Annotated in this window: 105 protein-coding genes, 3 tRNA genes and 1 riboswitch (1 of these 109 running past the window's edge); of the genes, 35 read left to right on the forward strand and 73 right to left on the reverse strand. The window is 59.8% G+C overall.

The window, feature by feature from the left end; translation table 11 throughout:
- The 3 genes from G359_RS16895 to G359_RS16905 form a co-directional block, all read right to left on the reverse strand.
- Positions 1-34 carry the 5' end (the start) of a LysR substrate-binding domain-containing protein gene (locus G359_RS16895; protein WP_045837071.1) on the reverse strand. It extends 896 nt beyond the left edge of the window, so only the first 34 of its 930 coding nucleotides appear in the window; its start codon is at positions 32-34; the stop codon falls past the left edge of the window.
- 240 nt (positions 35-274) lie between these two features.
- A complete protein-coding gene (locus G359_RS16900; RefSeq protein ID WP_045837072.1) occupies positions 275-568 on the reverse strand; it encodes a DUF2312 domain-containing protein in 294 nt (97 codons plus the stop codon).
- Between the two features lie 280 nt (positions 569-848).
- Positions 849-1,157 carry a DUF1244 domain-containing protein gene (locus tag G359_RS16905; protein WP_045838153.1) on the reverse strand — a complete coding sequence of 103 codons (309 nt, stop codon included), beginning with the start codon at positions 1,155-1,157 and terminating at the stop codon, positions 849-851.
- A gap of 202 nt (positions 1,158-1,359) precedes the next feature.
- Between G359_RS16905 and G359_RS16910 the strand changes: the two genes are divergently transcribed.
- The 3 genes from G359_RS16910 to pyk all read left to right on the forward strand — a co-directional run bounded on the left by G359_RS16910 (position 1,360) and on the right by pyk (position 4,615).
- Entirely contained in the window at positions 1,360-2,655 is a 1,296-nt protein-coding gene (locus tag G359_RS16910) for a glycerate kinase type-2 family protein (RefSeq protein ID WP_045837073.1), read from the forward strand.
- Between the two features lie 89 nt (positions 2,656-2,744).
- Positions 2,745-3,173 carry a DUF1036 domain-containing protein gene (locus G359_RS16915; RefSeq protein WP_052699513.1) on the forward strand — a complete coding sequence of 143 codons (429 nt, stop codon included), beginning with the start codon at positions 2,745-2,747 and terminating at the stop codon, positions 3,171-3,173.
- Positions 3,170-4,615 carry a pyruvate kinase gene (gene pyk / locus G359_RS16920; RefSeq protein WP_045837075.1) on the forward strand — a complete coding sequence of 482 codons (1,446 nt, stop codon included), beginning with the start codon at positions 3,170-3,172 and terminating at the stop codon, positions 4,613-4,615. The genes G359_RS16915 and pyk overlap by 4 nt, the downstream gene beginning before the upstream one ends.
- Positions 4,616-4,703: 88 nt before the next feature.
- Here pyk and G359_RS16925 read toward each other — a convergent pair whose 3' ends face one another.
- From G359_RS16925 to G359_RS16935, 4 genes are all read right to left on the reverse strand, one after another.
- Complete coding sequence (locus tag G359_RS16925; protein ID WP_045837076.1) at positions 4,704-5,435, reverse strand: tetratricopeptide repeat protein; 732 nt, start codon at positions 5,433-5,435, stop codon at positions 4,704-4,706.
- A gap of 86 nt (positions 5,436-5,521) precedes the next feature.
- On the reverse strand, positions 5,522-5,647 hold the full coding sequence (gene ykgO, locus G359_RS20180; RefSeq protein ID WP_013216601.1) for a type B 50S ribosomal protein L36: 126 nt from the start codon (positions 5,645-5,647) through the stop codon (positions 5,522-5,524).
- A 265-nt stretch (positions 5,648-5,912) separates the two neighbouring features.
- Complete coding sequence (locus G359_RS16930; protein ID WP_045837077.1) at positions 5,913-7,151, reverse strand: glycosyltransferase family 4 protein; 1,239 nt, start codon at positions 7,149-7,151, stop codon at positions 5,913-5,915.
- 111 nt (positions 7,152-7,262) lie between these two features.
- A complete protein-coding gene (locus G359_RS16935; protein WP_045837078.1) occupies positions 7,263-8,177 on the reverse strand; it encodes a Kdo hydroxylase family protein in 915 nt (304 codons plus the stop codon).
- An 814-nt stretch (positions 8,178-8,991) separates the two neighbouring features.
- Between G359_RS16935 and G359_RS16940 the strand changes: the two genes are divergently transcribed.
- The 3 genes from G359_RS16940 to cysC all read left to right on the forward strand — a co-directional run bounded on the left by G359_RS16940 (position 8,992) and on the right by cysC (position 11,142).
- Positions 8,992-9,528, forward strand: coding sequence for a hypothetical protein (locus G359_RS16940; RefSeq protein ID WP_245280076.1), 537 nt, complete (start codon positions 8,992-8,994; stop codon positions 9,526-9,528).
- Positions 9,529-9,604: 76 nt separating this feature from the next.
- Entirely contained in the window at positions 9,605-10,453 is an 849-nt protein-coding gene (gene cysQ, locus G359_RS16945) for a 3'(2'),5'-bisphosphate nucleotidase CysQ (RefSeq protein ID WP_045838154.1), read from the forward strand.
- A gap of 14 nt (positions 10,454-10,467) precedes the next feature.
- Complete coding sequence (cysC, locus tag G359_RS16950) at positions 10,468-11,142, forward strand: adenylyl-sulfate kinase (protein ID WP_082072983.1); 675 nt, start codon at positions 10,468-10,470, stop codon at positions 11,140-11,142.
- Between the two features lie 9 nt (positions 11,143-11,151).
- Here the strand turns inward: cysC and G359_RS16955 are convergent, their stop codons facing one another.
- The 4 genes from G359_RS16955 to cpdR form a co-directional block, all read right to left on the reverse strand.
- The gene (locus tag G359_RS16955; RefSeq protein ID WP_045838156.1) at positions 11,152-12,183 is read right to left on the reverse strand and encodes a cysteine synthase A; all 1,032 of its coding nucleotides are present in this window, start codon (positions 12,181-12,183) and stop codon (positions 11,152-11,154) included.
- An 89-nt stretch (positions 12,184-12,272) separates the two neighbouring features.
- Entirely contained in the window at positions 12,273-12,896 is a 624-nt protein-coding gene (locus tag G359_RS16960) for a HutD/Ves family protein (RefSeq protein ID WP_045837080.1), read from the reverse strand.
- 265 nt (positions 12,897-13,161) lie between these two features.
- A tRNA-Val gene (locus G359_RS16965) sits at positions 13,162-13,236 on the reverse strand.
- Positions 13,237-13,321: 85 nt separating this feature from the next.
- Positions 13,322-13,708 carry a cell cycle two-component system response regulator CpdR gene (gene cpdR / locus G359_RS16970; RefSeq protein WP_045837081.1) on the reverse strand — a complete coding sequence of 129 codons (387 nt, stop codon included), beginning with the start codon at positions 13,706-13,708 and terminating at the stop codon, positions 13,322-13,324.
- A gap of 296 nt (positions 13,709-14,004) precedes the next feature.
- Here cpdR and G359_RS16975 point away from each other — a divergent pair, with 296 nt between their 5' ends.
- Together G359_RS16975 and hisN are read left to right on the forward strand one after the other, a co-directional pair.
- On the forward strand, positions 14,005-14,904 hold the full coding sequence (locus G359_RS16975) for an N-formylglutamate amidohydrolase (protein WP_045837082.1): 900 nt from the start codon (positions 14,005-14,007) through the stop codon (positions 14,902-14,904).
- Between the two features lie 555 nt (positions 14,905-15,459).
- Positions 15,460-16,272: a histidinol-phosphatase gene (hisN, locus tag G359_RS16980; protein ID WP_045838157.1), complete on the forward strand. Its 813-nt coding sequence runs from the start codon at positions 15,460-15,462 to the stop codon at positions 16,270-16,272.
- Here the strand turns inward: hisN and G359_RS16985 are convergent.
- Complete coding sequence (locus G359_RS16985) at positions 16,269-17,237, reverse strand: alpha/beta fold hydrolase (RefSeq protein ID WP_045837083.1); 969 nt, start codon at positions 17,235-17,237, stop codon at positions 16,269-16,271. The two genes, hisN and G359_RS16985, sit on opposite strands and share 4 nt — an antisense overlap.
- Positions 17,238-17,445: 208 nt before the next feature.
- Between G359_RS16985 and G359_RS16990 the strand changes: the two genes are divergently transcribed.
- The 3 genes from G359_RS16990 to G359_RS17000 all read left to right on the forward strand — a co-directional run bounded on the left by G359_RS16990 (position 17,446) and on the right by G359_RS17000 (position 24,654).
- Positions 17,446-17,901: an Hsp20 family protein gene (locus tag G359_RS16990; RefSeq protein ID WP_045837084.1), complete on the forward strand. Its 456-nt coding sequence runs from the start codon at positions 17,446-17,448 to the stop codon at positions 17,899-17,901.
- A 540-nt stretch (positions 17,902-18,441) separates the two neighbouring features.
- Complete coding sequence (gltB, locus tag G359_RS16995) at positions 18,442-23,172, forward strand: glutamate synthase large subunit (RefSeq protein WP_045837085.1); 4,731 nt, start codon at positions 18,442-18,444, stop codon at positions 23,170-23,172.
- 42 nt (positions 23,173-23,214) lie between these two features.
- Complete coding sequence (locus tag G359_RS17000; protein WP_045837086.1) at positions 23,215-24,654, forward strand: glutamate synthase subunit beta; 1,440 nt, start codon at positions 23,215-23,217, stop codon at positions 24,652-24,654.
- A gap of 65 nt (positions 24,655-24,719) precedes the next feature.
- Here the strand turns inward: G359_RS17000 and G359_RS17005 are convergent, their stop codons facing one another.
- The 3 genes from G359_RS17005 to galE all read right to left on the reverse strand — a co-directional run bounded on the left by G359_RS17005 (position 24,720) and on the right by galE (position 28,502).
- Positions 24,720-26,054 carry an SGNH/GDSL hydrolase family protein gene (locus G359_RS17005; protein ID WP_045837087.1) on the reverse strand — a complete coding sequence of 445 codons (1,335 nt, stop codon included), beginning with the start codon at positions 26,052-26,054 and terminating at the stop codon, positions 24,720-24,722.
- A gap of 115 nt (positions 26,055-26,169) precedes the next feature.
- Positions 26,170-27,366: a lytic murein transglycosylase gene (locus G359_RS17010; RefSeq protein WP_045838158.1), complete on the reverse strand. Its 1,197-nt coding sequence runs from the start codon at positions 27,364-27,366 to the stop codon at positions 26,170-26,172.
- Between the two features lie 134 nt (positions 27,367-27,500).
- Positions 27,501-28,502, reverse strand: coding sequence for a UDP-glucose 4-epimerase GalE (gene galE, locus G359_RS17015; protein ID WP_045837088.1), 1,002 nt, complete (start codon positions 28,500-28,502; stop codon positions 27,501-27,503).
- A 166-nt stretch (positions 28,503-28,668) separates the two neighbouring features.
- On the opposite strand from galE, the gene G359_RS17020 reads away from it, so the two are divergent.
- Positions 28,669-29,565 carry a UTP--glucose-1-phosphate uridylyltransferase gene (locus G359_RS17020; RefSeq protein WP_045838159.1) on the forward strand — a complete coding sequence of 299 codons (897 nt, stop codon included), beginning with the start codon at positions 28,669-28,671 and terminating at the stop codon, positions 29,563-29,565.
- Between the two features lie 12 nt (positions 29,566-29,577).
- On the opposite strand, the gene G359_RS17025 is transcribed toward G359_RS17020, so the two are convergent.
- Entirely contained in the window at positions 29,578-31,203 is a 1,626-nt protein-coding gene (locus tag G359_RS17025; RefSeq protein ID WP_082072985.1) for an outer membrane beta-barrel protein, read from the reverse strand.
- 192 nt (positions 31,204-31,395) lie between these two features.
- On the opposite strand from G359_RS17025, the gene G359_RS17030 reads away from it, so the two are divergent.
- On the forward strand, positions 31,396-32,427 hold the full coding sequence (locus G359_RS17030) for a KpsF/GutQ family sugar-phosphate isomerase (RefSeq protein ID WP_082072986.1): 1,032 nt from the start codon (positions 31,396-31,398) through the stop codon (positions 32,425-32,427).
- Positions 32,428-32,463: 36 nt separating this feature from the next.
- Here the strand turns inward: G359_RS17030 and hemH are convergent, their stop codons facing one another.
- The 5 genes from hemH to thiS all read right to left on the reverse strand — a co-directional run bounded on the left by hemH (position 32,464) and on the right by thiS (position 36,411).
- Positions 32,464-33,525 (reverse strand): ferrochelatase, encoded by a 1,062-nt coding sequence (gene hemH / locus G359_RS17035; RefSeq protein WP_045837089.1) that lies wholly within the window; start codon positions 33,523-33,525, stop codon positions 32,464-32,466.
- A 40-nt stretch (positions 33,526-33,565) separates the two neighbouring features.
- Positions 33,566-34,618, reverse strand: coding sequence for a CHAD domain-containing protein (locus G359_RS17040; RefSeq protein WP_045837090.1), 1,053 nt, complete (start codon positions 34,616-34,618; stop codon positions 33,566-33,568).
- 112 nt (positions 34,619-34,730) lie between these two features.
- Positions 34,731-35,348, reverse strand: coding sequence for a thiamine phosphate synthase (locus tag G359_RS17045; protein ID WP_045838162.1), 618 nt, complete (start codon positions 35,346-35,348; stop codon positions 34,731-34,733).
- A 7-nt stretch (positions 35,349-35,355) separates the two neighbouring features.
- Positions 35,356-36,171, reverse strand: coding sequence for a thiazole synthase (locus G359_RS17050; RefSeq protein WP_045837091.1), 816 nt, complete (start codon positions 36,169-36,171; stop codon positions 35,356-35,358).
- A gap of 21 nt (positions 36,172-36,192) precedes the next feature.
- Positions 36,193-36,411 carry a sulfur carrier protein ThiS gene (gene thiS / locus G359_RS17055; RefSeq protein WP_082072987.1) on the reverse strand — a complete coding sequence of 73 codons (219 nt, stop codon included), beginning with the start codon at positions 36,409-36,411 and terminating at the stop codon, positions 36,193-36,195.
- A 159-nt stretch (positions 36,412-36,570) separates the two neighbouring features.
- On the opposite strand from thiS, the gene G359_RS17060 reads away from it, so the two are divergent.
- Positions 36,571-40,005 carry an acyl-[ACP]--phospholipid O-acyltransferase gene (locus G359_RS17060; protein WP_045837092.1) on the forward strand — a complete coding sequence of 1,145 codons (3,435 nt, stop codon included), beginning with the start codon at positions 36,571-36,573 and terminating at the stop codon, positions 40,003-40,005.
- Here the strand turns inward: G359_RS17060 and G359_RS17065 are convergent.
- Positions 39,964-40,962: an FAD-dependent oxidoreductase gene (locus tag G359_RS17065; protein WP_045837093.1), complete on the reverse strand. Its 999-nt coding sequence runs from the start codon at positions 40,960-40,962 to the stop codon at positions 39,964-39,966. The two genes, G359_RS17060 and G359_RS17065, sit on opposite strands and share 42 nt — an antisense overlap.
- A 36-nt stretch (positions 40,963-40,998) precedes the next feature.
- Positions 40,999-42,741, reverse strand: a complete 1,743-nt coding sequence (gene ggt / locus G359_RS17070) for a gamma-glutamyltransferase (RefSeq protein WP_045837094.1) — start codon at positions 42,739-42,741, stop codon at positions 40,999-41,001.
- A gap of 101 nt (positions 42,742-42,842) precedes the next feature.
- On the opposite strand from ggt, the gene G359_RS17075 reads away from it, so the two are divergent.
- The gene (locus G359_RS17075; protein WP_052699427.1) at positions 42,843-43,292 is read left to right on the forward strand and encodes a cupin domain-containing protein; all 450 of its coding nucleotides are present in this window, start codon (positions 42,843-42,845) and stop codon (positions 43,290-43,292) included.
- A gap of 12 nt (positions 43,293-43,304) precedes the next feature.
- Here G359_RS17075 and G359_RS17080 read toward each other — a convergent pair whose 3' ends face one another.
- Entirely contained in the window at positions 43,305-43,730 is a 426-nt protein-coding gene (locus G359_RS17080) for a cupin domain-containing protein (RefSeq protein WP_045837095.1), read from the reverse strand.
- A gap of 180 nt (positions 43,731-43,910) precedes the next feature.
- Between G359_RS17080 and G359_RS17085 the strand changes: the two genes are divergently transcribed.
- Positions 43,911-44,168 carry a hypothetical protein gene (locus G359_RS17085; protein ID WP_045837096.1) on the forward strand — a complete coding sequence of 86 codons (258 nt, stop codon included), beginning with the start codon at positions 43,911-43,913 and terminating at the stop codon, positions 44,166-44,168.
- A 69-nt stretch (positions 44,169-44,237) separates the two neighbouring features.
- On the opposite strand, the gene G359_RS17090 is transcribed toward G359_RS17085, so the two are convergent.
- Genes G359_RS17090 through G359_RS19785 form a run of 4 tightly spaced genes read right to left on the reverse strand, consistent with a single transcriptional unit; the run spans position 44,238 to position 50,054 of the window.
- A complete protein-coding gene (locus tag G359_RS17090; protein WP_371199077.1) occupies positions 44,238-47,216 on the reverse strand; it encodes an error-prone DNA polymerase in 2,979 nt (992 codons plus the stop codon).
- A 46-nt stretch (positions 47,217-47,262) separates the two neighbouring features.
- Positions 47,263-47,976, reverse strand: a complete 714-nt coding sequence (locus tag G359_RS21170) for a PHP domain-containing protein (RefSeq protein ID WP_371199078.1) — start codon at positions 47,974-47,976, stop codon at positions 47,263-47,265.
- Positions 47,909-49,507, reverse strand: a complete 1,599-nt coding sequence (locus tag G359_RS17100; protein WP_045837098.1) for a Y-family DNA polymerase — start codon at positions 49,505-49,507, stop codon at positions 47,909-47,911. Before G359_RS17100 ends, G359_RS21170 begins: the two co-directional genes overlap by 68 nt.
- The gene (locus G359_RS19785; protein ID WP_156150817.1) at positions 49,404-50,054 is read right to left on the reverse strand and encodes an ImuA family protein; all 651 of its coding nucleotides are present in this window, start codon (positions 50,052-50,054) and stop codon (positions 49,404-49,406) included. Before G359_RS19785 ends, G359_RS17100 begins: the two co-directional genes overlap by 104 nt.
- A 632-nt stretch (positions 50,055-50,686) precedes the next feature.
- On the opposite strand from G359_RS19785, the gene G359_RS17110 reads away from it, so the two are divergent.
- The 3 genes from G359_RS17110 (at position 50,687) to otnI (ending at position 53,897) form a co-directional block, all read left to right on the forward strand.
- Positions 50,687-51,946: a L,D-transpeptidase gene (locus G359_RS17110; RefSeq protein ID WP_045837099.1), complete on the forward strand. Its 1,260-nt coding sequence runs from the start codon at positions 50,687-50,689 to the stop codon at positions 51,944-51,946.
- A gap of 160 nt (positions 51,947-52,106) precedes the next feature.
- Positions 52,107-53,075, forward strand: a complete 969-nt coding sequence (gene lipA, locus G359_RS17115) for a lipoyl synthase (protein ID WP_156150894.1) — start codon at positions 52,107-52,109, stop codon at positions 53,073-53,075.
- 27 nt (positions 53,076-53,102) lie between these two features.
- Complete coding sequence (gene otnI, locus G359_RS17120) at positions 53,103-53,897, forward strand: 2-oxo-tetronate isomerase (RefSeq protein WP_045837100.1); 795 nt, start codon at positions 53,103-53,105, stop codon at positions 53,895-53,897.
- A 24-nt stretch (positions 53,898-53,921) separates the two neighbouring features.
- Here the strand turns inward: otnI and G359_RS17125 are convergent, their stop codons facing one another.
- From G359_RS17125 to G359_RS17185, 13 genes are all read right to left on the reverse strand, one after another.
- Complete coding sequence (locus tag G359_RS17125) at positions 53,922-54,851, reverse strand: CysB family HTH-type transcriptional regulator (RefSeq protein WP_045837101.1); 930 nt, start codon at positions 54,849-54,851, stop codon at positions 53,922-53,924.
- Entirely contained in the window at positions 54,848-55,945 is a 1,098-nt protein-coding gene (locus G359_RS17130) for a sulfate/molybdate ABC transporter ATP-binding protein (protein ID WP_045837102.1), read from the reverse strand. Before G359_RS17130 ends, G359_RS17125 begins: the two co-directional genes overlap by 4 nt.
- Positions 55,942-56,838, reverse strand: coding sequence for a sulfate ABC transporter permease subunit CysW (gene cysW / locus G359_RS17135; protein ID WP_045838168.1), 897 nt, complete (start codon positions 56,836-56,838; stop codon positions 55,942-55,944). The genes G359_RS17130 and cysW overlap by 4 nt, the downstream gene beginning before the upstream one ends.
- A complete protein-coding gene (gene cysT / locus G359_RS17140; protein ID WP_045837103.1) occupies positions 56,838-57,671 on the reverse strand; it encodes a sulfate ABC transporter permease subunit CysT in 834 nt (277 codons plus the stop codon). The genes cysW and cysT overlap by 1 nt, the downstream gene beginning before the upstream one ends.
- A gap of 227 nt (positions 57,672-57,898) precedes the next feature.
- Entirely contained in the window at positions 57,899-58,561 is a 663-nt protein-coding gene (locus G359_RS17145) for a helix-turn-helix domain-containing protein (protein WP_245280077.1), read from the reverse strand.
- A 214-nt stretch (positions 58,562-58,775) separates the two neighbouring features.
- Positions 58,776-60,107, reverse strand: coding sequence for a porin (locus G359_RS17150; RefSeq protein ID WP_045837104.1), 1,332 nt, complete (start codon positions 60,105-60,107; stop codon positions 58,776-58,778).
- Between the two features lie 336 nt (positions 60,108-60,443).
- Positions 60,444-61,163, reverse strand: coding sequence for an RBBP9/YdeN family alpha/beta hydrolase (locus G359_RS17155; protein ID WP_045837105.1), 720 nt, complete (start codon positions 61,161-61,163; stop codon positions 60,444-60,446).
- 294 nt (positions 61,164-61,457) lie between these two features.
- Positions 61,458-62,492 (reverse strand): sulfate ABC transporter substrate-binding protein, encoded by a 1,035-nt coding sequence (locus G359_RS17160; protein ID WP_045837106.1) that lies wholly within the window; start codon positions 62,490-62,492, stop codon positions 61,458-61,460.
- Positions 62,493-62,734: 242 nt separating this feature from the next.
- Positions 62,735-63,310, reverse strand: a complete 576-nt coding sequence (locus G359_RS17165) for a DUF3299 domain-containing protein (RefSeq protein WP_045838170.1) — start codon at positions 63,308-63,310, stop codon at positions 62,735-62,737.
- A gap of 29 nt (positions 63,311-63,339) precedes the next feature.
- A complete protein-coding gene (locus tag G359_RS17170) occupies positions 63,340-64,599 on the reverse strand; it encodes an ABC transporter permease (protein ID WP_045837107.1) in 1,260 nt (419 codons plus the stop codon).
- On the reverse strand, positions 64,596-65,354 hold the full coding sequence (locus tag G359_RS17175; protein ID WP_045837108.1) for an ABC transporter ATP-binding protein: 759 nt from the start codon (positions 65,352-65,354) through the stop codon (positions 64,596-64,598). The genes G359_RS17170 and G359_RS17175 overlap by 4 nt, the downstream gene beginning before the upstream one ends.
- Before the next feature lie 2 nt (positions 65,355-65,356).
- The gene (locus tag G359_RS17180; RefSeq protein ID WP_045837109.1) at positions 65,357-65,932 is read right to left on the reverse strand and encodes a DUF2796 domain-containing protein; all 576 of its coding nucleotides are present in this window, start codon (positions 65,930-65,932) and stop codon (positions 65,357-65,359) included.
- 154 nt (positions 65,933-66,086) lie between these two features.
- Positions 66,087-66,458: a hypothetical protein gene (locus tag G359_RS17185; protein ID WP_045838171.1), complete on the reverse strand. Its 372-nt coding sequence runs from the start codon at positions 66,456-66,458 to the stop codon at positions 66,087-66,089.
- A gap of 361 nt (positions 66,459-66,819) precedes the next feature.
- Here G359_RS17185 and G359_RS17190 point away from each other — a divergent pair, with 361 nt between their 5' ends.
- Together G359_RS17190 and G359_RS17195 are read left to right on the forward strand one after the other, a co-directional pair.
- Positions 66,820-68,628 (forward strand): sensor histidine kinase, encoded by a 1,809-nt coding sequence (locus G359_RS17190; RefSeq protein WP_045837110.1) that lies wholly within the window; start codon positions 66,820-66,822, stop codon positions 68,626-68,628.
- A gap of 95 nt (positions 68,629-68,723) precedes the next feature.
- Positions 68,724-69,155: a response regulator gene (locus G359_RS17195; protein ID WP_052699431.1), complete on the forward strand. Its 432-nt coding sequence runs from the start codon at positions 68,724-68,726 to the stop codon at positions 69,153-69,155.
- A gap of 42 nt (positions 69,156-69,197) precedes the next feature.
- Here the strand turns inward: G359_RS17195 and G359_RS17200 are convergent, their stop codons facing one another.
- The gene (locus G359_RS17200) at positions 69,198-70,625 is read right to left on the reverse strand and encodes a sensor histidine kinase (protein WP_245280078.1); all 1,428 of its coding nucleotides are present in this window, start codon (positions 70,623-70,625) and stop codon (positions 69,198-69,200) included.
- Positions 70,626-71,172: 547 nt separating this feature from the next.
- Here G359_RS17200 and G359_RS20190 point away from each other — a divergent pair.
- Entirely contained in the window at positions 71,173-71,346 is a 174-nt protein-coding gene (locus G359_RS20190; protein WP_045837112.1) for a DUF1328 domain-containing protein, read from the forward strand.
- Positions 71,347-71,429: 83 nt separating this feature from the next.
- On the opposite strand, the gene G359_RS17210 is transcribed toward G359_RS20190, so the two are convergent.
- The 7 genes from G359_RS17210 to G359_RS17240 all read right to left on the reverse strand — a co-directional run bounded on the left by G359_RS17210 (position 71,430) and on the right by G359_RS17240 (position 77,009).
- Complete coding sequence (locus tag G359_RS17210) at positions 71,430-72,236, reverse strand: response regulator (RefSeq protein ID WP_045837113.1); 807 nt, start codon at positions 72,234-72,236, stop codon at positions 71,430-71,432.
- A 129-nt stretch (positions 72,237-72,365) separates the two neighbouring features.
- Positions 72,366-72,920 carry a sigma-70 family RNA polymerase sigma factor gene (locus G359_RS17215; RefSeq protein WP_045837114.1) on the reverse strand — a complete coding sequence of 185 codons (555 nt, stop codon included), beginning with the start codon at positions 72,918-72,920 and terminating at the stop codon, positions 72,366-72,368.
- Positions 72,907-73,131 carry a NepR family anti-sigma factor gene (locus G359_RS21045; RefSeq protein ID WP_045837115.1) on the reverse strand — a complete coding sequence of 75 codons (225 nt, stop codon included), beginning with the start codon at positions 73,129-73,131 and terminating at the stop codon, positions 72,907-72,909. Before G359_RS21045 ends, G359_RS17215 begins: the two co-directional genes overlap by 14 nt.
- Before the next feature lie 181 nt (positions 73,132-73,312).
- Positions 73,313-74,635, reverse strand: coding sequence for a cobyrinate a,c-diamide synthase (locus tag G359_RS17225; protein WP_045837116.1), 1,323 nt, complete (start codon positions 74,633-74,635; stop codon positions 73,313-73,315).
- 15 nt (positions 74,636-74,650) lie between these two features.
- Positions 74,651-75,406, reverse strand: a complete 756-nt coding sequence (gene cobM, locus G359_RS17230; protein WP_045837117.1) for a precorrin-4 C(11)-methyltransferase — start codon at positions 75,404-75,406, stop codon at positions 74,651-74,653.
- The gene (locus G359_RS17235; protein WP_045837118.1) at positions 75,403-75,789 is read right to left on the reverse strand and encodes a cobalamin biosynthesis protein; all 387 of its coding nucleotides are present in this window, start codon (positions 75,787-75,789) and stop codon (positions 75,403-75,405) included. Before G359_RS17235 ends, cobM begins: the two co-directional genes overlap by 4 nt.
- Positions 75,786-77,009 (reverse strand): bifunctional cobalt-precorrin-7 (C(5))-methyltransferase/cobalt-precorrin-6B (C(15))-methyltransferase, encoded by a 1,224-nt coding sequence (locus G359_RS17240; protein ID WP_045837119.1) that lies wholly within the window; start codon positions 77,007-77,009, stop codon positions 75,786-75,788. The genes G359_RS17235 and G359_RS17240 overlap by 4 nt, the downstream gene beginning before the upstream one ends.
- A 17-nt stretch (positions 77,010-77,026) precedes the next feature.
- Here G359_RS17240 and G359_RS17245 point away from each other — a divergent pair, with 17 nt between their 5' ends.
- On the forward strand, positions 77,027-77,812 hold the full coding sequence (locus G359_RS17245) for a cobalt-precorrin-6A reductase (protein WP_197077601.1): 786 nt from the start codon (positions 77,027-77,029) through the stop codon (positions 77,810-77,812).
- Here the strand turns inward: G359_RS17245 and cobJ are convergent.
- The 6 genes from cobJ to cobW are packed head-to-tail and all read right to left on the reverse strand — an operon-like array spanning position 77,785 to position 85,474.
- Positions 77,785-78,540: a precorrin-3B C(17)-methyltransferase gene (gene cobJ, locus G359_RS17250; RefSeq protein ID WP_045837120.1), complete on the reverse strand. Its 756-nt coding sequence runs from the start codon at positions 78,538-78,540 to the stop codon at positions 77,785-77,787. The genes G359_RS17245 and cobJ overlap by 28 nt on opposite strands.
- Complete coding sequence (locus tag G359_RS17255) at positions 78,537-79,280, reverse strand: precorrin-2 C(20)-methyltransferase (protein WP_045837121.1); 744 nt, start codon at positions 79,278-79,280, stop codon at positions 78,537-78,539. The genes cobJ and G359_RS17255 overlap by 4 nt, the downstream gene beginning before the upstream one ends.
- Positions 79,277-79,906, reverse strand: a complete 630-nt coding sequence (locus G359_RS17260; RefSeq protein ID WP_045837122.1) for a precorrin-8X methylmutase — start codon at positions 79,904-79,906, stop codon at positions 79,277-79,279. The genes G359_RS17255 and G359_RS17260 overlap by 4 nt, the downstream gene beginning before the upstream one ends.
- Entirely contained in the window at positions 79,903-81,171 is a 1,269-nt protein-coding gene (cobG, locus tag G359_RS17265) for a precorrin-3B synthase (RefSeq protein WP_045837123.1), read from the reverse strand. Before cobG ends, G359_RS17260 begins: the two co-directional genes overlap by 4 nt.
- Positions 81,168-84,437: a cobaltochelatase subunit CobN gene (cobN, locus tag G359_RS17270; RefSeq protein WP_045837124.1), complete on the reverse strand. Its 3,270-nt coding sequence runs from the start codon at positions 84,435-84,437 to the stop codon at positions 81,168-81,170. The genes cobG and cobN overlap by 4 nt, the downstream gene beginning before the upstream one ends.
- The gene (gene cobW / locus G359_RS17275; protein ID WP_045837125.1) at positions 84,437-85,474 is read right to left on the reverse strand and encodes a cobalamin biosynthesis protein CobW; all 1,038 of its coding nucleotides are present in this window, start codon (positions 85,472-85,474) and stop codon (positions 84,437-84,439) included. Before cobW ends, cobN begins: the two co-directional genes overlap by 1 nt.
- A 171-nt stretch (positions 85,475-85,645) precedes the next feature.
- A riboswitch (cobalamin riboswitch) is annotated at positions 85,646-85,829 on the reverse strand.
- Positions 85,830-85,887: 58 nt separating this feature from the next.
- Here cobW and cobU point away from each other — a divergent pair.
- The 3 genes from cobU to G359_RS17290 are packed head-to-tail and all read left to right on the forward strand — an operon-like array spanning position 85,888 to position 88,508.
- Positions 85,888-86,412, forward strand: coding sequence for a bifunctional adenosylcobinamide kinase/adenosylcobinamide-phosphate guanylyltransferase (gene cobU / locus G359_RS17280; protein ID WP_045837126.1), 525 nt, complete (start codon positions 85,888-85,890; stop codon positions 86,410-86,412).
- A gap of 6 nt (positions 86,413-86,418) precedes the next feature.
- Positions 86,419-87,036 carry a cob(I)yrinic acid a,c-diamide adenosyltransferase gene (gene cobO, locus G359_RS17285; RefSeq protein ID WP_082072989.1) on the forward strand — a complete coding sequence of 206 codons (618 nt, stop codon included), beginning with the start codon at positions 86,419-86,421 and terminating at the stop codon, positions 87,034-87,036.
- Entirely contained in the window at positions 87,036-88,508 is a 1,473-nt protein-coding gene (locus G359_RS17290; RefSeq protein ID WP_045837127.1) for a cobyric acid synthase, read from the forward strand. The genes cobO and G359_RS17290 overlap by 1 nt, the downstream gene beginning before the upstream one ends.
- On the opposite strand, the gene cbiB is transcribed toward G359_RS17290, so the two are convergent.
- The 8 genes from cbiB to rfbC form a co-directional block, all read right to left on the reverse strand.
- The gene (gene cbiB, locus G359_RS17295; RefSeq protein WP_045837128.1) at positions 88,492-89,466 is read right to left on the reverse strand and encodes an adenosylcobinamide-phosphate synthase CbiB; all 975 of its coding nucleotides are present in this window, start codon (positions 89,464-89,466) and stop codon (positions 88,492-88,494) included. The two genes, G359_RS17290 and cbiB, sit on opposite strands and share 17 nt — an antisense overlap.
- A 48-nt stretch (positions 89,467-89,514) precedes the next feature.
- Positions 89,515-91,011, reverse strand: coding sequence for a uroporphyrinogen-III C-methyltransferase (cobA, locus tag G359_RS17300; protein ID WP_045837129.1), 1,497 nt, complete (start codon positions 91,009-91,011; stop codon positions 89,515-89,517).
- A 155-nt stretch (positions 91,012-91,166) separates the two neighbouring features.
- Positions 91,167-91,985 carry an oxygen-dependent tRNA uridine(34) hydroxylase TrhO gene (locus G359_RS17305; protein ID WP_045837130.1) on the reverse strand — a complete coding sequence of 273 codons (819 nt, stop codon included), beginning with the start codon at positions 91,983-91,985 and terminating at the stop codon, positions 91,167-91,169.
- Between the two features lie 194 nt (positions 91,986-92,179).
- The gene (locus tag G359_RS17310; protein ID WP_045837131.1) at positions 92,180-92,512 is read right to left on the reverse strand and encodes a hypothetical protein; all 333 of its coding nucleotides are present in this window, start codon (positions 92,510-92,512) and stop codon (positions 92,180-92,182) included.
- Positions 92,513-92,609: 97 nt separating this feature from the next.
- Positions 92,610-93,488, reverse strand: a complete 879-nt coding sequence (gene rfbA, locus G359_RS17315) for a glucose-1-phosphate thymidylyltransferase RfbA (RefSeq protein ID WP_045837132.1) — start codon at positions 93,486-93,488, stop codon at positions 92,610-92,612.
- Positions 93,485-94,435: a dTDP-4-dehydrorhamnose reductase gene (gene rfbD / locus G359_RS17320; RefSeq protein WP_156150818.1), complete on the reverse strand. Its 951-nt coding sequence runs from the start codon at positions 94,433-94,435 to the stop codon at positions 93,485-93,487. The genes rfbA and rfbD overlap by 4 nt, the downstream gene beginning before the upstream one ends.
- Positions 94,432-95,523, reverse strand: a complete 1,092-nt coding sequence (gene rfbB / locus G359_RS17325) for a dTDP-glucose 4,6-dehydratase (RefSeq protein WP_045837133.1) — start codon at positions 95,521-95,523, stop codon at positions 94,432-94,434. Before rfbB ends, rfbD begins: the two co-directional genes overlap by 4 nt.
- Positions 95,524-95,550: 27 nt before the next feature.
- Positions 95,551-96,273: a dTDP-4-dehydrorhamnose 3,5-epimerase gene (rfbC, locus tag G359_RS17330; RefSeq protein WP_371199079.1), complete on the reverse strand. Its 723-nt coding sequence runs from the start codon at positions 96,271-96,273 to the stop codon at positions 95,551-95,553.
- 365 nt (positions 96,274-96,638) lie between these two features.
- Between rfbC and G359_RS17335 the strand changes: the two genes are divergently transcribed.
- The gene (locus G359_RS17335; RefSeq protein WP_045837134.1) at positions 96,639-97,574 is read left to right on the forward strand and encodes a glycosyltransferase family 2 protein; all 936 of its coding nucleotides are present in this window, start codon (positions 96,639-96,641) and stop codon (positions 97,572-97,574) included.
- 77 nt (positions 97,575-97,651) lie between these two features.
- The gene (locus tag G359_RS17340) at positions 97,652-98,803 is read left to right on the forward strand and encodes a glycosyltransferase family 4 protein (protein ID WP_082072990.1); all 1,152 of its coding nucleotides are present in this window, start codon (positions 97,652-97,654) and stop codon (positions 98,801-98,803) included.
- Between the two features lie 62 nt (positions 98,804-98,865).
- Here the strand turns inward: G359_RS17340 and G359_RS17345 are convergent, their stop codons facing one another.
- Both G359_RS17345 and G359_RS17350 read right to left on the reverse strand, forming a co-directional pair.
- On the reverse strand, positions 98,866-100,443 hold the full coding sequence (locus G359_RS17345; protein WP_197077602.1) for a glycosyltransferase family 2 protein: 1,578 nt from the start codon (positions 100,441-100,443) through the stop codon (positions 98,866-98,868).
- Between the two features lie 281 nt (positions 100,444-100,724).
- Positions 100,725-101,600: a ParA family protein gene (locus tag G359_RS17350; RefSeq protein WP_045837136.1), complete on the reverse strand. Its 876-nt coding sequence runs from the start codon at positions 101,598-101,600 to the stop codon at positions 100,725-100,727.
- 819 nt (positions 101,601-102,419) lie between these two features.
- On the opposite strand from G359_RS17350, the gene G359_RS17360 reads away from it, so the two are divergent.
- Positions 102,420-102,929 (forward strand): tetratricopeptide repeat protein, encoded by a 510-nt coding sequence (locus G359_RS17360; protein ID WP_045837138.1) that lies wholly within the window; start codon positions 102,420-102,422, stop codon positions 102,927-102,929.
- 111 nt (positions 102,930-103,040) lie between these two features.
- Here G359_RS17360 and G359_RS17365 read toward each other — a convergent pair.
- From G359_RS17365 to G359_RS17375, 3 genes are all read right to left on the reverse strand, one after another.
- Positions 103,041-103,116 (reverse strand) — tRNA-Phe (locus G359_RS17365).
- An 89-nt stretch (positions 103,117-103,205) separates the two neighbouring features.
- Positions 103,206-103,430, reverse strand: coding sequence for a DNA gyrase inhibitor YacG (locus tag G359_RS17370; RefSeq protein WP_045837139.1), 225 nt, complete (start codon positions 103,428-103,430; stop codon positions 103,206-103,208).
- Between the two features lie 8 nt (positions 103,431-103,438).
- Complete coding sequence (locus G359_RS17375) at positions 103,439-104,173, reverse strand: Maf family nucleotide pyrophosphatase (protein ID WP_371199080.1); 735 nt, start codon at positions 104,171-104,173, stop codon at positions 103,439-103,441.
- 166 nt (positions 104,174-104,339) lie between these two features.
- Here G359_RS17375 and G359_RS17380 point away from each other — a divergent pair, with 166 nt between their 5' ends.
- Both G359_RS17380 and G359_RS17385 read left to right on the forward strand, forming a co-directional pair.
- Positions 104,340-105,047: a Crp/Fnr family transcriptional regulator gene (locus tag G359_RS17380; protein ID WP_245280079.1), complete on the forward strand. Its 708-nt coding sequence runs from the start codon at positions 104,340-104,342 to the stop codon at positions 105,045-105,047.
- Positions 105,048-105,079: 32 nt separating this feature from the next.
- Positions 105,080-106,411, forward strand: coding sequence for an adenylate/guanylate cyclase domain-containing protein (locus G359_RS17385; protein WP_045837141.1), 1,332 nt, complete (start codon positions 105,080-105,082; stop codon positions 106,409-106,411).
- On the opposite strand, the gene G359_RS17390 is transcribed toward G359_RS17385, so the two are convergent.
- The 5 genes from G359_RS17390 to G359_RS17410 form a co-directional block, all read right to left on the reverse strand.
- Positions 106,377-106,874 carry a UPF0262 family protein gene (locus G359_RS17390; RefSeq protein WP_045837142.1) on the reverse strand — a complete coding sequence of 166 codons (498 nt, stop codon included), beginning with the start codon at positions 106,872-106,874 and terminating at the stop codon, positions 106,377-106,379. The genes G359_RS17385 and G359_RS17390 overlap by 35 nt on opposite strands.
- Before the next feature lie 6 nt (positions 106,875-106,880).
- The gene (gene hisD, locus G359_RS17395; RefSeq protein WP_045838179.1) at positions 106,881-108,179 is read right to left on the reverse strand and encodes a histidinol dehydrogenase; all 1,299 of its coding nucleotides are present in this window, start codon (positions 108,177-108,179) and stop codon (positions 106,881-106,883) included.
- Positions 108,180-108,214: 35 nt separating this feature from the next.
- Positions 108,215-108,679 carry a DUF2948 family protein gene (locus G359_RS17400; RefSeq protein ID WP_045837143.1) on the reverse strand — a complete coding sequence of 155 codons (465 nt, stop codon included), beginning with the start codon at positions 108,677-108,679 and terminating at the stop codon, positions 108,215-108,217.
- Between the two features lie 91 nt (positions 108,680-108,770).
- Entirely contained in the window at positions 108,771-110,063 is a 1,293-nt protein-coding gene (gene murA, locus G359_RS17405; protein WP_045837144.1) for a UDP-N-acetylglucosamine 1-carboxyvinyltransferase, read from the reverse strand.
- A gap of 114 nt (positions 110,064-110,177) precedes the next feature.
- Complete coding sequence (locus G359_RS17410; protein WP_045837145.1) at positions 110,178-110,360, reverse strand: hypothetical protein; 183 nt, start codon at positions 110,358-110,360, stop codon at positions 110,178-110,180.
- Between the two features lie 185 nt (positions 110,361-110,545).
- Between G359_RS17410 and G359_RS17415 the strand changes: the two genes are divergently transcribed.
- From G359_RS17415 to G359_RS17430, 4 genes are all read left to right on the forward strand, one after another.
- Positions 110,546-110,620, forward strand: a tRNA-Thr gene (locus G359_RS17415).
- A 121-nt stretch (positions 110,621-110,741) separates the two neighbouring features.
- On the forward strand, positions 110,742-111,260 hold the full coding sequence (locus G359_RS17420) for a hypothetical protein (protein ID WP_045837146.1): 519 nt from the start codon (positions 110,742-110,744) through the stop codon (positions 111,258-111,260).
- Positions 111,261-112,791: 1,531 nt separating this feature from the next.
- On the forward strand, positions 112,792-114,345 hold the full coding sequence (locus G359_RS17425; RefSeq protein ID WP_045837147.1) for a hypothetical protein: 1,554 nt from the start codon (positions 112,792-112,794) through the stop codon (positions 114,343-114,345).
- Positions 114,346-114,410: 65 nt separating this feature from the next.
- The gene (locus G359_RS17430; RefSeq protein ID WP_045837148.1) at positions 114,411-115,262 is read left to right on the forward strand and encodes a phytanoyl-CoA dioxygenase family protein; all 852 of its coding nucleotides are present in this window, start codon (positions 114,411-114,413) and stop codon (positions 115,260-115,262) included.
- Positions 115,263-115,343 lie beyond the last annotated feature (81 nt).

The raw sequence follows: 115,343 nt of genomic DNA on the forward strand, positions 1-115,343 counted from the left end.
AATACCGGAGTTGCTTCAGTGTGACGTGGGCCATCAGCTAGACTAATGTATTGGACAAGAAATCACGATTTGTCCTTATCACAGTCTAACGCTAGCGTGAACAAACCGGCGCGTGGAGATCAATCACTTTTCCGCGCGCAGATAGACGACACCCGTAAGGATGTCATCGCCAGCACCGTCCGGGTCCCAGCGCCGAATGGGGTCGGGCGGTGTTGTTTTATGTTGTAGACGCCTCTGCTTGGCAACCGCACCTGAGCTAGATGGCAGCCCGAGCCTACTCGGCGGCCATCATCTTATCGACGACGGACGTGTCCGGGGGCGCGTCGAGCATGCCAAGCGCGTGCATGTAGACTTCGAGGATGCTTTCCTCTTCCTGCCGCTCCTCGTTCGACTTTTTGCGAAGCCGCACGATCTGGCGCAGTGCCTTGACGTCGAAGCCGACCGATTTCGCCTCGGTGTACTTGTCGCGAATGTCGCTCGCGAGCTGCTTCTTTTCCTCTTCCAAGCGTTCGATCTGTTCGACGAACTGGCGCAACTGATTTTGCGCCGAGGCTTGAAGCGTGCTCATGAAGGCTCCTACTGATCTCAAGTGCCAGCCGACGCTACCGGCCGATCCTCTCCGCAGCAAGGCGACGAGCGAAGCTATCCAAAGGGATAATATCGAGCCGGGCCTTGACGTTGTATATGTCGCGGTCCGACTCGCTTTTCCGCGAGGCCTCGCCCGGCGGCCGGCTCCCCGCAGGGGAGTCGCCGGACGACATCAAAAGACTCGCCGGACGAAAACCAAAGCTCGCCCGGCTCCCCGCGCCGGCGGCCGGCGCGCGGAACGCGTGTCGCCGGCGCCAATTTTAATGATCCCGCGGCCGGTTTTGCTCGAAGGCCGCTTGCTTATCTGCGGGCGCATCGGTCTGATATTTGGCCTTCCACTCTTTGAAGGGCATGCCGTAGACGATTTCGCGGGCATCGTCCTTGGAGAGCTCGAGCCCCTTGGCTTCGGCCGCGTCCGACATCCAGGTCGAAAGGCAGTTTCTGCAGAACCCGGCCAGATTCATCATATCGATGTTCTGGACGTCCGTCCGCGACTGCAAATGCTCGACAAGGCGCCGAAAGACGGCTGCCTCGAGTTCGATTGTCGTCTGCGGATCGAATGTCTTCATTTCCGGTTCCTCGCTTCTTGGGGGCGTTTCCACAGGCCCATACGACATAAGCACCCCGCCAGCCATCCAAAAGCCCCGCGGGAACCCGCCATACGAAACCCGGTGACCGGCTGCGGCCTCTGATGCCTTGACGGGCGTGAGGCGTTTGCGCAAACCAAGACCAACAATCACAAAACAGCCGGCAACTGGCCAGGGAGATACGATGACAGACGGGTCGAACGGCGGCGTTCGCGAGACTTTGAGCACGCTGTTCGAAGCCGCGCATCGAACAGCCCATCCCTCGGTCTGCCTGCCGTCACACCTTCCCCCCGTCCCCGAAGGCGGCCGGATCATCATTATTGGCGCTGGCAAGGGCTCGGCCGCGATGGCCGTCGCAGCCGAGGCGCACTACATTGCCACCGGACAAGAGAGCAAGATATCGGGGCTCATCTCCACGCGGCACGGCTTCGGCCTTCCGACCGGGATCATCAAAATCCTGGAAGCCGGCCACCCCGTCCCCGATGCCAACTCGATCATCGGTGCCGAACGCGCCATCGCGCTCGCCAAGAGTGCAGGCCCGAATGACCTCGTCCTCTGCCTGTTGTCGGGCGGCGCCTCCGCCATCTGGGCGGCCCCCGTCGAGGGCGTCAGCTTCGAAGCCAAGCAGGCACTGACGAAGCAGCTTCTCAAATCCGGCGCGCCGATCTCCGAGATGAATTGCGTCCGCAAGCATCTCTCCGAAGTCAAAGGCGGCAAGCTCGCAGCCGCCGTCTATCCGGCGCGTCTCCTGACACTCGCGATTTCCGACGTGCCGGGCGACAACCCGGACGAGATCGGCTCCGGCCCGACCGTCGCCGATCGCTCGACGCTCGCCGACGCACGCGCTGTCCTCGAGAAATGGAAAATCACGCCGTCGCCTGAAATTGCAAAAGCCCTTGCCGACCCGCGCAATGAAACGCTGAAGGCCGGCGATCCGAAACTCGCGAACTCGACCTACAAAATCGTAGCAGCGCCGAGAGCGTCTATCGAAGCCGCGGCGAAGATCGCCCGTGATCTTGGTTATCGTGTTGTTTCGCTCGGAGACGATCTCGAAGGCGAAGCACGCGACGTCGCGCGCACTCACGCGGAAATGGCGCTCGAAGCCAAGCGCAAGCACGAAAAAATCGCGATCATGTCGGGCGGCGAATTGACGGTCACCGTTCGCGGCGACGGCTCAGGCGGCCCGAATCAGGAATACGCCCTCGGTCTCGCGTTGGCCCTCAACGGAACCCCGGGAATTGCCGGACTTGCCGGCGATACGGACGGTATCGATGGCGGCGGCGGTCACGCGGGCGATCCGGCGGGCGCATTGGTATTTCCCGATACGCTGAAACGCGCCGAAGCTGCCAATCTCAATGCCGCCAAGTTCCTGGAGAACAACGACTCCACGGCATTCTTCCGCTCGCTTGGCGACCTTATCCTTTGTGGCCCAACCCAAACCAACGTCAACGATTTCCGGGTCATCCTCGTTGACCCGTAAAGCGCAAACGACATCGGCGAAGGATCGGGGTAACGACCGGAATTCTCCCCTTCGAGACCGGAGGTTCTGACTTGCAACCCCGCTTCCGCCTGCCCGCGCTTCGACGGAACTTTGCTCTCGTCCTGGGCTTTTTCCTCTACGCGACCGCAGCGCACGCCGACTTGAAATTATGCAATGCCACCTCGAGCAGGGTCGGCGTCGCAATCGGATATCAAGACTCATCGGGCTGGGCGACGGAGGGCTGGTGGAACATAGCTTCGCAGACCTGCGAAACCCTTCTCAAAGGTGGGCTACCGAGTCGCTTTGTTTACGTTCACGCCGTTGATTATGACCGCGGCGGCGAATGGGGCGGCAAAAACGACATGTGCACGACTGAAAAATCCTTCGCTATCAGGGGGGTTCAGGATTGCGCGAAACGTGGATATAAGCGCACGGGTTTTTTTGAAGTAGACACCGGCGAGGCGAAAGAGTGGACCATCCGCCTCACTGATCCCGGGCAAGGAAAAGCAGACAAATGAGACGTAACAGGCGGGTCAAAATTGTAGCGACGCTCGGACCCGCGTCTGCTGCACCGGAAATGATCGAGCGGTTGTTCATTGCGGGCGTGGACGTTTTCCGCATCAACATGAGCCACTCGACACACGACGGTTCGAAGACGCTCTATAACGCTGTCCGTGCGTGCGCGGCGCGCCACCGCCATTCGATCGGCATCCTCGCCGATCTTCAGGGCCCGAAATTCCGCATCGGCAATTTCGCAACCGGTCGCGTGAACGTGGCCACGAAATCGATCTTCAAGTTCGATCGTGACGAGACGCTCGGCACCGAAGAACGCGTTCACCTGCCCCACAGCCAGATATTCGACGCGATCGAACCGGGCCACATGCTGGTCCTCGACGATGGCAAGTTGCGGATGCGCGTCATCGATAAATCACCCGTGCAGATCAAGGCGGAAGTCTTGACCGGCGGAATGCTCGCGAGCCGCAAGGGCATCTCCATGCCCGATACGCTGCTGCCCATCAGTCCGCTCACCGAGAAGGACAAACTCGATCTCGCCCACGCGCTGAAACTCGGCGTCGATTGGGTTGCGCTGTCGTTTGTCCAGCGCGCCGAAGACGTCCACGAGGTCCGAAAGCTGATCGGTACGCGCGCGGCGATCATGTCGAAGATCGAGAAGCCCTCGGCGGTTGCCCAGCTCGAGGAGGTCATCGCGGCGTCCGACGGCATCATGGTCGCCCGCGGCGATCTGGGCGTCGAAATGCCCGTCGAGAAGGTTCCTGGTCTCCAGAAGCGCATCACGCGTTTGTCACGCGCAGCCGGCAAGCCCGTCGTCGTCGCGACGCAGATGCTGGAGAGCATGATTTCCTCGCCCATGCCGACGCGTGCTGAAGTTTCAGACGTCGCCACCGCCGTCTTCGACGGCGCCGACGCCATCATGCTGTCAGCCGAAAGCGCGGTGGGCCAATATCCCGTCGAAGCCATCCAGATGATGGACAAGATCGCAATCCAGGTTGAGCAAGATCCGGTCTATGAGCCGATGCTCTATGCGACGCAGACGGAGCCTCAGCCGACCGGCGCCGACGCCATCGCCGCAGCCGCTTCCGCCATCGCCGACACCGTGCGCCTCGGCGCCATCGTCTGCTACACGGCGACCGGCTCGACAGTGCTCCGCGTAACCCGCGAACGTCCCGGCATTCCCGTGATCGGCCTCACCCCGATCGAATCGACGGCACGCCGCTTGGCTATGGTTTGGGGCGTGCACACGATCCTGACGGGCGATCCGGAAAACCTCTCGCACATGGTCCGCAAAGCCTGCCGCATCGCGTTCGAGGAAGGCCTCGTCAAGGCCCGCGAGGGTATCCTCATCACCGCCGGCATTCCGCTCGGCAGCCCCGGCGCAACGAACATGATCCGCATCGCCTTCGTCGACGAATCCGGCGCCCCGATCGCGGAAGAGGTCTGAGTCGAGCGTGAGCTTTTGATCTCTGAGTTGTCATCCTCGGGCTTGTCCCGAGGATCCATCGTGCAGCGAACGCGGACTCGCCTTCGCCTTAAATCCCCTGCCCCTCGACTTCTTTTTTGAGCTTGTCGCGCGCAGTCGCGGCACCCTCGATGTTCGGGTGCACCTTGAGAAGCTGATCGTAGACCTCGAGCGCCGCTTTCTTTTCGCCCATCAGCACGAGGATCTTTGCCATGCCATCGAGCGCCCGGAAGTGGTTGGGCTCGATCGCGAGCGCACGCCTCAGATCGCCGAGCGCCGCAGTGTAATTATTCAGCCGATATTCGACGTAGGCGCGATGGCTCCACGCTTCCGCATACTCAGGCGCCAGCTCGACAGCGGCATCCAGAAACGGCAGCGCCTTCTCGTTCTCATTCCGAGATGAGAAAATCTCAGCCCGATCGATCAGGAGATTAACGGTATCGCCGCCTTCGAGACGCCATAGCCTTTCGATGGCCGCACCGATTTCGCCGCCTTGGCGGTGGTCACCCTCGGTCGCGAGGTAGGCATAAAGATTGTCGAGCGTCTTGGCCGTTTCTTCCGGTGTCTTCGGCCAAGGCAAGCCCATCATGCCCGGCTCGCCCTTTTGCTGCTGAGCTGCACCGGGCGACGGCGCGACCGGAGGCGACTTCTTGACAGCCGGCGGCAGCTCCTGCCTCGGACGCGCAGGCGACGGCGTATCGGGGAAGGGCCGAGTCTTTAAAAGCTCATCGTCGGCTGCGGCCTGAGCCGCGCCGGCCGAGAGTGCCAGGAGTATGAGAAGAAGCCGCGCGCAAAAAGACATGCCCCGAAGTTAATCGAGGCATGCGTTTTGGTCAAAAAGACTCTCGTGAATTCGCCGTAACGTCGCGCATGTCCTGCGCAACGACCTCAGCCCTGGCGGGCTTTGAAGCGGCGGTGAGTCTTGTTGATGACGTAAACCCGGCCCTTACGACGAACAACGCGATTATCGCGGTGCCGTGAGCGCAGGGACTTCAAAGAGTTTCTAACTTTCATAACGACACCGGTTAAAATGGTGGGCTCTAGAGAGGACGCCCCTCTAACCCTGACCATGTCAAAAAGAGATGGAAGCCGGGCTTGTACCTGCCAAATCCTAGGAAAACAAGGGCGCACCGGCGAAAAGTCGCGTCGGAAAGGGCCGGGAATTTAGAGGCCACACCCAGAAGCCCAAAAACACGCCTTTTTGACGCGGCTTGCCCACGTTTACGGGAGCAGCGGCCCCGCCCCGTCTTCCCGCTTTTCATCCCCGACGGCAAGCCTTTCAGAGCAGGCGCGCCTCCCGCGGGCGATCCAGCCGATCGTTAACGACTTGGGAGCGCCCGCGACTCGTATGCAAGGCGGCCGGAGAAGCGTCTGCGCGGTCCCTCAACGTGCGCGATAGCAATGTCGCAAAGCGGTCCCAACTGTTCTGGCGCGAGAACTCGATCGCCGCCGCCGAAAGCCTGGTCCGCTCAGCCTCATCGGCCACCAGTTCCTCAATCGCATTGGCGAGCTCGAACGGCGCATGCATTGCGACGAGCTTCATGCAATTTCCATCATTCTGGACTTCCACGAACGGCGGGGTCGCGGAAGCTATAATGGGTTTACCGCGCGCCAGCGCGTCTGCGAGCGCCCCCGATCCTGCCGGGAAATTGTCGACATAAGGCGCGAGGATGATATCGACGTCCGCGAAGGCCTGATCCAAATCTTCGACAAACCCGAGAATCTTCACTCTGGAACTCAAATCGAAATGTGCGGCGCTCGTCGTCATAGGTTGAGCGCCTTTCCCACCCCAGACTCCGGTCCGGAGCATACGCTGAATGTTATTGAGGGTCGGATCGTTTTGAGCGAGCGGATGTTTACCGCCCATGATGACAAGCTTGTATCGCGGGGGCAGATGCTGCAAGGCCTCCAGCGCCGTCCGATACCCTTTGTAATGAGCAATGAAGCCGAAGATACCCAAGGTGATTTCGTCATCTTTCAGTTCCCGCTGCACGCTTGGTTCCACTCGCGGAATTGGAAGATGCACCTTCAGGAGCTTCTCCCGGTCGATCCCGAAATCGAGGAACGACTTCCAGCTGGCCTCGCCATGCACGACGACCCGGAGCATAGGATTCGAATTGATCGATCGCAAAATGCAGCGACGTATGGTTTCGGTATTCGAGAAGTAGCGAAAGAACCTCTTTGACGCCTTCGCCCGCGCCGGAAAATTGGTGTGAAATATCACGACGCATGGCTTCTCCATCACGCGAATGCGCTCGAGCAAGCGCGTAAAATTTCGAGCAGACTGCTTGATGCCAGGACCGAAGAAGCAGTGCTCGTGTTGAATGACCACTGCGTCGTACGATTTTAACCGCCGAACGAATTCGTCGAAGCACTCGGAACGCGCATCACGCATATCCTCGTCGATCGCGAATACCTCATACCGATTGCCGGCATCGCGCATCGCAGCGCCGAGCGACTTATTGGCATTGCCGATACCGCACGGCGTATCGATGGTGGAAAGACTGAGTATGTTCAAAGCACGATCCCATCTTCAAATTGGAAAAAAATGACAAGGCAGCAAATTGAAGAGTCTCTTCGTCGAAGTGGTGGGCTGCACCGCGCCACGTCGCGAACACCATTTGACTGGCTACGCGGCCAACGCCCGGCCCGTCAGTCGTTCGAGAACGCGTAGTGGAGATCGTTCCGCCCGGCACTGCGCGGCAACTGGAAGCTCAAATGTTTGCTCCAATACGAATTGTCCGCTGATGGCTGCATGCAAGACCTGGTCGGTAAAAACCACCCACGTGCTGCCGGCTGCAAAGGCGACTTCCTGCCGAGGCGCCTCACGCTGATAGTTGGCATCGCCCTTTGTCCGATCGTGCAGGTGCAGCATGATGTGATCATAAGGCGTTCTCACACCCTTGGTGATACCAAGGATCGACTCGATCTGCGCAAGCCCCGGCAGCGGTCGAGAGACGGTCGGCAAAAAGCGGCTCGCATAAGCCTCGAAAGGCTCGCCGATCTGCCACACCCGCGCTTTGCCCGCAGGATGGATGTTGGTGAAAACACGCAAGATGCGCGCGCCACGGTTCGGCCGAGAAGGAAAAGCATCGACGTGAAGACGGGTGTCGTCCTTCCGATAGGATTGGACGGGCCGCCCCTCGACCTCGTGTGGCCGAAAGCTCGTTCGCGCCAATCGTAAGGTGGAAGCATAAGGCGGCAAAAGACTGTGAAGGAACTGGCGTGCACCCGACGCGTATCGGCTCATCATGCCAACCAGCTTGTCACCGTCAGCGCCCTCGATCCTCGCGCCTCGCAACCGGCCTTCGGTAGGATCGAAGCTGATATTTTTTGCCTCCTGGTCCGACCAGGTGGTGGAAAGGAAAATCTTTTCTTGGGCCTCGAGTGAAAATGGCAAATTCTTGAAATAGAGAACTCGCCCGCTTTCGAGCCCGTCTACAGCACGCTCGCGATCTTCGGATGTAAACGGACCATCCCAGGCTGTCGCATCAAAAGATTCAAGTGAGGAAAAGACTTTACGCGTGGATTCGAAAGAAGACATGAGTACCCCCAATATCGAGGCCGAACATTTTGAAAAATTTTGCACTTCGTCGTTTGAGGCAAAAATAGCGCCTCGAAAGTTCGCTCAACGAGCGGCAAGGAAAATGCGTAATCGTCTGAAATTTAATATCGGCGCGTCACAATAGGCTGGGGCTCTGGCAATTCACTAAGTTCCCCACACCACAACAACACGGTGGTGACCGATCCCCACAACAGGCTATTTGGCCAAACGTGTGCTCTGCACCCGCTTATCCACAATTATGTCGCTCAAACGCGCGGCACACCGTTGATGGTCGGCAATCGAAACTCTTCTTGCCTCCGAGACCGGATGCGAACAAGTTTTCCTGAACAGTGATTACGTTCTACTCAGATTCGAAATAAGCGCAATCAGTGCCCCACGCGCCACGTATTCCCAGAAAACTTTTCCCCAACGGTCCGTTATGATGGCCGACTGGCCCATTCAAGCGGTAACTTCCCGTAGGCAATCTGGCCTAGTTGCATTTTGTTAAAATCAAGAGGTTGCAAAGACCCCAATGGCACTACCGCTCCTCGTTCATATCCACGTCCCGAAGTGCGCCGGCACTACGGTAGAGAAACACTTGTTCGAGCAGCTAGGGCGCGACGGGACTTGGAATCCCCCCAAACGAACCCGAAAATTCCCCCTGAGCATCTTCAATCACAAATATAACCGCGCGCTTCCCGAACGCCCCGACAAGATAAAAGCTATATCCGGCCATTTCATCGGAAAATCGGTCGAAGACCTGTTCCCGGACCGTCGCATCGTGCGCTCCATCATTCTCCGCGAGCCCGAGAGCATGATGCTGTCCTATTATAATTTTCGCATGATGCGGTATCTGCTCGAGGGCCAGCACACCTATTCCTTTTCGTTGTTCTTGCGGGCCACCCGCATGAATCCCACCGCCCATTTCCTGCTCGAGCGCTGGCTTGAAATGCCATGGATTCGATTGGTGCAATTATCCGATCAGCGCAAAGCGGAGCTTCTCGACGAGGTTCTGACCTCGATCGATTACGTCGCTGACATCAGCGAGACCGATGCGTTTATCGAGAAAATCTCGGCCGAAATTTCCATTTCTCCAGCGGCGCAGCGAGAGAATACCGCCGAAGAGAAGCAGGCAATGACAGGTTGGAAAATCATCAGGCTTGGCGACCTCTCTGCATCGGATCGAGCTCTACTCAAATCGCGAACCGCGCTGGACCACTATGTTTGGAACCGGTGGGTGCGGAAAGAAAAGAGACTGTTCGACGGTCGTGCTCAGAGCAGCTTTGCACTCAGTGAATTTGTGCGCCCAAGGTACCAGGCAGAGCGCCGGATTGCGCGCCGATTTGGCTGACACCAGTGAGCGACACATGAATTTCAAACGCCGAGACAATGCTGCAAACGCAGGGTCTCCAATCGGATGCTATGAAATGAGTGACATACCCGCACCTTCTCTTCTGCGTGAAATCGAAAGCATTGCGCTCGCCGCGGGCCGGCTCATTTTGGAAGTTCGGCAAAGCGGCACAAGCGTTCAGCGTAAAGGCGACGGCAGCCCGGTCACCGACGCCGATCAATTCGCAGAAGAGCTGATTACGCGAGAACTGCAGAGGATCGATTCATCGATTTCGATCGTCGGCGAGGAAGCAGCTTCTGCGGGCGACTTCGGAGGAGCCTCCGAAAGAACCTTCTTCCTTGTGGACCCACTGGATGGCACGAAGGAGTTCATCCGGGGCAGAGCTGATTTCACCGTGAATATTTGCCTGGTCGAAAACGGTCGCCCGCAACTGGGCGTCGTTGTTGCGCCGGCACGCCGCGAGCTTTTCAGCGGAAATGGCAGCATTTCCTATAAGTGCCAGCTCTCCGACGACCAGACCATCCGCGAGCGATCGCGGATCACGACGGCCACACCTTCCAATTTGCTTTCCGCCGTTGCGAGCGCATCGCACGAGAACGCCGAGACGAAGGACTTTCTGGATCGACTTCCGATCGGCAAGAAATTGTCGGTCGGATCTTCACTGAAGTTCTGTCTCGTGGCGACGGGAGAAGCGGACATCTATCCCCGCTTCGGAACAACCATGCAGTGGGATACGGCAGCTGGTGATGCTGTTTTGCGTGGAGCCGGAGGGTGCACGCTGACCTGTGATGGTCGAGAGCTTGGATACGGAGCAAAAGATCCGGACACGAAGGCATTGCAAAATCCGCACTTCGTTTCGTTTGGCGGAAGTGCGGAAGCATTGCGCGAACTGCTGCGTGTTTCGACACTGGAGGTCAGCTCGTGAGTGGGAGGGAAGGCATGAAGCCATCACCGGAAGCCCATCAACGTGTATTCGGAACACCAAAGCGCACTGCTCGTTCTTCGCTCGAGCTTCAGTGGAACGATTCCGCGATTACTAAAATCAAGCGGTCGGAGTTGAAGGCGCAGAGCGCGTGCTGCATTTGGCTCACTGGCCTCTCTGGAGCGGGAAAGACGACCCTCGCAAATCTCCTTGATGAGACGCTTTATAAATTGGGTCACCACACGTTCGTGCTCGATGGCGATCGCTGTCGGGACGGCATTTGCAGCGACCTTGACTTCACTCACGCCGGCCGCATGGAGAACGTGCGACGCGTTTCGGAAGTCGCGAAGCTGATGGTGGACGCGGGCTTGATTGTCATTGTCTCGCTGATTTCCCCGCTCATCGCTCAGAGGCAGCAAGCGCGCAGACTGTTCGAGCCCGGCGAGTTCATTGAGGTATATCTGAACACGCCGCTCGCAACCTGCGAGCAGCGCGACGCGAAAGGCCTGTACAAAAAGGCGCGACAGGGACTAATTCCGGATTTCACGGGAATATCTTCGGCCTACGAGCCGCCGGAGCGCCCGGAGATCACGCTTGATGGACAGGCTCCGCTCGAGGATCTTCTGAGTGAGATGCTCCAGGCTTTGCGGAAGCCTTTGGAAAGCGAAAAAATCAGCCTGCGAGCCAGCTGACATCGCGTTCTAGACGAACAAAGCGGGCATCGCGGTGCGAGCCGACAGCCATTCCGGGATCGGCAAGTTTTTGGATGCGAGAAACGCCGGGTTCATAAGTTTGGATTGGTAACGGGTGCCGTGATCGCAAAGCATCGTCACGATCAGATGTCCCGGGCCTAGCGTCTGCGCGAGCTTGATAGCTCCCGCAATGTTGACGCCGCTGGAACCTCCGAGGCAGAAGCCTTCTTCCACTATGAGACGGTGCACGATCGGAATGGATTCGGGGTCCGGGATCTCGAACGAAAAGTCCGGTGAGAAACCTTCGAGGTTCTTCGTAATGCGGTTCTGGCCGATGCCTTCGGTAATCGATGACCCGTGGGCCTCGAGCACACCGCGGGTGTAGAAGGAATAAAGCGCGGCTCCAGGCGGGTCGGCGAGCGCGATTTTAACGGACGCGCGTCGAGCTCTGAGGCCCGCAGCAACTCCGGCGAGCGTACCCCCGGTGCCGACAGCCGAGACGAAGCCATCGATCTTGCCATCCGTCTGCTGCCAGATTTCTTCCGCAGTTGTCCGGGCATGGCCATCGCGGTTGGCGACATTGTCAAACTGATTGGCCCAAACGGCACCGCTAGGCTCGGTCTTGGCGAGTGCTTCAGCGAGGCGGCGCGAATAGTGCACGTAGTTGTTCGGATTGGCATAGGGCACAGCTGGCACTTCCACCAGCTCCGCACCAAGCGCACGCACGGCGTCCTTCTTCTCGATCGATTGCGTGTCCGGCATGACGATAACGGCGCGCAGTCCGAAGACCCGGCTGAACGCCGCCAGGCCGATGCCAGTGTTGCCTGCCGTTCCCTCGACAATGACGCCACCCGGCTTTACCGCTCCACGCGATAGCGCGTCCTCGATCAAAAACAGGGCCGCCCGGTCTTTGACGGAGTGCGCCGGGTTCATGAACTCTGCTTTGCCGAGAATGGTGCAGCCCGTCTGCTCGGAGGCGCGCCGGAGCTTGATCAACGGCGTGTTTCCAACAGCATTCGCGAGGCTTTCGGCGTAAGGCATGCGCTTGTCCATTCGAGCAGAGTACCCTGGCGGTGATTGGTGAGAGAGTCTGCGGAGACGGCCGCTTGACCGATCAGACCTGATTCAAACTACGATACTTCGGCTCCTGAAAATCGCGAAGCCAAGTGGTAAAGAACAGCTGTGTAGAGGTGGACGCCTAGGCCGCCAATCTCAAATCGCGCGCCTGCTCTACCGTTGGTCCGAAGAATGGCGGCGTCTCCCAAATTGATGTGCGTTTGCTCGCCATCCGAGGTCAGAACGACAGGACCGGCCAGGGCGAAAAGCAACAGCACCTCACACGCTGCGGGAGCCAGAACGTGATCCCCTTCCTTCAAGACCGACACTTCGGCCCGCAGCCGGTCTCGCGCAAACAGCAAGTTTAGGACCGTGCTCGGCCCCGCTTGGACATGGCATACGGTTGGACTGTCGCCGGGAAAAGCTCGGGATAGGAATCGACGATTGGCGTGCACCGCTCCGAAGTCTTTGACGTCGAGGGTGAACCCCTCGCCATCGATCAAAGTGACGATGCGGTCGACGCCAGGGAAAACTGAAAATGGCGCGTCGCCTTCGATCAATGCTGTGGCAAAGCGCCAATCGCATTGGGCGGGCAGAGCATCCATAGGCGCGCTTGCGATATCCCACGACACGCCGGCACGATTAGGCCAGCGTCCCTCGCGAAATTCTGCACTCCGTATGATTTCCAGCGTCGCCATGCGCACTCTTGATGAACCGCGTCTTGCCGGCGCGCAAATGCATATACCAATCTTGCTGTCGCAGTGACGCCGGGATGCGCCGCTTGCATCCCCAACCCCGTGGGAAAAAGCCAGAGGTCTGAGAATAGCCGCAGCAATGAAGGGCGCTGAAGAGAGCCTCAAGACCGTTCGGTAAGGTCTAGCAAACAGTGGCCGCTATCGCGCCCACACCGGCGGCTTCCGGCGCCTCACCACCCCAAATCCCGGAACGTCGGGTTTTTAGGGATGGTGGGCACTAGAGGGATCGAACCTCTGACCCCTACCATGTCAAGGTAGTGCTCTACCGCTGAGCTAAGTGCCCGGAAGAAGCGAGCTTCTAGAGTGTTAGAGATACTCCGGTCAAGCCCTGGAACGCGGCAAATCGGCCGGATCTGAAATTTAAATTTTCAGACCGCCAGAAGACGGTCAACCTCGCGCACCAAATCCTTGAGGTGGAACGGCTTGGAGAGGACGCGGGCGTCCTTCGGCGGCTGGTTCTCGCTGTTGAGAACGACGGCCGCGAATCCGGTGATGAACATGATTTTGAGATCGGGATCGATCTCGCTCGCGCGGCGGGCGAGTTCGATGCCGTCCATCTTCGGCATCACGATGTCGGTGAGGAGGAGCGTGAACGGCTCCGTCTTGAGACGGTCGTAAGCGTCCTCGCCGTTCTCGAAGGCGACGACGTCGTAGTTCGCTTTTTCGAGCGCCTTGACGAGGAAACCGCGCATGGAATCGTCATCCTCTGCGAGCAGGATGCGGCGGATCGGCAGGCTGGATGGCTTGGCTGTCATGACTACTCTGATGTGCGGAAGGCCCCAGACGAGAAGTACCCGATATCTCATCTAATGCAAACTTGGCCCGACTTTGGTAAACGGAGCATGAAACTGTGGAAATGCAGAAAGACCCGCGGCAGTAGAGCATCACTCCGTTCAGAGTGACGTTCAGTTTCGTCAGCAGCTCGCTCCACAAGCTACATGCAAACGACGCAGGCCTAAGTCTTCCGTGGACTTACACCTGCTGCATTGGCAATGTATTCCACCATGAGCCTTCAAATTGCGGCCGGGATCTGAACGAGACACTGCTAATCATGCCCGACGATAGATCCCACGACGTACCGAGAGCATTTTTCCCGTCTTTCGACGTCCTGGCGCCGCGCGTTCAATCTGCGCCGTTCGTTTTCTCGTCGCCCCACTCGGGCAGGCTTTATCCGCCTGAGTTCCTTGCAATCTCGCGGCTCGATCCGAAAACTCTGCGCCGCTCAGAAGATTGCTTCGTCGATCGGCTTTTCCGCCCCGTGGCGAGCCTCGGAGCGCCGATCATCAGCGCCCGTTTCCCGCGCGCCTATCTCGATCTGAACCGCGAGCCCTACGAGCTCGATCCGGAACTCGTCGATGAGCCTCTGCCGGCCCACGCGAACACACAGTCGATTCGCGTTGCTGGCGGATTAGGCACCGTCGCCCGCATCGTCGCCGACGGCGAAGAAATTTATCCGGACCGTTTGAGCCTCGACAGCGTGCTCGCACGAATTGAACAGCTCTATTTTCCGTTCCATGCCGAGTTGTCGAGACTAGTCGCAACGACGCGCGAGACCTTTGGCTACGCCATCCTGATCGACTGTCACTCCATGCCGTCGACGGCGATGGCGCCAGGCGGCGCGCAACGGCCGGACATTGTCATTGGCGACCGCTTCGGCGCCTCCGCCGATCCGCGGCTCACTCTTCTGGTACGCGACGAGTTCCAGCGCCGGGGCTTCAAGGTGCAATTGAATCGGCCGTACGCTGGCGGCTACATCACCGAGCATCACGGCCGCCCAGCGCGCGGCACGCACGCGATTCAGATCGAGATCAATCGCGGGCTCTACATAAACGAACTGACGTTCCAGGAGACGGCCGGCTACGCCCGACTTGCGGAGGCACTGATAGAGATTGTTACTTCGCTGTTCCGCGAAGTACCCGGGCTACTCGATTACCGCGCTGCAGCTGAATAAAGCGCGCCGACGGGCATGTTAAGCAAATATATAAAGAAAAAGGGCCGTCCGAATTTTTCACGAACGGCCCAAGTCTAGGGAGGAAACGCCCAAGGAGGGCTGCGAAGCGCGAGCCGAGCTCACATATCGCACTGCAAAAACTAACGGTGCACTGCATTATCGGCAAATGCGATTTATGCAGAGCAGCATAGCCTGAAACGCGGATCTCGTGCGGGAGCTGTTTTGGTTCGCGCTGTTTTCAACTGGTGCGCGAGGGGTCATTTCCAATAAAGAAGGCCGTCCGAAAGCCGAACGGCCCAAGTCTAGGGAGGAAACGCCCAAATTGGGCAGCGATTGCGGTGAAGCGTGTCAACGCAACCGCCTAGCAACGATGGGCTGCTTCGGCCATCGCCGCAATCTCTACGAGTGTAGTATTAGCACATTGGGCCGGCGATGTATCCACCCCGCCACAACTTACGTTACTAATGTGTATCTAGCTCAACATTGCAGTATCTCGAAGTAACGTCTGATAGTAATTGGCGAACCAGCAAACACTTGAAATCGCAGGGTGAGCGCGTGCCGGGACCATCCCCCGCAGCAGAATTCCAAGCCATCGTCCAAGTGGCCCACGAACTGGCAGATATTTCAGGCCCCGTTATCCTCAAGCATTTTCGCAAGACAATGCCTGTGGAAAACAAGGCCGTCGGCGGCGCCTTCGACCCGGTAACCAAGGCCGACCGCGGCGCGGAAAAAGCGATATCGCAGGCGCTGGCCACAAGATTCCCTGATCACGGCATCGTCGGCGAAGAGTTCGGCACGAAAGCCGGAACGAGCCCCTATCAATGGATCGTCGATCCGATCGATGGGACGCGATCGTTCATCATCGGCTCGCCGCTGTGGGGCACGCTGATCGGAGTTCTGAAAGACGGCAAGCCCGTGTTCGGCCTGATGGATCAGCCGTTCACAGGCGAACGTTTTTGGTCCACCGACAAGGCTGCCTATCACAGTATTCGGGGCGGGCGACCTGTGCGGCTCAAGACACGCGAGTGCGCCCACATCGAAGATGCCGTTTTGACGACCACGCATCCCGAACTGTTCGAAGGGCCCGAGCAGACGTCGGCCCTCGCCGCCCTCAAGGAAAAGGCCAGGCTCACCCGCTACGGCGGCGACTGCTATGCCTATTGCCTGCTCGCGGCAGGCCTGATCGATACCATCATCGAACCAGGACTGAAGCCATACGATATCGTGGCGCTCATCCCCATCATCGAACGAGCTGGCGGCGTCATCACGACCTGGACCGGCGGCAGCGCATCGAGCGGCGGAAACATCATTGCAACGGGTGACGCCCGCCTGCACGAAATCGCCCTGGCGCTGATCAACAAGACCTAGACCCGTTCCGGCGACGACGTTTCGATGCCCATATAGGCATCGAATGCCGCCCAGAATCGCTGACGTATGGCATCCGTTTCCTGAAGAATTTCGTGCCGCGACCCGGGGATGAGAATGTGGCCGCCGGACTTGAGATCGACGGCAAAATCCTCAATCGCCTGCGGTGAAACGACGTGATCTGCACCGGCCGCAAACAGCATCATCGGCACAGCGACGTATTTCGGATAATCGGGCCGCGAAAGCATCGCGCAGCTCCGCAGCGACGCTCTGAGCCACCCGACCGTTGGCGCGCCGAGCGCCAGATCGGGAGCAGCTTCAATAATTGATTTGATGCGGGACCACCTGACAAAGTCCGCGGTCAGCCTGTTGTCTTCGAAGTTCGTGAGATCGTTCGGTTCATTGCCGCCACCCCGGACATAGGCCGTCGCAAATCCGCAGAGTGACGCGACGTTGGTATAGGTTTTCGCCAGCGACCTGCTGACGCCGAGCATCCGCTCGTGAATTTCAACCATCGGCGACAGCAGGATCATCCGCGCGAACGGGCTCTCTTCGTCCTGCGCACCGCGCAACAGGATATTTCCGCCGAGCGAATGGCCGAGTCCGATCAGCGGCTCCGGCAGCGCCGGTTTGACGATCTCGTCGATGAAAATCGCAAGATCGCGATCGTATTCGGTGAAAGCAACGACATGACCCTTGCGCCGGTTCGCAAGGATCCGCTCCGATCCCCCCTGCCCGCGAAGATCGAAAGTCGCGACGGCGAAGCCGCGACGGCGCAAGTCGGCGATGACCTCGAAATATTTTTCAATGAACTCGCCGCGGCCTTGCACGATGCAGACGGTGCCCCGTGACGGCCCGCGCGTTGCTTCCCAGAGGGCGCATCGAAGCTTCAGCCCATCGTAGCCGTCAAAAGCCGTCACCTTCGCGCCGCTGGGGACGGGATTGATCGAGAGCGAAACGAGTTTCATCTACCTCTCTCTGTGTCTGATCGACCGGCCGATGTTGGACGCTGGTAACGCGATTAACGCCTAGCACACGATATTGGCTGCGAACCCTCTTGAAGCCGTTTTTCCGCTTCCTACCTCTCTCATGCGGTTGCCGCAAAGCGGGACCGCACCACGGAAAGGACCAGTCCGGGTGGGCTGGTTCACATGTCGCTTCTCAGGAGGATATGTCATGCGACACGCAGAATTCGCTCCCTTTTATCGTTCGGCTATCGGCTTCGACCGTCTGTTCCAGATGTTGGATCAGTCCACGGGCTTCGACAGCGAATCCACATACCCGCCATATAACATCGAACGCACCGGCGAGAACGCGTACCGGATTACCTTGGCGGTCGCCGGCTTCTCGCAGGGCGAACTGAAGATCGAGGTCAAGGAGCAGGCCCTTTCGGTCGCCGGTGAAAAGGCTCCCGAGACAGGCGAAAAGACCTATCTCCATCGGGGCATCGCCGCCCGCGCGTTCGAGCGCCGCTTCCAGCTTGCCGATCATGTCGATGTGACAGGCGCAACGTTCGAAAATGGGCTTCTCCACGTTGATCTCGTCCGCAACGTCCCGGAGAGCAAGAAGCCCCGCACGATCGCTATCGGCACATCAAGCGCCGTCCAGCAGCTCGAGGCCAAGGCCGCTTAACGGCGGAAACAGCCTTCAATCGACGCAACAATGAAGCGGCAGCTGCGCCCCGTGCGCGGCTGCCGTCTTGCTATGGGAGGCGTCTCAAAGAAATTTTATTACTGCACAGCTTCGCAAACTTTCCAAAAATGATTGTGTCGTACGGCCGCTCTTACCGCTTGTGCCGCAGTGTCAAATCTGTAGAATTTGTTAGATAGGTCAATACTGCTGTCCTTTGTGCGCCGGTAGGGTGTGCACGGTGAACAGTGCGAACGATTCGCGATCGGCCGAGGCATTGCTTTGCGGCTGTTCGTGGCGTGGGAGATATTAGGTGTTTGAAAGCAGGATATGCGGTTTGCAGAGCCGTGAATTCGGCAGCGGGCTTCATACTGTTCGCCATCGAGCGTCGGCCCAAAGTGGCCGAAAACGCCCGCGCTACGCGTGACGGGTATTATCCGGCGACGTAGCGCTGCACGAACCATCGAATGAACCGCGCCTCTTAGAGGCATCCTATCACACCGAAGTTTTGAAATTCAGGCCACTGGCCATACGAGGCAAGAGATGAGCGAAGGTTACCTGTCTCCGCTGGAAGACGAAATCGGCGACGGAAGCCGTCCGGCGAAGGAAGGTCTTTTTGATCCGGCTCTTGAACGCGACGCATGCGGCGTCGGTTTCATCGCGAACCTCAAGGGTAAGAAGTCCCACGCCATCGTCGAAGGCGCTCTGAAGATTCTCGAGAACCTCGAGCACCGCGGCGCGGTTGGTGCCGATCCGCTCTCGGGCGACGGCGCCGGCATCCTGATTCAGATCCCACACGATTTCCTGGCAGCCGAGACCAAAACCTCGGGCTTCGAGTTGCCGGCACCCGGACAGTACGCCGTCGGCCAGATTTTCATGCCCCGCGACGAACGTCTTCGTGCGCATTGCGAACGTGTCTGGGCGCGCTGCCTCAAGGAAGAAGGTCTGGAGCTGATCGGCTGGCGCACGGTCCCTGTCGATAACAGCTGTCTTTCGGACATGGTGCGCGACGTCGAACCGGTACAGCGGCAGGTGTTCGTCCGCCGTCCGGCGTCGATGAACGATCAGGAAGAGTTCGAGCGTCACCTCTATATCGTTCGCAAGGTCGTCTCGAATGCCATTCACGACGCCTACAAGGGTCGCGACATCGGCCATTACACTGTGTCCCTGTCGACGCGCACGCTCGTCTACAAGGGCATGTTCCTCTCGTACCAGGTGAAGGCCTACTACAAGGATCTTTCCGATCCGCGCCTCGTATCGGCTCTCGCCCTCGTCCACCAGCGCTTCTCGACCAACACCTTCCCGTCGTGGAAGCTTGCGCATCCCTACCGGATGGTCGCCCATAACGGCGAAATCAATACGCTGCGCGGCAACGTCAACTGGATGGCCGCGCGCCAGGCATCCGTATCCTCGCCCCTATTCGGCGATCGGATCTCGAAGCTGTGGCCGATCTCGTATGAAGGCCAGTCCGACACGGCGTGCTTCGACAACGCGCTCGAATTCCTCGTGATGGGCGGCTATAGCCTCTCGCACGCTGCGATGATGCTGATCCCGGAAGCCTGGGCCGGCAATCCGACGATGGATACCAAGCGCCGCGCCTTCTACGAATACCATGCCTGCTTGATGGAACCGTGGGACGGCCCCGCGGCGATGGCGTTCACCGACGGCCGCCAGATCGGCGCCACGCTTGATCGCAATGGTCTGCGCCCGGCGCGCTATCTCGTCACCAAGGACGACACGGTAATCATGTCGTCGGAGTCGGGCGTGCTGCCCGTCGCCGAGGAAAACATCGTCAAGAAGTGGCGCCTCCAGCCCGGCAAGATGCTGCTGATCGACCTTGAGAACGGCTGCATCATTTCCGATGAGGAGCTGAAGTCAGAAATTACGGCGAGCCACCCCTACGAGACGTGGCTGAAGCGCACGCAGATCAAGGTTTCCGACCTGCCGCTCCCGACGAAGGGCGTAGCCGTGCCGAAGACGAACGTCGCGCTGCTCGATCTGCAGCAGGCGTTCGGCTACACGCAGGAAAGCATCAAGTTCCTGCTGACGCCTATGGCCGAGAAGGGTGAGGAAGCCACCGGCTCGATGGGAACCGACACGCCGATCTCGGCGCTCTCGTCGAAGTCGAAGCTGCTGCACACCTACTTCAAGCAGAACTTCGCGCAGGTGACGAACCCGCCGATCGACTCGATTCGCGAAGAGCTGGTGATGAGCCTTGTCTCGTTCATCGGTCCGCGTCCGAACATCCTCGACCTTCAAGGCACATCGAACCAGAAGCGCCTTGAGGTCAGCCAGCCTATTCTGACGAACGAAGACCTTGAGCGCATCCGCGGCATCGGCGCCGTGAAGGACAATGATTTCGAATCGATCACGATCGACATCACCTATCCGGCCGAGAAGGGCGAAGGCGGTATGGGCTCGGCGCTCGACGGCATCTGCGCCGAAGCGGAAGAGTACGTTCGCGCCAAAGAGTTCAACATCATCATTCTGTCCGACCGCCGCGCCGGACCGGACCGCATCGCGCTGCCCTCGCTGCTCGCGACGTCGGCCGTGCACCATCATCTGATCAAGCAGGGTCTGAGAACCTCCGTCGGTCTCGTCGTCGAGACGGGTGAAGCGCACGAGATCAATCAGTTCTGCACGCTCGCCGGCTACGGCGCCGAAGCGATCAACCCCTATCTCGCGTTCGAAACTCTCTACACGATGCTTCCGGAACTTCCCGAGGGAACGACGCCGGAGATGGTCAAGAAGCGCTTCATCAAGGCCATCGGCAAAGCCATGCTGAAGGTCATGGCGAAGATGGGTATCTCGACCTATCAGTCCTATTGCGGCGCCCAGATTTTCGACGCCGTCGGCCTGCGTTCGAGCTTCGTCGATCGCTACTTCACAGGCACCCACACCCAGGTCGAAGGCGTCGGCCTGCGCGAGATCGCGCGCGAAACGGTCGAGCGCCACAAAGCGGCGTTCGGCGACGTACCCGTTCTGGCGAACGCCCTCGAAGTCGGCGGCGAGTACGCCTATCGCGTCCGTGGCGAAGCCCACATGTGGCGGCCCGGAACGGTGGCGGATCTGCAGCATGCCGTCCGCGCGACCGACAACAAGGACGCGATGAGCGGGCGCGTTCCGCAGAAGTACCGCGACTATTCGAAGTCGATCGACGATCAGTCCGAGCAGTTGATGACGCTGCGCGGCATGTTCCGCATTCGCTCGGGCGAATCCTTCGGCCGCAAGCCCGTTCCCCTCGAGGAAGTGGAATCCGCCGCCAGCATCGTGAAGCGCTTTTCGACCGGCGCGATGAGCTACGGCTCGATCAGCCGCGAAGCGCACACCACGCTCGCCATCGCGATGAACCGTATCGGCGGCCGTTCCAACACCGGCGAAGGCGGCGAGGAATCCGATCGCTTCAAACCGATGGCCAACGGCGATTCGATGCGCTCGGCAATCAAGCAGGTCGCCTCCGGCCGCTTCGGCGTGACGACGGAATACCTCGTCAACTCCGACATGATTCAGATCAAGATGGCCCAGGGCGCCAAGCCCGGCGAAGGCGGCCAGCTGCCCGGTCACAAGGTCGACGCGACGATCGCCAAAGTCCGTCACTCGACACCGGGCGTCACGCTCGTCTCGCCGCCGCCGCATCACGACATCTATTCGATCGAGGATCTGGCGCAGCTCATCTACGACCTGAAGAACGTCAACCCGAAGGCTGACGTCTCCGTGAAGCTCGTCTCGGAAGTCGGCGTCGGCACTGTCGCGGCAGGCGTCGCGAAGGCGCGCGCCGACCACGTGACGATTTCAGGCTTCGAAGGCGGCACCGGCGCGTCTCCGTTGACGTCGATCAAGCACGCGGGCTCGCCGTGGGAGATCGGCCTCGCCGAAACCCATCAGACCCTCGTCGCCAATCGTCTGCGCGGCCGCATCGCCGTTCAGGTCGACGGCGGCATCAGGACCGGACGCGACGTCGTGATTGGTGCGCTTCTCGGCGCCGATGAATTCGGCTTCGCCACCGCGCCGCTGATCGCGGCTGGCTGCATCATGATGCGCAAGTGCCACCTGAACACCTGCCCGGTCGGCGTCGCGACGCAGGACCCGGTATTGCGCGCGAAGTTCTCCGGCAAACCCGAGCACGTGATCAACTACTTCTTCTTCGTCGCCGAAGAAGTCCGCGAGATCATGGCTCAGCTCGGCTTCCGCACCTTCAGCGAGATGATCGGCCAAAGCGATCAGCTCGATAAGGATCGCGCGATTGAGCACTGGAAGGCACGTGGTCTCGACTTCACGAAGCTCTTCCATAAGCCCCATGCGCCGAAGGGCGTCGCCGTATTCAACAGCGAGCGTCAGGATCACGGTCTCGACAAGGTCCTGGACGTCCAGCTGATCGAGCTTGCGAAACCCGCTCTTGAATTGAAGCGGCCGGTGAAAGCCGACCTCGAAATCAAGAACGTGAACCGCTCGACGGGCGCCATGCTCTCGGGCGAAGTCGCCAAGCGCTTCGGTCACACGGGCCTGCCGGAAGACACCATCTGGCTGTCGTTCAAAGGCACGGCGGGGCAGGCGTTCGGCGCATGGGTCGCGCACGGCGTCACGCTCGACCTCGTCGGCGAAGGCAACGACTACGTCGGCAAGGGATTGTCGGGCGGCAAGCTGATCGTTCGTCCTGATCCGAAATCCTCAATCACGCCCGAGGAAAGCATCATCGTCGGCAACACCGTGCTTTACGGCGCGATCACCGGCGAATGCTATTTCCGCGGCGTCGCCGGCGAGCGCTTCGCCGTCCGCAACTCCGGCGCCTATGCCGTCGTCGAAGGCACCGGCGATCACGGCTGCGAATACATGACGGGCGGCGTCGTCGTCGTTCTCGGTGAGACCGGGCGCAACTTTGCTGCCGGTATGTCGGGCGGCATCGCCTACGTGCTCGACGAGAAGGGCGACTTCGAAGGCCGTCTCAACAAGGAGATGGTGCAGCTCGAAGCGCTGACTGCCGATTCGGGCTCGCTCCAGAAGCTGGCTCAACAGGGCGGCGACGTTGCGATTGCGGTCCGGAACGTCATGGTCGATATGCGCGAGCAGGACGTTGAACGTCTGCACACGCTCATCTCGCGTCATGCGCACTACACCAACTCGCGTCGCGCCCAGGAAATCCTGAAGAACTTCTCGGACTTCCTGCCGAAGTTCAAAAAGGTGATGCCGGTCGAATACCGTCGCGCACTGACTGAGCTGGCCAAGGCCCGCGAAACCAATCGCGAGGCTGAGCTTGAGGCCGCAACCAAGCAATAGCTATCGCTCTGCCAATCGCGAATTAGAAAGACGAAAGAAGAAATGGGCAAGCCGACAGGGTTTCTGGAAATCGACCGCGCTGACCGCAAGTACAAGCCGGTCGAAGAGCGTCTGAAGCACTACAAGGAATTCGTCGTTCCGCTGGCCGAGCCTGACGTCAAGAAACAGGCTGCGCGCTGCATGGATTGCGGCATCCCGTATTGTCACTCGGGCTGCCCGGTCAACAACCAGATCCCCGACTGGAACGATCTCGTCTATCGCGGCGACTGGAAGGAAGCGTCCGACAACCTCCATTCGACGAACAACTTCCCCGAGGTGACGGGCCGCATCTGCCCAGCGCCCTGCGAAGCGTCGTGCACGCTGAACATCGACGACAAGCCGGTGACGATCAAAACGATCGAAAACACGATCGCCGATCGCGCTTGGGAAGAAGGCTGGGTGCTACCGCTTCCGCCCGATAAGAAGACCGGCAAGAAGGTCGCCATCATTGGCTCGGGTCCCGCAGGTCTCGCCGCCGCGCAACAGCTCGCGCGCGCCGGTCATGACGTCCACGTCTACGAGAAGAACGCCCGCCCCGGCGGCTTGCTCGTTTACGGCATCCCCGACTTCAAGATGGAAAAGGCCGTCATCGCCCGTCGCGTCAAGCAGATGGAAGCCGAAGGCGTGACCTTCCATTGCGGCATCCACGTCGGCCAGGATCTCTCAGCGAAGTATCTGGAATCAAAGCACGACGCCGTGCTGATCGCCATCGGCTCCGAGGAGCCGTTCGACTTCTTCGCGAAGTCACCGGGCCGCGATCTCGACGGCCTCCATTACGCGATGGATTTCCTGCCCCAGCAGAACCGTCGCAACGCGGGCGAGCCGCAGAAGCCGAAGACCAAGGAAATCTCCGCGAAGGATAAGCACGTCGTCGTCATCGGCGGCGGCGACACCGGCTCCGACTGCATCGGCACCTCCTTCCGCCAAGGCGCGAAGAGCGTGACGCAGCTCGAAATCATGCCGATGCCGCCTGAGAAGGAGAACAAGGCGCTCTCCTGGCCGCATTGGCCGCTGAAGCTGCGCGTCTCCTCCTCGCAAGCCGAAGGCGCGAAGACCGAGTATTCGATTTCGACCACCGGCTTCTCCGGCGAAGGCGGCAAGGTGAAGAAGCTTCACTACACGCGGGTGAACTCTAACCTGCAGCCGATCAAAGGCACCGAAGGTGCGCTCGACGCCGACCTTGTTCTCTTCGCGATGGGCTTTTCGGGCCCCGTGGAAGGCGACATCGTCAAGGAATTCCAGTTGCCGGTCGTACCGCGCGGCCGCTTCAAGGGCCTCGACGCGACGGACAAGGACTACAAGCTTTCGACCTCGCCGAAACTCTTCTGCGCGGGCGATATCCGGCGCGGTCAGTCGCTCGTCGTCTGGGCGATCCGGGAAGGCCGGCAAGCGGCGCACGCCATCGACAAGTTCCTGATGGGATCGACCGTTCTGCCGCGCTAAGGGCCGCGACGATTCAAACGAAACGAGCGAGCTGCTTCACCGCAGCTCGCTTTTTTTATCTCGAATTATCCTCTGGGCGGCGGCGCGGCAGGCCTCGCCTCGCTCGTCGTGTCAGGCTTCGGCGGCCACGTCACATCATCGGCGCGGCCAGGCTTCGGCTGCAGCCGCTCGCCTTTGACGAGCAGCCGGAAATACGGCGCTTGCGTCGGCGAAAGGCGTCCGCGGTCTTTATTTCCGGAAGGCGAAATCGAACTCATAAGCGTCAGACCACCGGCAATCTGATCGACGAGCAAATCGCCCCGCTGCCCCGAACCTTCCCGGCGCGCCATCAGCGTCACCACCGACGCAGGGATCGCAGGCCGGACGATCTCGATCGTCTGAGATTCTTCACGCCCGTTACTGCCAACGATCTTGAGCGTGATCCGGCCGTTGTCGGCCTTCTGCTCGCCCGAGCCGTCGCCCGATGCCGAAGGCGGCGAACCGTCGTGCGACGAGCCCTTGACGACAGGCGCCCGGTGAGCTGCCTCAGCTGACTGCGCGACAGGCGACGACGGCGCGGGAGTCTTCACCGCATTGTCCGGATTGATCTTTGCCTGCTCGGGTTCAGCCCCGAGCAACGGAACGTTGCGATTGGCCTTGGCCTGGATGAGATCGGGCCGCAATTCCTTCTCGACGAAATGCGCGAGCTTGCGATTCCCGGCGTCCGTAAAGTTGACGCCGTCCCGAAGCCGCAACAGCCGGATCGCGCCTTCGAGATCGGGCCCGTAAGACGAATACGCGCCGTTTTCGTCGGTGAACCCTTGGTAGGCGTCGATGTATTTATAGCCATTGAGATAGGCGCGTTCGCGGATGACGTCGTTCATTTTCTGAGCGAGTTCGTTGGCATCCGAGCGCGCGACATTAGGCATACCGACCCAGTAGACGCCGGCATTCTTGCTCTTGAACGCCCGCATCAGCCGATCGACGCGGCGGGTATATTCGGCAAGCCAAGCGTCGCCTCCAATCGGCAAGCGCTTGCCGTCGGGGCCACGAAAAAACATGCGGTCGTCTTCGCCCACCATCACGATCGCGATGTTGAGCGGCTGCGATGCGATCGCCTTTTCGAGGTTCGCAACCTTGGTATCGAAATCCGCGAGACCGATGCCGGAGAACGGTGTCACCTGACGCTGGATGTTCATCCGGATGTCGGAACCGAACGCGACGAGCAGACCCGCGAGCAGGCCTTCCGCAAACTCATCGCCGTAGACGGCCACTTGATAGACGTCATTATCCGGGAACGACGTGAGGAATGTTCCGCCCTGATCGTCGTCGCCAGCCATTACCGGCGAACCAGGCACGGCCGAGATCGCGGTGAGGATCACCGCGAGCCAGAGGCAGAGATGCCTGGAGAAAGCGCTCATCCGGTCGTGTGCCTTTCGTGAGCCGCAAGATTGCCGACGCGATGATTCCAAGTCCGCACCATACAGCGTCGGTGCCAGACCTCCAACGCCGAGCCTCACCGCAGCCGGAACGGCTTTAACGCTTCGCCTGCGAGTTGGCGTGCGCGAGCACCCCGTCAGACGGCCAGCAATCGATTTTCAGCCCATTGGCCTTTTGATAAAGCCCGATCTGCTTGCGCGTATTGGAGCCGATTTTCCCATCGGTCTTGTCCATGGGATAGCCCAAATCCTTGAGCTTGGCTTGCAGATCGTGAACGGTCTGCGTCCGTGGCTGCGCGAAGGATTTCCACGGCGTCACGAAATCTCCGTCCCCTCGGATGCGGTCGCCGAGATTTCCGACGAACAGCGCGTAGAGGTCGGATGTGTTGTAGAGCCGAATGACGCGAAAATTCTGTGCCGCGAGAAACGCCGGACCGTAGGCACCTGCAGGCATCATCAGGTAGGCATCGTCCGCAAGCTGCGCTTGTGTGAACGGCGCGCCGCTCGCCTTGCGGAAGCCCATCTTCACCCAGTCGCCGATCGGCCGGGCGTCGGGCGGCCCTTCGAGCGAGCAATCAGCCTTGGGGGGCGCAACCACCTCGTAACCCCAGCGCGCGCCGCGAACCCAACCCTTGCCTTCGAGCTGCCGCGCCGTGAACGCGAGCGCATCAGCGACCGAGCGCCAGATGTCGATCTTGCCGTCGCCATCGCCGTCGACCGCGTATTTCAGATATTCGGTCGGCATGGCCTGAGTCAGGCCGAGCGCACCGGCCCAGGAAGATTTCATGTCCGAGCGCGGAACGCCCTGCTGCAGCATCTCGAGCGCCGCGATCAGCTCCTCGCGAAACTTCTCCTTGCGTTTTCCGGTGTAAGCGAGCGTCGCAAGCATCCGGATCGCATCGTTCGGCGGATGATAAGATCCGTACGCTGTTTCACGACCCCAGATAGCGACGAGCGTATAGCGATCGACGCCGGTCATTTTTTCAATGCGCTCGAGATCGGCCTTGTGCTCGGCGAGAAATTTCCGGCCCTGCACGGCAAGCGATTCGAGATAAGCCTTCGAGAGATAATCGGCCGCCGTCTTCGTGAATTCCGCCTGACCGCTGTTATCAACCTTCGGCCGACCGGGAATATCGAGATCCGGAATGGTGTAATCGGGTTCGACGCCAGCGAAAGCTGCATCGAATGTTTGTCGGCTGACGCCCGCAGCCTTTGCATCAGGCCAAAGGCTCTCGATGAAGGCGCGGAATTCTTCCGCCGGTTTCGCTTGGACGACAGGCGTCGCAAATGCCATCACGGCCGCCACGACGACAGCAGACAAAATCTCGTAATAGCGTCGTCTGAACGACATCGGTCGCTGCCTTCCTTGCGTAACGGGCCGCCTAGCGGATGCGAGCGATTGCCTGATTTTCAGGGCATTTTTGGGGCTCAGGCCTCGACGGCCCCGGCCTTCAGGGCGTCAACGCGCCTCTCCCAGTTAAGCGCCTGCGCGACGATCTGTTCCAAATCGTCATGCTGCGGCCGCCAGCCGAGCTTCTCGCGGATTTTTGCAGACGCGGCGACGATCGCCGCGGGATCGCCCGCCCGCGGCGGCGACAGCAGTACCTTAAAATCGACACCGGAAACGCGCTTCACCGCGGCGATGACCTCGATGACGGAATAGCCCTTGGAGTAGCCGCAGTTGAAGATGTCGGACGCGCCCCCCCGGCGCAGATGGTCGAGCGCCACCGAGTGCGCCTTCGCGAGATCGCTGACGTGGATATAGTCGCGCACGCAGGTGCCGTCAGGCGTCGGATAATCGGTTCCGAAGACCTCCATTTGCGGACGCTTGCCGAGAGCGGTCTCGCAGGCAACCTTGATCAAGTGTGTCGCCCGAGGCGTCGATTGTCCGGACCGGCCTTTGGGATCGGCACCCGCCACGTTGAAATAGCGGAGGGCGACGAAACGGAAATCATGCGCGCGCGAAGCGTCGGACAGCATGATCTCGGTCATGAGCTTCGAGGAACCGTAGGGCGACATCGGGGCCGGCGGAGCGCTTTCCGATACCGGATTTTCCTCCGGGTTGCCGTAGACGGCCGCGGTCGAGGAGAAAATGAAATTCTTCACGCCGGTCTCGACCGCCGCAGCGATGAGCCCTCGCGATTTGACCGTATTGTTCAAATAATAGCCGAGCGGATCGGCGACCGAATCCGGAACCACGATCGACCCGGCGAAATGGATAATCGCATCGACGCCGTGGCTGTGGATCGTTTTCTTGACGAGGTCGTTATCGGCGATGTCGCCCACCACAAGCGTCGCACGGCTATCGACGGCCCAACGAAACCCCGTAGACAGATTATCGATGACGACGACGTCCTCACCCCTGTCCACTAGCTCGAGGACCATATGGCTGCCGATGTAACCGGCCCCGCCGGTGACCAGTACGCTCATAGTTGCAATGGACTCCCGAGTTCGATACCCACAGACCTAAAGGAGACAGCGCCCCAGCGCAAATGACCCGCCCCGCTCCCCGCGAGATTGCTTCTCAAAAACGGGGAATAGACATAAATCGTTACCAAATGAGCTTGGACCGCATCTAGCGTCCTCGGAGCATATGATGAGCGTTGCAAAAAGACCCATTCGTAAAGCTGTCTTCCCGGTTGCCGGTCTCGGGACCCGATTTCTTCCCGCCACCAAGGCGGTACCGAAAGAAATGTTAACGGTTGTCGATCGGCCCGTACTGCAGCACGTGGTCGACGAGGCGCGAGCCGCCGGCATTGAGCATTTCATTTTCGTCACCGGACGAAATAAGGGCGTCATCGAGGATCACTTCGACAAGCAGTTCGAGCTTGAATCGACCCTTGCCGCCCGCGGCAAAAGCAAGGAAATCGAAGCCCTCGCTCGCGATCTTCCGCAGGCAGGTCAAACGAGCTTCACACGCCAGCAGTCTCCGCTCGGTCTCGGACACGCCGTCTGGTGCGCGCGGGAACTCGTCGGCGACGAGCCCTTCGCGTTGCTCTTGCCCGACATGCTCCATCACGGCCGCTCGCCGTGCCTCGGCGATATGATCGAAGCCTATGCCAAGACGGGCGGCAACCTTCTCGCCGTCGCTCCCGTACCCGACGACCAAACGCATCAATACGGCATCGTCGGCGTAAAGGATCAAAACGCCAAGGTCTCCCCGATCACCGGAATGGTCGAGAAGCCGAAGCCCGGCACCGCGCCGTCCAACCTGCACATCACCGGACGCTACATTCTGCAGCCGGAGATTTTCGGCCTGCTCGAAAAGCAGGAACGCGGCGCCGGCGGCGAAATCCAGATCACAGACTCCATGATCGGCCTGATGCAAGTCGCTGGACAGCCCTTCCACGCCGTCCGTTTCGATGGCGACATCTACGACTGCGGATCGAAGCTCGGTTTCTTGACAGCGAACGTCGCGCTCGCGCTCGAGCGTCCCGATCTCGCCGATGACTTCAGGCGCGATCTGAACCGGCTGCTGGCATCGAACGCATAGCGTCTGACTGGCTTATTGGCGCAGCCGGACGCCGAAGTGGACCTCGTCGCCCACGTAGTCGTTCGGTACGCCGATGCCATTGAAATCCACGTGCTGGTATTTACCGAAGAGCACAGTGTTGCGGTTGGCGTAGTATTCGATGCCAACCGTCTCGGCCCATTGAGTATCGTTGATAATCCCGTCCTGCGAGTTCTGGTTCGAATAGACGAGCCCTGCGGAAGCGACGAGATAGCGTCTCAGCTCATGCCGAACCTCGAAGCCGACCGAACGATAAAATGCACCGCCGACATTTGCGGTCGTCGTCTCTGAAACATCCGTGCTGGCGTTGAACAAAACCGATGTCAGCGCGCTCGCACGCCACGTCGCATTGGCATCGATCGTCAGACCGTCGACCGGGTGAAGACGTGCATCTTCGGGCGTCTGGATGCCGTACCCGAGGCTGATGTCACCACGAAGAATTTCGCCCGTGTTTCCGAACGACACGCCGAACCGGTAGCGCTGACCATCCGACGTGCGATTGATGAGGTCGCTCTGAGCAGCTTCCCCGTAATCGCGATGATTGTATGCGAACTCGAAATAGGGCGAGAACGACGGCTTGGCCTCCCAAGAGGTTCGGACCGTCTCCTCGTAAACCGTATAGTCGCGATCGCGATTGGGCGTCACAACGCCCGCGTCTTCGGTACTGCCGTAAGTATAATCCTGGACACTTCCGCGAAGCTGGTACGACAGCCGATTGAAGCGCTGATTGTAGGCGACTTCCGCGCGATCCGTGTCGACGACCGACCGTGTGCCGACTGAACTTGCGTCAAGCGCCGAGCGATCTTCCAGATATTGCTGCCGCGAAATCAGTGCCTGGATATTGGCGCGCCTCGTGATGTCGAGCCGGGCGCGCGCCTCGAGCGTGTAGTCGCGATCGTCTTCGGTCGGAAAGTCGTTGTAAAAGCTCAGCGCGCCGACGGCCCTGAACTCGAGCGCATGCGTTCCCCAATTCGATACGAGCCGCGCCCCCGGTTTCACATCCATCGCCCAATCGGAGGGCGAACCGGGCGCGTGAAAGACGTTCGAATAGTAGGACGCGCCGAACTCGACCTCTGGAAAGAGAACGAAGCTGCCGACCTTGATGCCAACCGGATCGTAGGGCTCCTGCCGGAAGAGCCGCCGCGGGGTCCGGTTGTCGGAATAGGGATCGAGGTCTTCGATCTGGAAGAGCAACGGATCGTAACCCGCAGGTGGGTTTTCGTTGAGCACAACGTCGTCGCCGTCCGCGGGCGCGCCGCCACGCGTCGGATCTCCGTCCAACGACTGCGCCTGCTCACCCGCCGTATCGACGCCGCCATCGACAAGGCCGGAGGGATCGGCGGAGAGACCCGCGTCGCCGTCTTCCACCTGTCCACTCTGCTGCGGATCAACAGTATCTAATCGATCGGACTTCGATGCCGGCCCGTTTCCGGCATCATCGTCGTCCTGTGAATCGGATTGAAGCAGCGACTGTTGCGAAGATCCGGAAGGATAGGTCTCGCTGATCGTGGTCTGCCCACCAGCAGTTGCATCCTGCGCGCGAGCATGCTGTCCCGGCACGCTCGAAAGCGTTACAACCACAATTCCACTTATCAACCAGGCGAACAGCCGGTCGACCATTTCAGCGTCCCCATGAACGACTTTCCACGCGAAACGCCACAAGTCACCGAGGCACCGTAGAAACGGTTGGTTAATGTCGCTTTAAGACGAACCGGGGGTTGCTTCTGCGCCCCTCAAAAGCGAAACTGTTAATGCCGTTCGGTTGAGTCACAGAGCCAGCCGAACATCGCGCAAGTGGGGGAAATTGAGCGGATGCAGAAGGTAATTCCATTCCAGCTGCCTGACGGCGAGCGCAGGGGAAATGCCGGCGAGTCCGACGAGACGACGCCGATTTCCTCGGCACTTCGTACACTCAATCTCGGTGCCGAAGGCTTGTCGCAGCTCGCGAACGAGGTTGCGGGTCCCATGGCCCCGGCGTTCGATGAAGCCGTTCGCCGCCTGAAGGCTGTCAGCGGCCGCGTCATCGTGACCGGCATCGGCAAGAGCGGCCACGTCGCCCAGAAAATCGCTGCGACCTTTGCTTCGACCGGAACGCCGGCTTTCTTCGTCCACCCCGGCGAAGCCTCTCACGGCGACCTCGGAATGATCACGCGGTCGGATCTCATCCTCGCGCTGTCCTGGTCCGGTGAGACCGTTGAACTCAAACCCATCATTACCTATTCGCGCCGGTTTGCGGTTCCGTTGATCGCGATCACCTCGCAGGCAAATTCCGCTCTCGGCGAGCAGGCCGACATCCTTCTGCTTCTACCCCGCGTGAAGGAAGCCTGCCCGCACGGTCTCGCACCGACGACGTCGACGACCATCCAGCTCGCGATCGGCGACAGCCTCGCGATTGCGCTGCTGGACGCGCGCGGCTTCACTGCCCACGATTTCAAAATCTTCCATCCCGGCGGTTCGCTCGGCGCCAACCTGAAGTATGTCGCCGACGTCATGCATCCGTCCGATCGGCTGCCTTTGATCGCCAGCGGCGCTCTGATGTCGGAAGCTCTCGTCGCCATGACCGAAAAAAGCTTTGGCTGCGTCGGCGTGACGGATGCCAAAGGCCGCCTCATCGGCGTGATCACCGACGGCGATTTGCGGCGGCACATGGGCGCCAGATTGCTCGAAGTGACGGTGGACGAGGTGATGACCGCGAAGCCCAAGACGATTGCGCCGACCCTGCTGGCGTCAGCCGCCTTGGAGCTTATCAACTCGTCACGCATTACAGCGCTGTTCGTGGTCGAGAAGCAGAAGCCCGTCGGCATCGTGCACGTGCACGATTTGCTGAGAGTGGGCGTCGCCTAGTCGAACTGGCTCATCACGCCGCGACGCCCGTTCCCGTTAGAGCCAACCCTGCAACTCGCGGCGCACCACGGCTTCAATCACGTCGACACCCTCGGAACTGTCGTTGAGCGCTTTGAGATAAGCGAATTTCTCACCGCCGTTCGATTCGAAGATGTGCCGGTTCTCGACGTCGAGTTCTTCGAGCGTCTCAAGACAGTCGGCTGAAAAGCCCGGCGCGACCAGAGCCAATTTCTTGACGCCCGATTTGGCCAGCGCCTCGACGGTTTTATCCGTATAGGGCTGCAGCCACGGATCATTACCGAAACGCGACTGGAACGTCGTCAGCCACCGGTCTTCGGAAATGCCAAGCTTCTGCCGCAGCAGCCGCGAGGTTTTCTGGCACTGGCAATGATAGGGATCGCCGGCCTTGAAGTACTTCTCCGGCATCCCGTGGAACGTCGCGATGATCTTCTCCGGCTCGAAATCGAGATCGGCCAGGCTCTTCTGCATCGAACGCGCGAGCGCATCGATGTAAACGGGATGATCGTGATAGCTCGGTGCCGTACGAATGGCGGGCTGCCAGCGCATTTTCATCAGCGCGCGGAATGCTTGATCGCATGCCGTCGCAGTCGTCGCCGCTGCATATTGCGGATAGAGCGGCACGAGCAGAATGCGATCGCAGCCCTGCTCTTTCAGCGCCAGGATCCGGCTTTCCGTCGACGGATTGGCATAGCGCATTGCCCAATCAACGATGATCCGCGGATCACCCTGCAGCCGGCTCGTCAATTGCTCGGCCTTGCTCCGAGTAATCGTCTTCAGCGGTCCTTCGTTTCGCTCGTTGTTCCAGATCGACGCGTAGTCGCGACCCTTGCGGCTCGGACGCACCGTCAGGATGATGAGATTGAGGATCGGCCACCATTTCCACTTCGGCTCCTCGATGACGCGCTCGTCCGAGAGAAATTCGCGAAGGTAGCGGCGCATCGGCCAATAGGTCGTGCCGTCTGGGGTTCCGAGGTTGAGGAGAAGAACGCCGATACGGCCGAGCGCGACCGGGGGATGCCCAGCGGGCAGCACGACGGATTCGGGCTCAAACTGGTTTGGCTTTGGAACTTCGTTCATCCGCTCTCCGAATATGAAAAATCAGCGCGACCCTAGCGGATCAGGCGCGCCGTTGCGATGGGGCAGATGCCACCGATTTTGCAGCGAGCCTTGGCTTCGTCGGTGCACTCGTCTTATTCGCCTCGCCAGCCCGATCATCGACCGGAGCCAATTCGACATGATCCGCCTGATCGCTCGAATGCACCAGAGATGGTGCGTCGACCAGCGGATCCAATGCCCGGCCATAGTCCCAATATGCCGCTGCGCGCTTGATGAAGTCCCGCGTCTTTTCGCAAAAGAGCCGCTTCACGCGATATTCGGCTTTCGCACGCAAAACCTGCTGCTGCTGCCGGCAAAGCGCAATGGCCGCGTCTTTCTGCTCATCCGCCAAATCGGGCGCAGCCGACACTGCGGCGACCAGCACCGCGAGATCATGATCGTCGCCAAGCAGCTGCGAGAGCTCTCGCGCGGCGTTGACCCTGACAGCAAATTCATCCGGCCACGCGCGGCCGAGCAAGGCCATCTGCCGCCAATGCCACTGCACAGCTTTGCGCAATTCGTGGAAGTTTTCGTCGGTAGGCTCGTCGTAGGCGTATTGGCTTGCCTTCCGCCCTCGCCGGTAGCTCTCTTCCAAGCCGCCCGCAAGCGCCGCAAAGCCCTGCTTCTTGATGCCGAAATGCGTGATTTTCTTCGCCTCTTGGATCAGGAGATCACGCGCAAGATCGGCGGTATGCGGGTCGAGCCGCTCCGGCTCGATTGCGGCACGAGCCGCGAGCATAGCGTGAAAGGGCGCGAGCGCGGCCGCGCCATCCGGAAATTCGTTGGAAAGTTTCCCGATCGTTTCGAGCATCACGGTCTGGTCGCGCCGCGCGGAGAGAAGCCTCCCGATCTCGCCCAACGCCTTCGTGTGCCGCCGCGCCTTCTTTGCACCCAAGCCATCCGCAGCGAGACGCAACAGCGCCCGCAAACGCTTGATGGATTTACGGCACTCATGCACGGATTTGGGATCGGCTTCCGGACCCGCCAATTCAGCAAGCGAGCTATCGAGCTGCTCGCGCGCAATGCGACGAAACCCCTTTTCGACGGGCTCGTTGATTTTGAACCGATAGGGCATACGCGGGAACGGCTTCAAATGAGATAAGGTTCTGTCCTGGATCCGAACCACATAAAACTGTCACAAACAACGGCAGAGCACCATGGTTGTAGTTAACACATAGCTGTCAGCGTTATCGAGACTCTAACTGTCGCAACCATTGAAGAATCCGCGCCTCGGGATCGGCGGCCGTAAAGAAATCGGTAATAACCGCCAAGCTGTCCGCCCCAGCTTCCAGTACGTCTGCTGCGCGCTCCGGCGTCAGGCCGCCGATCGCGACCAAAGGCAGCCCAGCGAGCTTTTTCCGCCATTCTTTAATTTTATCAAGGCCTTGAGGAGCCCATGGCATGGCTTTTAGCTTGGTCTCGTAGATCGGGCCGAGTGCCACGTAATCGGGCTCCACGGCAAGGGCGGTTTGCAACTCCGCTTCATCGTGGGTCGAAATCCCGAGCTTGATGCCTGCGAGCTTTATCGCCTCAAGATCGGCTGTACGCAGATCGTCCTGCCCGAGATGAATGTAATCCGCACCCGTATCGAGCGCAGCCTCCCAATAATCGTTCAGAACGAGCTGACAGTTGTTCGCCCGGCAGAGGGCGAGCGCCCGCTTCGTTTGGGCGGCGACCTCAGCCGGTGAGGCATCCTTGATCCGCAGTTGCACCAGCTTCACGCCGAGCGGAACGATACGTTCCAGCCAGCCGATGTCGGGCACGATCGGATAGAAGCGGGCGAGCTTTGGCTGTTCGGATTTCAAGGTCAGCTCAATCAAGATCAAAAAACGGGGTACCCGCAACGGGCGTGGAAGGCACAGCCATATCGCGAGCCGGTATCAGCCCCGCTTCGAAACCGAGACGGCCTGATTGGATCGCAGAGGCAAACGCGCTTGCCATTTTCACGGGATCGCCCGCTTTCGCGACCGCAGTGTTGAGCAAGACGGCGTCATAGCCAAGCTCCATCGCGAGCGCCGCGTGCGATGGCGCGCCGATGCCCGCATCGATGATGAGAGTGACGTCAGGAAAATAGGCCCGCAAGCTCGTCAGCGCCTGCACGTTGGCGAGCCCCCGGCCGCTGCCGATCGGCGCCGCCCAAGGCATGATGACTTGGCACCCCGCGCGCTGCAGCCGTTCCGCAACCGAGAGATCCTCCGTTGTATAGGGCAGCACCTTGAAGCCGTCCCGAGTGAGCGCGCCGGCCGCTTCGACCAGCCCGAACACGTCGGGTTGGAGAGTGTCGTCGTTGGCGATGACTTCGAGCTTGATCCAATCCGTTCCGAAAAGCTCGCGCGCCATAGCGGCTGTCGTAATGGCTTCGCCCGCGGTTCGGCATCCGGCTGTGTTCGGAAGCACGCGAACGCCGAGGTCTTTGATGATTTCGAGAAACCGCTCGCCGGCCTTCCCGCCCGCAGCCTCGCGGCGCAACGACACGGTTACAATCTCTGCGGCCGATGCCTTGACGGCATTCGCCAGAATAGCTGGAGACGGATAGCCCGCCGTTCCGAGCAGAAGCCGCGACGAGATCTTCTCCCCGTAAACGGAGAGCGCACGCCCCGAATGCAACGCCTGATCGCGAATGTTCATCTAAAGCGTAACTAGCCCTTTTTAGCCGCCCTGCCGAGCCGAAACGATCTCGACGCGGTCACCGCGGCTCAGCATCGTCGTAGCACGCTGTGCCGCCGGTACGAACTGCCCGTTGAGCGCCGTCGCAACCTTCGCCTCGGACAAGCCGCGCTCGTCAATGAGCTCAGCGAGCGTAACGGCTCCGCTGGCGGTCTTCTGCCCGTTGACGATCAACTCGATGGTCGTTTCGTGTTGTAGCATCGCTCAAATGACCTGAGGGCGGGAGATGGGCATTTTAATCGTCGTTTACCAGAGCGTTCGCCGGATTTTTACCGCATATAAACCGGACGGGTCAAAGGGACCCGCCAATCCGCCGCAATTACCACCTGAATTTCCGGCATCGAACTTAAGGACCAACTGATGTTTTCGCGCTTGATGTCGTCCCGCCGCTTCGCGCCGCTCTTTTGGAGCCAGCTCCTGGCGGCGCTGAACGACAACCTGCTGAAGAACGCGCTTGCGATGCTGGTCGTCTACAAACTGGCGATGGAAAACGGGCCGGCGCTTGGAACGCTTGCCGGCGCGGCCCTCGTGCTTCCCTTTTTTGTCTTCTCGGCACTCGCCGGACAGCTCGCCGACAAGTTCGATAAGGCGAAGGTTGCCGCTCGCGTCCGCCTTTTGGAAATTCCAATCGCCCTCATCGCGGCCGCCGGCTTCCTGTTGCCGTCAGTCCCGCTTCTGTTCGCAGCGCTCGTCCTCTTCGGCACGTTGAGCGCGTTCTTCGGCCCGGTGAAATACGGGCTCCTGCCGTCCCATCTCGAAACCAAGGAACTTCCCTCGGGCAACGCGCTGATCGAAGGCGCGACTTTCATCGCCATCCTGATCGGAACCATCGGCGGCAATCTGGCGTCCGGCGGCGAGACGGAAATCATCATCGTTGCGAGCGCCATCGTCGGCATCTCGGTGCTTGGCTGGCTTTTCGCGCGGTTTATTCCGCCTGCGCCGTCATCCGTGCCCGATCTCGTCGTCGATAGGAACATCATCACGTCGACCGCCACTCTGCTGAAGGATCTGCGCGCCGACAAACGCATTTGGCAAGGCGCGCTCATTACGTCGTGGTTCTGGCTGGTCGGAGCTGCCGTGCTGGCCCTGCTGCAGAACCTCATCCCACAAGTTCTCAACGGCGCGCCCTCGGTTTACACGCTTGCGCTCTTCACGTTCGCGGTCGCGGTCGCCCTCGGATCGATCGCAGCCGCCCGCGCCAGCACCAATCGGCCCAATCTCGCGCTCGTGCCCATCGGCGCATTGCTGATGGGCATCTTCCTGCTCGATCTGGCGTGGCTCGCATCGACCATGAAGCCCGCGCCTGCGCCGCTCAGCGCGGCAGAGATCCTGGGCTCGATCGAGGGCCTTCACATGCTCGTCGATCTCGCGGGCATCGCCATCGCCGGCGGCCTTTTCATCGTGCCCTCGTTTGCGGCCGTGCAGGCCTGGTCGCCCGTCGAGCGTCGCTCGCGCGTGATCGCCGGCTGCAATGTTCTGTCTGCCGCATTCATGACGCTCGTCGGCATCGCGATCGCGGGCCTGCAATTCGAGAAGATCCCGGTCTCGATCCTTTACGCTGGCCTCGGAATCGCAAACCTCATCGTCGTCGGCCTCGTACTCAGAGCCTGGGGCGCCGAGGGCGTAAAAGACGTCGTCGTCTTCCTATTCAAGACGTTCTTCGGTCTCGAAATCCGGGGCCTCGAAAATCTCCCGAAAGTGGGAGAGCGCGCCATCATCGCCCCCAACCACGTCAGCCTGCTTGATGCGGGATTGATGAACGGACTTCTGCCCTCCCACACGGCCTATGCGGTCGATACCGATATCGCCAAGACGTGGTGGGCTAAGCCGTTCCTGAAGCTCGCGCAGTTCTACACGATCGACCCGACGCGCCCGCTCGGCATGCGCCATCTGATCCAGGCCGTCAAAGACGGAGCGTCGCTCGTGATCTTTCCGGAAGGACGCCTGACGGTCACCGGCGGACTAATGAAAGTTTACGACGGCACCGCGATGATCGCGGACAAGGCAAATGCGCCCGTCATCCCCGTTCGCATCGACGGCCTCGAGCGCTCGCATTTCGGATATCTGAGCAAAGCGCAGACGAAGAAAGTCTGGTTTCCGAAAACTACGGTGACCATTCTTCCGCCGGTCTGGCTGAAGGTCGATCCAGCGCTCCGCGGCAAGGCACGGCGGCAAGCAGCAGGCGCAGCGTTGCAAGACATCATGACCGATTCCGCCGTGCTGACGACGCCGATCGACCAGACGCTATTCGAAGCGCTCGTTCTCGCCAAGAAGACGCGCGACACCGGCAAGCCCGCCATCGAAGATCCGCTCGGCAGCAAGCTTTCCTACAAGAAGCTGATCGTCGGCGCTCAGGTTCTCGGCGCGAAGCTTGCGCCGATGTTGCCGCCGCCCGCATCCGCCGTCGGCGTGCTGTTGCCGAACTCCGCCGGCGTCGCGGTGACGTTCTTCGCTCTACAAACGATCGGCCGCGTCCCGGCGATGCTGAACTTCTCCGCCGGACCAGCCAACGTCGTCTCCGCTTGCAAGGCGGCGAATGTCTCCGTCGTGCTGACCTCGCGCGCCTTCGTCGAGAAGGGCCATTTGGAGCCGCTCATCCAAGCCATCGAACCGGTCGCGCGCGTGATTTATTTGGAAGACGTGCGCCCGACGATCACGTTCCGCGACAAGGTCAAAGGCATCACGCAGGGTGGAAGACCGCAAGTCAAAGCGGACTTCAATGCGCCAGCCGCAATCCTCTTCACGTCTGGTTCCGAAGGAACGCCAAAAGGCGTCGTGCTCTCGCACCGAAACATTCTTGCCAATTGCGCCCAAAGCCTCACGCGCGTCGCCTGCAACGGCACGGATAAGGTTTTCAATGCGCTTCCGGTCTTCCATTCGTTCGGCCTGACCGCAGGCCTGCTGATGCCGCTCGTCGCGGGCGTACCCGTCTATCTCTATCCGACGCCACTGCATTACCGCATCATTCCGGAACTCGTTTATCAGTCGAACGCCACGATCATGTTCGGCACGGATACGTTCCTCGCAGGCTACGCGCGCGCCGCCCATCCTTATGACTTCGCGCGCGTCCGCCTCGTTCTCGCAGGCGCCGAGGCGGTGAAGGACCGGACCCGTCAACTCTATATGGATCGCTTCGGCGTTCGCATTCTCGAAGGCTATGGCGTGACGGAAACGGCGCCAGTGCTCGCGATCAACACGCCGCTCGCCAATAAGGCCGGCAGCGTCGGCCGCCTCTCGCCGCTGATGGAAGCCCGCCTCGAACCTGTCCCCGGCATCGAAAGCGGCGGTCGTTTCTACGTGCGCGGACCCAACGTGATGCTCGGCTATTATCGCGCCGCAAACCCCGGCGTCCTCGAACCCCCGGCTGGCGGCTGGCACGACACCGGCGACATCGTCGAGATCGACCCGCAAGGCTTCATCACGATCAAAGGCCGCGCCAAGCGCTTCGCCAAGATCGGCGGAGAGATGATCTCGCTTTCCTCAGTCGAGGCATTGGCTGCCGAGCTTTGGCCACACCAGACGACCGTCGTCGTCGCGCTTCCCGACCAGCGAAAAGGCGAGCGCCTGGCGCTGCTGACGACCGATCCGAGTTGCACGCGTGATGCATTCGCGCAGTTCGTGCGCAGAAAAGGCGTGAGCGAATTGACGACGCCCGCAGACGTTCTCGTCGTCCCCAAAATTCCGCTGCTGGGCTCCGGCAAGCCCGACTACGTCGCAGCGCTCAACCTCGCAAAGCAAACCCTGGCCTCGAAGTCAGGGGGCGTCGAACAGCGGCCCCTCACGCCGGCCGTCTGACAGATATTCGCCAACCGCCCGCGCGAGTACCGGCGCAAGAAGAAACCCGTGCCGGTACGCGCCGTTGACGCGAATGAGGCGTCCTGTGTCTTCGACGATGATCCGGGGAACGTTGTCGGGGAATGCCGGTCTCACCCCCGCTCCCATTTCGAGAATGGAGGCTTCACCGAACGCTGGATGCAGCGCATAGGCGGAACCCAGAAGATCGAGCGCCGAGCGCAGCGACATCGGGCCATTGTCTTCGCGCTCAATGACCGTCGCGCCGACGACGAACCGTCCGTCCCCCTGCGGCACGACATAGATCGGCTGACGCGGATGCAAGAGACGAACCGGCCGCGATAAGCTCACGTCGTTTGTTTGAATGAGCACGCGCTCACCGCGCACGCCCCTGAGCGCTGCCAGATCTCCGCTCGCACCAATTCCCCGGCAATCGATCGTGATGTCTTGAGGCCGGCCGTCCCAACGAGTCTCAAACGCGATATCTGCCCCGAGCGACCGAAGCTCATCCAAGAGCCAACCCATTGCCTTCAGCGGATCGACGTGTGACTCGTTCTCGAAATAGAGGCCGCGCTCGAAACGCCCCGCGAGCGACGGCTCGAGATCCGCGATCCGCGTTCCCGTCACGGCCGCGTGTCCCTCCGTCATCTTTGCAAAGCGGGCGAGATCACCCGCGTCGCGCGCGTGCGCCAACACCAGCGATCCGTAATTCATGATGCCGGGATAGGTCTCGCGCCAAATGCGCAGCCCTTCACGTCCCAAATCGCGAACGCTCAGGGGCGCGCCTTCAGCCTCGCACTCGGGCGCAATCATCGCCCCCGCCCATCGGCTGGATGATCGCGCGAACAGATCGCGGCCTTCATCGATCAAACGCACGCGGTGCCCGGCGCGCGCCAGCGTGTAAGCCTGCCAAAGACCGAATATGCCGGCGCCGACAACGAGAATGGACGATTTGCTCAAGGTCGAAACTCTTTAGATGTTTCGCATCCTCTAGCATCAATCGCCGAGAGCGACACCCTCGCGTCGCGGATCCGCTCCACCATCGAGAACTCCGTTGCGCTTGACGATCATGTTCACACCGGAAGTCATCGTCGCCCCTGAGACCGCCTGACCATAGGACGTCAGCTCGTAGGCAGGCCACACGATTGGCAGCGAATATTCGATCAAGAACGGCCCGCCCTGACTGCCGAAGTTCGCAAGCGCCGCCGCCTGCTGGGCATCGAGCCCCCAGTCCAACACGGCAAGGAGCGTCTTCACCACATAAAGGATGATCTGCGAGCCGCCCGGAGAGCCGGTAACAATCTCCGGAGTGCCGTCCTGGCCCAGAACGATCGTCGGCGCCATCGAGCTACGCGGCCGCTTGCCCCCTTCGATCGCGTTGGCGACGGTCACGCCGGTTGCATCGACGGGTACGAATGAAAAGTCGGTGAGCTCGTTGTTGAGAAGAAAACCCTTCGCCCAAAGGTGCGAACCAAAAGCGCTTTCGATCGTCGCGGTCATCGAGAGCGCATTGCCTTCGTCGTCGATGATCGAAACCTGCGTCGTACCCGGCACTTCGTAAGTCGCATCCTTGCCGAACGCCTTTTTGGCAAGCCCCGGCGGTAGACCCGGCTCAGCCTTCGCCATCGCCTTCTTCGGATCGATGAGCTTCCGCCGCTCGGCGAGATATGCGTCATCGAGCAGCCCGGACGGAACGGCAATCCGATCCGGATCGGCGATGTACTTATTGCGATCGGCGAAGGCGAGCTTCTCCGCTTCCGCAATGATATGCAAAGCTGGTGCCGTCATCGCCGCTGACGCGCCCTGAACTTGGCGATACGGCTCGATGAGTTTCAGAACAGCGCCAACAGTGAGCGCGCCCGACGACGGCGGACCCATGCCGCAAACTTGGCGGCCGCGATAGGCGAAACAGACCGGCTCGCGTTCCTTCGCCTTGTAGGCGGTAAGATCCGCAGCGCTCAAATCACCGGGAATGGTCGGAGCTTCCTTGACGGCTTTGACCATCGCATCGGCAATATCGCCGCTGTAGAACGCATCCGGTCCGCGCTCCGCAATGGTTCTGAGCGTCGCCGCGTATTCCGGATTTTTCAGCAGCGATCCGGCAGCTCTCGGCGTAACGCCGCCCTCGAAGAAATACGCGCGCGCGTCGGCCGTGAACTTTTCCGGCTTCTCCGATTTGAGGAGCGTGGCGAGCCGCGGTGATACGGCGAACCCATCCTCTGCGAGCTTGATCGCGGGCTCGAAGAGCTTCGCCCACGGAAGCTTTCCATATTTCTCGTGCACCTCATGAAGCACGCGAAGTAGTCCCGGCACGCCGACGCTCAAGCCCGAGTTCACGGCATCCTCAAACGGCATCGGTTTGCCGTCGCGCATGAACCGGTCAGGCTTCGCCGTAGCGGGTGCGGTCTCACGGCCATCGTACGTCGTAACGCTGCGCGATTTCGCGTCCCAAAACGTGATGAACGCCCCGCCGCCAAGCCCGGAAGACTGCGGCTCGACAAGGCCAAGAACGAGTTCCGTCGCAATGGCGGCATCAGTCGCCGACCCACCCTGTCGCAATATCTGGCGGCCCGCTTCCGCAGCCAGCGGCTCCGCGGCAACGACCATATGCTGCTTGGCGACGACGAGAGCTTTCTCGCTTCGAGCGGACGCGCCTTCAGGCGCCGGGCGGAATTCCTGCGCAGCCGCTGTTCCAGCGGCTGCAAAGCAAAAAATCACGAACAAAATTCTGAAAATCATCAAATCCCCGCAGGTGAGTCGAGCGAATAAGACTATCTCTGGACTGCAAAAAGCAAGATTAAGGTGCGCACGTCATCAATGCCGAAACATGGGTGCCCGAGATGTCGCTTTCCATAAGAAAAAAAGTCCTCATCGCCTTGGGTGCACCGGCACTCTTCGCGCTTGGCGCCGCGACCGCCATGGCCCTGGTTCCGTCGATAAGCGTCGTGCCTCTGCTTGAAACGACGAAAACCATCGTGGGCGAGCCCATCGTCTACCCGACCGGCGCGCCGGCAAAGATCACGGCAAGCATCATCAACGTCTCACCGGGCGCCGCAACCGGATGGCACAAGCACGGCGTTCCGTTGGTCGGACTGATCATGGAGGGAGAACTCACCGTCGATTATGGAAGCAAGGGCAAACGCACTTTCAAGCAGGGCCAAGCTTTCGCCGAAGCGATAAACGAAACGCACCAGGGAACGAATAACGGGACAGAGATGGTTCGGCTCTTCGTCGTCTACATGGGCGCCGAAGGATTGCCGTCATCGATCCCAGAGAAAGCTCCGGAATAATCCGCTTAGCGACTAATAACTCTGCTGAATGAAGCTCTCCGGCGTGCCGTCCTCGGGATTGACGAAAATGACGTCCTTTGGATCACGCCGGGGTGTATCGACGGACAGAAAAACCACCGGCTCTTCGATGATGTCCGGCAGCGCATGTACGGTCCCCTTCTCGAAGAATAGCAATTGGCCTGGACCAAACTCGCTGATCGTCGAAGCGTCGCGCATCCAGAAAGTGCCGCGGCCCGAGAACACGTAGAGATATTCATCGCACGTCGCGTGATAGTGCGGCGGCGTCGGCTTGTAGACGCGGAAAACGCGGGCGCTCGCCGAGTCGCGGTTCGTAAGATAGCGATCCACCAGAAGCGTCGTCGCCGAAGGCGGAAACGATGCGGCGACCTCGCCGATATCGAATCGGCCAACGCTCGGCTGCTTGGACTTCTCTTCCATGAACTCAATCCTCGCTCGGATATCACGAATTTGTAAGGTTGGCCGCGCCGGGCGGCCATCCAGTGGCAATTCCGGCACGCCCCATATTCCCTTTGGTCATATCATAGCGACACCGGCTGTCCTTACCCTGGACGCTCGACTAGGTTCCGGCCCGGAAGACATGACTTTTCGGAGGGGCAAATGCGCTCATTGAAACTTGGTGTCGCTGCAGCTGCGGCGATGCTTGCACTTTCTGCGACGGCTCAAGCCGGTGACTGCGTGCGGGTCGGCGCGATCGGCGACGGCCTGACACATGACCTCGCGGTTATCATGTCGACGCATGGCTTGGCCAACATCATCGAAGCCAAGGGCCGGACGCCGAAGGGCGCGGTCCGCACGTCGTGCACGCCGGGAACGTTTGGCACGCAGTGCCAGTCGTCGCAGCTCGCCTGCAAGTAATGCGACTTTCAGATTTCGAGGGCTAACGGGCATCACCGCGCGGACAAGTCCGCACGGTGATGTTTTCGTTTAGTGGAAGTCTCGCGATTTCGGAATGATGCGAACATTGCGCGGATGACGCGGTTTGGGCTCCCGCGAGAACCGCGGATGGATCCGCCGGTCTTCTTTTCGGCTCGGATGCGCGGAGCCGGGCTCGGGGTGCAGCACCTCATCCGCGTTTGCAAGCGGCATGTCCATGTCCGCCGCCCATTCGGAAAGACGCAGCAGCCAATCGCTTCTGTCGATAAGTTTCGTCGAAACCACGTGGATGATATTCGCGTGCTCTTCGACCTGGTTTTGAATGCGGCCCTCGATCAGAATGAGCCGCGACGTCATCACGACCTTGCGAAAGCGTTCGAGCATCTTCGGCCAGATGATGGCGTTCGTAACACCGGTCTCATCCTCGATGGTCATGAACACGACGTTGCCCGACCCTGGCCTTTGCCGGACGAGAACGACACCCGCCACCCGGACGAAGGCGCCGTTCTTCGCTTCCGCCAACTCCTTGCAGGAGAGCACGCGCTCCTTGCGAAAATCTTCGCGCAGAAACGCCATCGGATGCTCTTTGAGCGATAGGCGCAGCGTCTGATAGTCGTTGACGACATGTTCCGAGAGAGCCATCTCGGGCAATGTGACGTCAGCCTCTTTGCCAGTATCCTGCGTCTCGCTCCAGGAAAAGAGCGGCAGCGGCGGCGCATTGGCGAGCGCCTTGACCTCCCAGAGCGCCTGCCGGCGATCGAGCCCCAGCGAGCGAAACGCATCCGCCGCCGCAAGCTTCTCGAGCGTGCTGACGCTGCTGCGCTTGGCGACATCCGGAATGCCTTGAAACCTCCTGTTCGTCCCGTGCTTCTGCGTCTGGGGTGCAGGCGGAATGAGCGTCGGGAATTTTCTGCGCGAAGCCCGCGTCTTCTCCGGATCTTTCTCCGGAACCTCGTGAATATCAGCTTCACTGAGGCCGTCGATGAGACGCAATCCAAGCCGCAGAGCCGGACCCTTTCCGTCGAGCGATGGCTCCAATGTGCAATCCCAATCGGAGAAATTGACGTCCGCCTCGCGAACCTCGACGCCATGCTCGCGCGCATCGCGCACGATCTGCGCCGGCGCGTAAAAACCCATCGGCTGCGAATTCAAAAGCGCGCACGCGAACGCCGCCGGATAATGACATTTGATCCACGCCGACACATAGACGAGCAGCGCGAAGCTCGCCGCATGGCTTTCGGGGAAACCGTATTCGCCGAAGCCTTTGATCTGCGAAAAACAGCGTTCCGCAAATTCCCGCTCGTAGCCGCGCCCGACCATGCGCGAGACCATCTTCTCTTCAAGAAGCCCGATCTTGCCGACCCGCCGAAACGTCGCCATCGCGCGCCTGAGTTCGTTGACCTCCTTGTCGTCGAACTTGGCGGCGACCATCGCAATGCGCATCGCCTGCTCTTGAAAGAGCGGCACGCCCAATGTCTTGCCGAGAATGTTCCTGAGTTCGTCTTCGTCGCCGCCCTTGGGATATGGATAGACCACGGTCTCGAGCCCGCTGCGGCGCCTGAGATACGGATGCACCATATCGCCTTGTATCGGCCCGGGACGCACGATCGCGACTTCGATGACGAGATCATAGAATTCGCGCGGCTTCAGCCTTGGCAGCATGTTCATCTGCGCCCGGCTTTCGACCTGAAACACGCCGATGGAATCCGCGCGACACAGCATATCGTAAGTCGCCTTGTCCGCGCGCGGCAGGGTCGCGAGCGTGAGCGCCCGCCCGTGATGTCGCTTGATCAGATCGAACGCCTTGCGCACGCACGTCAGCATGCCGAGCGCCAGAACGTCGACCTTCATCAATCCCAGCGCCGCGATGTCGTCCTTGTCCCATTCGATGAAGGTGCGGTCTGCCATCGCCGCGTTGCCGACCGGCACGACCTCGACCAAAGGACCGCGCGTCAGCACGAAACCGCCGACGTGCTGCGACAGATGCCGCGGAAAGCCCATCAATTGCTGAGCGAGATTCATCGCCGCAGCTAACGTCCGGTCGGTGGGATCGAGCCCCGCGCCGCGAACGTGCTGTTCCGGCGGCACGCCGCCCGCATGCGTTCCCCACACCATGCCGGCGAGCGCCGCGATCGAATCTTCCGAGAGACCGAAGACCTTGCCGACGTCACGCACGGCCGATCGCGAGCGATACGAAATGACCGTCGCGGCCAACCCCGCGCGGTGGCGGCCATAGCGCTCGTAGATCCACTGAATGACCTCCTCGCGCCGCTCGTGCTCGAAATCGACATCGATGTCGGGTGGCTCGAGACGAGCCGACGAGATGAAGCGCTCGAAGAGCAGATTGACCTCGATGGGGTTCACCGCCGTAATACCGAGGCAATAGCAAACGACCGAGTTCGCAGCCGATCCGCGCCCCTGGCAGAGAATGTCCTTGGATTTCGCAAAGGCGACGATGTCGTGGACGGTCAGAAAATACGGCGCGAACTTCAGTTGCCCGATGAGCGTGAGCTCTTTCTCGATCGTCTCCTGAACCTTTTCCGGAACACCCTCGGGAAAGTGGCTTCGAGCACCTTTCCACGTCAGCTCGACGAGATGCTGCTGCGAGGTCTTGCCCGGAGGCACCGGCTCGTCCGGATATTCGTATTTGAGATCGACGAGCGAAAACCGGCAGGCGTCCACGATATCGAGCGTCCGAGCGAGCGCCGCTTCATGGCCCCTGAAGAGGTGCGCCATTTCCTCCGGGCTTTTGATGTATCGCTCGGCGTTGGCCTCGAGCCGCAATCCCGCTTCGCGAAGCGTCGTCTTCTCGCGAATACAGGTGACGACGTCCTGCAGCGGACGGCAGTCGGGATGATGATAAAGCACGTCATTGGTCGCAACGATCGGCGTGCCCGCCCGTTCGCCGAGCATGGCAAGCGCCGCGATGCGCGACCGGTCGTCCCCCCGATACGTATGCGACGCCGCAAGATAAAGCGGCGCATTGCCAACGGCGCTTTTTATCCGCCCGAGCGACGCTTCCAAATTCACCCCTCCCCTTGACGGGGAGGGGTCGGGGGTGGGGTGAAGGAGGTCGTCATTGCAGCCCCCCCCCCCCCCCCCCCCCCCCCCCGGGGGGGGGGGGGGGGGGGGGGGGGGGGGGGTGAAGGAGGTCGTCATTGCAGCCCCCCACCCCTAACCCCTCCCCGCGAGGGGGAGGGGAATCGAAACCATTCAAACGCTCACGTACGGATTCAAATGAAACGATCTTTCCGGTTTGAATTTCGGGCGCCGACCTGCGCGCAGCACTTGGCAAAACCTCCCGCCAATCCCAATCATCCGGCGGCAGCGCGATGAAGATTTGGCCTTCCGCATGCGCGGCGACGTCGGCCAGATAGAGAATGCATTTGCCTTTGTCCGCCCTGAGCTGCCCATGCGAGAGCAAGCGGCAGAGCCGCCCATAGGCCGCGCGATCCGTCGGATAGACGAGCAGGCTCGGCGCATCTTCGAGATCGAGGCGCGCGCCGATCACGAGACGAATTCCAGGTTTCTCTTCTTCCGCTTTCGCCGCCACGTGCGCACGCACGACACCCGCGAGCGAATTGCGATCCGTCACCGCTATCGCCGAAAGGCCAAGCGCTTTCGCCTGCTCGACGAGATCATCGGCATGCGAAGCGCCGCGAAGAAATGAGAAGTTCGTCGTCACCTGAAGCTCGGCGTAGCGGACTGTCATGGACATCCCCTCACGCAAAGAGCCCATGCAGAAACCACGAGGGCCGCTCAGATGTCTCTTCGCCCTCATAGAGGCCATGCCGGAAAACCCAGTACATCGCGCCTTGCTGATCCTCGATCCGGTAATAGTCGCGCGTGCGCGGCCGCTTCTGATCTTCATCGAGATAGAGCGTCCGCCACCATTCAGGCGCGATGCGCTCCGGTCCCTCGGCGCGCGCCACGCGACGCTCGACACGCCGCCAGATGAAGCTCGCCGGCGGTCCATCCGGCACGCCGGCCGTGACTTCGATCGGCTCGGGCCGCGAAAGCATGAAGGCCGGGCGAAGCAATCTCTTCGGATAGGGCCAAGGCGGTGCGTAGTGAGCGACGCGCGAGGACGTTTCAGCCGCCAAAGCATCGATCGCAGAAAGCCGAATTTCCGCACGTTCCGGGATGTGGCTTCCCTGCGGACGCAAAACCGTGATCGCCTCGCGCCCGAAGCGATTGGCAAGACGATCGACAAGCTCCGACGGATCGCGAAAGGCCGCGCCCTCAGGTCCCGCAAAACCCTTCTGGCTGGCGGCGCGCCTTCCCGCACGCACCGCATCGAGCCGGAGAATATCGATCCCGAAGCCTGCTTCGATGCTCGAAAACTTCTCGCTGAGCAGCGCCATCATGTGGGCCGCCTCATGACACGGCGTGCTCATGGCAGCCGATATGGTCCCGCTCGTGCCGTCGGCGCGATAGAACGTCAGACGAAGAACCCGCACGCCGAGATCCTTGGCCGTGAGCGCCGCAGCGAGTTCCCCCGCAAGTTCATTCGTGAATGCTTCCAGCGCTTCCGAAGAAATCAGCGGCTCCGCAAAAGCCCGCGCGACTGACAGCACGGGCGGCGGCTGCATCGGCCGACGCGGCTCCTCCAGCATCCCAAGCGCCTGATCGAGCCGCACGAGAACGGCAGCCGCGACATCGGACGAACGAAACCGGCGCGCCAGGCTATCGCGCGGAATATCGTAGAGCTGGCCGATGTGACGAAGGCCCAAGCGCTTCAGCAGCAGAATACGCGGAGCATCGAGCCGCAGCGCCTCGACGGGAAGAAAGTGGATCGCCGCGCGCGTCTCACCGGCCGGTGCCATCGCCCATGCCGCATCGGGCGGACAGCCGAACCGGGCAAGAGCATGCGCCGCGCCAAGCGTATCGGCCAGCCCCGCCTGCACGGCGACGCCGAACGACAAAAGATGCTGCATCATGTCATCGAGCAAGTTCTCTTCGCCGCCGAACAGATGAGCAACGCCCGTAATATCGATCCACAAGCCATCGCTGCCGTCGACGTGACGGTTGGGACCAAAGCGGCCCGCCCAGCGCGCAAGCTTCAAAAGCGCGATACGGTCCTTCTCGGGCTCGGCGGGACGTGACAAGAGAGAGGGATGCGCCGCCCTGGCATCGGTCAGCGATGTGCCCGTTTCGATCCCGAGACGCGCGGCAGCTCCGTTGACGGCCACGATCGTCAGACCGTGTGCGCCGCTCTCAATAAGCGCGAACGGCTGCTGAGACGGGACTGTCGCCGGTTCCGCGCGTTTGAGCCGGAAGATCGGCCACGACGGAAGCCAAATCGAAACGACGCGTTTCATCGTTCCACTCCAGAAACATAGGGGGACGCGCGGCGCTTTCAGGCCGCGCCCGGCAGCGCTCGAGCGCGATCGAAAAGCGTGAAGCTCCCGGCGCTCGCGGCTCGAAAGATTGGGGCGCACTCGCAATCTGCTTCACGCGCCATCGCGTAGCAGTTGCCCCGGCGGGCTCGGAAGCGGGATGCGTAACGAGAAGGCAAGGCGTTGCCGTTTCCCCGGCCGCAAGGCTCAAGCGGCGCGCCGGCGTTAACTCCGCCTCTTCGACAATGCCGATGACGACGGCGAGACTCTGAGCCCGAAGGCTCTCTTCGATCGCGTTCAACGCGTCGCCCGCACGCGCCGTCTCGACGATAATGAGACGCGACGGATCGAGACCGAGGCTCGCAAGGCCAGCCGCCGATGGAGACCCGAATTCGCTCGCAAGCTGCCGTGGCCAGCACCAGAGCACCCACGGCCTCCCCATCGAAGCGGAAGCATGTGCTCCTTGGGTCGCCGCGAACGTATCGAGCCGGCGGACCGCCAGGCGCGCCGCGAAACCGACCCCCGCCATCCAATCCGCCGCCGACGCGCCGCGAACGGCGGAAGGCCGACCCTTGATCTCATGGAGGGAATTCGTCTCGAGCCCTCTCGGCAGAAGATCGTCACAGACCGGACAGCCAAGCCCCCAAAGGGACCGCCGTCCCCCCGAGCGGGGCAACGACGCAATTTCGGGGGCAGCTGCGCCCCGGCGCGGAGCATGCCGCTCGATATGGAGAATCCGCGAACGCAGATTCTCGATAACCGCATCTTTCCCAGTGGGTAAAACCGGGGCAGATGTGGAATCTCTCGGATCCAAGAGGAACCTCATGGTAAAGAAGTCCGTTTAGGGAACGCCTTCAGCGAAATCCCAATAATGTTCTACATTTGTTCTAGTTTCAATGCTGGAATCCGTCAAGGCTGCGCAGACAAAGAACGAACTCAGATTTTACAGTCATCAAACCGCAACACATGCTTCGAAAATTCGTAAAACCCTAGGAAAGTCAGTGGGGCAGAATGCAATCCCCGCGGAACTGTGACTTCCCTGCTCTGCCGATGAAAACGAGACTGAATTATACCGGCTCTTCACTATTAGAAGCACAGGATGACCCCCTCATTCTGCGTTTAGGGTATATTGTTGTTCACCAAACCCGGAGCATCCCCCCGATGAGCCTGCCGCGTATCATTAGCGGATTAACCGTTGCCGCCATCGTCATGGCAGGCGGGTTGATGTCCGCATCATCGGCAAAAGCCGAAGACCTCGTGGACTTCCTCTGGGGCGGCAGCCCCGAGTACGGCGGTGGCCGCAGCATCGTGTCGTTCGATCCGAAGTATAATCCCGGTCAGATCATCGTCTCGTTCTCTGATCGCCGGCTCTATTGGATCACAAAGCCGGGCGAAGCGATGACCTATCCCGTCGCGATCCCGACCGGCGAAGCCCGCTGGCAGGGTGTGACGTCGGTAACGAACAAGCGCGTCAACCCGCCGTGGACCCCGACGCCGGAAATGGTCAGCAAGAACCCGCGCCTGCCGCGTTGGGTCCCGGGCGGCCATCCCATGAATCCGCTCGGAATTCGCGCGATGTACCTCGGCAGCAGCGCCTACCGCATCCACGGCACCGACGCGCCCTGGACGATCGGCCAAGCCGTTTCGCACGGCTGCATCCGCATGACCAACGAGGACGTGCTCGATCTCTATCCGCGCGTGCCGGTTGGAACGCGCGTGACGGTCACGTGGCAGCAGTTCTCGACCAAGACCATTTCTTCCGGCGATAAATACCCGCGCTACGGCGATGCTGACTCGAACCCACGGGCAGCTTCGGCAGCGCCCGCTTCGGCAGGTGCAGCTTCGGCGTCGGCATCCGCATCGTCGGACTCGTCGTCCTATGAATACGGCGCGTACTCTCGCAAAACGTCGAGCGCACGCACCGCCAGCAATCAATCGAATGGCGGCGAAAACTTCTTCTTCTGGGAAGAAAAGCCGAAGCAGACGGCGTCTGCGTCGCAAGACGACACGCAGAATCAGGCATCCCGCGACGCCACGAGGGACGATGACGATCAGGCCCTAGCGCCGAAGCCCTTCGACAAAAAGGCAACGTCGGAGCAGGCACCTCAGCAGAAGGACGCTGAAAAGGCGCCGAAGCACAAATCTGCCGAGGCGAAATCCGAGACCGAACAGTCAGCTTCGATTGAGAAAAAGAAGGTGGCGAGCACTTCGAGCGCAAAGAAGAAAGCAACCGCTTCCACGTCCGAGCCGCTTGCCGACCCGGTCGTAAGCCCGGCCATGGCAGTTCCGGATCCGGTCAAGCCGAGTGAAGTTTCGGCCCACGGCAAGGAATCGGATGCAGGCGCCCCGGCAACGAAGGCCTCGACTTCGGAATCGGATGCGCTTCCCGTCCATAAGGCCGCAGCCGTTCAGGTTCAGTGACCGAACGTCTGATCTAATCATCATGAGTTTGAGGGCGGCCTCTGAGCCGCCCTTTTCTTTTGGGTAACCGCATGGGAGCCGCAACCGGCCCGCATGAAGGTGTGTCTGTTACATTCCCGCAGCAGCAGTTAGTATGGTGGGATTAGTTGTCTCCTGCCTGATGGCGCCCTTGGTCACTTTGCTTGACATCACCGGCACGACGCCGCGCCCGCGCCACCCTGAAAAAGTCGCGCACTCCGAAACGCCGTCGTTGCCGAAACCGAATTGGTTGCGTGTCCGCGCGCCTGGATCGCCAGGCTACGACCACACGCGGGCCATCGTTCGCGAACACAAGCTCCACACGGTATGCGAGGAAGCAGCCTGCCCCAATATCGGCGATTGCTGGCAAAAGCGGCACGCCACGATGATGATCATGGGCGGCGTATGCACCCGCGCCTGCGCATTCTGCAACGTCGCGACCGGCCTGCCTTCAGCACTTGATTCAGGCGAGCCCCAACGCGTCGGCGAAGCCGTCGCACGTCTCGCACTTGAGCACGTAGTCGTAACCTCCGTCGATCGCGATGATCTCGCCGATGGAGGAGCACGCCACTTCGCCGAAACCATCCGCGCCATTCGAGTTGCCTCTCCCTCTACGACGATCGAGGTTCTGACGCCGGATTTCCTGCGTAAGGACGGCGCGCTCGAAACTGTGATTGCCGCGAGACCCGACGTCTTCAACCACAACCTTGAAACTGTGCCGGCTCTCTATCTGCGCATTCGCCCCGGCGCCCGTTACTTCCATTCGTTGCGGCTTCTTCAGCGGGCCAAGGAAATCGACTCTCAGACTTTCACGAAGTCGGGAATCATGGTCGGCCTTGGCGAAAAGCGCGAAGAAGTTCTGCAAGTCATGGACGATCTCCGGTCGGCAGGCGTCGACTTCCTGACGATCGGCCAATATTTGCAGCCGACGCGAAAACACGCAGCCGTCGATCGCTACGTTTCGCCGGACGAGTTCGAAGGTCTCGCACAAGCCGCACGCGCTAAGGGATTTCTGCTCGTGGCAGCGTCTCCTTTGACGCGATCATCGTATCATGCAGGCGACGATTTCCGACGCCTTCAGGCCGCCCACCGCGAACGCGTTTCGTCTTAATCGGTTACATCGGCAAGCAGGGCGATCATGCCAAAATTCGCGGCCAATCTATCGCTCTTGTTCAACGAGATGCCGTTTCTCGATCGCTTCGAAGCGGCCAGCGCGGCAGGCTTCGAAGGCGCCGAGTTTCTTTTTCCCTACGAGTTCGACGCCGACGACATCGCTGCACGTCTGAAAGCAAATGGACTACGCCAAGTGCTCTTCAATTTGCCCGCCGGCAATTGGGATGCGGGCGAACGCGGCATTGCGATCTATCCAGACCGCGTCGGCGAATTTCGCGATAGCGTCGGGCGCGCTGTCAAATACGCCAAGGTGCTCGGTTGCCCCCAGCTCCATTGCCTTGCAGGCATCGCCCCGCTCGGCGCGGATCACCGGGCGATGCGCAAAACCTATGTCGAGAACCTACGCTTCGCGGCCAAAGCTCTGGCCGACGAAGGCATGACGCTGCTGATCGAACCGATCAATACCCGCGATATACCCGGCTACTTTCTCGATTCCACGGCCAAAGCCGCGGACATCATCGAAACCGTCGAAGCGCCGAACCTACGCCTGCAGTACGACGTCTATCATATGCAGATCATGGAAGGCGATCTGACGCCGACCATCGACAAATACCTGAACATCATCGCCCACATCCAGATCGCGGATACGCCCGGCCGCCACCAGCCGGGCACGGGCGAGATCAACTATCCCTTCATATTCCGGCATCTCGACCGGATCGGATACAAAGGATGGATCGGCTGCGAATACCGGCCGCTCGCCTCGACCTACGACAGCCTCGAGTGGTTCAGAAGCCTGAAGTCGAAGGCTCAGACGGCCTAGTCGTCGGCCCGGGCTCGAGGCGCTTCACTCCGTCGGCGCAGCTATGCCGTCCTTGATGACCTTCTCCGTCAGCGCGGGCGAGCAAAGCGAGAGGAACCGGTAGGCGAAGCCGCGCAAGAAGCGGCCGCGGCGAAGCGCGATGCGCGACGTCGATTTCGGGAAAAGATGAGAGCTGTCGAGCAGCGTCAAACCGGTATCGCGGTTCGCATCATAAGCCATGGAGCCGACGAGGCCGATTCCAAGCCCGACTTCGACGTAGGTTTTGATGACGTCGGCGTCGAGCGCGACCATCACGATATCGGGCGTAAGATTAGCCGAGGCAAAAGCCGCATCGATCGCGGGCCGGCCGGTGAAGCCTTCGTGATACGTGATGATCGGCCATTCGGCGATCTTTTCCAAGGTGACAGGCTTCTCGCTTTCGAGCGGATGTCCCTTTGGCACGATGACGCCGTGATGCCAGGAATAGAACGGGAAAGTCACATGCTCGGGCGTGTCTTCCAACGCTTCGGTAGCAATGCCGATGTCCGCCGTACCGTCGTTCAGCATCGCCGCGATGTCTCTCGGCGTCCCCTGATGCAAAACAAGATGAACGTTGGGAAATTCCTTCCGGAAAGCCGCGATCGGCCCCGGCAGCGCATAGCGCGCCTGCGTATGCGTCGTTGCGATGACGATCTCGCCGCGATCCGATCCAGCGAACTGATCGGCAAGGCGTTTGATATTGGCGGTATCGAGCAGAATGCGATCGACGATCAGCGCCAATTCCTTGCCGGGCTCGGTGAGACCCAGCAGCCGCTTGCCACGGCGTACGAAGAGTTCGACTCCCAGTTCGTCTTCGAGATCTTTGATATGTTTCGAAACACCTGATTGCGAGGTGTAGAGCGCGTTGGCAACTTCTGTGAGATTGAAATTGCGCCGCAGTGTTTCACGGATGATGCGGAGTTGCTGAAAGTTCACGAAGTTGCCTGTGCTGTGTTCTGCGTTGGAAAGACGCTCAAGCGGCGTCCCCTGAGTTTAACGTGTTGCCCCGTCGATAATCCGAGCGTCTGAATTTCAGACCCTGGGATCTCGACCTCGAAGAAGTCTTTCCGCCCCTCGCGCGCGTCGCCATTGGCGACAAGTTCTACACGCGCAACCGAGCCTGTGCCAAGAATTCGATTGATGCTTGCCGATACCCCATCATCGGACTGCGGGTTCGCAATGATTTCGGTATCGTGCGGGCGGCTGAAGGCAATGACCTCCTGACCGTCTTTGAAGTTGCCGGTCTCAAAGCGCAATCGCTCATCGCCCACGCGTACATAGCCGCCCTCGACGCGGCCGCGGAACTCGTTAACCGCGCCGATAAAGCCATATGCAAAAGCTGTCGCAGGCTGCTCGTAGATCTCTCTCGGCGAGCCGATCTGTTCGACGCTTCCCTTGTTGACGAGAACGATCCGGTCGGAAACCTCAAGCGCCTCTTCCTGATCGTGCGTCACGAAGATCGACGAGATGTGCAGCTCGTCGTGCAACGTCCGAAGCCACCGCCGAAGCTCCTTGCGAACTTTGGCGTCGAGCGCGCCGAAAGGCTCGTCGAGAAGCAGAACGCGCGGTTCGACGGCAAGCGCCCTGGCAAGCGCAATGCGCTGCCGCTGGCCGCCCGAAAGCTGCGTCGGAAAGCGGTTTGCAACCCAGCCGAGCTGCACCAGATCGAGCAGACGCGTGACTTTGGCGCGAATTTCTTTTTCGCTCGGGCGCTCATTGCGAGGACGCACGCGAAGACCGAACGCGATGTTTTCGAACACCGTCATATGCCGGAAGAGCGCATAGTGCTGAAACACGAAGCCAACCCGGCGCTGACGAACATCCTTGTCCGTCGCGTCGATGCCGTCGAGCACGATCCGACCCGTATCGGCATGCTCGAGACCAGCAATGACGCGCAACAGCGTCGTCTTTCCGCAGCCCGATGGGCCGAGAAGTGCCACGAGTTCGCCGTCTGGAAAATTCAGGGAGACGTTATTCAGCGCCTTGAACGTGCCGAACGTCTTGCTGACGCCAATGACCTCGATGCTCATGAAACCTCTTCCACAGTTATCGGACGATGGGCGCGCCATTCGACGTAAGTCTTCAAGACCAGCGTTACCAGCGCCAGCAGCGCCAGCAGCGACGCCACAGCAAAGGCGGCGGCGAACTGATATTCATTATAGAGAATTTCGACGTGCAGCGGCATCGTGTTGGTCTCGCCGCGGATGTGACCGGAGACGACCGACACCGCGCCGAACTCGCCCATCGCACGCGCGTTGCAAAGGATAACGCCGTAGAGCAGCGCCCATTTGACGTTCGGAATCGTCACGCGCCAGAATGTCTGAAAGCCCGAAGCCCCGAGCGAGATCGCGGCCTCCTCTTCATCCTTGCCCTGCGCCTGCATCAACGGGATGAGTTCGCGCGCAATGAAGGGGAACGTGACGAACGTCGTCGCCAGGATGATGCCCGGCACGGCGAAGATGATTTTTATATCATGATCGCGCAACCAAGGCCCGAACCAGCCCTGCAAACCAAACACCAGAACGTAGATCAAGCCCGCGACCACCGGCGAAACCGAGAACGGCAGATCGATGAGGGTGATCAGAAAATTCTTGCCCGGGAACTGGAACTTCGCGATTGCCCAGGCCGCCGACAACCCGAAAAGCAGATTGAGCGGAACGGACAGCACCGCCGCCAACAGCGTCAGGCGAATGGCCGACAGCGCATCGGGCTCGACGAGTGCCGTGAAATATGTGGCCGCGCCCTTGCGGAAAGCTTCCACGAAGACCGCGATAAGGGGCAGCAAGAGAAAGACGGCGAAATAGGTGAGGCCCAAGCCGATCACCAAGTACTTCACCCAAGCCGCATCCCGCGTCGCAGGATTGGCTTCGAACTTGCCGGCCGTATCTGGCCGCGCATCGAACGCTGCAGCAACGCCAGCCATCAGATCGTCCTCCCCGTGCGCCGCGCCGTCCAAGCCTGCAACCCGTTGATCAAAAGCAGAAGCAGGAATGAGATGACCAGCATGACGGAGGCAATGGCCGTCGCGCCTTTGTAATCGAATTGCTCGAGCTTCGTGATGATGATCAGCGGCGTAATTTCGGAAACCATCGGAATATTGCCCGCGATGAAGATCACCGAACCGTATTCCCCGACGGCACGCGCAAACGCCAGAGCGAAGCCCGTGAGCAAGGCCGGAAAGAGCGTCGGAAACACCACGCGCTGAAACGCTTGCAAGCGCGTCGCGCCGAGGCTCGCCGCAGCTTCCTCATACTCAGTTTCGAGATCTTCGAGCACCGGCTGGACCGTTCTGACGACGAACGGCAGGCCAATGAACGTGAGCGCAACAAGCACGCCGGGAGGACCGAACGCGATCTTGATGCCGAGCGGGTCGAGAAGGCTGCCAATCCAACCGTTCTTCGCGTAGATCGCCGTAAGCGCGATGCCCGCGACGGCCGTCGGCAAAGCGAAGGGAAGATCGATCAACGCATCGACGATTTTCCGGCCCGGAAACGTATAGCGCGTCAAACCCCAGGCGAGCATCAAACCGAAAACGGCGTTGATCACAGCCGCCAGAAACGACGCCCCGAACGTCAGCTTATAAGAAGCGATGACACGCGGCGAAGCGACCGCATCGAGAAACTCCTGCCAGCTCATCGTCGAAGTTTTGATGAAAACGGCGGAGAGCGGAATGAGAACGATCAGCGACAGGTAGACCAGCGTGAACCCGAGCGATAGCCCGAAGCCCGGAAGGACCCTTTTATTCACCCCAGACATTTCCCCTCGCCCATTAAACTAGCAAAGCCACCACGATCACGAACCCCGCGGCGGCCAAAACGCCGGCCCAAGACAGTGCCGTGCTGAATATGATTTGGTTCGCAGTCATCCGCTTATCTCTCTGCTAAAGCAAACGACATGCACACTATTTGAGAGCCAACCCCCGGCTAACAAATAAGAGATGCTAAGCATATTCGATTATCGGGATTACCCACGAAGAGACAGCATTAACCCTGTCGCACGCGCGCGTTCGAACCATCGAGGCCGGTGACGACCAGAAATGCTTTTGCTTCACCGTCCCCAGGATTGCGAAAATGATGCGGCGTATCCGCATTGAAGAGGATCGCATCGCCTTCGGCGAGCCGAGCTGGAGAATCCTCACCGACGATGATCTCGATGCTTCCTGAGATGACGGTGAGGTTTTTTTTCGCACCCGCCGCCTGAGCAGCAAACGTCTCGCGGTGATGCGGGCTGACCGTAACCTCGTAAATTTCGATGCTCTGCGGATCGCCCCACGGAAAAAGCGCGCGGCTGACGTAGCCGCCTTCGCTCGACGAAACGACCGTCGCCCGATCGCGCGGCACGATGATCGTCCCACCCACGCCCGGACTGGAAATGAGACTTGGGACCGATACTTTCAAAGCTTCCGCTATGCGGCCCAACAGATTGATTGTAGGAGCACTTTTGCCAGTTTCGATCTGCCCGAGCATCGCCCGGCTGACGCCTGACAACGCACCCAGTTGTTCGAGCGACAAGCCATTCTTGCGCCTGAGCTGACGCAAATTTTCGCCCACGATGATTGAAAGCTTCGTCGGGCCGTTATCCGCGCCTTGGAAATTCTCAAAGTCTTCTTTTCTGGCCATCACCATCGCCGCGACTTTCGCCATCATATTTGCATCTGCAAATACGGATACCCGAGCGGCGATACCGGCAGAACGAAGAAGAAGTGATGAGCTTATGAGGGAACTTTGCTGCTCGGAGCATTTCTCAACGCGGTGCAGCATTTGCAAAAAAAACGAGAAGGACGACCGGTTGGGTCGCCCTTCTCGCAAAGATCTGACGGGGATCAGATGTCCGTCATGGCCGCCGGTGAGCGGCGCAAGATCAGAAGTTGATCTTCATACCGCCGATGACCTGCTGCATCGCCGACAGGTCGGTTGCATCTGTCGTATTGCCAACCTTCACATCGCCATCAGCATGTTGATAGACGAGGTAGAGGGTCGAGTCGGCCGCTTCGATGTTCTGCGCTGCACCGACTGCCCAGAAATTGATGTTGGCACCCGTTGTTCTGATGGTACCCGAGCTGGTTACGTTCGAACCAGCGTCATCCTGGCGATACATACCGAAAACGTTGGTCTTACCCAGCGGGATCCACTTCTTCTCGATGCCGCCCTGGACGAACCAAGTTGTGCTGTCCTTCTCGAGAATTTTCGCGTCGATGGCGGGATCGTTCGAGCCATCATGCTGCTTGCCATAACCGCCGTAAACGAACAGGCCGGTCGGGGCATGCTGAATGAAGCCAGATACGCCCCACCACTCGCAATTGAGTGCGTTATCAGGCGACGAGCCCGAGCCGTGGCAAGGCGTGGAGAAGCCATCCGTCGACTGGCCGTAACCGGCCCGTGCGTTGTAATTGAAATCGCCGGCTTCGCCCTTGTAGATCAAGGCCGCATCCCAGATATCGTCTTCGCCCCAGGCCGTCGCAACGTTGAAACCAGCAAACACCGGCGACTCGTAGCGCACAACGTTCCGGCGTCCGTCATCACCCGGCGTCGAGTTGTTGAAGCCGCGAAGCGCGTCACCCCACTTCAGATTACCTCCGCTATTGATCTTGCTCCCGTCTTTACCGCGGAGGTAGAAGCTCTGGAGATAATCCGGAGGACCTTCCGCGTCGTAGAAGTTACGCGTTAGAGTCGTGTCGGCGTCGTCGAGCAAATGGTAGGTCGCCGTGCTGTCCTGACCGACAGAGAGCTTACCGAAAGTCTTGCTCTTTAAGAACCAGCTGCTCTTGCGAACCGAAAGGATATTGGAGGTGCCGCTCGTGCCGTCCGGGTTATCCTGATCGGTTTTGCTGCTGTTGCCGCCATATACCCCGATTTCAAGCAAGTAGCCCGCAGACCAATCGGCGTTGATCTTAGCTTCGCCGAGGAAGCGGAAACGAGATTGTTCAACCGGGTTCGTGCCGACGTAAGCATTTCTCTCGCTGCCGTCGTCCCACCAGATCACGTTCTCGTTTACCCAGCCCGACACGGTCAGGCTGACTTTGCGGTTGCCCTTGCGAGCCGTCGTGGCTTCAAGCTCGGCAACGCGCTCTTCGAGATCGGCGCAGCAATTGCCGCCGAGATCCGCTGCAGCCGCAGGCATCGCCCACCCGCTGATCATCAAAGCGGCAACCCAAAGACCCCAATGGCCCCGCGTACCCTGTGAAAATTTCATGTAAGTTCAGACCCCCGTCTGTTAGCTACTTTTGGTGCATTACTTTCTCCTTTTGTTTTTAATGATCTGATTACAGTGTTCAACAGCGCACGCGTCCACGCTGGTATTTCTGCAATAGCGGAGTGACTATCTTGTACCACACGACGGTACAGCTGTTGCACCGACAGGTCCCCCGGCTGGTCTGGGCAGCGCAGCAGCACCTACAATATTCGCGATAATTGAGAGGTGACCCGGGGAGCGCTCGGGGTCGCCGAGCCAGCCGATGCCGTCACAATGGCCGGGATCAAAAGAGTTCCAATGCAGCAAGCTCTTCCGCGGGGTGGTACAGCGGAGTGGCTATCGTGTACCACAACCGGGTACAACTGGCGCGCCAACGGTCCAGCCGGCTGCTCTGAGCAGCGCCGCTGCGCCCACGATGTCGCGATGATCGAGAGGTTGCGATCCGCGAAGCGCTTGCCGCCTCCGAGCCAGCCAGTGCCTTTGCAACGGCCGCGACTGAGAGAGGTCCAATGCGGCGAGCCGTTCAGCGGCCGACCGGAACTCGGCAGCGCGACGCAGTCTCTCAAGCAACGCAAGACCTTCGGGCCACGGCCCAAAACCGGCTTCGGCATTGATGTGCCCCGCTTCGCCCAGATCGACGAAATCGGCCCGCCAGAGATCCGCCCAGCGACGCGCTTTATCGATTGCCATCCAAGGATCGTTACGGCTCGCGACCACCACGACCGGGAATGCCAACGGCTTCACCGGCAGAAATTCAGCCACTCCGAACGTCTCGGGATCGGCCGGCGCGACCAGGAGTGCGCCAGCGATTCGCTCTGCGTGGTCGCTCGCGGCTTGGACGGCGGCCAAGGCGCCGAAGGAGTGGGCGGCGATGAAAATGGGGCCGGTTGCGTGTGCAATTTCGCGACGAACGCGAGCCGACCATTCGGGTAGGTGAGGATCGTTCCAGTCGCGCTGCGTAACTCGGATGCTGCCGCTAACGCGTCTCTCGAGCCAAGTTTGCCAATGTGTGGGTCCGCTCGAACGAAGTCCCGGAGCGATGAGAGTTGTCGACATTGAATTCACCCTTGATGCTGAGCCCTAGGGATGGGGCTGGCTATGGTCTGCAAAGTCCTGAGGCGTAGGATTGAGTACTCGCACTCACAGGCGGTGCTCCGGATCTGGATCCGGCTAGCGGAGAAACGACCCGCAACACCTCTCGCAACCTTGTCCTGACATCAGCATTGTTTCGAATTCCGCGACGAAGTGATCGATCAACCTGCTTCGTGCGCCGCCCTGCTCATCGGAAATGGTCTGGAGGAGCTTCCGGGCGAGAGGAACGGCGCACGAATTCAGTTTCTAGCGAGCATTTCAGCTCTTGTTGCCAGGCGTGTAGATCTGATCGAATACACCACCGTCCTTGAAGTGCTCAGCCTGCGCCTTGGTCCAGCCGCCGAAGACGTCATCGATGGTGAACGTCTGCACCTTGCCAAACTGGCTTGCGTACTTCTGAGCGACCTTTGCATCGCGCGGACGATAGAAATTCTGCGCTGCGATCTCCTGGCCTTCTTCGCTGTAGAGATGCTTCAGATATTCCTCGGCAACTGCTCGCGTACCGCGCTTGTCGACGACCTTATCAACGACGGCAACGTTCGGCTCGGCAAGAATTGAAATCGACGGCGTGACGATCTCGAACTTGTCGGGACCGAGCTCTTTGACCGAGAGATAGGCTTCATTTTCCCATGCGATCAACACGTCGCCGATGCCACGCTCGACGAAAGTCGTCGTCGAACCACGAGCGCCGGAATCCAGAACCTTGGTGTTCTTGTAGATCTTGGCGACGAAATCTTTCGCCGTAGCATCGCTACCGCCGGGCTGCTTCAGCGCGTAACCCCAGGCAGCGAGATAGTTCCAGCGTGCACCACCCGACGTCTTCGGGTTCGGCGTCACGACCTCGACGCCGTCCTTAGCCAGATCAGACCAATCCTTGATGCCCTTCGGGTTGCCCTTACGAACGAGGAAAACGATCGTGGACGTATAAGGCGCCGAGTTGTCGGGAAGGCGCTTGATCCAGTCTGCCTTGATCAGATCGCCGTTCTTATGAAGCGCATCCACGTCGGCCGCGAGCGCCAGCGTCACGACGTCGGCGTCGATGCCGTCGATCACCGAACGAGCCTGCTTGCCCGAGCCGCCGTGCGACTGCTTGATCGTTACGTCATCGCCCGTCTTGGCCTTCCAATACTTGGTGAAGGCTGCGTTGTAGGCCTGATAGAGTTCGCGGGTCGGATCGTACGAAACGTTGAGCAACGAGATTTCTGCGGCTGAGGCGTAGCCGGAAAGTCCAGCAAGGCCGAGGCCCAGGGCGGCACCGATGGCCGATCTGCGCGTCAGGGGTAGAAACGACATGAGAACCTCTCAGGTTGGAATTGACCTAAGAGCAACCCTATCGACGGGTGCTTTCTCCATGAACGAAGAAGAAATGCTGAGCTTATTAGACGTTTCGGCGGTCGAAATCCCCTAACTGCGGGGGCTCAATCTGTTAAAATGGAAATCCTAGCCAGCCCGACGAAACGAAATTTTTCGCTCGCCGCTAGCCGAAATCCGAGGACGGACGCCGCTGGGGATCGTCAGAGGCCACCCTGCCAATCCTACTGTTTTCGCGGTTCCACGGTGTCTGCCGTGATCGTGTAACCGGCATCCGCGAGCCCGGTAAAAGCCTCGCTCGTGTTGATTTTGCCCGTGACCGTGACCGGATCGAAGGCCCCCCCGATCTCGAAGCCCTTGTCCGTCTTCACATAGATGATCTGATTGGCGGGAGGCGGGGGCACGTGGATGCAGGCCCCCACAAACGGAACGAGAAGAAATTCCTTCACCGTCGTCGCGTCGAAATCGAGCGGCACCACGTAGCCTCCGATGGCGACGCTTTTCCCATCGAGCTCCTGCACGATGGCCGGAGGACGATCGCTCCCAGGCTGCCGCCGCTTCACCGACATGAAGTTGCCCTCAGGCAGCGGAGGCGGAGGAGGACCGGCATCCGTAGCCGGCGGCACCGAACCACCGAAAAACGTCTTCGACTGCATCGGCGATGGGCCAGGCACGTTCTTTGGTATGAGATCAGCCCACTTGAGTTGCAGAGGCGCATCGGCAACGACGTTCGAAGACGCCACAACGGAAAACGCGAGGGGGAGCAAGACGCCCAGAGCCAGAAGATGTTTCGATGCCATAGCTGCATCCTTCCAAAAAATGAAACCGATCACACTCTGACCATCATGCCGTCAGCCAGCGACAGCCGATACGCTCGGATCGCCGGCAACAAGCCAGCAATGAACCCCGCGGCGACGATCAACCCGAGCTTCAACCATTCATCGGGTCGCGGCGGATCGATCGCGAGGCTCAGCCCATACGTGTGATCGATATAGGGCCGCATCAGATAGAGCCCCACGTAAAGACCAAGCGTTCCGGCAATAACGCCCGCGAGCGTCAACAGTCCGCCTTCAGCCGCAAGCAGTCCAAGCACCGTTGCCGGTGTCGCGCCGACCGAGCGCAAGATCGCCATCTCGCGACGCCGCTCGTTGAGCGTGGTCAGGATCATCGTCACCATGCCGAGCAGCGCCGTCGCAACGACCATCGCCGAAACAACAGATAGAGCCGTCTCGGCTGTTCCGATAAGTCCCCAAAGCTCCTGCAGAGCAACGCCCGGCATGATCGCCGATAACGGCTCCTCCGGATAATCGTTGATCCGTCGTTGCACTTTGAATGTTGCAAGCTTCGAGTTGAGACCGACCATCGCCGCCGTTATGGCGCGCGGCGTGAGATCCATCTTGCGCACCGCATCCGCCGAGATATTTTCGCCGGGAACAGGCGCGCCATTCTGCCAATCGATGTGAATAGCTTCGATGGCTTCGAGGCTGACGTGCACCGTCCGGTCTATCGGCGTGCCCGTTTTTGCGAGGATGCCAGAAACGCGGAACGGCTTGTCCTCATGCTCGACGAACGAGATCGAGCCGACACCGTGCGCGACGACGATCCTGTCTCCAACCTTGTATCCCAGCGCGTCCGCGACATCCGATCCGATGACCGCATCGAACAAATCCGTGAATGGACCGCCCGATGCAAACGTCATGCTCTGGCCGTGACGGAATTTGTAGTGCGTAAAGTAATCGGCATTCGTGCCGAGCACGCGAAAGCCGTGGTGGCTGTCGCCAAGCGACATCGGAACGATCCAGGAAACCTCAGGCATCTTTGCGATGTCCTGATAGCTCTTCCAGGTCACGTTGTTGGTCGCGTTTCCGATGCGAAAAACAGAGTAGAGCAGCAGATTGAGGCTGCCACTGCGCGCCCCGACGATCAAATCCGTTCCCGAAATCGTGTCGGCGAAGCTCTGCCGCGCACCGGTGCGAACTTTCTCGACCCCGAGCAGCAGCATGACGCTCACGGCAATGGCCAGAACCGTCAGGCACGCCGTCACCCAGCGGTTGAGCAATGACTGAAACGCGAGACGAAAAATCATCATTTCACGGCACCTCGCGACGAGACGGCGATTTCGTCGAGACGCACGACGCGATCGAAATGCGGCGCCAATCCCTCATCGTGACTGACCATGATGACGCTCGTACCTGCCTTCTCGCTTTGCGCAAACAAGAGCTTTAGAAACGCCTCTTCCGTATTTCGATCGAGCGCCGACGTCGGCTCATCCGCCACCAGAATTTGCGGCGCACCGATCAATGCCCGCGCCGCGGCGACGCGCTGCTGCTGCCCGACGCTCAAGCTCGCAGCCTTCACTGTCGCAATCACCGTCTCGTCGAGACCGAGCGCCACGAGCAACCCTCGCGCAACGTCATCGATCGATCCCTCTCGAAGCGCATTTTCGCGCCGCGTGCGAGAGAACCTGAGCGGCAGCAACACGTTGTCGATGAGCGACGCGTAAGGCAGCAGATTGAACATCTGGAAGATGATGCCGAAGTTGTCGACGCGAAACCGGTCGCGCCGCGCTCCGCTGAGCTTCGCCATCTCGGTGCCGGCCACATCGATCCGCCCTTCGTTCGGAGATACGATTCCCGCAAGCAGACTGAGGAACGTGCTCTTCCCGCTTCCCGACGGACCAAGAAGCAAAAGCTTCTCCTCGCGGCCAAGCGAAAACTTTTTGATCGTAAGGGAGAACGGCGAGGTCCCGGGCCAGGAGTAATGCACGTTCTCGAACGAAACCGCGTCAAGAGGGCTTTCGCCCTCTATCCGCGTGTCTCGTGAAGCCACGATATATTCACTCATGGCTACATCACGCCCGTCAGATCGAGCGCCGGCTTATCGCGCGTCATCTGCGCCTGCGTTTGTCCCTTCGGCGATGTGATGTTGACGTTGAGAAGCTGCGCACCCGCAAAGCTATTGAAATAGATCGTTTCGAGCCCGGTCACGTTTTCCGGAGCCTCGCAACTGATTGTGTACGTCGCATGGAACTCGGAGTGCTGCGGCGCGCCCGGCTTGTCGTCATCATCATCGTCCTTTTCCCCAGGCTTGTGCGTCTCTTTTCGATTCTCGACGCTGACCGCCTCCGCCTTGCAGTTCGCCGAAGCGGGTAGTTTGAAAACGGCTAGAACATCAGCGAGCTTCGCCTTTGCTTTCTCGACTGCCGCTTTCTGTTCCTCGGTCGAGGCGACATGCTCGAAGCCGACGATATCCATTCCCGGCGACAGCAGTTCCATCTCGATTTTCTTGCCCTCGATGGCAATATCGAGTGTGCCTTGCCCGTGCACGTGCGGGCCGAGTTGCCTGTGTGTTGCCTCCTCGGCGAATGCAGGTCCCGCAACGAAAATGGCCACCGAGGCCAATCCTGAAAGAACTTTCGACATGGGTCTCTCCAATTGGATGAATGCGCTGCCACGCGCCATGGCACGGCGTTTGGCTTGGCGGCGTCGAAGCACGATCGCGGATCGCGAAAAACGCAGCCGATGACGGGAAGGCGGATTGCTAGCTGAACGAAGACGCAAAAGCGGTCTTCGTGGCTCAGGCGAATTGCGCCTGCGGAGGACCACGCGCACGAAGTTCATAGCAGCGAACTATGCTGCTCTGAGCGTTGAGAGGCGCCTGAAGGTGAACGAAAGCAACTTCAGTAGGTGCGGGAAAATCAAAAAGCGAAGGAACGAGCGATGTCGCAGCAACCGCTGTTGCCCAGCAGAGCACGCAGCCGTGGTGGTCATCGCCGGATGGCGCACAGGGCTTCGTTGGCGTTTGCGTGCAATGACCGGCAAAGGCGACGATGGACCGGGCGCCGACTTCACGGCTGGCATGATGATGGAAGGAAGCGACGCAAAATTGCACGCTGAAGGCAAACAGCGTGAGCCAAACGAACCTGATGCGGAGTCGCGATGCGGTCATGATCTCCGGCCGTTTTTTCACCCAACCAGAATTTGCCCGGTCTTGTGTCAGTATCGTGGCGAGCAACCACCCTCTCACGATATACTCAGGAACGACACCGATAGGCTTGGCAAATGGTCCCGGCTCCGTAAAATTGGAACCATTGGGGCCCTCGTGCATTTTATTTCGCGCGAGATTCTGTGCATTCCTTCCGGGACGATAAGAAGAAATTGTGAAGACGCAGCAACCAGGGAAGGCTGGCCAGCCTGGTCAAGCCAAATCCCTAGGCCGTTTCAAAATTCCCGCTCCCTCTGCGAGGGTCGCGACCTGCCTTCTTTGCCTGGGAATTCTCGTTCCGTCCCTGGGGTTTTCAGCATACGTGATGAGCGCGGCGCATTCCCGTGGCCTTTCCGTGCTGCAGGAGGATGCCCGGACACGTGCGCGGCTCGCCGCATCCTTTGTCGACGAGCGAATGGACGGCCTTCTCCGCACATTGAAGGCTCTGTCGTCAACTTCGGGAAATAGTGAAGATAACCTTCGCTCGGAGCTCGATCAGAAAGGCATTCTGCTTTTCACGAGAAGCGAAAATCTCGACGTTTTGTCGCCCGGCGGCAGCCTTGATGCGAGCCTGATCGACCTCGACGGCCCCGCACGTTCCGCAGCGGAAACCGCCCTGTCGACAATGGCGCCGCAAATCACAGCCTTTGACCACGCACCGGACAAAGGGATCGACGTTTGGATTGCGGCCCAATCGAGCGGTTCTGGACCCATTTTGCTCCAAGCGCGAATCCCGTCGACGTACATCGCCTCCGCACTCAAAAACTTTGCGACGGGGGGACCGTGGTCAATTTCCGTAGTAGGGCCGGACGGTCATATCCTCGCTAAAACGCGCGGCAAGTCGGCGATTGCAGAAAATTTGATTGATACAAATAACCCAGCACTCGTCGAAGCGGTGGCTGACACCGAGCAGTTCGGTTGGAAAGTTGCCGCACAAATTCCAGAAAATGCTGAAGAACAGCGCGCAGGACGAAACTGGATAACGTTTGCGACGCTTTCATCTTTGCTGGCAGTCGCATCGTTTGCCGGCGCAACGTGGTTGACCCGGATCATTTACGAAGATCCCAACGCGAGCCCAACAGCAGGCATGACATTGCCATTCAACAGCGAGGGCACAAAGCCCAGATCGCGCGAACCGGCCGGAGCCCGCGAACAGCGACTTCGCCAGGCTCTGCGCGCGGGCAATGTTGGCGTTTGGGAATGGGACCTCGCAACCGGCGCCATTCACTGGGACGCTGAAATTTCAGAAATTCTTAACGATCTTCAACCTGCGCACGATCATCCGGCGCGCATGCTGATCCGCCGCGTCGAGCGTTACGACCGCCGCCGATTGTTGAAGGCCATTGGCGCTGCGATCACCGGCGCAACGCCTTTGGCCGTAGAAGTTCGCGTTCGCCGACCCAATGGAGAGACGCGCTGGATCGCCGTGCGCGGTGCCCCGACCGAGGCAGATGAAGGTAAAGTCGCCACCCTTGCAGGCGTCGCCTATGACGTGACAGACCAAAAGCTCAGCCTTACGCGGACTGACGCTCTTCTCCGCGAAGTCTCACATCGATCGAAAAACCTTCTGGCTTTGATTCTCGCGATGGCACGGCTAACGGCCCGCGACGCCGTCGATGTTACATCCCACCTCAAGGATTTCACCCTTCGCGTCGCAGGTTTGGCGGCCTCTCAAGACCTGATCGTCGCCTCCGATTGGCAAAGCGTCGATTTCGCGACCTTGGCAGCGGCGGAAATCGGCGCGGTTGCGCGAACCGACGCCGGCCGCGTGTCCATCATGGGACCGCCGGTCATGCTGACACCGGAAGCGGCCCAAACGCTGGGAATGGTCTTAACGGAACTCGCGCTCAATGCGGTCGAACACGGCGCTTTGTCGGCAGCAACCGGCGAAGTGAAGCTCGAATGGTCCTTCCCCAGCCCAACGACGATTGTGATCTCGTGGCGTGAAACGGGAGGACCGCCGTTCCTGCCACACGGCCCAAAAGGTTACGGTATGTCGGTCGTCGAGCGCTTTTCGACCCAAGGCCTGAAGCTTTCTGCTCACGCTGATGGCAACGCCCACGAATTCACTTGGACGCTGACCGGCCCTCTCGCGAACATCGGACAGGCCAGGAAAGGCGGCTCAAAAACTTGAGCCGCTGTTTTCAACAGCGGAATTCTCACACGAATGGAACCACCCCCCTGCCCATAGGTTCTTGCCGTTGGGGCAATATAGCGGGGGCGCTGGCCGTGAAAATTCTCATCACCGAAGATGAAGCGATAGTCGCCGACGAGCTCGAAGCGATCGTCACGGACCTGGGCCATCAAGTTGTCGGCATTGCTGGATCGTCCCGACGCGCCTTTAAGCTCGCGGAAACCACCGATTGCGATCTGGCGCTCGTGGACATTCATCTCAGCGATGGCATAACCGGAACGACCGTCGCACGACGCCTAAGTGAAGACACGCATGCGACCGTGATTTTCACGACCTCAAATCCGAAGCAGATACCCGAAGACTTCTCGTCTGCTTGCGGCGTCATCACCAAACCATACACCGAGAGCGCGGTGAAATCGGCGATCACATTCGTCGTCGACTGCATGGAAACGGGAAGCTCGCTACGTCCTAAACCTCGCGCCCTGCTGCTGTCACCAGCCTACGCGGAGCGCTGGAAGGTCCGCTGAACTGCCCAACTCCCGTTGAGTTGTGCCGACGGACTCTACCGATCAAACAGCGGTCGTCTTCATTTCTTTTGCTGAGGCCGGAACTTCGTCTTCCGGCACAGACAACGTCAACTCCGGCAATTTGATCGATACGCGCGTGCCCGGTCGCGGCTGGCCCGGCCGCACCGGCTCGTAGGATATGGCTCCCGAAAATTGGCGCGTTAGAAGTGCCGCGATTTTCGTACCCAATCCTTCGCCCGCATGGCTCGCGTTGGCGTGAAGCAATTTATCGGTCTCGTTGCCGATTGCCGGATAAAGATTGGCATCGATCCCATTGCCGTCATCTTCGACGATCAGTTCCGCTCCAATGTCACCGGTGCGTCGCAGCCGAACATTCACATGGCCTGCGCCATCCTCGCCAAATGCATGCTTGTAGGAATTGACGACGAACTCTTGCGCCAAGACGCAAAGCGACGTCGCGACTTGCGCAGGCGCCAGAAGCGGGGGCACCTCTATCGTCAAATGAATTTTGCCTTCCTCGGCCGTTTCGATCACGTCGTCCAGCACGGCTTGAATGAGCGTGTCGATGCGCACGAGTTCGAGATCATTGACGACATTCATTCGCCGCTGCGCGCTCGCGATTGCATGGATGCGATCGCGTGCACCTGTGAGCGTTTTCAAAGATCTTGGATCGGATGTGTGCCGGATATGCAAATTGATAAATCCGACGACGAGCGACAGCGTATTGCCGATGCGATGCGTAACATCCCTGAGAAGCGCTTCTGCACGCTCCCGTTCCGCTTCCGCGCGATCCCGCTCGATCGCAAGCTCTTCGGTGCGCGCCTTGACACGAGCTTCCAACGATCGGTTTGCTGACGTCAACGTCAGAGCCGTGATCTCGAGCGCCTGCACGCGTTGTCGCTCGCGGATCAAAGCGACCATCGCCAAAGCGGCGCACGCCAGCAATATCGCGAGCATCGCAGCAAGAAGCCAAAAGCTCTGGTCGTGAAATTGAGCAACACGCCGTTCGAAAAGACGTTGTTGTTGCAGGCTTGCGGCGGCGATCTCGTCACGCAATCGGTTCGACAGCGCGACGTCGAGACTATTCTGCGCAAGCGGACCCGCTTGAAATGTACTCTTGCCCGCCTCTGAAATGCTCTTGTCGATAGCCGAGAGATGTTCCTGCTGCGCTTTGTGAACCGCCTCAATCTCAGCCAGCAGATCATAGTTGTTCCGGCCGATCCGGGTGAAATCGGAATGGATGCCATTCACGGTCTTCTTCGCGGACTCGTAGGAAGCGAGATAAGTTGGATCTCTGGTAAGCAGATATCCGCGCTGCGCGATTTCGAGATCCTGCGCGGCGCTCAGCCACTTCGTCAGCCCCTGTTGATAGAGCAACGTCTGCGCGACGCGATCCGCAGCCGTCACCGTCCATTGCCAAGCAACGATTGCTGCAAGACCAGAGAGAACGGCGATTGAAACCCAGACCAACAGCGTTCTCGTCGCATTCGACGTTAGAAACGCTGCAAATCTCCGCGATATGTTGTGGCGGGCCATAACCTAGCTAAGCATGATCGAGAGAAGCGTATGCAATGCCACGACTTACCCTTCGTGCCAACCGCCTGTTGATACGAATTTTCCGATACTACGATTAGGCTGCTCGAACCTTTCCAACACGTAATGCATTTGGCAGAGCGATGATCCGCCTGCGGCATCGTCGCATTTGAATCGAAAGCGAGCGATTTATGAGAAAGCTCACGGGATAGCGAAAAATGCGTCAGGAGATCGTGGAACCCTGCCGCCATCCCTTCGTTGATTCAATGTGACCGTGCCCAATACTCCCTCCCCACTCCCCCGTGGCCCAGGGTACGGCACCACTTAAGAGAGTTCGCGACCGCTTCCCCCCGAGCGGCGCGAACTCTTCTCTTTTTGGGGCAGAACTCCGCATTCCAACCCGCCATCGGGTCGCCACGATATCGGAACCGCGCACGATTGGCGCACGTTCTCCTGTTGTGCATTTAGAAATGGATGGGAGCCAATGGGAAACCTGCTTTATTACGCGATCGTCTTTTTGATCGTGGCGCTCGTCGCCGCCGCATTAGGTTTTGGCGGCGTCGCTGGCACAGCGATGGAAGGAGCCCGGCTCATCTTCTGGGTCGCAATCGTCCTCTTCATCGTCTCGATCGTGGCGAGCTTCATACGCCGAGCGTGATGCACGATTAAAAGTGGCCGTCTACTAAAAGAGGCGCGGCTCCATCGGAACCGCGCCTCTTCTTTAGTAGGAACTGGCATCCATCACGCCGCGCGTTGACCGGACTTTTTCGATTTAAGGCCGAAGAACAGTGATTGGCTGATCATTGCTTTGACGACGGCGGGCTCGAAGGGTTTGGTGATTAGGAATACCGGCTCCGGCTTCGTGCCCGTAAGCAACCGTTCCGGGAACGCGGTGATGAAAATGACCGGAACGCTGATCGATTCGAGAATTTCATTCACAGCCTCAAGTCCCGAGCTTCCGTCAGCCAGATGAATATCTGCGAGCACGAGAGACGGCGCCTTCTTGGCGACTTCCGCGACGGCCTCCTGATGCGTCCGGGCGACGCCCTGCACACGGTGGCCGATGTCAACGACAAGCGCTTCGAGATCCATTGCAATGAGCGGTTCGTCCTCGATGATAAGAACGTCGGCCGACAGCTGCTCCGCGATCTCAGCACCCGCCAGCTGCAGAAGCTCAGTCACATGTGCCGGCGTAACATCCAGAACCTGCGCTGCTTCCGCAGTAGAGAAGCCTTCGACCGAAACAAGAAGAAAAGCCTGCCTCGGAAGCGGCGTGATCGCTTCCAGCCGGCGCTCGGGAAGAGGCTTATCGAGCTGCCGCGTATCATCGGAAACACGGTTTACCGCCAACGAATTCCATACCTTGGTGAAAGTGCGATAGAGCGCGACGCGCGGTGCGATCGATTTATCGAACGCGTCAGAATCGGCGATTAGCGCTTCCAGCACCGCCGCGACGTAGTTGTCGCCGGACTGCTGGCTTCCCGTCAGCGATCGCGCATAGCGGCGCAGATACGGCAGATGGGGAGCGATGGATTCGGCTATCGACATTTGACACCTCGTAATCTCGTTTAATGGCGAGAGGATCACTGTGCCGAAACACACGACCATCTCGAATAGGGGGTATTACGTTCGTGCATCCCCATGAACTTATCCGTCCCAGATCACGAAGCAACCGGGCTAACCTCGCCCGACCGCCCGAGTGATCCCGGCGAATTCGCCATTGGAATTGAAGTTTTCGCCGGCCTCGAAACCGAGGGCCTTGTTCAAGGCCACGCGGGCGCGATTGACGCGGCTCTTGACCGTTCCCACGGCGGCGTTGGTAATCTCCGCGGCCTCTTCGTACGAGAAGCCTTCTGCGCCGACGAGAAGCAAAACTTCCTTCTGGTCATCGCTCAAGACGCCGAAAGCCTTCTTGAAATCGACGAGATCCATATGGACGTGTTGCTCGGGAAGAACCGACATCCGCTCTGCCATAGCCCCATCGGCATCCTCGACCTCGCGGCGGCGTTTCCGAAGTTCGGAAAAATAGGTGTTGCGGAGGATCGTAAAGAGCCAGGCCTTCAGGTTGGAGCCTTTTTCAAAGCCCTCCAGATTGGACCAAGCCTTGACGAGCGTGTCCTGCACGAGATCGTCTGCACGCGTCGGATCTCCGCAAAGCGAATTCGCGAATGCGCGGAGATTGGGAACGGCCCCGATCAAAAGAGCTTGCAGGTCGTCGTCACTTTTCGTCACGACTGTCCTCCTTACTCTCCTCCTCGCGACTCTGCTCCTCGCGCTGCTTTAACTTTTGAAGCAGCGCAACGAACCGATCCGGAACTGGCTCGTTAATGAGTTCTATATAGGCTTCCCTCAAACGCTGACCTATCTGACCCTGAAGCTCCACCGGTAACGGTGCCTGCATAGTCGCTGAATCCCCTCGTTTGGGATCACTGCCTGTGCCCATCTTGCAAAGACCCTATTGACGGATTCCGTAAGTACTTGTGTGCACACCGGGTTCCGGGCGAACCTTCCCTGACGTAAATGCGCAGGGTTCGAAAAAGTTCCAGAACTTCCGGTTAACTTGTATTTCGGGCGGCGCGCGCCCTTGCCTGCAGCCTAGCCGGAAAGACCGACCAAGGCGCTGGTTATTTATCGATAAAATGAAAAAACGACCCCGAAACGTGCCCTCGGCGGCTGCCGCCCCCCGAAAGCGTCTCGCCGTCCGAATTCTGCATTGTAAAGAGGGGTTCATCAGGCGAGGCGAGAATGCTCGCATAGTGGAATTCGTGCCCGGTCAAAAGCTCCCCGGCTCCCCCTAGCGGACAGGGTGCCAGGAGCTCTGCCCGCCGATACCCGAGGTTCATCTTCCGCTTCGCGAACGATGTTTCGAGCCCCAGAAGCCCCGTCATCTGATGACGGTGGCCCCCCGCATCGACGAGGCCGGCCCCAAGTGCCATGTACCCGCCGCACTCCCCATGAACCGGCCGGGACCGGGCAAACGCGGTAATACCCGACTTGAAGCGATCGGCATTCGACAAGGCGCCCGCATGAAGCTCCGGATAGCCGCCAGGCAACCAAACGAGGTCGGCCCCGGGATCCGGCGCTTCATCCGCAAGCGGCGAGAACGGAATGATTTCGGCACCGGCCGCGCGCCAGCCTTCGAGAAGATGCGGATAGACGAACGAGAATGCGGCGTCCCTCGCGAGCGCTATCCGCTGCGCAGGGGGTTTGACTTTCGTACGCCCTCCCACCTCCACCGATCCAGGTGTCGCAAGCCGGAGCAGACGCGCGACGTCCACATGCGTTTCGATGAAGTCCGCCAACGCGTCGAGCCGCGCGTTGATCTCCACCGTCTCCTCGGCTTGCACCAGACCCAAATGCCGTTCCGGGAGCACGACGCTGTTTTCCCGCGGCAACGCGCCAATGACGGAAAGTCCGGCGGCCTCCAGCGCCTCCGATGCAAAGCGTACGTGGCGCGGACTTCCCACGCGATTGAGAACGACCCCAGCGATCGTCACGCCTTCGCGGAACCCCTGAAAACCCCGCGCGGCGGCAGCGGCTGTTTGCGATTGGCCGGAGACATCGAGCACGAGAATGATGGGCCAGCCCGTCTTCGCGGCGAGGTCGGCGCTCGCGCCGTTGCCCCATGCCCCCGCCTTGGAAACGCCGTCGAAGAGCCCCATCAACGCTTCGCAAATAACGACATCCGCTCCACGCGACGAATGCGTGAGGATATCGGCCGCGCGATCCCAGCGCATCGCCCAGCTATCGATGTTGTAGGACGGTCGAGCCGCCGCCACGGCATGAAACGCCGGATCGATGTAATCCGGCCCGCATTTGAATGGCTGCACCGCGAGCCCGCGTCTTACGAGCGCCCGAAGCAGACCGAGCGTCACAGTCGTCTTCCCTGAACCCGAACGCGGAGCTGCGATCATCAATCCTGGCGGCAACGTCACTGCTTCAGGCATGGTCAGCCGCCTATTTTAACCGCCGCGGAAACGGCGGCGATAATCGACGCTATAGAGAGCGCTTTCGCGGAAATCGTCACGTCCGAGCACCTCGCCCACCAAAATCAGCGCCGTGCGCTCCGGCCCCGCCTCAGCAGTTTGTGCAGCGATGGTTTGCAGCGTGCCGCGAATGATCTGCTCTTCCGGCCACGTCGCGCGATAGACCACGGCCGCCGGGCAATCCGGTCCATAGAAGGGCAAAAGACGCCTGACGACATCTGCAATCGCGTGGATCGAAAGATGCACAGCGAGAGTCGCGCGGGTTGCGGCAAACGCTTCGAGTTGTTCGCTCTCAGGCATTGCCGAAGCACGACCCGATGTCCGTGTTAGCACCACGGATTGCGCAACCTCGGGAAGCGTCAGTTCGCGCGCCAGCACTGCCGACGCGGCGGCAAAGGCCGGCACGCCGGGCGTGATCGTATATTCGATGTTGAGCTGATCGAGACGGCGAAGCTGCTCGCCAAGGGCGCTCCAAATCGACAGGTCGCCGGAATGGAGCCGCGCCACATCCTTGCCCTCACCCGTCGCTTGCTCGATGCGTTGGACGATCTCATCGAGCGTCATCGGCGCCGTATCGACGATTTCAGCACCCTCCGGACAATGCGCCAACAGGGCCTGCGGAACCAATGAACCGGCGTAAAGGCAAACGGGACAACGCGCGATGAGATCGCGTCCGCGCACCGTGATGAGATCTGGGGCGCCAGGACCCGCACCGATGAAATGAACCGTCATTTTGACCGTCCTGTTCGGGGGGCCGATTCCGCCGCCGCGACCGTGATATTGCCGATGACGCGTCTCGGCATGACAAGTCGTGAACCCGGCCCCGCGCTGACCAATGCGGCAGCCTCAGCAATCGAGGTGACGCCAAACATAGACAAAGATCGCTCTGAACGCGTAACGCAGTCCCCACTTCTCTCGCGCAGCGCGATCAACATCAAGGGCCGATAGGAAACAGAGGCTTTCGATGCCGCTGCTTGGACGCGAGCCGCAAAGGTCGCGGTGGCGAGCGTCGCTACCTCATCGCACCCACCCGCATCGCGACGCGCCGCTTCGAGCGCCGCGAAAAAATCATCCGGATGGGCGGAGCTGTTCGCCCCCATGCCGATTGCAATCATGCGTCACCATAAGCCTTTGCGGAAACCCACTGCAAAACGGGCATTGCCGGGCGCCAGGCAGTCAGCTTCCCAACGGGCTCCGCACGTTCGATGCTCAATCGCGTCAACGTTCCACCGTGGCTCTGATAAGCCGCAAGCAAGGCAACCTCGGATTCAAGCGTGACCGCGTTGGCAACGATGCGCCCACCCGGCTTCAACGCATTCCAGCAAACCTCGATGACTTTTCCGCCGGCCGAACCGCAACCGATGAAAACCGCATCCGGCTGAGCGAGACCGCTCAACGCCTCGGGCGCGGCACCGTGGCGAATGTCGAGATGCGGCACACCGAGATTAACGGAATTTCGCACGGCCCTCGCAGCACGTTCTGCGTCACGCTCGATGCCAATCGCCGTGTTCGCCGGATGCGCCAGCAGCCATTCGATGCCGATCGACCCGCTTCCCGCGCCGACGTCCCAGAGCAACTGTCCGGCTCCCGGCTGCAGCGACGACAACGTCACCGCACGGACCTCACGCTTGGTCAGCTGTCCGTCGTTCTCGAAGTAATCATCGGGCAGCCCGGCGGTGTACGGAACCGGCATCGCGCCGGAACGCGCAACGACATCGACAGCAATGATATTCAGCGGATCGACAGCCGCAAAATCAAAATCTTTCGCTCGTACGTCTCTGATGCGCTCACGCGGTCCGCCAAGCGCTTCCATCACGAAGACTGTGCTGTCTCCAAACCCGGCATCGCTCAAAAGCGTCGCGACCTCGCGCGGCGTTTCACCATTGAGCGCGAGAGCCAAAATCCGCCTGCCGTGATGCAAGTGACGGCGGATCAGCGGCGTCAGCCCCTTCATGTTGAGCCCGAGCGTCGTCACGTCCTGCAGCGACCAGCCGAGCCGCGAAGCAGCCAGCGAAAACGTCGAAGGCGCAGGCAGAACCTGCATGTCCTCGATCGGTATCGACCGCGCGAGCGTCGCCCCCGCCCCAAACCAGAACGGATCGCCGGACGCGAGCACAACCACGGGCGTTCCGCGTCGCGCCAGGATCGTCGTAGCCGTTGCGTCGAGCGGCTTCGCCCACTCCATCTTCTCTCCCGGCGTATCGCCAGCGAGATCGAGATGACGCCTTCCGCCGACGACAAGCTCCGCCGCATCGAGCAACCTACAGGCTGCTGGAGACAACCCTGTTCGGCCGTCTTCGCCAATGCCGATGATGGACAACCAGCGTCCGCTCATGGCATTGGGCTCCGAGCATGATGGCAAAATCTGACAGACTGTTGCGTGTATTGCTCCTCGCTGGAACGACCGAGGCGGCGTCTCTCGCACGACGCTTGGCGGATGAGAAAATCGTCGCCGCAACACTGTCGCTCGCGGGCCGCACGGCCAATCCGATTGCGAGTCCCCTGCCCGTTCGCGTCGGCGGCTTCGGAGGCGTCGCGGGATTGTCTGGCTATCTGACAGCCGAGAATATCGATCTCGTCATAGATGCGACGCATCCGTTCGCGGCTCAAATGAGCGGAAACGCAATCGCCGCTGCCGCCGCGGTCGGCATCCCTTTGCTCGCAATCGAGCGGCCGCCGTGGACGCGAGCAGAAGGCGATGACTGGACCGAGTACGACAGCATCGAAGCCGCCATTGCTGGCCTGCCCGCGACGCCACAAGACGTCTTCTCCGGTCTCGGCCGCCAGGCAATCACCGCGCTGAGTAAAGCGCCACAGCATCGTTACGTCATCCGCGTCGTCGATGCGAGCGAACCACCCGCGAACCTTCCCCACGCGACGATCATCGCGGCGCGCGGACCGTTCCGAACGAAAGACGACATCGACCTTTTCAGCCGATGCGGCATCAGCCACGTGCTCGCCAAGAACGCCGGTGGAGATGCCGCCTATTCCAAGATCGAAGCCGCGCGCAAGCTCGGCATCAAAGTTCACATGGTTCGACGACCCGCGATCGCCCCGCGATCGACCGTGACATCCGTGGATGACGCGCTTGCCTGGATCAAAGCCCATCATCAACGTCGCTCCGAACGCGGCGTATAAACCCAAGCGCGCCCATCGCCAGACTTCACCTTACGCGTCGCCCGCGATCCGATGATGACAAGCGTGCGCATATCGCACAGCATATCTGGCGCGCTTCCGAGCGTCGCTACGTCGATCTCTTCGTCTGGCCTTCCGACAGCGCGCGCGAAGACGACAACCGTGTCGGCCGGAAGCACCCCACTCAAGATTTCAAACGCCTGCTTGATCTGCTGTGGACGCGCTTTCGATGCAGGGTTGTAGAGCGCGATGACGAAGTCCGCTTCGGCGGCGAGTCGCAATCGCTTCTCAATTGTCGTCCACGGCTTCAAATTGTCGGAAAGCGAAATTGCGCAAAAGTCATGCCCCAATGGCGCACCGACGCGCGCCGCCGCCGCGAGCATCGCCGTCACGCCGGGCTCGACGCGAATGTCGACGCCATCAGCCGACGCCGGATTGTTCTCGACCGCCTCGTACACTGCCGCCGCCATCGCGAAGACGCCCGGATCTCCGCCAGAAACCATAACGACGCGTTGGCCGCTTGCCGCAAGCGTCAACGCGCGCTCGGCCCTCACAAGCTCTTCGCGATTGTCGGAAGCTTCAAGAATCTGCCCGGGCCGCGCGGTGATGCGATTCACATAGGGCGTGTAGCCGAGAATGATATCCGCAGCCGCGACGGCCTCCGTCGCAGCAGGCGTGACCCAGCCTTCAGGACCGGGTCCAAGGCCGGCGATGACAAGTTGCCCTTTCATGCGATGCGCCGCCCACGGCCACCCGGCAGCAACACGATCGAAAAATAGGGAACCGCGCAATCGCCGAGGTCGGCTAGCGGAACGATCCGTTCGCCCGGCATCGTTCCGCGCTCGACATAAATCGCATCTTGAAAACGCCCCGCATCGGTCAGCGCTTCCTTGATCTTCTGCAAGTTGTGACCAACCTTCATGATGACGGCCGCGTCTGCGCCCTCGAGATGTTTCGCAAGAACCGCGCGATCCAGCGTTCCTGGCAGCACCGTCAATATGTCATCACCGTACGTGATCGGCGCCCGCGCCGCCGTCCAACAGCCAGACATGCCTGTGATGCCCGGTATCACAGTGACCGGATGCGCCGCCTTGATGCGATCGTACATATGCAGAAACGAGCCGTAGAAGAACGGATCGCCCTCGCAGAGAAGCGCCACGTCGCGCCCCTGACCGAGATGCCCCGCAATCGTCTCCGCGCATTGCGAATAAAATTCGCGGATAGCCGAGACATAACCGTCTTCACGAAAATCGATCTCGGTCGTCACCGGATAATCGAACGCCGTCTCAATAACGCTTTCGCAGATATGCGCGCTCGCAATCGTACGCGCGTGACCGGGTCTGCCACTCTTGCGGAAATGCGCGACCACTGGCGCTGCCCCGAGCACGCGCACCGCTTTCAGCGTCATGAGCTCGGGATCACCGGGCCCAAGACCGACACCAAATAGCGTTCCGGACTTGACCTCGTTCATTCGGCCTCACTCGCAAGCGCGTTGACGGCTGCTGCGGCCATGGCGCTACCGCCCTTGCGGCCGCGCACGATAGCGAACGGAACGCGCCCATCGCTAGCAAGCGCCTCTTTAGATTCAATGGCACCCACGAAACCGACCGGCATGCCGATGACCGCCGCGGGCTTCGGTGCCCCTGCGTTCATCATCTCGAGAAGCCGGAACAGCGCTGTCGGAGCGTTGCCGACGACGACAACGGAACCAGCGAGCTGCGGCCGCCAAAGCTCCATCGCAGCCGCCGTCCGCGTATTGCCGATTTCGGCGGCGATCTCCGGAACGCGCGGATCGCGAAGCGTGCAGACGACCGGATTTTTCGCCGGCAATCGTGCGCGCGTAATGCCGTCCGCGACCATCATTGAATCGCAGAGAATGGGCGCACCCTCTGCCAAGGCTGATGCAGCCCTTTGCGCAAAAGTGAGCGACATGATGATGTCGCGCGCGATTTCGACCATGCCGCAGGCATGAATGATCCGCACGGCGACACGCTCTTCCTCCGGCGAGAAACGCGCGAGATCCGCCTCGGCACGAATGATCGCAAACGAATGCGCATAGATCGCCGCGCCGTCTCGAATGTAGTCCTGAACCGTCATGATGCGGATTCCAAAATGAAGCGCGAAACAGCGTTGCCGATATCATCCGCCTCAACGTTTGCCAACGCGATCGGATCTCCCGGCCGGCCGCGGCGTATGAGATCATAGCGCCCCGCGTGAGCGACGAGCGTGAAATCCGCCGCCGACCGCCGCGCACACCCCTTCTCGCAACCGGAGACGTGAACCGAATAGCCGCTCAACGTACCGTTCAGCGCCTCGACCAATCGCCGCGCATCGGCACGCGTGTCCGTGGTCGCATTTCCGCATCCGGGGGATCCAGGACAAACGTCCATCTCCAAGCGAACGTCGTCGTTTGACGTGATCAATCCGGCATCATTGGCTGCTTGAAGAAGCCGTTTGGCGCTCGCGCACTCGCCGACTGCGAAAATGAGAATACGCTGCGAACCTGTGAAGACGTCCTCGAGCTTCACTCCCGCTGCGGATTGGCAGAGCCGCTCGATTTGACCGGCGGCTATGCGTCCAAACGGAAGCCCGATGCCAACTCCAAATACCCGATCGCCCCGCGCAAGCATTCCAGCGGGGGCGGAAACGGCTTCCGCTTTTGGAGACCGAGAAGACGCTTTCAATCCGGCCATCTCGAAAATCTCCGCGGCGCCAAACCGCGCGACGGCATCCTTCATTCGCCTAAGGGTCGCGTGCTCGGCCGCAAGATCGAGAAACGCCAGCGCAAGCCCGCGCGTCGCTTTAATCACCTCGTTCTCCGGCACGACGGCACAAAAATCTGCGGCTTCATCGAGGCCGATGACAAAGCGATCGGCCTCCGATGCCACCATGATATCGGCCGTCCGGCCGCCGACACGTAGCTCCGAATTGCCCGAAAAGCTAAATCCGAATTTTCCCGGAAGCGCCAACAGCCTAGCATCTTCGGCGAGCGCATCCTCGAACCGCGAAGCAAGATCGCGAACATTCCCACGATCGGGATCAACGCTGCACAGCGGATCGACGACGACATTGCGTACCGCCTCGATCGCGGCCGAAGTGTCGATCAAGTCCACGCTACGTAGCGCAGCAATCGCCGGTTCAAAGGTGTCCTCCGATACGCCGCGCAATTGCAAATTGCCGCGATTGGTAAGATCGATCTCACCCGACCCGAAACGCGCCGCCGTTTCCGCGATGGCCCTGAGTGTCGGAACCGAAAACGCCCCCGCACGCGGCCTGACGCGCACGAGCAGCCCGTCACCCGAGCACATCGGCCGAAGCGCGCCGGGACACCATCCTTTGATCAAATGAGCGGGCGCTGTCATTCCGCAGCCTCGCGCGGTTTGCGTGTTCCAGCTCCCAAATCGTTGCGGCGCGGCTGCCAAAGCCCACGCGAAATCGCCTCCGCGAAACGCCGGCGCATCGCGTCCATCGCCGCCGGATTTTCCCGTTCGATGAAGGCCGCGACCGCAGGATCGCCGAGGTACGCGTTGTAGAGCCGTTCGAAACCGCCATTATCGACAGCCGACGCAGTCGCGGCGAACGCGAACGCCGCATCGACACTTTGCGCCATCTCCGCTGCGCCACGAAAGCCGTGGCGCATCTGCCCTTCAATCCAGCGCGTATTGGCGGCGCGACCGTGAATGACGCGCGCGCATTCCTCTTGAAGCGTGCGGACGCGTGGCGTCTCCGGCGCAGCCGTATCGCCATGATAGAGCGCGACATCGCTGTTGCCGACCGCGGATGCAGCCGCAGCGAAGCCGCCTTCGTGGGCCGCGAAATCGCCGCCGGTCAGAAGATCGATCTCGCTATGGTCTTGGACGTGAACGAACGCATCAGCGGCCTTCACGCGATCCTTGAAATCTTCTCCCGCCTCGGCACCAGCCGCCTCATTGCGATAGCTGTGAGCCGAACTCTCGAGGTAAGCCCCGCCGAGGTCTTCGCGTTTCGACCAATCGCCGCGATCGATGTGCTGCATCACGCCTGAGCCGTAACTGCCATCGGCCGGGCCGAAAATGCGATCGATCCTCCCATTCTCGCCATGCGCCGAGCGCAACGGATTATCAGTCTCGTCTTCCGCTAAACCCGCAACAAGCGATACGGCGCTATCGAAAAGCGCGAGCTGTGCACCGAACATATCGCGAAAAAGCCCGGAAATGCGCAACGTCACGTCAACGCGCGGCCGGCCGAGTTCAGCCAACGCTTCCGTCTCGATACCAGTGACACGGTAGGAGCGATGATCCCAAACCGGCCGGACGCCGAGCAAAGCCAGCGCCGTCGCAAGCTCTTCCCCGCCCGTGCGCAGCGTTGCACTTCCCCAAAGGTCGAGCACGATAGCGCGCGGCCAATCACCGTGGTCGCCGACATATCGGTCGAGAATGGCCTTTGCCGCGCGCCGCCCGTTGGCCCAGGCGGTCGGTGTCGGAACGCTGCGCGGATCAACGCTATAGAGATTGCGCCCGGTCGGCAGAACGTCGGAGCGCCCGCGGCTCGGCGCACCCGCAGGCCCGGGCTCGATGAACTTTCCGTCGAGCGCGCGAACAATCGCATCGAGTTCGGTATCGTCGAGCACATGCAAACCGTCGCGGATCGCAAGCTCTTTCACATCGCAAAGAAACGCGTCGATGCGCATCAGCGCATCGGCGGGTGACATGCCGGCTTCGAGACCGCAGCGCTCCGCAATCCCGGCGCGAAAAGCGGCATCGACGATCTGTCCAGACAAAACCTTTCGCCGCCTCGGATCCAGTCCATCCGCAGACGAGAATTCATCGACGAGCTGTTCGAGATCGCTCAAATCTCCCGACAGTCCCGCCTCGATCATCGGCGGCGGACGGTGTCCGAGCGTCACGGCGGCAAGCCTGCGCTTTGCCTGCGCCGCTTCGCCCGGATCGTTGACGATGAACGGATAGATCATCGGCACCGGCCCGAGCAGTGCGCGTGGCGCGCAGGCTTCGCTTCCCGCAATGGCCTTGCCCGGCAGCCATTCGAGCGTGCCGTGCGCGCCGAGATGGATCAGCGCATCGATCTTCGCGACGTGTCTGAGCCAGAGATAGAACGCGACATAGCTATGCCGCGGCGGTGTGGAAGGATCGTGATACTGCGCCTTCCGGTCCTGAACCTGCCCACGCTCCGGCTGCAACCCGATCAGGAAATTTCCGAACTCCGCAGCTCGAAACGAAAAGGCGCCGTCGGCAGCAAAGCTGTCAGCCTCCGGTTCACCCCACGCCTCCGTAACGCTATCGCGGAAGGCATCGGGAAGCTGAGCAAAGGCCGCGCGATAATCTTCGAGCGACCACCGAACCGCCGGCGCATCGTCACCAAGTTGCCGAACGAGATCCTGCGAGCCCGCCGGACGAGCGGAAATCGCGTAACCTTCGTCAATCAATCGCGCCGCGATTTTGCAGGCGCTTTCGAGCCCATCGAGCCCGACGGCGTGCGCGATTTGATCCGGCCGTCCCGGATAAGTCGATAGCAGCAACGCGACGCGGCGCGTCTGCCGCGGCGACGTTCTCAGTTTCGCCCAGGCGCTCGCAAGGTCCGCGACGTGTTCGACGCCCGTCTCGTACGATGCATGCCGGAAAAGCGACATCCCGAGATCGCGACCGAGATCGTCCTCCTGCTTGAACGACACGACGCCTGCAAAAAGCCGCCCATCGAGTTCGGGTAGAACGACATGCATCGCGAGATCGGATGCGCCGAGCCCGCGCTGCGATTTCTCCCACGCAGCGCTCGATGAATTCGCGAGCGCGACTTGCAGAACCGCACAGTCGCATCGGTCGAGCGGAGAGCCCTCTGCGCCATCGCGAGCGGCAAACGCCGTTGCATTGATGACGACGCTCGGGCGCACCCGGGCGAGTTCGCTTACGAGCCACGCCGCCGCTTCCGGCGCCTTCAGGCTAGGCACGTACAAGGCAGTCGTCGAAAGGCCGCGATGATCGAGAGCATCAATCAGCGCGTCGATGGGTGCAACATCGCCCGCGAGCAAATGCGAGCGATAGAAAACGACAGCCGCTGCTCCACAATTGTCCGTCGAGGTCGCACTTTCGCGATAAATTCCATAAGTCGGTATGACGGACGGCTCAGCAATGCGCGCATCCTGTCCTTCGGCCCGGGATAACAGCCCCTGCAGCGCCGCGCGCGTATTCTCGACGCCGCCCTGATCGAGCAACGCTCCGAGACGCGTGAGATCCTCCGCTTCAATCGTGGAGAGCGCGGCAAGCCGAATGTCGGGACGGCCGTCGCCCGGCACGATGGCCAACGCAATCCCAAGCTCGCGGCAGCGCTTGCCGATCTGCTCGCCGCCATAGCGCCAGTAATCGAGGCCACCGAGCAACCGGATCAGAACGGCCTTCGTGCCTTTGAGCGTCGTATCCGCAAAGAGATCGACCGACATCGGATGGCGCAGCGCATTGAGATTGGCGACGCGGAGGCTCGGCCGTTCACCGGCCGCAACCGAACGGAACGCCGCTGCCGTCATCGCCAAATCGGAATCGGAGAACGAAAGAAAAATGATATCGGCGGGCGCAAGTCCGAGATCCTGAGGCGCGGCGGCCTCATCGAGATCTCGGCTCTCGCGAACGACGATGTGCATTAGGCTGCGCCTGTCAGTGTCCTGGTGATGCTCTCGCGGTCGAGCCCCTTCTGACCGATGACGACGAGCTTTCCAACGCGCGCCTCGCCGTCTCGCCAAGCGCGCTCGTACCGCGTATCGACGCGTTCACCCACACCCTGCAACAAGAGCCGCATCGGCTTGCCATCGATCGCAGCGAAGCCCTTTATGCGTAGCACGTCGTGCGCATTCGCAATCGCCTTCGCGCGCGTCGCAAGATCGGCGGGCGACGCGACAGCTGGCACTTCGACAATGAACGTTTCGAAATCGTCGTGATCGTGATCCGGCTCGTTGTCGTGATGCGACGGACGGGCGGCGAGATCGTTCTCGGCGGCCGCCGAAAGCCCCAGCAGCACGCTCGCGGGCACACGGCCCTCGCGCGTCGCCACGATTTTGATGGCGCGGGGAACGCCGCTTCGGATCTCTTCAATGATCTGGTCCGCCTCTTCGGCCGACATGAGATCAGTCTTGTTCAACACAACGAGATCGGCGCAGAGAAGCTGATCCTCGTAGACCTCCTCCAGCGGATTTTCATGATCGACGGAGGGGTCGGCCTCGCGCTGCGCCGCGACCTTCACCGGATCATCGGCGAACCGGCCGGCCTTGACGGCCGGACCATCGACCACGGTCACGACGCCGTCGACCGTCACGCGATTGCGGATATCCGGCCATTCGAACGCTTTGACCAGCGGCTTCGGCAATGCGAGGCCCGACGTCTCGACGATGATGTGCTCGGGCGGCGGATTAAGCGATAACAAAGCTTCGAGCGTCGGCACGAAATCGTCTGCGACCGTGCAGCAAAGGCAACCGTTCGTCAGCTCGACGATGTTCTCTTCGGGGCAATTCTCGATACCGCACGAACGAAGAATGGCGCCATCGACACCGACATCGCCGAATTCATTGACAATCAATGCCAGACGGCGGCCTTCGGCATTCTCGATCGCGTGCCGCACGAGCGTCGTCTTACCAGCGCCGAGAAAACCCGTGACGATGGTGACAGGCACCTTGCGCGCGCTCATTGAAAGAACTCCGAGGACATGTGGACGCCGGCGCGCGGATACTGCCGGGACGCGAAAGCTTCCATGTGAGCCTCCGCAATGAATTCACGCGCATGTTGGGATGGCGCGCAATGGCGTGCGCGAAGCATTCTGAAGTGCATGTTAACCTTTCTCGCCCCACCGGCGACGGTCTGAATAATTTTCTAAGACGGCAGGTCTCCTGGCTCGCGGGTCTCAGCGTCTGGCGACCTTCCCGGGTATTGCCCAGTGGTCATATCGCCAGCGCTCACCGCTTACAGTTGCGGGGGCAGCTGCGGAGTAAATACCGCATTCCCTTAGAACCCTCTTGCGAGGGACCGTCCTCACCATCGATAAGTGAGCGACTATGCTTCGTCAATCGCCATCGCGTACCCGAAACCGCCCGAAAGCTGCCCATGCCGACGACATCCTTGCCGCAGCTGACATTGGTCCTCGGAGGGGCGCGCTCCGGCAAAAGCCTGTATGCCGAACGGCTTGTGACGAGCCTCCCCGGACCTTGGGCCTACATCGCCACGGCCGAAGCCTTTGACGGGGAGATGACCGAGCGGATCAAAGGGCATCAAAGCCGCCGGAGCAGCGGCTGGGTTCAGCACGAAACGCCTCTCGACATCGCCGACACCCTGGCGAACCGGACATCTGAGCTGCCGTCCCTCGTCGATTGCTTGACCTTGTGGGTTTCGAACTTGATGCACGCGGAACGTTCCATTCCCGATGCCACCGAGGAGTTGATCTCAGCTCTCTCAAAGCGGATCGCGCCTTGCGTCATTGTTTCGAACGAGGTGGGTCTCGGCATCGTGCCGGAGAACGCGCTCGCCCGCGCGTTTCGCGATGAGGCCGGACGCCTCAACCAGAAAATCGCAGCGGTCGCGGACAAAGTTGTTTTTGTCGCTGCTGGCCTGCCGCTGACTTTGAAAGGCTGACGAAAGGTGACCAGCGATCCGACGATCGACGAGGCCGAACGCCATAAGGCCAAGATGGCAAAGCGCAAAGCCGTGCAAGATGCCGAGGTCGCCTCGAAGGCGATCGAGAAAGGCGTCCTCCTCGTCCACACCGGCCCCGGAAAGGGCAAGTCGACGGCCGCGTTCGGATTGGTCTTGCGCGCACTCGGACACGGCTGGCGCGTCGGCGTCGTGCAATTCATCAAGGGCGCGTGGGCAACAGGCGAACGCGACGCACTTCGCATGTTTGGGGACCAGGTCTCCTGGCACACGATGGGCGAAGGCTTCACGTGGGAAACCCAGGATAAAGCGCGCGATATCGCGGCGGCAGAGCGCGCCTGGGCGAAGGCGAAAGAGCTGATGGCCGATCCGTCCATCCGCCTTCTCATCCTCGACGAACTCAACATCGCGCTTCGTTACGACTACCTTCCGCTTGACGACGTCATCGAAACGCTCCGCGCGCGCCGGGCGGATCTCCACGTCGTCGTAACGGGCCGCAACGCCAAACCGGAATTGATCGCGATCGCCGATGGCGTGACCGAAATGGCCGCCGTGAAACATCACTTCGCGGCTGGCATCAAAGCGCAGGAAGGCATCGAGTTCTAATGCCAGCGCGCGCCCTGATGTTTTCAGGCACAGGCTCGGATGTCGGCAAATCGCTGATGGTGGCGGGCCTTTGTCGCCTCCTCGCAAACCGCGGCATCCGCGTCCTACCGTTCAAGCCGCAGAACATGTCGAACAACGCCGCCGTGACAGCCGATGGCGGTGAGATCGGCCGCGCGCAAGCACTTCAGGCACGCGCCGCCCGTGTCGCGCCGTCAGTGCACATGAACCCGGTCCTTCTCAAACCCGAAAGCGAAACGGGCGCCCAGATCGTCGTGCAAGGCAAGATGATCGGCTCTGCGAGAGCCCGCGAGTTCCAAGCGAAAAAACCCGAGCTTCTACCGGCGGTTCTCGAAAGCTTCGGCCGTCTGAAAGCGGATGCCGATATCGTTCTCGTCGAAGGCGCAGGCAGCGCCTCGGAGATCAATCTCCGGAAAAACGACATTGCGAACCTTGGTTTCTCACGCGCGGCGGGAGTGCCGGTGATTCTGATCGGCGACATCGATCGCGGTGGCGTCATCGCCAGTATCGTTGGAACCGAGCGCGTTCTCGATCCGGACGATGCGGCAATGATCCGAGGATTCATTGTCAACAAGATGCGCGGAGACGCCACGCTCTTCGCCGACGGCATGGCGGCGATTGCGAAGATGACGGGATGGGCGCCTCTCGGCCTCGTGCCATTCTTCAACGACGCGCGAAAGCTTCCCGCTGAGGACGCCCTCGCCCTGCGCGATCTCGCGAAAGCATCGAAATCGAACGCGGGCGTAAAGCTCCGCATCGCGGTGCCGGTACTGCCGCGCATTTCGAATTTCGACGACCTCGATCCGTTACGCGGCGAGCCGAGCATCGCCGTGAATATGATCGAACCCGGCCGCCCCATTCCGGCGGATGCGGACCTCATCCTCCTCCCCGGCTCGAAAGCGACAATCGATGATCTAGCGGCACTCCGCGCCGAAGGCTGGGATATCGATATCAAAGCTCACGTACGTCGCGGCGGCCGCGTCCTCGGACTTTGCGGCGGCTATCAGATGCTAGGGAAGCGCATTTCCGATCCTGCCGGCATCGAGGGCCCGCGGCGGACCGTCGAAGGCCTAGGTCTGCTCGACGTCGAGACGGAATTCGGAACCGAGAAAACGCTCGCAGCCGTCACGGGAACGCTCAACGCAAAAGGGGCACCCTTTCAAGGCTATGAAATGCACGTCGGCCGAACCTCGGGGCCAGACACAGCGCGCCCGATCCTGACATTCGCCGATGGCCGGAGAGACGGAGCAACATCACCGGACGGCCGCGTCGCCGGATGCTATGTCCACGGAATTTTCGCCTCCGACGCGGCGCGCGCGGCTATTCTTGGAACCTTCGGCGTCGAAGCATCCAGCAACAGCTACGAAGCCGAAATCGATGATATTCTCGATAGCTTCGCCGAGCATCTCGCCCGGCATGTAGCGATCGACGATCTTCTCAGCCTCGCAAAATGAAGGCGAAGAGCAGCAGCGTCGTAATCATGATGCCCCACGCAATCGTCGCCAACCGAAGCGCCGAGTAAATATCGTCCGCTGTCAGTTCGCGGCGGCCATTGCCCATATAGGCATCCTCGACGCGCACATCGCCATAAACTTTCGGACCGTTGAGCTTGAACCCCAGCGCTCCCGCCATCGCGCTTTCCGCCCAACCGGCATTGGGTGACCGATGTTTCGAAGCATCTCGAGACATCGCCTCGAGCGCGCTGGCCGGCGATGCGCCCGGGATGAAGAGAGCCGCAGCGGCGAACATCAATCCGGTCAGCCGCGACGCCGGCAGATTGACGAGATCGTCGAGCCGCGCCGCCGCCCATCCGAACGCCTCATGCCGCTTCGTCCGATGACCAATCATGCTGTCGGCCGTGTTGATCGCCTTGTAAACGGCGAGACCCGGCAGCCCGAAAAAGGCGAACCAGAACACCGGCGCGACGATGCCGTCGGACGCATTCTCGGCGAGGCTTTCAATCGCGGCGCGCGCGACTCCATGTTCGTCGAGCGTCTGCGGATTGCGCCCGACAATGCGACCGACCGCGAGCCGCGCCCCTGCGAGTCCGTCCTCGTCGAGCGCGCGAGCGACAGCGGCCACATGGTCGTAAAGACTTCGACTTGCAATCAACGTCGAAGCCAGTATCGCGATGAAAATAGCGCCGATCGCACTATGCGCAGCCACACGCTCGACCAACCAGGCGAGAGCGCCGACCGTCAAGACGATGATCGCCAAGGCCAGGACGCCCGACATGCGCCGCGCAGCTTCGCTCTCGCTTTCCCTGTTAAGCCAACGATCGAGCGCGGCAATGAGAGCGCCGATCCAGGACACGGGATGGCCGATGCGCTGATAAATCCAATCCGGATAGCCAACGGCCGCTTCGAGCGCTAGCGCAGCGACGACAACCAGGAGGGTGTGTGTCTCAGTCACAGCAATTGCACGGAATGGGGGCGAGCGAGATGAGCACCGCAGTCGATATCAAGATTGCTCCGGCAAAACGCCGTGAGCTGCCGCGATCTGTTCTGCCCGCTCCGCCGCATCTCGCGCCGTTGCATAACGCAAAGCCTCCCCGAGCATCACAAGCACCGGCCCATCCGGATGCGCCGCATCGAGTGCCGCGGCAATGGCTCCGATGGTCGAGACGAAAACGCGCTCGTCCGGGCGTGTTGCATTGGCGACCGCGATGGCCGGTGTTTTCGGGTCGAGCCCGTGCACCAGCGCAATCTCAGTAAGTTCCGCGAGCGTCCGCTTCGGCATGTAGATAACGGTCGTCGCCGCGCTGTCGGCTACGGCGCTCCAATCGATATCCTTGGGCAGCATCCCGCGACGGTCATGGGCGGTAATGAACTGCAAACGGCGCGCATGATCGCGGTTGGTGAGCGACACCTTGAGATTGGCCGCTGCGCCTTGGGCGGAGGTCACCCCCGGCACGACGCTGATCGCAATGCCCGCCGCCTCACACGCTTCGATCTCCTCCCCGGCGCGCCCGAAGATCAACGGATCGCCCGACTTGAGACGAACGACTTTGAGACCCTCGCGCGCCAGCGATACCATTTGCGCATTGATGTCGGGTTGCTTGCACGACTTGCGATAGCCGCGCTTGCCGACATCGATCAGCCGCGCCCCCGGACGGACGAGATCGAGGATCGGCTTGGCGACAAGATCGTCGAAGAGCACCGCGTCAGCGGATTGCAGCGCGAAAAGCGCCTTGATCGTCAAAAGCTCCGGATCACCCGGCCCGGAGCCGACGAGCGTAACTGAGCCCGGTCGTGTTGGCTTTGCAGGTCGCGCGTCTTTCGCTTCATTCGAAAGCGGCGCGTTACCGGCTGTAAAATACCGTGTCTCGAAAGGCGTCCGCTCCTGCCATCCATGCCGCTCGAGCTCGGGATCAAGATGTTCTTCTTCGGGCCAGCCGAGCAGGAGATAGCCGACGAGCTTCCAATCGGGGGGCGCTCCAAGGGTCTTGGAGACCTGAGCCGGATCGACGATCGACACCCAACCAAGGCCTAGGCCTGCTTCCCGCGCGGCAAGCCAAAGCACCGTCACCATGCACGCGCAGGAATGGTCGAGCGTCTCCGGCATCGTATGCCGTCCGAGCCCATGCCCCTGCAGCACGCCCTGGTCGCAAAAAACCGCGAGATGCACGGGCGCGGCTTTCAAGCCCGCGAGCTTCAACCGATAATAGAGATCGGCCTGGTCGCCGCTATAGCCCTCGCCGGCATGGATCCGCGCCGCTTCGAAATTGCCTACGATCTCGGCCCGCAATTCGGAGGACGGCACGTTGACGATCCGCCACGGCTGACTGTTGCCGACCGACGGCGCCAAATCGGCGAGCCGCAAAAGCCGCTCGACCAACGCATCAGGAACAGCATCCGTCTTGAAACGACGTACATCGCGTCGCCAGCGGACGAGTTGCTCCAGCGTCGCCCGCCCTTCCGCGTTCGGATTGTCATCGTCGGTGTTGCGAAAAGTCATTTGCGAAAATGGTTCGGTCAGAATGGCGGAAGCACTACGATCTATATCATCATTTGGCGCCCGGCGAGCAAGCACCAGTTCTACTCCCGCCGAGGTACGGCCCAGGGGTTAAGAGATCCCGATTTTCCTGAAATCCGGCCTGTTTCTCCGGGCCTTCAGCCCGCGGTCGCCTTCGATTCGCGACACCCCTCACAAAGGGTGGTCACGCTCTCATCCGGTTTCCGGATTGGAAATCCACACTGCGAGCAGAGAGTGTGATGCCCCTGACGGACACCGTGCTCAAGCGCGACCCGCTCGTCAAAAACGAAGCACTCTCCGCGCCAGAGGCTTTCTTCCGGCGGCACCTTTTCCAGATACCGCAGGATGCCGCCGTTGAGCTGGTAGACGTTCGGAAAACCCTCGCGAAGCAGAAAGGCACTCGCCTTCTCGCAGCGGATGCCGCCTGTGCAGAACATTGCGATCCGACGTTTTGGATCGCTGGCGAGCGTGCGCTTCACATAATCCGGAAACTCGTTGAAGGCGCGCGTCTCGGGATTGTGCGCACCCTCGAATGTCCCGACCTGAAATTCGTAATCGTTGCGCGTATCGATCACGAGAACATCGGGCTCTGAGATCAGCGCATTCCACGCATCGGGCTCAACGAACGTACCCGTCGCGACCGCTGGCTGGGCGTCGGGAACGCCGAAGGTGACGATCTCCCGCTTGATCTTTACCTTGAGGCGCTGAAACGGGTGGTCACCGGCTTCCGAGTACTTCACCTCGAGATCGGAAAACCGCGCATCGGATACAATTGTCGCGATGAGCGCATCGATGTCGCCACTCGCTCCCGAAACGGTGGCGTTGATACCCTCGCGGGCAATCAGAATCGTGCCCTTGATCGCATGCGCCAGACACACCTCACGGAGACTCGTCTGAAGCTCCGCGGGATCGTCTATCGGGACGAATTTGTAGAAGGCAGCGACTTTTACCGTCACGCGCGTTTGGCTTTCATGAAGTGACCAGGGATGAACAAATCAGCGGCCGTCGGCCGCACTCAAGTCCACGCTGGTTCCAATACGGCCCCGGCACCTGAAGAGCAAGACGCGGCAATTTGGCTATGCTCTCCGGCGCACGAAAAACGCGGGCGGTCCTTCGAAAGCCGGGAATGCCCGACCTCGACAACGGCTAGCTAGCACCTAACCTGCACCGCATAGGCGCGAGACTGATCTCCGAGCAGAAACGTTCCGCTCGTAATGACAGTCTCGCCGACCACTTGCGGGGCTTCACACTGGTCTTTCAAAGCCGATAACGCTGTTCTGTCTCGGGTCTCTTTGTCGTTCGGGTCGTATCCCGAACTCTGCGCGGCCGGAATGGAGACGACAAAATCATAGTCCGGAGACTGCGCGCGCGTCACGCTGATGGCGTTTGAATTCTGTAGCCCCGGCTTCTCGGTTGCCGCGCACGCCGTCAATGCCATCGAGGCGAAAAGGGCAACGAAAACGGCAGTATTGCTTCCAAACATAGAACGCTCAACTTCTCGCAGGCGGCACTCCTACAGTGACCTTCGTTACGAAATTCATATTATAAGCTTGTATCCATCCTGAAATGAGGACTAGCCCTCAAATGTTGGCGATGACGTGCCGGACGTACGCCGCATAAGCGCTCTTCCCCAAGCGGCTAAGCCATGGCTCCAGAGCCGAGGGCGAAATGAACCCCATGCGCACCGCAATTTCTTCGGGGCATGAAATTTTAAGTCCCTGACGCCGCTCGATCGTCGCGATGTAGTCGCTCGCATCCTTCAGACTGTCGAAAGTACCGGTATCGAGCCACGCAAAGCCTCGCCCCATTTTCTCGATGTGGAGCGAACCAAGGTTGAGGTACATTTCATTCAGCGTCGTGATCTCGAGTTCGCCTCGCGCCGAAGGTTTGACTTGTGACGCCAATTCGACGACGCGCTCGTCGTAAAAATAAAGGCCCGTGACCGCCCAATTCGATTTTGGGCTTTGCGGCTTTTCATCGATCGCTTTCGCACGGCCGCTTTGGTCAAAAGTCACGACGCCGTAGCGTTCGGGATCAGCGACTTCGTAGGCAAAAACCGTCGCGCCGTCCGCGCGGTTGGCCGCGCTTCGAAGCAGCTCGCCGAAACCGTGACCGTAAAAGATGTTGTCGCCCAGCACGAGCGCACACCGATCGCTGCCAATGAAATCGCGTCCGATGACGAAGGCCTGCGCGAGACCTTCCGGTTCCGGCTGCACGGCATAGCTCAATCGCAACCCGAATTGCTCGCCGGTTCCGAGAAGATTTTCGAAAAGCGCTTGATCGTGCGGCGTCGTGATGATCAGAATGTCTCGAATTCCCGCGAGCATCAGCGTCGACAGCGGATAATAGATCATCGGCTTATCGTAGACGGGAAGCAGCTGCTTCGAGATGGTGAGCGTAAGCGGATAAAGCCGCGTCCCGCTTCCACCTGCAAGAATGATCCCCTTTAGCGTGCTCATGCGAATTTCCCGCCAATCTGTTGCGAACGCTCGGCAGCCACACGATGGGGAGAACCCGCGAGCCGGTCGAGACAATCGGAAAGTGCTTCCCTCCAGGGCCGAAGCTGAAAGCCCGTGACGTCGCGGAGCTTGTCCGTAGAGAGCACCGAATAGGCCGGCCGCTCAGCCTTCGTCGGATAATCCTTGGTGCCGATCGGTAGCACAGCGACCTCGCTTCCGCCCCTCTGAGCCGCACCTTCGAGAATGGCTTTGGCAAAGCCGAACCACGTCGTCTCACCGTGGTTCACGGTATGAAAGGTCCCGAAAATCCGCGGATCCGGCGACTGTGCGCTTGCAAGCGGAAGAACCTTGCGGACCAGCTCTGCCAGATCCAACGCATGCGTTGGATTTCCGCACTGATCGTCAACGACTTTGATTTCTCGGCGCTCCTTGCTCAACCGCAACATGGTCTTCGCAAAGTTGCCTCCAAACGGACTGAAAATCCAAGCCGTACGGAGAATGATATGCTTCGGATTGGCGGCGGCAACGCGAACCTCGCCCTCTTGTTTGCTACGCCCGTAGACCCCGATGGGCGACACGGGATCTGTCTCGACGTAGGGCGTACGTTTGCTCCCGTCGAAGACATAATCAGTCGAGAAATGAATGATCGCGGCATCGATCTCGGCCGCAGCTTTGGCGGCCGCCTCCGCACCGGCGGCGTTGACAGCGTAAGCAATCTCGGGTTCGTCCTCGGCCCTGTCGACGGCCGTGTAGGCAGCGGCGTTCACAACGACCTTGGGCCGGGCTGCCAGAATGGCGCGCCTCACGGATTCGGGATCCAAGAGATCGATCTCCGGCCGCCCGCAGGCAAAAACGCGATTGTCTTCGGCGCGCAACGCCTCAAGGAGAGAGCTGCTGACCTGACCACTTTTACCGATGATGAACGTGCTGCAAGGGACGTCGGTCACACGACCCGCTCCGCCAATGCGCCGTCTTCCGGTGGCGGAGTTTGAAGCAACCCCAGCCGCGTTCCAGAATAAACTTTATCGCGAAGCGGCCGCCACCACCACTCATTGAGCAAATACCATTCGACGGTCGCCGCAATGCCGGTATCGAAGGTGTTCTCAGGTCGCCACCCAAGCTCGGTCTCGATTTTGGAAGGATCGATCGCATAGCGCCTGTCGTGTCCCGGACGATCGGGTACAAACGTAATGAGGCTCCGACGCGAGTCACCATTCGGCCGAAGGGTATCGAGAACGTCGCAGATCCTCTCGACCACCGAAATGTTCTCCATCGGCGCTCTTCCGCCGATATTGTACGTTTCACCCACGCGGCCTCTTTCCAGAACCATCGTAAGGGCTTTCACGTGGTCCTCGACGTAAAGCCAGTCCCGGACATTCCGACCGTCGCCGTAAACCGGCAAAGGCCGCTTCTCCAGCGCATTCAATAGGACAAGAGGAATGAGCTTCTCGGGGAAATGATACGGACCATAATTGTTCGAGCAATTCGTTATCAGCGCCGGCAGTCCGTACGTTTCGCGCCACGCGCTCACGAGATGGTCGGAAGAAGCCTTGCTCGCCGAATACGGTGATCGCGGATCGTAGGCCGTACTCTCGACAAAGAAGCCGCCGTCGTCGAGACTGCCGTAAACCTCGTCAGTCGAGACGTGCAGAAACCTGAAGCTCTTCCGCTGCTCCCCGGTCAGGCCATCCCAGTAATGCCGGCTCGCCTCGAGGAGAACGTGAGTTCCAAGAACGTTTGTTTTGATAAACTCTGCGGAAGACGTGATGGATCGATCAACATGGCTCTCTGCAGCGAGGTGCATCACCGCATCAGGTTGAAAGTCTGCGAAAGTGCGAGCCATCGCATCCGGCTCGCAAATGTCGGCAAGGACAAACCGGTAATTCTTCTTGTCGGTTACCGAAGCAAGGGACTGCAGATTTGCGGCATACGTGAGCTTATCGACATTGAGCACGTCCCAGCCACGATCCAGCACGAGGTGGCGTACGAGTGCCGATCCTATAAAACCGGCGCCCCCCGTGACGACGACTCTCATCCTTCCGCCCCCGCGTTTAAATGACGATCAGCCCATCCCCGCGATGTCTTTCAGCAAAGGAAGATTCGCATCCTTCTCCGATAAAATCACATCCCGCTCGCTAATCGGCCAGTCAATCCCCAGCTCCGGATCAGACCACAGTATGCCGCCTTCTGCCGCCGGAGCATAATGACTGGATACTTTGTAGACGAGCTCCGTCTCGGGTTCCAGAGTGCAGAATCCGTGCGCAAAACCGTTGGGTATATATATTTGGACGCCGTTCTCTGCCGATAATTCCACCGAAACGTGCCGCTTGTAAGTGGGCGATGATGGCCGAAGATCGACAGCAACGTCCAATATGCGGCCGCGGCTCACCCGAACGAGCTTGACCTGCGAATACGGCGAGGCCTGAAAATGCAAACCTCGAACAGTGCCAACCCTTGATGAGAGCGAAAAGTTATCCTGAACGAACACGTCTCTGATGCCGGCTTCTTCGAGTTCTTTTGCGTTGTAAAGCTCGGCAAAGACCCCTCGGGCATCATGAAACCGCTTCGGCGTGACGAGAAGAATGCCGGGAATTTCGAGTTCGGTAATTTGCACCACGTGAGTTCCAAGTGACGGCTGCGCCCATTTCGATGGGCCAAGACTGAGTGTCGTTCGCATGGCAGCTGCTACCGACACAACCCCTGAGGAGCCGAAGTACTCCACATCGCTCGCGACCATCCTCCACATGTGGTCCTCGGGCAACGCCGCTGACGTAAGGCCAGACATTGAGAGCAGTCAGCAAAGTCAGCGCGCCACGCGCCTCGAAAGCACGCGTTGAATCGCCCAAACTCGAATACGAAATAGCCGACAATTAGAATTGCCGGAGTCGATCGCAGAAGACGCCTCGGGTAACGGAATCCGCAGCGACTCCGCTATCATTCGCCTCTCGATGCAGGGACATCGTGAAGCATAGGCTCCCGAAGCAAAGAGCTTCGCAACTGCACCAATTTTGAACATCGTACATTATTGCTTGACTTCCCTTGCTCGCGTCGCAAACTTGCCGTGTTCGAGGCTGTACGCGCGGCTGGAACAGACAGAGGAGATGCACGGCGTTTCGTGCGACGAACTAACGGAAAGAATATCTCTACCAGATGTCCGTTAGCTATCTGATCAGCTCGTATAATAAGGCCGAATATCTCGCAGCAGTGCTGGAGAGCGTCGCTGCTGAACTCGCCGTAACTGGAGGCGAAGTCTTCATCATCGACGATGGATCGAAGGATGCGTCATGGTCCCTCATCCGGAAGTTCGCCGAAAGTGATCGTCGCATCAGCTGCCGCCGCCAAGAAAATCGCGGCATCTTCAATGTCACCAATCAGCTCATCGAATTTGCGACTAAGCCGTGGTTGCGGATCATCGATTGCGACGATCCTCTCATCGGCGGGTCGACTTCATTGATGGTGAAATTGGCTGAGGAGAATGGCGCCGACTACATCTTCGGCAAAACCTTGATGTACGGCCCTCAGCCGCTGACCGACGAGCAAGCCAAAAGCCACCAGCGCCATCCATCGAGCGTCACGATACTTTCCGATCCGCTCCGATATGCAATTAGAGACTATAACCACATACCAACTGCTGCCCTCATGCGGCGGCTGAGCATTCCATCTGCTCTTCGTCTCAACGAAAATCTGATTTCATGCCAGGATTTGGCCCTAGCGCTCCCCGTCTTCCAACAGGCACGCGTCGCCCGTATCGATGTAGCTGTCTGCCATCAGCTGGTTCGTAACTGCAAAAGATTATCTGCAAACGAAGCCCTCACCTACTTTCAAACGATCCAGATTCTCAAGGAGTTCGGCGCATCCAGGTTCGATGAGAACTACCGTTACTTGTCCGCGAGAAAGACAGTTTCGCGAGCTTTGAAGTGGATGCGGCACGAGAAACTCATCACCAGTGCTCCGCAATTGTACGCGCGGCTTCTGTTTCTCTACACGACGCTACTTGTATCCAACCCCACGAGATGGGAGTACTATCTCGACAGTGCAGCCGAGCCTTATGCCGGCTTCATTCCTGCAGATCGGCGCGTGTATTAATGCGCTAAACGGTTGACGTCACTTTCAGACGAATGCCCATCCAATAGAACGCCCGTCTTCGGCTTGAGATCGATATTATGCGCATATTGATGTTCTTGCCCCGGCACATGCGTTTCGGTCCAAGCAACGCATCGTCGATAGACCTGTGCGTTCGCGATCTCATCGCGGCGAGCCGCTACCGAGACACAACGACGGTTGTCTGCTGCGAGAACGAAACACTTTTCTCCGAAATCGACGTGATGACCTACTCACGTGCCGTCGACGATTCCCGGCGGCGCAAGGTCGCGTTTGCCGTGGACCAGGTTGCACGCACCGCGCCCGATCTGATCGTTGTGCAACAACATCTGCCGACCGCTGCGGCACTTGCATTGCGCACTCCTGTGCCGGTGGTTCTTCACAAGCACAACATGATCAAGCCCATCCCGAGCCGCGGTTTATGGAGTGCGATTAGGCGACGTCTCAAGCTCAATCAATATCGCTCGCTTGCCGGCATGATATTCGTGAGCGACATCTGCCGGAAGATGTTTGTGGAGGACTGGCCTGAGGTGCGCTTGCCATCTTCCATTGTCTATAACGGGCTGGACTTTTCACACTGGCAGCCATCGACGCCGAAGCTCGACGAAATCATTTGCGTTGGCCGCGCCGCTCCCGAAAAAGGTATCAAAGAAGCGGCGTTGGCGGTCGTAAGCGTTTTAAAGGAACAGCCCAGCTGGCGCGCGCGCTTCATTCTGAGCGAACCTGACCGTTTTCCAACCTATCTCGAGGAGGTTCTCGCGGTCATCCGGCCTATGGAAGACAGGGTAACCGTTTTGGTCGGCCAGCCCTTCGCCGTGGTGAAGGAACACTGTCAGAATGCGGCAATCGCGATCATTCCTTCCAAATGGAAAGAACCCTTCGGCCGCACAGCGCTTGAAGCCCACGCGGCAGGTTGTGCGGTCGTCAGCTCGGGCACCGGAGGATTATCCGAGATTGCCCCTGAGCAGACGCTACTGCTCCCTCCGAATTTCACAGCTGACCATATTGCAGAACTCTTGCGCAGGCTCGTCCTCGACCACGAGTTCCGAGTTCGATTAGCTTCGGCTGGACGGGACCACTGCGCCCAAAAATTTGCGCTCTCGGCAGTCGCCCGCGAGGCGGATGATTTCTACGAATTGGCGGTAGCACAACGTACGAGCGGCCTCGGCGCTGCACACGCGTTGGCACCTCAAGAGTCGGCGAGCGCCGGCTGATGCATCTAACTCGCGCTGTTCGCGCCGTGATGCTCCGATGCATGCCTCCGTCACGACCGGACCTAGCGATATCCGAAGTTTTCAAAATCCTTCGTCAGGTTGACGGAATAATAGGGATCTTCTTCGGCGGACCTCCATTTCGATCTCATGTACGCGGTCTCGCGCCGCGCACGCTCGACATTTTGGGGCAACGCATCTGAGCCGCGTGAGACGCTCTCCAAATGATAGAGTTCCGCATAGGGCGTCCAGACATTGAAATAACCCGCCGCACGAACCTTCAGACAGAAGTCCACGTCGTTGAAGCTGACAGGCAGGTTCTTGTCATCCAGGCCGCCAACCTCTTTGAAGATCTCTCTTCGAACGACGAGACAGGCTCCCGTAACCGCGGAAAGATTTTGCAAGATCCGCAGTCTGCAAAAATATCCGGCATGATCTCGGGGGAAGTGCTTGTGCGAGTGGCCCGACACACGGCCAATGCCCATGATCACGCCCCCATGCTGCAGCGTGCCGTCTGGATAATATAGCTTGGCACCGACGCAGCCGATATCGGGCTGCATAGCCCACGAGGCCATCTCCGTAAGCCACTCTGGTGATATGACGTCGACGTCATTATTTATGAGACCGATCAGCGGCGCGTCGGAATGCTCGACGGCAAAATTATTGATCGCCGAATAGTTGAACGGTCCATCGAACCGCAGCACGCGGCAGTGCGGCATCCCCTGGATCTCCGCCAAATACTGCAACGCTTTTAAATCCCTTGAACCATTATCGACGATAATGAGCTCATAATTTCCGTATGTCGTCTTATCGCGAATGGAGTTTACGCAAGCTCGCAAGAGATCGACTTTATCACGCGTAGGAATAATGAGACTGACCCGCGGATTTGGATTGGGCAGCTCGAGCCGCATACGGTAGAAAGGTGTGTTCGGGGCCGGCTCGACCTTTGCTGCAAGTCCGATCCTTTCCACATGTTCCTCCAGCGCTCTCAAACCCGCGGAATAGGCATAGTTTTTCGCATCGACCGAGGATGCCGCGGACCCTTCCGCCGCACGCCAATGATAGAGAATTTTCGGGATGTGCCGAATGTTCTTCTGATCGACCCGCTCGAAAATCCGCAGAGAAAGATCGTAGTCCTGGCTCCCATCGTATCCAGAACGCCATCCGCCGACCGCACGTATGTTCCGCGCGCGATGAACCGTGAGGTGGTTCAAATAATTTTGTGAACGGAAAAGCTCTCTCGAAAAATCGGGCTTGAAGTAGGGATCGTAGCGCTGGTCGTCGGCATCCAGCTTGTCTTCATCGCTATAGATGAGTTCAGCTTCGGGATACCGAGAAATCTCGAACGCGACTTCGGCAAGCGCGTGCTCTCTAAGAACGTCGTCGTGGTCAACCAAAGCGATCCACTCGCCGTCCGCAAGCGCGAACGCAGAGTTGGTCGCGCTAGCAATATGTCCGCTTTCAGTTCTGAAGACGACCTTGATCCTGGGGTCGCCAGCTGCGTATGACTCCAGCAGCGCCCGGACGTGCGGAACCGTCGAACAATCATCCGCGATGCAAAGCTGCCAATTCTCGTAGAGCTGCCGTTTGACGCTCTCAATGGCCTCCCGCAAGTACTTTTCGGGCGTATTATAAACTGGCATTACGATCGATATGAGCGGCTGGTTCCTGAGCCGCGCTATCCGATCAAGAACCGCCTTCCGGTCCCGATAAAAATCAAAATCATGGCGGTTTATCCATGATGAGTAGCTGTGCGGAGCGTCGCCTATTTGTTTGATCTTCGCGATGAAGGCCCTTCGCTTCGATCTGTTGGCAGGATGTCGCCAAAATGCGCGAAGCCTCAGTTTCAGGCCGCTATGCATAATTTTCCTGCACCCATTATTTGAAAAAAATGGACATATGACTTTCTCGGAAATCTAGCTACTCAACTGGTCGAACTAATTCGCTCGACCACCGCCTTTGTTAGCGCAACGACCTCAGGGAGAGCACTCCCGTATTTCTCGCGCGCCGAGCGAAACACGCCTAGCCCCGGATGGGTAGCCGCATTCTGCAAAGCGCTGGTATAGGGGACGGGCCGGGCAATCGCGTTGAGATGATGCAGACCCTGTTTGATGTGATGCAACATCTCACGCTGCACCGTGTTCGTTGCCTGATACTGCGTGATCAACGGATGAACCTTCACCTGCGACGCAAGATCGAGATCGTCGGCCAGAATGAATTTCAAGAAATCCGTAAGCGTCGAATACGCATTCGTCTCCAAGCTCGTGGGCGCTAAAATGTGTTCGGCGAGCCTCATCGCCGCAAGCCCGAGAACGCCTGGACCCGCAGGACAATCGATCAAAATGGCGTCGTAGCTCGCATCGATTTTCGAAAGCTCGGATCGGAGCGCGCCGGAAAGCAGAACATCAAGCCGGTCCTTGCGCTTCTTTCGCCGGGCTACATGCTCGAACTCCGCCATCTCTTTGAGGAGCTCGTGGTTCGACGGCAAAATGTCGATGTATCCCGTCTGCCTGTCACGAAGCTCGATCAAATCGCCCGCTGCGACTCGATGCGAGGCCAGACGCATACTCCGCCCGCCGGCGAAAGCTTGCAGCATGGCGGCCAAGCCGATCTGGCGTTGCCGCAATTGCTGCTCGGCGTCGATGCTGAGAAGCGCCTTCGTAACTCCGGCTTGCGGATCGGCGTCGAGAACTAGCACCCGCGCGCCATAGGAAAGCGCCAAGCCGTCTGCGAGCATCATCGTGGTCAGTGATTTGCCCACGCCACCCTTTGGGTTGGCGATCGCGATCGTAACGCTCATCGACCCGCGTCCGCGGCTACTATGGTTCGACCCATACGATGAAAATCATCGCCTCGCAGCGGTCTCAGCCGATCGGAGTGACGACACACGCTAAACGCAAAGACAGGCTCGTAAAGCCGACATTCGAGCATGCAAACAACGTCCCACCCAGTTCCGCGGAACACTACGTGGAGGCTGGCCCAAATGCTAGCGTCCAAATTCCAGCGCCCATGCGACCAGCCTATTTCTTATTGTCGCTGGGAGGGCGCCGCGACGGACCGTCATCGAAACGCCATGGGCTGTTTTTGCGCGCGCGCTCCGCCGCTGCCTCTTTGTCGATCTTGGGCCGCTTGTTCGGTCGCTCTACTTCGGCCCCCTCGTTAACGGCCTGCGGTGCGCGCTTGCTCATCCAACCAAGAATACCCATCGATTTTTCCTCTGGGAGAATCGCAAAATCGTAAGGGCCGAGATTTGCGGGCCGATTGCGCTTATCCTGTGGCTACCCGTTTTCGGACTGGCCGAGCAGATCGCGTGAAATTTATCTCGCACCGGATCGCAGGCTTCTTTGGTTCACCAATTTTGCAGCAAAATAAAAATATGCCGCGCGCGTCTCATGGCTGGACTATTCACGACCTCACGCCCACTATTAGAACGTGCTGCACGGCCGACCGGCCCGATGATGAGGCACCGCCACGTGAGTCATGAAAATTTAATCCCGCTCCGAAGAGACTGGCTTCGGAGTTGGTGCGAAACCGTCAGGCACACGGCGCAGTAGTATAGACGGCAATAAATATTCGGTCGCTATTCGTAGCTGACCCCAAGCGACAAGGCTCTCACGTAGTGAAGCGCGTAATCCGAGTAGCAGCCGCCATTTTCATCCTCGCATCAGTAGACGCTCGCGCGGACGCCGCATCCGACTGTAACGATGGGTCCAATCTACCCCGACAGATAAAGGGATGCACCCAGGTCATCCAACGCACGATGCTGACCGATGCGCTTTCGACCGCCTATATGAATAGGGCCATCGCCTATGCGCAGCGTCGGGAAAACACCAAGGCCCTGGCAGACTTCACCGCGTCCATTCACGCCGACCAGGCCAACAACTTTGCGTATTACAATCGCGGCAACGTATACCTCGACTTGCGGAAACCGCGCCAAGCGATAGCCGATTTTACCAAGGCGCTTGAACTTGCCCCTGACATGTCGCCCGCGCTCCTCAACCGGGCGTTGGCCAACGAGATGATTGGCGAACGCGACGCGAGCATCGCTGACTTCCGCGCCGCGTTGCAGCTCGAGCCGACGCTCACCGCAGCGTCCGAAGGCTTGAAGCGATTAGGCGCCTCGCCCTGACGACGGCAGACGCCGTGCCTTGATCGAAGTCCGCTCGCGCACTGGCGCGCGATAGCTGATCTTCAGTTCGATGGAATTTCTGCGATCTCGATACGAGAGCTTTGAGGGCTATGGTGCCCAGGGCCGGAATTGAACCAGCGACACTGCGATTTTCAGTCGCATGCTCTACCAACTGAGCTACCTGGGCCTGCCTCCGCGGCGCTGAGCCCCGAGCGAAGTAGAGGGGTCTTATAGGGGCGTGATCCGCAGGATGCAAGCACCTCAACACTCAGAATTTCAGTCTTCTTCATCTTCGCCATTTGGTCGCTGGGACGGGCCTTTCGCCGACGGGTCATCGCCCTCGTCTTCTTCCCTGCCGCCAATCGCGTAGCTGCCGCTGAACCACTTCGCGAGGTCGATGTCCGCGCAGCGCTTCGAGCAGAACGGGCGATAGGCTTCGACCGCGTCCTTTCCGCAGATAGGACAACGCAAAGGCTTACTGGCGGAACGGGACGCAGCCATTGGCGCGCTCAATCGCGATCGACTTCGGCGTATTTCAGCCAATTGTACTGGATCGGAAACTTTTCCGAGTTGAGGAGGCTGACGACCTCGGTCAGCGGCAGGCCGACAACGTTCGTATAGGAGCCGATGAGCCGCTGAACAAAGCAACCGGCGAGCCCTTGAATGGCATAGCCTCCGGCTTTGCCGCGCCATTCACGCGACGCGATATAGGATTCAAGCTCTGACCGGTTGATGTAGCGAAAGCGCACTCGCGTATCGACGATCTTGGTGCGAACCCGATCGTCCGGCGTGATCAGACAGATACAGGTCTGAACCTTATGCGTGCGGCCCGACAGAAGTTGTAGAGACGCCATCGCTTCTTCGATGTGCGTCGGCTTCATCAGAACCTTCCGGCCCATCGCGACGACCGTATCGGCGGCGAGAATGTACGCCCCGGCGAGATCCCGATCGTTCGCGATCTGGTTCCGCGCAACCTCGGCCTTCGCCCGCGCGAGCCTCGAAACAAGCGCGCGCGGCATCTCTCCCCGCTTCGGCGTCTCGTCGATCGACGCCGGCCGCAAGGCATCAGGCGTGACCCCGACTTGCGCCAGGAGCGTCACGCGCCGCGGACTGGCGCTCGCCAGAACGAGTTGCGGCCGCTCGATTTCGGTCTTGGTCTGCGCCATTTCCCGCGCCAGCGTTCGCCGCAGCGTTTCACGGCCGGGCGCCTCGGAGCGCGCGAAGGAAGGAAGAAAACTGCTCATAATTGTCGTTATCATAATCGTGACCAGGGGACCATAAACGTCAGGCGAACCAGCCGTTGGCGGACAATGACCGAAGGCTTGCGCCGTTAGCAAGAGCCGCCCGCGTTGCAGCGGGCAACAAAACAGGGCATGAATAGCGCATTCTTTAACAAAATTGATGGCGGCAATGGCTCTGAGACCGGACCCGGCGGACATCCTTGCTCGAACGCCGCTTTTCGGCACCCTCGATGAGCCGAGCCGCAAGGCCGTCGCCATCGAAGTGCGGGAAGCCGCCTATGAGCCCGGCCAGATCATTTTTTCGCGCGGTCAGCCGGGGTCCGAACTGCATATCGTGACCAAGGGCCGCGTCCGGCTGTCGGTGCTGACGTCCGACGGGCGCGAACTCTCGTTCGCCCATGTCGAAGCGCCATCGATATTTGGAGAACTTGCCGTATTCGACGGAAGGCCCCGTTCGGCCGACGCGACGGCGGTCAACAAGGTCGAGACGCTGATGCTCTCGAAGGCCGCGTTTCTCCGTTTGCTCGGATCGCGCCCCGCCGTCGGCGAAGCAGCCGTGCGCTTTCTCGCCGGACGATTGCGCGACGCCGACGAGCAGCTCGAAGCCATCGCCCTGCATCCAATCGAGGCAAGGCTCGCGCGCTTCTTCCTCGCAGCGGTACGCCAGAAGGATCCCGCCGGCAAAGCCGAGAAGATTTCGCTCGCATTACCGATTTCGCAAAGCGAGCTCGCTCTACTCGTGGGGGCGAGCCGCCCCAAGGTCAACGCGGCTCTGGGCTTACTTGAATCGGAAGGCGCCATAGAGCGCCGGGGTCAGCAGGTCGTGTGCGATATCGCGGCGTTGAGCGGCATCGGCCGCCTCGACGAAAAGGAATAGCCGCCTTTGCACGCATTCGCCGGGCGACACAAATGACGATCATCGATCGGCAAAAACGGCAAACACGACCGGCAATTCTGCCGGCGCCGGTCGCGGGCGCATTGCGTGCGATCCGCTCTTTCATCCGCCGCGTTGCAAGTTTCGGCATCGAGGGCTATCCGCCGGAAATTCAGCGGCGGCTGAAGATTGTCAACGTCTTCTCGTCCCTCGTCGTTGTGACGACGTGCATTTACGCCATTCAACTTTGGGCATCGGGCAACAAGGAGATGATGCCCGTCGTCTACATCAACCTCGCGCTCGCGTTCCTCGTCGCGCTCGTACCCTTCATGCATCGGATCAACGAACTCGCGGGAGGACTTCTCCTCGTTTTCGCGGAATTCGTCGCGTTGATCGGCTTCACCTCATTCTTCGGACGTCTCGGAGGCGCGCCGTTGCAATACGTAGTAGCGGCGGCAGCCCCTTTCGTCATTTTTGAAGCGCGCCGTTTCTGGCTGATCCTTTCCATTGTCTTCGCCGCGTTGGTCTTGCATTTGATCGCGTGGTTTCAATTCCCAATGGAAGCCGTGCAGCTCAAGGATGACGACCCAATTATAAGCTCGCTCTACATCCAGGGCGCCGTCACCACCTTCGGCTTGATCGCAGCTTGCGTGTACTACGCCTTCGACCTTTTCGAGCGCGCCAAAGCCGAAACGGAATCCGTGCTCCGCAACGTGCTCCCCGACAGCGTCGTCGAACGGCTCAAGGCATCGCCGGGCGAAACCATCGCCGACGGCTTCTCCGAAGCCTCTGTCTTGTTTGCGGACATCACCGGTTTCGTCAGCATGGCGCGCGGCCTTGGGCCCGAGAAGACGGTGGCGCTCTTGAACAGGCTCGTCAGCGCATTCGATGAGCTTGCCGAACGCCACGGTGTCGAGAAGATAAAGACGATCGGCGACGCGTACATGGTGGCATCCGGCGTGCCGGTCCCGCGTAAGGACCACGCGCACGCACTCGCCGCAATGGCGCTCGACATTGTCCTCGCCGTCAAAGAGGTGAGCGCCGCCGAGAACGTTCCGCTGAATGTCCGCATCGGCATGGCGAGTGGACCGATGATGGCGGGCATCATAGGCAAGAACAAATTCAGCTATGACGTGTGGGGAGACCCGGTCAATCTCGCGAGCCGTCTCGAGCAATCGAGCGTTCCCGGCCGTATTGCGATTTGCCCGTCGTGCTACGCAGCCTTAAGCGACGCATTCGCAATCGAACCGCGCGGCGTCATCGAAATAAAGGGAGTGGGACCGCAGGAGTCCTGGTTCTTGCTTGGCCGCATAGCGACGAGCGGCGCTACCGTCAGCCCTTCCAGTGCAGCGAGCACACGAGCGTGAACAGCCGCCGCGCCGTGTCGTCATCGACGATAATCTTCGGCAGCAGCTTTTCCTTGAGCAGCACGCTGCCCTCGTCGTGAAGCGCGCGACGGCTGACGTCGATCGCCTGAATACGAGCCGGAGGCGCCGTACGGACGGCCTCGTAATAGGATTCGCAGATCATGAAATAGTCTTTGACGATGCGCTTCAGCGGCGTGAGCGCAATCGTATGCTCAACGACGTCTCCGTCGCTCGAAGGACTGATCGCGAACAAAAGCCGGTCGTCCGCCAGCGAGAGATTGAGCTTGTAGGGGCCTGCATCCGTACCATCAACGCGGAAGGCATTGCCGTCCAGAATATCGAAAATCGCGACTTCACGCTCGTGCTCGATATTTGAATTGGCGCGCCCAAGCGATTTTGCGTCGAGCGTAATGTCGATGAGGCGATCCCGGCTTTTCTCTTGAGCGGCGACCGTTTGATCCATCGAAAATCAACCTGCCTTTTCGAGACGGATTTCGACAGACCGGCGGTGGCCCTCCAAGCCTTCCGCCCTCGCGAGCGTCATGGCCGCAGGCCCGATCTTTTCGAGAGCGGCACGATCGAGCTTCAGGATCGATGTTCGCTTCATGAAGTCGAGAACTCCGAGACCCGATGAGAAGCGCGCGCTGCGCGCCGTGGGGAGAACGTGGTTGGAACCGGAAACATAATCCCCGATGACCTCAGGCGTTACGCTACCGATGAAAATCGCCCCGGCATTTCGAATGCGCATCGCAAGATCTTCCGCATCCGCCGTCGCGATTTCGAGATGCTCGGCCGCAACGCGATCGGCCAAGTCAACGGCCTCTCCGAGCGAACCTAAAATGATTGTGGCGCCGAAGGTGTTCCAACTCTCGCCCGCGATATTTCCGCGCGGCAAAGTTTCGAGCTGGCGGCGTACGGCCTTTTCGACGGCGTCCGCGAACGCTTCATCGTCCGTCATCAAAATCGATTGCGCGGCTGTATCATGTTCGGCCTGCGCAAGAAGATCGGACGCGATCCACTCGGGATCGTTGTTCTTGTCGGCAATGACCAGAACTTCGGACGGACCGGCGATTGAATCGATACCGACCTGACCGAACACTTGCCGCTTCGCCGCCGCGACCCACGCATTGCCCGGGCCGACGATTTTGACGACCGGCCGAACCGTTTCTGTGCCGTAGGCGAGTGCCGCAACAGCTTGCGCGCCACCGATGCGATAGATCTCCGAGACGCCCGCGATTTTTGCAGCTGCCAGAACGAGCGGATTGAGTTCGCCGCTCGGGCACGGCACGACCATGACGATGCGCGGCACGCCTGCGACCTGCGCGGGCACGGCATTCATCAGCACCGAACTCGGATAAGATGCGAGACCGCCCGGAACATAAAGCCCGACGGATTCGACCGCCGTCCAGCGATGACCGAGTTCGACGCCCGCCGCATCCGTATAGCGATCGTCACACGGCAGTTGCCGCTTGTGATGATCGGCAATGCGGTCACGCGCGAAGGTCAACGCATCGAGCGTTTCTTTCGAGCACGCGGCATAGGCTTCTTCGACTTCGGCGGCAGTCACCGCAAGTCCAGTCTTGCGAAGATCGACTCTGTCGAACTTGAGAGAAAGATCCACGAGCGCCGCGTCGCCGCGCGCCCGGACATCGTCGATGATGGCGCGAACCGCGTTGTCGACATCGGCCGAGACTTCGCGCTTCAGTCCGAGAAGCTCCACGAAGCCGGCTTCGAAATTTTTATCGTTGCTATTGAGCCGGACAGGCATCGGCATCATTCCTCAAGACAAGCGGTCGAGCGAAATCAGTCTGCGTCTTCGGGGTGCTGCGGCGAGTGCTTGGTCGCCCACGCCGCCCCGAGGTCTTTCAATTCGATCTCGATACACTCGACGCCCAGCCGAATGGCCGCACCGCCGGAAAATGTCAACGTGACATCGCCTTCGGGCGATTCTGCGCCGGCTGTGGGTTCATACGTCACGGCCAGCAGCGCCAGCGCGGCCCGCTGATCCTTGAGATCAAATCCGTGAACTTTGACGCTGTTGACCCGCTCGAAACGAACGCCGCAACGGCGCCGCTCGAAGTCGCCCGTCTGCGCAGTCTGTGGATTCTCCGCCAGTTTCTGCCAGTCAAACCGATTGGCGATACCGACGAAGCGCTTTTCCTTCGGCAGATATTTCATATCGCCGACGCGCAGAACGGCGTCCTGCAGTTGAGCCGAGATGACGCCCAGATCTTCCGCATCGAAGGCAATGAGCTTGAGGTCCGGCATCAGTTCGAAGGTCTCCGCTGAACGGCCTGAAAGGCTTATATCGCAGAGTGTTACAAACACATCCTGAAAGCTGCAACTTGGGAGCCGGGCATCAGCTGCTGGCGACGCGCTCTATCTCCGCACCGCAAGCGCTCAATTTCCGTTCGAGCTGCTCGAACCCTCTGTCGAGATGGTAAACCCTGTTGATGATCGTCTCGCCTTCGCCGGCTAAGCCAGCAATGACGAGCGAAACCGACGCCCTGAGATCGGTCGCCATGACGGGCGCGCCCTTCAGAGCTTTTACGCCCTTAATTGTCGCCGTATCGCCGTGCAGCTGAATATCGGCGCCGAGACGGGCCAACTCTTGCACATGCATGAAACGGTTTTCGAAAATCGTCTCGCGGATGACACTTGTACCCGACGCGCGGGTGAGCAGCGCCATGAGTTGCGCCTGCAGGTCTGTCGGAAAACCGGGGAACGGTTCGGTCTCGACCGATACCGGAGCAATACCGCCGCCATTTCGTGAAACGCGCACGCCCGTTTCCGTTTCCTGGATCGACGTGCCGGTGTCCGCAAGAACCTCGAGTGCCACCTTGAGATCCCGCAGACGCGCGCCCTCGAGCGTCACGTCGCCACCCGTCGCGGCAACCGCCATCGCAAATGTACCGGTTTCGATACGGTCCGGCAGCACCGTGTGCACCGTGCCCTCGAGACGATCGCGCCCCTGAATCCGGAGTGTAGATGTGCCGATTCCTTCAACCGTCGCGCCCATCTTACTGAGGCAAAGGGCGACGTCGCCAATTTCGGGCTCACGCGCCGCGTTTTCGATGACCGTTTCGCCCTTGGCCAGCGCCGCGGCCAAGAGAACGTTATGGGTCGCCCCGACCGACACTTTCGGGAACACGATGCGCGCGCCGTGAAGTCCTTTCGGGGCCCGCGCGATGACATAGCCCGCGTCGATATCGATTTCCGCGCCCAGCGCCTTGAGGCCCATCAAATGCAGGTCGACCGGTCGCGTGCCGATCGCGCAACCGCCGGGCAATGACACGCGTGCCTCGCGCATGCGCGCGACGAGAGGTCCGAGCACCCAGAAACTCGCCCGCATCCGCGAGACCATTTCATAAGGCGCCGTCGTATCGACGATATCGCGCGCCGTCAGATGGATGGTGTCGCCGAGATGGCTGGGAGGACCGGGCCGCTTGCCGTCCACCGCCAGATCGACGCCATGATTGCGCAGAATGCGCACCAGGAGATTGACGTCAGCCAGATTGGGCACGTTCTTCAGCGTCAGGCGGTCTTCGGTAAGAAGGCTCGCGATCAGAAGCGGCAATGCCGCGTTCTTGGCTCCTGAAATCGGAATTGTACCGCTTAGCGGCTTCCCGCCGACGATTTTGATCCGATCCATGTAAGCCTATTGTCTCCGTGATGAAAACGGGAACGAATCTCGATCCCGCGCCAAGCAAAGGGTGATTAAAGGTTGCCCGCCACCCTGAGCAAGCGGCTTTTACGACAGAGGAGCCTAGGACTCGTTCTTGTCCGGAGGAGGGTCGCCGCCCTCTACACTCTGGCGCCGGGCCGCGGCCTTGCGCCGCTTCAAGTTGGCCCTGAGCTCTTCAGCGAGCCGATCCTGGCGCGTGAGCTTGCCGGCACCTTTCCCAATACCTGCGTTTCCTGGCCGCTTTGGCTGGAAATTGCCCGTCATGATCGGTCTCTCGCCCTCCGCACGTGTCGCCGGCTTCAATTTTAATTTGCCGGCCCCGCCTGTTAGCAGCTTGGCTTTCGGTCTTGCTCGCCGTCAAGCCTTGTGGCAGTGTCCGCCCGCCCGAAGCAGGAGCGTACCAACGCGACGCCCCTGGGATGTCCGATTCTTTGAGGCATTCGCCTTCAGCTGCCGTAGCTCAGTGGTAGAGCACTCCCTTGGTAAGGGAGAGGTCGAGAGTTCAATCCCCTCCGGCAGCACCAGCCTAAATGCTCAAAAACCCTTGGAAATCAAGGTTTCTTGCTCCGTGTTGTACGCAGTCAACATATACGGCAACAAAACCCTCTGAGAGAACGACGATGACATCACTCATCGGAGTCCCCTTTGGGCAACAAACCGCAGCTCCCCGACCCCATCAACCGTGACGGCTATTGGTGTCTTGTCCGGCGAGTCCCGTCGGACTACGCCGCAATCGACAGGCGCAAGTTCGTCAAGATCAGCACGGGCATCCGAGTGGCGCAGGACCCACGTGGAATTGTCACCCGGCAAAAGGTGAAAGCGCTTAACGACCAGCTCCACACCTATTGGAAAAACATCACCGCCGGTCATGATCCCAAAGCCTCGCTGGCGGCCCTTGATGCCGTCAAAAAAGCGCCGAACCTCGAAGTTCCCGTCCTCTCATTGACCGAACTCTTCTCTCAAGGCCTCCCGAACCTCATCGAAAGACTCAAGACCGTCACCAACGGCAGACGGCTGGAAAACGTCATTTCCATTGACCCCGCGCAAATCCTTCCCGACATCATGTTGGCGGCCGGGCTGCCGGATGACCTCATGTCCAGGACACCTGAGGACGGTCTTCGGGTCTCACAAATCCCAAGTATTTCGATCGCGCCGATAGTCTGAGCGCTGCCGTCAAGAAGGCGCTCGATCGCCGCCAGCTTATCCAAAAAGAGGGCCAGACCCTCTATTCGCTCCGCCACACACTTGCCGACAGACTACGTGCCGCCGAGGCGCCAAAAGATATCGAAAAGGAGATTATGGGCCACTCCCACATGTACGGGGAGGGCACGACGCTCGAACACCGCCAACGGTGGCTCAAGAAAATTGTCTTCACGCCACCTTCGCGCGTATAGCGGCCACAAGTTTCGCCGCTCTCGCGACTGGATCATCGTGACGGGCCTATTCAAGGGCCCGCTCCAGCGGAGATATCCAAATCCCGTAACTCGGCGAAGCATGCACAGTGAGATAGGCTATGTACTCCATTGCCATCTCAACATCCTCAACGGTAAATTTTGCGGTCGAGACCTGATCCATTCCCCATCGATTGCAGAGCTTCTTCACTGCTTCAATCGGGTTGTTCCGCGTTCCGTGAAGCTCCGGGTAATCCCGTAGTGCTCCGTAATTCACATGTTGGTGAGGACGGACACTAAGCCGGAATAGGATGCCTTTGAACTGGTTCCGGTCTGGCCGTGCGTGTCCGTCTCGCGTGAGGGGGCCAACACACTGGGGCGGAGCACTTCACCTAAGACCGAGTACAGAAAGCGCTCGATTGCTCCCCCGAAACCCGGCGAATGACGGCGCCAGGAGAGCCCGCGCGGAACAATGCATAACAACACTGAGGATTGCGTACCCCAAACTACTCCGTAGTTACGGGCGCACGTCCATCTCCAACAAGGATAAAAGGTCCCCAATTCCTCGGCTCTGCGTCCTCAGTTGTTTGCGCATCCGCAAGAACAGCCTGCATCGAAAAACGCACTGCGTTCGCCCGGCCCATTTGCGGGTGGTCTCGAAGAAAGGAAAAAATCTTTGTTGCAAGCTTTGGAGCGGTGATGTCGCAATTCTGAATTGGAGATTTTTCCACTTAGAAATAACTGTACTAGTTCGGTCACGCTTGTAGCGAAAACCGCGCCCGCCTAATGTTGGACAGAGTTACATTTATTTCTGAGGGTTCGGCAATTTTATATTGGAGCCGATGAACGGCAAAATTCTGACTGTGCTCAGCAGCTGGTCCGACGACCTCCGGCACGCTGACAGATTAGTCTTGTTGTTGGGGCCGTAACTTACGGCATTTCGCATCTTCTTATTTCTACAGCATTCGTAACTTACTGCGCAGCTTTTGGAACTCGCCGACCGGCAAGCGAAACTTATCACAGAGCTATATTTTTATGCGAGCGTCGGCCTCTTGCCGACTCACTTCTCCCATGCGCCGGACCCGAAATTGTCTCGCAGGATAATCTAAAGCTGGGGACCAAGGTGAATGCAGGATAATAAAGCGTGGGAGCGGCGTTTGGGTGCGTTGGAGAGGCGATCTCACACGTTTAGCGCAGCCTATCGGCGTGCACTGGCAGTCCCGCTTCCGCCGCCAGATTGGCAAGCACCTCGCGCATTATTCATCAGCGGCGCTCCGCCGCGCACAGAGACAGAATTGTGCCTGATGAAGGCACTCTCGGTGGCCGGGTGGAATCCGATCCCAGTCATCATGATGCAACCCGAAGTTCTGAAGACGTACTACAAAATACTTGGTCCGACCGAGATATATGAATGGTCCGATCATCTGCCCGACCCGGCGATTTTTACCGAACGTGCCGAAGCTGCAATTGCTTCCTGTCACTCACTTGAGGATTTGAAGGCACTTCAAGTTGGCGGCGTTCGTGTGGGCGGCCACGCTATTTCTAGTACGCGCCGGCGCCAGCGCATCGGCAGCATAGACTTTCGATCGCGTGAGATTCGGGAACTTCTTGTGACGTATCTCGCGAACTCAATGGCTGCCGCTCAAGCCGCCTCAGCCGTCATCGCTGCCACGTCGCCAAAATTGGTGCTTGCGGTAGATACTGTTTATACGCCGAAAGGCGAGATTTTTGATACCGCGCTTGCCGCCGGCATTCCGTTCATACGCTGGTTTCCGGGGCACAAGAACAACACTCTCATGTTAAAGCGGTACACGATCGCCAATCGTGACTCGGATTTGAATTCTCTGTCAGAGCCATCCTGGCAGTTGGTGAAGAATATGGCGTGGAATGCGTCCTATTCTCAGGAGGTTGAGGACGAGCTCTTCGGTTCATATTCGGCCGGCGACTGGTATGGTGAAACTGCGACACAATTCGAAAGGCCAGTTGTTGACGCTGCGTGCGTGCGTTCTGCCCTCGGAATTGACAACTCTAAGAAGCTCGCCGTCGTTTTTGCTCACATTGCTTGGGATGCATCGTTTGGCCGTGGCCGTGACTTGTTCAATGACTATGAAGAATGGCTTGTCGAGACTGTGCGGGTCGCATGTGCCAACACTCAAGTGCAATGGCTAATTAAAATCCATCCTGCCCACGTCGGCAAAAGCGAAATTGACTTTGAAACAGTCGAGCCAAGTGAAGTTCGCATCTTGCGCGAACGAATTGGCGTGCTCCCATCGCATGTGAAGCTGATACCGGCCGACGTCAAAGTCAGCACCTACTCAATCTTTCCTCTAATGGACTGGGGATTGACCGTCCGTGGAACAGCTGGACTCGAGGCGGCGCGCTTGGGCATCCCAGTGCTTACATGTGGAACAGGACGCTACGATGGAAGAGGGTTCACTATCGACTCAGAAACCAGAGAAGAATATTTGGCCAAGGTGGCGCGGGTGCACGAGATCCCACCATTGTCAGCGGAGCAAACGGAACTCGCCAATCGCTATGCATTTGCATTGTTCCGGCTGCGCCCCCTTCCACTGTCCACCGTTACGTTAGAATACAATAAAAAATACGGCGTCGACGCTTTCTACAGTGGCGTGCACATTCGCAACCGCACACTGAGAGACTGGATCGAGGCGAAAGACTTGAATGCATTTGCAGACTGGGCGACGTGGTCCGATGCCGAGGATTTTCTACTGCCGCCCGCTCGAGCTGCAGGACGGATACGCGGCTCGCCCAAGCAGTACAACGCCAATGCCCTTGGGGCCGCCAGGCGCTGGTTAGATTTTACGATCAAGATTAGCCGTCGCCCACAAGGCGCATAGGGATCAATTTCAGGTCCGCGGCGCTCGTAGAGCTGTGTCAGCGACTATACGATGAGGATTTCAGAATGTTCTTCTCTGACAAGAAAATCGTCGAGAGCAAGCCACTCAATCTGTTGGGGTTACAGGTGCTCAGGTCGGTGGGAGCTCGTTTTGTCCACCGTTGCCGTCACATACCGATTGAGCCCAGCGTAAAGGACAAGGTGCGCCAGGTGGAGAGGAATGGCATTGTCCTCTGGCACGATTTCCTTAGTGGCGATCATTTCAACGCGCTGAGGGCTGAATGCATGGATCTCCCGGGGAGCAGCAGGCCAGGGTCTTACGTTCGGGATAGTGGGCCAAACCGTGACGCGCGGATTCGCGTGTCTGATCTCGATTTAACACTCGTGCCGGCGCTTGTTCGATTTCTCAACGATTTCCGCCTCAGAGCGCTTTTTGAGGGAGCGGAACGGCGACGTCTTGGTGATCTTGGTCAATACGCGAAGATCGAGCGCATCACGCAGGGGGAGAAAACGGAAAAAAGAGATCCGCAAACTGAACTTCACAGCGACATCTACTTCACGAGCCACAAAGCATGGTTTTATTTGACAGATGTTACGATGGCGAGCGGGCCGCTCACCTATGTCGAGCATACTCACCAATTGACACCAAATCGCCTCTACCGTGTGTACGAGCACAGCACGACCATGAAGCCCGGCGACGATCCCTCACGACGAGTTAACTCACGCGAGCGCGCTTCACTTCCAAAAGCAACAGTCGTCGTGTGTCCTGCCAACACTTTAGTCGTGGCGAACACATGTGGATATCACGCTCGGCTCCAAGGCGTTGCGGGCCAAGAACGGTGCTCAATACATATTGAAGTTCGTGCCAAACGCCCCTTTCGACTGGACGGAGGAGTTGCAACATTCTCGAAAAACTAATTTCGCGTGAGCGAGGTCGCTAGTACGGCCTTCGATAAGGACGGCGACTACCGCGATGCTCGAGAAACCCGACAGGCTTTT

Origin of the sequence: Hyphomicrobium sp. 99, assembly GCF_000384335.2 — a bacterium.
Lineage (GTDB): Bacteria > Pseudomonadota > Alphaproteobacteria > Rhizobiales > Hyphomicrobiaceae > Hyphomicrobium_B.

Bases quoted from the DNA above. Each gene is read 5' to 3' on its own strand.
- G359_RS16900 (WP_045837072.1), bottom strand. From the start codon at position 568: ATGAGCACGCTTCAAGCCTCGGCGCAAAATCAGTTGCGCCAGTTCGTC.
- G359_RS16905 (WP_045838153.1), bottom strand. From the start codon at position 1,157: ATGAAGACATTCGATCCGCAGACGACAATCGAACTCGAGGCAGCCGTC.
- G359_RS16910 (WP_045837073.1), top strand. From the start codon at position 1,360: ATGACAGACGGGTCGAACGGCGGCGTTCGCGAGACTTTGAGCACGCTG.
- pyk (WP_045837075.1), top strand. From the start codon at position 3,170: ATGAGACGTAACAGGCGGGTCAAAATTGTAGCGACGCTCGGACCCGCG.
- G359_RS16925 (WP_045837076.1), bottom strand. From the start codon at position 5,435: ATGTCTTTTTGCGCGCGGCTTCTTCTCATACTCCTGGCACTCTCGGCC.
- ykgO (WP_013216601.1), bottom strand. From the start codon at position 5,647: ATGAAAGTTAGAAACTCTTTGAAGTCCCTGCGCTCACGGCACCGCGAT.
- G359_RS16935 (WP_045837078.1), bottom strand. From the start codon at position 8,177: ATGTCTTCTTTCGAATCCACGCGTAAAGTCTTTTCCTCACTTGAATCT.
- G359_RS16940 (WP_245280076.1), top strand. From the start codon at position 8,992: ATGATGCTGTCCTATTATAATTTTCGCATGATGCGGTATCTGCTCGAG.
- cysQ (WP_045838154.1), top strand. From the start codon at position 9,605: ATGAGTGACATACCCGCACCTTCTCTTCTGCGTGAAATCGAAAGCATT.
- cysC (WP_082072983.1), top strand. From the start codon at position 10,468: ATGAAGCCATCACCGGAAGCCCATCAACGTGTATTCGGAACACCAAAG.
- G359_RS16955 (WP_045838156.1), bottom strand. From the start codon at position 12,183: ATGCCTTACGCCGAAAGCCTCGCGAATGCTGTTGGAAACACGCCGTTG.
- G359_RS16960 (WP_045837080.1), bottom strand. From the start codon at position 12,896: ATGGCGACGCTGGAAATCATACGGAGTGCAGAATTTCGCGAGGGACGC.
- cpdR (WP_045837081.1), bottom strand. From the start codon at position 13,708: ATGACAGCCAAGCCATCCAGCCTGCCGATCCGCCGCATCCTGCTCGCA.
- G359_RS16975 (WP_045837082.1), top strand. From the start codon at position 14,005: ATGCCCGACGATAGATCCCACGACGTACCGAGAGCATTTTTCCCGTCT.
- G359_RS16985 (WP_045837083.1), bottom strand. From the start codon at position 17,237: ATGAAACTCGTTTCGCTCTCGATCAATCCCGTCCCCAGCGGCGCGAAG.
- G359_RS16990 (WP_045837084.1), top strand. From the start codon at position 17,446: ATGCGACACGCAGAATTCGCTCCCTTTTATCGTTCGGCTATCGGCTTC.
- gltB (WP_045837085.1), top strand. From the start codon at position 18,442: ATGAGCGAAGGTTACCTGTCTCCGCTGGAAGACGAAATCGGCGACGGA.
- G359_RS17000 (WP_045837086.1), top strand. From the start codon at position 23,215: ATGGGCAAGCCGACAGGGTTTCTGGAAATCGACCGCGCTGACCGCAAG.
- G359_RS17005 (WP_045837087.1), bottom strand. From the start codon at position 26,054: ATGAGCGCTTTCTCCAGGCATCTCTGCCTCTGGCTCGCGGTGATCCTC.
- G359_RS17010 (WP_045838158.1), bottom strand. From the start codon at position 27,366: ATGGCATTTGCGACGCCTGTCGTCCAAGCGAAACCGGCGGAAGAATTC.
- galE (WP_045837088.1), bottom strand. From the start codon at position 28,502: ATGAGCGTACTGGTCACCGGCGGGGCCGGTTACATCGGCAGCCATATG.
- G359_RS17020 (WP_045838159.1), top strand. From the start codon at position 28,669: ATGAGCGTTGCAAAAAGACCCATTCGTAAAGCTGTCTTCCCGGTTGCC.
- G359_RS17025 (WP_082072985.1), bottom strand. From the start codon at position 31,203: ATGGTCGACCGGCTGTTCGCCTGGTTGATAAGTGGAATTGTGGTTGTA.
- G359_RS17030 (WP_082072986.1), top strand. From the start codon at position 31,396: ATGCAGAAGGTAATTCCATTCCAGCTGCCTGACGGCGAGCGCAGGGGA.
- hemH (WP_045837089.1), bottom strand. From the start codon at position 33,525: ATGAACGAAGTTCCAAAGCCAAACCAGTTTGAGCCCGAATCCGTCGTG.
- G359_RS17040 (WP_045837090.1), bottom strand. From the start codon at position 34,618: ATGCCCTATCGGTTCAAAATCAACGAGCCCGTCGAAAAGGGGTTTCGT.
- G359_RS17050 (WP_045837091.1), bottom strand. From the start codon at position 36,171: ATGAACATTCGCGATCAGGCGTTGCATTCGGGGCGTGCGCTCTCCGTT.
- thiS (WP_082072987.1), bottom strand. From the start codon at position 36,411: ATGCTACAACACGAAACGACCATCGAGTTGATCGTCAACGGGCAGAAG.
- G359_RS17060 (WP_045837092.1), top strand. From the start codon at position 36,571: ATGTTTTCGCGCTTGATGTCGTCCCGCCGCTTCGCGCCGCTCTTTTGG.
- ggt (WP_045837094.1), bottom strand. From the start codon at position 42,741: ATGATTTTCAGAATTTTGTTCGTGATTTTTTGCTTTGCAGCCGCTGGA.
- G359_RS17075 (WP_052699427.1), top strand. From the start codon at position 42,843: ATGTCGCTTTCCATAAGAAAAAAAGTCCTCATCGCCTTGGGTGCACCG.
- G359_RS17080 (WP_045837095.1), bottom strand. From the start codon at position 43,730: ATGGAAGAGAAGTCCAAGCAGCCGAGCGTTGGCCGATTCGATATCGGC.
- G359_RS17085 (WP_045837096.1), top strand. From the start codon at position 43,911: ATGCGCTCATTGAAACTTGGTGTCGCTGCAGCTGCGGCGATGCTTGCA.
- G359_RS21170 (WP_371199078.1), bottom strand. From the start codon at position 47,976: ATGGCCTCTATGAGGGCGAAGAGACATCTGAGCGGCCCTCGTGGTTTC.
- G359_RS17100 (WP_045837098.1), bottom strand. From the start codon at position 49,507: ATGAAACGCGTCGTTTCGATTTGGCTTCCGTCGTGGCCGATCTTCCGG.
- G359_RS19785 (WP_156150817.1), bottom strand. From the start codon at position 50,054: ATGGCGGGGGTCGGTTTCGCGGCGCGCCTGGCGGTCCGCCGGCTCGAT.
- G359_RS17110 (WP_045837099.1), top strand. From the start codon at position 50,687: ATGAGCCTGCCGCGTATCATTAGCGGATTAACCGTTGCCGCCATCGTC.
- lipA (WP_156150894.1), top strand. From the start codon at position 52,107: ATGGCGCCCTTGGTCACTTTGCTTGACATCACCGGCACGACGCCGCGC.
- otnI (WP_045837100.1), top strand. From the start codon at position 53,103: ATGCCAAAATTCGCGGCCAATCTATCGCTCTTGTTCAACGAGATGCCG.
- G359_RS17130 (WP_045837102.1), bottom strand. From the start codon at position 55,945: ATGAGCATCGAGGTCATTGGCGTCAGCAAGACGTTCGGCACGTTCAAG.
- cysW (WP_045838168.1), bottom strand. From the start codon at position 56,838: ATGGCTGGCGTTGCTGCAGCGTTCGATGCGCGGCCAGATACGGCCGGC.
- cysT (WP_045837103.1), bottom strand. From the start codon at position 57,671: ATGTCTGGGGTGAATAAAAGGGTCCTTCCGGGCTTCGGGCTATCGCTC.
- G359_RS17145 (WP_245280077.1), bottom strand. From the start codon at position 58,561: ATGATGGCGAAAGTCGCGGCGATGGTGATGGCCAGAAAAGAAGACTTT.
- G359_RS17150 (WP_045837104.1), bottom strand. From the start codon at position 60,107: ATGAAATTTTCACAGGGTACGCGGGGCCATTGGGGTCTTTGGGTTGCC.
- G359_RS17155 (WP_045837105.1), bottom strand. From the start codon at position 61,163: ATGTCGACAACTCTCATCGCTCCGGGACTTCGTTCGAGCGGACCCACA.
- G359_RS17160 (WP_045837106.1), bottom strand. From the start codon at position 62,492: ATGTCGTTTCTACCCCTGACGCGCAGATCGGCCATCGGTGCCGCCCTG.
- G359_RS17165 (WP_045838170.1), bottom strand. From the start codon at position 63,310: ATGGCATCGAAACATCTTCTGGCTCTGGGCGTCTTGCTCCCCCTCGCG.
- G359_RS17170 (WP_045837107.1), bottom strand. From the start codon at position 64,599: ATGATGATTTTTCGTCTCGCGTTTCAGTCATTGCTCAACCGCTGGGTG.
- G359_RS17175 (WP_045837108.1), bottom strand. From the start codon at position 65,354: ATGAGTGAATATATCGTGGCTTCACGAGACACGCGGATAGAGGGCGAA.
- G359_RS17180 (WP_045837109.1), bottom strand. From the start codon at position 65,932: ATGTCGAAAGTTCTTTCAGGATTGGCCTCGGTGGCCATTTTCGTTGCG.
- G359_RS17185 (WP_045838171.1), bottom strand. From the start codon at position 66,458: ATGACCGCATCGCGACTCCGCATCAGGTTCGTTTGGCTCACGCTGTTT.
- G359_RS17190 (WP_045837110.1), top strand. From the start codon at position 66,820: ATGAGCGCGGCGCATTCCCGTGGCCTTTCCGTGCTGCAGGAGGATGCC.
- G359_RS20190 (WP_045837112.1), top strand. From the start codon at position 71,173: ATGGGAAACCTGCTTTATTACGCGATCGTCTTTTTGATCGTGGCGCTC.
- G359_RS17210 (WP_045837113.1), bottom strand. From the start codon at position 72,236: ATGTCGATAGCCGAATCCATCGCTCCCCATCTGCCGTATCTGCGCCGC.
- G359_RS21045 (WP_045837115.1), bottom strand. From the start codon at position 73,131: ATGGGCACAGGCAGTGATCCCAAACGAGGGGATTCAGCGACTATGCAG.
- G359_RS17225 (WP_045837116.1), bottom strand. From the start codon at position 74,635: ATGCCTGAAGCAGTGACGTTGCCGCCAGGATTGATGATCGCAGCTCCG.
- cobM (WP_045837117.1), bottom strand. From the start codon at position 75,406: ATGACGGTTCATTTCATCGGTGCGGGTCCTGGCGCCCCAGATCTCATC.
- G359_RS17235 (WP_045837118.1), bottom strand. From the start codon at position 75,789: ATGATTGCAATCGGCATGGGGGCGAACAGCTCCGCCCATCCGGATGAT.
- G359_RS17240 (WP_045837119.1), bottom strand. From the start codon at position 77,009: ATGAGCGGACGCTGGTTGTCCATCATCGGCATTGGCGAAGACGGCCGA.
- G359_RS17245 (WP_197077601.1), top strand. From the start codon at position 77,027: ATGATGGCAAAATCTGACAGACTGTTGCGTGTATTGCTCCTCGCTGGA.
- cobJ (WP_045837120.1), bottom strand. From the start codon at position 78,540: ATGAAAGGGCAACTTGTCATCGCCGGCCTTGGACCCGGTCCTGAAGGC.
- G359_RS17255 (WP_045837121.1), bottom strand. From the start codon at position 79,280: ATGAACGAGGTCAAGTCCGGAACGCTATTTGGTGTCGGTCTTGGGCCC.
- G359_RS17260 (WP_045837122.1), bottom strand. From the start codon at position 79,906: ATGACGGTTCAGGACTACATTCGAGACGGCGCGGCGATCTATGCGCAT.
- cobG (WP_045837123.1), bottom strand. From the start codon at position 81,171: ATGACAGCGCCCGCTCATTTGATCAAAGGATGGTGTCCCGGCGCGCTT.
- cobN (WP_045837124.1), bottom strand. From the start codon at position 84,437: ATGCACATCGTCGTTCGCGAGAGCCGAGATCTCGATGAGGCCGCCGCG.
- cobW (WP_045837125.1), bottom strand. From the start codon at position 85,474: ATGAGCGCGCGCAAGGTGCCTGTCACCATCGTCACGGGTTTTCTCGGC.
- cobU (WP_045837126.1), top strand. From the start codon at position 85,888: ATGCCGACGACATCCTTGCCGCAGCTGACATTGGTCCTCGGAGGGGCG.
- G359_RS17290 (WP_045837127.1), top strand. From the start codon at position 87,036: ATGCCAGCGCGCGCCCTGATGTTTTCAGGCACAGGCTCGGATGTCGGC.
- cobA (WP_045837129.1), bottom strand. From the start codon at position 91,011: ATGACTTTTCGCAACACCGACGATGACAATCCGAACGCGGAAGGGCGG.
- G359_RS17310 (WP_045837131.1), bottom strand. From the start codon at position 92,512: ATGTTTGGAAGCAATACTGCCGTTTTCGTTGCCCTTTTCGCCTCGATG.
- rfbA (WP_045837132.1), bottom strand. From the start codon at position 93,488: ATGAGCACGCTAAAGGGGATCATTCTTGCAGGTGGAAGCGGGACGCGG.
- rfbB (WP_045837133.1), bottom strand. From the start codon at position 95,523: ATGAGAGTCGTCGTCACGGGGGGCGCCGGTTTTATAGGATCGGCACTC.
- rfbC (WP_371199079.1), bottom strand. From the start codon at position 96,273: ATGTCTGGCCTTACGTCAGCGGCGTTGCCCGAGGACCACATGTGGAGG.
- G359_RS17335 (WP_045837134.1), top strand. From the start codon at position 96,639: ATGTCCGTTAGCTATCTGATCAGCTCGTATAATAAGGCCGAATATCTC.
- G359_RS17340 (WP_082072990.1), top strand. From the start codon at position 97,652: ATGCGCATATTGATGTTCTTGCCCCGGCACATGCGTTTCGGTCCAAGC.
- G359_RS17345 (WP_197077602.1), bottom strand. From the start codon at position 100,443: ATGCCAGTTTATAATACGCCCGAAAAGTACTTGCGGGAGGCCATTGAG.
- G359_RS17350 (WP_045837136.1), bottom strand. From the start codon at position 101,600: ATGAGCGTTACGATCGCGATCGCCAACCCAAAGGGTGGCGTGGGCAAA.
- G359_RS17370 (WP_045837139.1), bottom strand. From the start codon at position 103,430: ATGGCTGCGTCCCGTTCCGCCAGTAAGCCTTTGCGTTGTCCTATCTGC.
- G359_RS17375 (WP_371199080.1), bottom strand. From the start codon at position 104,173: ATGAGCAGTTTTCTTCCTTCCTTCGCGCGCTCCGAGGCGCCCGGCCGT.
- G359_RS17380 (WP_245280079.1), top strand. From the start codon at position 104,340: ATGGCTCTGAGACCGGACCCGGCGGACATCCTTGCTCGAACGCCGCTT.
- G359_RS17385 (WP_045837141.1), top strand. From the start codon at position 105,080: ATGACGATCATCGATCGGCAAAAACGGCAAACACGACCGGCAATTCTG.
- G359_RS17390 (WP_045837142.1), bottom strand. From the start codon at position 106,874: ATGGATCAAACGGTCGCCGCTCAAGAGAAAAGCCGGGATCGCCTCATC.
- hisD (WP_045838179.1), bottom strand. From the start codon at position 108,179: ATGCCTGTCCGGCTCAATAGCAACGATAAAAATTTCGAAGCCGGCTTC.
- G359_RS17400 (WP_045837143.1), bottom strand. From the start codon at position 108,679: ATGCCGGACCTCAAGCTCATTGCCTTCGATGCGGAAGATCTGGGCGTC.
- murA (WP_045837144.1), bottom strand. From the start codon at position 110,063: ATGGATCGGATCAAAATCGTCGGCGGGAAGCCGCTAAGCGGTACAATT.
- G359_RS17410 (WP_045837145.1), bottom strand. From the start codon at position 110,360: ATGACGGGCAATTTCCAGCCAAAGCGGCCAGGAAACGCAGGTATTGGG.
- G359_RS17425 (WP_045837147.1), top strand. From the start codon at position 112,792: ATGAAGGCACTCTCGGTGGCCGGGTGGAATCCGATCCCAGTCATCATG.
- G359_RS17430 (WP_045837148.1), top strand. From the start codon at position 114,411: ATGTTCTTCTCTGACAAGAAAATCGTCGAGAGCAAGCCACTCAATCTG.